Below are 111,575 nucleotides of genomic sequence, written 5' to 3'. Positions count from 1 at the left end.
ATTTGTCGGGGCGGGCCTGCATGTGAATGACGCGCAGACCCGTATTGCCAATTATTCGCAATGGAAGCGCCGAGAAGATTTTCAGGCGATGCTGCGTACAGCCGAAATGCGCGAACGTAATCGGAAGATCGCGCTTATGTGCAAGAGCTTCGAACCGGTCATGTATGACGTGTTTGAGACGTTTAACTGACCCGGTGGGAAGGCAAGGCGTCGACGCGAAGGCCGAGCTACGGAGCAGGTAAGGATCGCCTGCATTGACGTTCAGACGTCCTCCACACAAACTGGTGGCAGCGATTGGAGGCACGCGATGGCGCGCAAATACGATCATCTGCGAAGCATGTTAAGGGGGGTGGCTGTAACCACAGCCCTTTCGCTGTTCGCGTCACCGGCAAGCGCACAAGACCTTATCGGAGCTTATACCGCCTATATCGGCCAGCCCGATTTGGTGAATTCAAAGGGTGCGCGCCTGACCCAGCCGTGGCAGGTTCTTCGGCAGGATCGTGCGAATTTTCACCGGTTTGGGATCAGCCAACCAGGTGATGAATTTGACCCGTTCTTCGGCTCGATTGGGAACCGGAAGATCATGGAACGCATGGTGATGAACGGCACCATTGATCCCGCTGCGGCCAAACGGCTGTTGCAGGGTGGAGCCGTTGTTTTTGTGCGGATTTTTGGCAAAGGCAACAGCGGCACGTCGGTTACCGTGACCGTCGCGAATTGATCCGTTTTATACGCTGGAGCAGATGATGCACCAATGCTGCCGCTTCATGTACATACGCTTGAATGATGCGATAGACGGACTGAGATCCGATTTCAGGCGATACACTGTTGGTAAATAGTCCAAATTCCCGCGCGACCATTCGAGCGCGAAAACTATGATAACGATCGGTCACAAGTGTGACTTGAGCATCTTGGGGAAGCATGTCGATGCAGTTCTTGATGTTTTCAAATGTGGTGCCCGACTTGTTTTCTTCAATGACGGCTGAGGACGGAACACCAGCTTGGACGCATATCTCAGCGATGAGTTCGGCTTCGCTCTTCCCCGCCCGAGGAACGCCGCCTGAGGCGATTATTCGGTCAACATGACTTTCCAAGAATAGTTTCGCTGCGGTTTCGGACCGGCGTCGCAGGGCGGGCGATGCTGTACCGTCCGGACGCACCGCTGCTCCCAGCACAATCGCGATACGTGTCATTCAGGATAGGCTTTGCGGCACGCTTTGATCCCGGCAACGGCCTTACGCTGCAAGGGGCCGAACCGGGCTTTCATGCTGGCCAACTGGGCTTTCTGATTAGGAATATCGACGGTGACAGGTGTTTCGACCTCGCGAAAACGGGTTTGCCAACACAGATAGGCTTTCTTTTCTTTGGTATAGCAGATTTGGGACGTGCGATATGGTTTGGTCTGCTTGAAAAGCGCATACCCCCGCTCGATGGTCGCTTCCTTTTCCCGGATTTCAGCCAACAGCCCACGCGCGTCAGCAGACGCGCTGGCAACGCAGCGCTGTTGTGGGGTGGCACAGGCGCTAAGGCCGACCAGAAGGCCAAGCCCCATCAATCCAAGGAGGTGTCGTGAAAGACTCATGGTACCAATTCCTGAACAAATGCTTCCATTTCCCCAAGATACATCACTCGGCAGGGCGGGGGAAGTGTGGGGCCGGAATAGAGCGACCGCCAGGTGGCGCGGCGACTGCGACCAAAGGGCTCAGGCAGAGGGATCCAATCAGATACGCTTGTGTGCCTGCGCCCACCCCGCTATCTCTGCGAGAAAGAGAGGGGACCCCATGGCACGAGAAGCAGGCGCCACAAGCGTCGAGATGGACGAGCGCGAGAAATCAAAGCAGATAACCGCCCTTTCCGGGCTCTGGCCCTTCGTGCGCCCATATCGCATCTGGTTGTTTGCTGCCTTCGCTGCGCTGACCTTTACCGCAGGGATTTCGTTGGTCTTGCCGCTGGCCGTACGGCGCGTGATTGATGGTTTCGGCGCAGGTACAGCCCAGTTGCTGGACAAGTACTTTCTGGCAGCCCTTGTGGTCGCCAGTCTGCTCGCGCTGGGCACTGGGCTTCGTTACTATTTGGTGACCCGACTTGGCGAACGGATCGTTGCAGACATCCGCAAAGCTGTCTTTGCCCGTGTGGTCGGCATGAGCCCCGCTTTCTTTGAAAACATCATGACCGGTGAAGTCCTAAGCCGGATCACCACGGACACGACGTTGATCTTGTCGGTCATCGGGTCGTCTGTCTCGGTGGCGCTGCGCAATGTGTTCATCTTTTTTGGCGGGCTGATACTGATGCTCTACACCTCGGCCAAGTTGACGGGGCTGGTGTTGTTGATTGTGCCGCTTGTCATCGTTCCAATCATCGTATTAGGGCGCCGTTTGCGGGTGTTGGGGCGTGAGAACCAGGAATGGATCGCCAAAAGCTCGGGGAATGCGTCTGAGGCGTTGCTGTCGGTGCAGACCGTTCAAGCCTTTACCCACGAAGATCGAAGTCGTGGTGTGTTTTCCGATCTGACCGAAGAAAGCTTTCTATCTGCCAAGCAACGAATTCTGACACGGGCGATCATGACCGTGATCGTCATTGCACTGATCTTCTCTGGTGTGGTCGGTGTTCTTTGGATCGGTATGCGCAATGTGACATCCGATACGCTGACGATTGGGGCGCTGGTCCAGTTCGTGATCTATTCAGTGATGGTCGCCGGCGCGGTCGGGGCCTTGTCAGAAATCTGGAGCGAACTGCAACGCGCCGCAGGTGCGACCGAACGATTGGTCGAGCTGTTAAACGCCGAGGACACGGTCAAAGATCCTGCCAAACCGGTAACACTCACTGAACGTCCCAAAGGTGCCATCGCGTTTGAAGATGTGGTCTTCCACTACCCCGCGCGCCCGACCCAAGCGGCGTTGCGGGATGTCACGTTAACGGTCGCGCCCGGCGAAACGGTTGCTCTTGTAGGTCCATCAGGGGCAGGCAAGACGACGATCATCCAGTTGATCCAACGGTTTTATGACCCTGAATCCGGTGCGGTAAAACTGGATGGGATTGATCTGCGCGACATGCGCCGTGACGACTTCCGCGCGCATGTCGCTATGGTGCCGCAAGATGCGGTGATATTTGCTGCGTCGGCACGCGACAACATCCGTTTCGGACGGCCCGAAGCAACAGACGCCGAAGTCGAAGTGGCTGCACGCGCCGCCGCCGCGCATGAGTTTTTGACGAAACTACCGGAAGGGTATGACACATTTGTGGGCGAGCGCGGCGTGATGTTATCAGGTGGGCAGAAGCAGCGGATCGCCATTGCCCGCGCAATTCTACGCGACGCACCGATCTTGCTTTTGGACGAGGCGACGTCGGCCCTTGATGCCGAGAGCGAACGATTGGTACAACATGCTGTCGACGAACTGGCGCAAGGCCGGACCACGTTGATCGTGGCCCACCGATTGGCCACCGTGAAAAAAGCCGACAGGATTGTTGTCTTCGACGAAGGCCACATTGTCGCGCAGGGCACCCATGATGAGCTTGTCGCGCAGGATGGGCTCTACGCGCGCTTGGCGCGGCTGCAGTTTACGGCGGGTCCGGAATAGACTTTCGTCCCTATTCGCGGCCTCCCGGCACGACCTCTCCTAGCGTCACCTAAATTCGCCACGTCACGTCACACTTGCGGGGTGGGACGTTTGGCCTCATTCTTATGATCAAATGACAGCCCGAACATACGGGCGTAGGGAGGAAGCCGAATGTATGATTTTGCCTCGATGAAGGACCGCAATGCGGTCGAGGCCGAGATGAGCTGGGACGAACGTGAAAAACCCGTCACGCTTTATCAAATGCTGGAAGGGACTGCGAAGAAATTTCCCGACCGACCCGCCGCGAGTTACCAACTGACATCTGGACCGACGGATGCCAAGGAAACGGTGACATGGCGCGAGATGCTAGAGCGTTGCTGTCAGGCCGCCAACCTGTTCCGGTCGCTGGGCATAGGTGAAAACGACGTTGTCGCATTCCTTCTGCCCAATTGTAACGAGACGATCTATACACTGATGGGTGGGGCAATCGCAGGGATCGTAAACCCGATCAACCCACTTTTGGATTCGGATCAAGTGTCGGGCATCCTGCGCGAGACGAATGCCAAAGTTCTGGTGACGCTCAAGTCCTTCCCGAAATCCGAGGTCGCACAGTTGGCGGCGAAATCCGTGGCCAAAGCGCCGAATGTGGAAACGGTGTTAGAGATTGATCTGAACCGCTATCTTAGCCCGCCGAAAAGCTGGCTGGTGCCGCTTCTGCGTCCCAAGAATCCAGTGGACCACAACGCGCGGATCTTGGATTTTGTGAAAGAAATGTCACGCCACAATACCTCGCTGGATTTCCAAGACAGCGCCGAGGACCGGATCGCGGCCTATTTCCACACGGGCGGCACAACCGGCACCCCCAAAGTGGCGCAGCACAAATACTCTGGCATGGTTTATAATGGCTGGCTTGGCTCAAGCCTGTTGTTTGACGAAAACGACGTGATCATCTGCCCGTTGCCGTTGTTCCACGTCTTTGCGGTGCATGTGATTTGGATGTCGGTCCTGTCGGCGGGCAGCCACTTTGTTCATCCGACGCCCGCGGGCTATCGCGGTGACGGCGTTTTCGACAATTTCTGGAAACTGATCGAACGCTACAAGGTCAGCTTCATGATCACCGTACCTACGGCGATTTCTGCGATGATGCAGCGCCCGGTTGATGCGGATATTTCAAGTCTGAAAACGGCGTTCTCTGGGTCCGCCCCTCTACCGATTGAACTTTACAACCGGTTTGTTGAGGCGACAGGCGTGAACATCGTCGAAGGCTATGGCTTGACCGAGGCGACATGTCTGGTGTCATGCAACCCGCCCACGGGGGCCAAGAAGGTTGGATCAGTTGGCGTGCCCTTCCCCTACACGGATATCAGGGTCCTGACCTGCGATGAAAGCGGTGCGGTTCAGAAAGAGCACGGCGTCGATGAGGTCGGCGAGATCTGCCTGCACAACCCCGGTGTCTTTGCGGGCAATACGTATACCGAGGCGGCAAAGAATGCAGATCTTTATGCTGATGAGAAATACTTGCGTACTGGGGATTTGGGCCGCCTGGACGAAGACGGCTATCTGTGGATCACGGGACGCGCCAAAGATCTTATCATCCGCGGGGGTCACAACATTGACCCTGCCGAGATCGAGGAGGTTCTGGCCGGGCACGAAGCCGTTGCCTTTGTTGGGGCCATCGGTCAGCCGGACAGCTACGCGGGTGAACTGCCCTGCGCATATGTCGAGCTTGTGGGCGGGGCCGAAGTCACGACCGATGAACTGATGGCATATGCCAAGGAAAATATCCACGAAAAGGCCGCGATGCCAAAGCATGTGGAAATTCTGGACGAGCTGCCCAAAACCGCGGTGGGGAAAGTATTCAAGCCCGATCTGCGCAAATCAGCGATCACTCGAATTTACAACAAGGCGCTGACCGAGGCTGGTCATCCCGCCCAGGTCGTTGAAGTGATCGACGATAAGAAACGCGGCTTGGTCGCGCGCCTACGTTCGACCGGCGACGTGGATCATGAAGAAGTCGCACATTGCCTTGGCAACTTCACCCGTCCGTTCGAGTGGATGGATTGATGAGCTAAGCGTCAACGCTTGAGACAAGAAAACAGCGCGCCTGATCGGCGCGCCGTTTGTTTTTGCAAGCAGTCAGAAAGCCTTAGAACCGGAAGGTGCCGCGCAACTGAACTGTCGTTGCGTCGACGTCGATGCCACTGCCGTTAAAGTCCGAGAACTCGTGGTACAGAACTTCTGCGCCAAGGTTGAAAGAGCTTGTTACGCGGTGTTCGTAGCCCGCGCCAATGAAGTAGCCATCACTGTTGTCCAGCGTATCCGTATAGGCATTGGCATAACCCGCCGTTGCGTAGATAAGGCCGTCACCGGTTTTGTAACCACCCCGCGCTTTGACGCGCAGCACGTTTTGCAGGATGGCCGCGCCACCAACGTCAACATTCGCCCAATCGTAATCCAAGCCAACACCGGCAACCCAACTGCCCATGTCAAAATCATAACCAGCCACGATGCCACCGATCGCGCCGCTGCCGTTTACACCTGCAATCGAAGTGCCAACATCAGCATAGCCGACCTGTGCACCGACATACGCTCCTGTCCAATCAGGTGTTGCCGCTGGCGCGGGTGCGTAGGCAAGAGTGGGAGCTTCAACGGGCTCTTGCATGCCACCCGCAAGGGCCGCCGAGGTTGTCAGCATTGTGGCCGCCGACACTGAGATTAATTTCTTCATCATGTGAACGATCCTCTCTTGGTTTCTGTGTTTCTAATACGCAAACAAATTGTTTTCGGATCAATCCAAGCGCAGTTTCCACACCAGAAGTAGGGCGCTTGCCGGCAGATCCACGGGAAAAAGGTCCCTGTGAACAAGAATAGAGGGCGCATGTGAGCGCCCCCAAATCACGGTTCTGCGATGGGCTGCTACCTGCCCATGATGGGGAAGGAGCGGTCCATGGGTTTCAAATACCTGACAGGGTCAGTGGAGCTTGTTGGTCAGGTTAATCGTGACGGCCTGACTGTCTGCACCTTCCATTGGCAACACACGACCAGACGGCTCGATATCCAGTTTCAATCGCGTGGCAAAGCGCGGCCATACGGCTGGGATTAGGCCCAGAACTTTGGTGGCGCCCAGTTCACGGGCTGATTTTGTCATCTCGTTAACCAATATGCCCATCACGGCATTGCGGATGCGCTGTGGTGTGTTGTGAGAGACAAATATTCGGCTCGATTCCCAGACGTTTTCGGCCACAGGCGCTTCGTCATACATCAAGTCCGAGGGGATTGAATCCAGAAGCCCAAGCTGGGCATCGCGGATCATATAGGAGTATATGCCACAACGCGCGGTGGTTGGGGTCAGGCGCACGCCGGCCATGACCTCTCCAAATTTGTGAACGGCAACCCAACGGCTGGCCGGCGTGTCATACTGATCGTATTCCATGCCCAAGGCTTCGGGCAGGTCCCAGCGGTTTTGAACGATAAAGCTTTGCCGTCTAGCGCGAAGAAGATTGGCAAAAAGCTCGCCATGATTGTGTATATTTGCGAAAGAAAGTGTGGTGGTCTGCATAACATCCTCCGGTTTGGTTGAAAAAGGCGCAGGCCGTAGCGCTGGCCGGGGCTAAATAAGTCGGTAGTCTTTGGCTTTCTGGATGGCTTCAGCCGAGGTGCGGGCGGATAATTTTGTGCGTGCGGCCGTCAGCCGCGCTTTCAGCGCGCTTTGCGATATGCCCAAAACGGCCGCACCGTTCGCGTACCGTTCGCCCGAGGCGAGCACTTGTAGCGCCTGTATCTCAGCGTCTGTCAGCGTATCAGGCGGCTGCGAAACATGATGAAGGCGCAGGATGATGCCGCTGATCATGGCGATTTCTTCGTCGGTAAATTCACGATCTGGTCGGGCGAGACCGGCAACCGTGCGCGAAGCAATCTCGCCGCACGAGACGCAAACGCCATACGTCAACCCATGCTGTGCGGCGTCATGTAAAATGTTGAAAGGGTCAGGCAGATCAATGTCGCTCCACCGGGTCGCACCAGTGCGAGAGATGCCCCACGCGATCATGGGATCGCGCAGCGCGAGCGCGTTGCGCGTGTAGTGTTTGATCCATGAGGCAGGATAGGTCTGAAAGGTCATCAATGGGGCCGCAAAGCGGACATGAAGACCAATGAAATACCCGGCGGTGGCCACAGGGTTTAATTCGCTTAGAAGCGTGTCTATTGCTTGGTTACGGCTCATAGTTAAATTTTGGTTACACTTAGGGCAAAAACAACCCTAAATTGTATATAAAATTTAAATCACAATTTAAAAGAATGTACGTTCTTGCCAGAAACACCAACAATCGTTGACTATTTGGCGTGCTCTGGTGTGAAATCTGCCTCGAAAAAAGCAGATAGCCCAACCGCTGGTGTTTTGTAGATCGTAAACAATTTGCAGGGCCGGGTTGTATTGATGTCAGTTTGGCGAAAATAGCCGAACCGGAAGAGTGGGGCGTTACCAGAATCACCACGAAGGCGAGGTGCCCGAAGATCGCAAATTTAAAGGGCGCGCCAGCATACGGACGCGCCCTTTAGAGCAGAGATTTGGCTTGAGAAAGACGAAAGGCTGCGTTGAAGCTAGTCCAAGAACGCCTTCTCGACCACGTATTGCGCTGGTTTCGAGTTTGCGCCTTCTTCCAACCCTGCCTCTTCCAAAAGCTCCTTGAGCTCGAGGTTGAACGGAAGATTGCCGCAGATCATGGCGCGATCCGTTTCTGGGCTGAGCGGCTCGATGTCCAAGTCGGCGAATACCTCGCCTGAGCGGATCAGGTCAGTGATCCGGCCCATCTTGGGGCTCTCTTCGCGGGTGGTGGTCGGGTAGTACTTAATCTTCTTCCAAAAGCCGTCGCCGATGACCTCGTTCAAAAGTTCATCGTCCTTCAGAGCTTCGATCAGGTTCGCGCCATAGGTCAGCTCGCCCACTTCGCGGCAGGTGTGGGTGATGATGATCTCATCGTAGTCCTCGTAGGTTTGCGGTTCGCGCAGAAGCGACGCAAAAGGTGCAAAGCCGGTACCGGTGGCAAAGAACCACATCCGCTTGCCGGGGATCAGTGCATCATGCACCAAGGTGCCGACCGGTTTGGGGCGCAGGATTATCTGGTCACCTACTTTGATGTGTTGCAGCTTCGAGGTCAGCGGGCCGTCAGGCACTTTGATCGAATAAAACTCCAATTCTTCGTCCCAGCTGGGGGACGCGATGGAGTAGGCGCGCAGAAGGGGTTTCTGCTTGCCGGTCTCGGGATGCGGATCGCCCATCAGGCCGATCATCACAAACTCACCCGAACGGAAACGCAGGGTTTGCGGCCGCGTGCAGCGGAACCTGAACAGGCGGTCGGTGTAGTGTTCAACGTCGGTCACCGTCTGCGCATCGGGCAGGGTGGGGACCGGTTTTACTTTGGCTTCAGCATCCATAATGGGCGTCACTTCATTCATAAGCGTCAGCGGGGCCCAAAGCCCCGCCCTTTCTGTCTGGGTATATAAGAGGGTTCCGAGAGGCGGTCTAGCCGGTCATCCGCGACCTATAGTCATAGGCCTTCCAGTCTGCGCGCGACAACCAATCGGCTTCGGGCTGGCGGATCGACTGCTCTTCACTGATCTCGACTTCATCAAAGCCGGACCGACGCGCCATCGCGTATTGATCCGAGATGACATGACCATGGGCGCGAAGGCGGCCTTCGTAACCCAGAAGGCGCAGTTGGCGTCCAAGGGTGAAGCCACGCCCATCCGCGAAGGACGGGAAGTCAATGCGGATGGCAGGAACGCCGGCCATTAGATCGGCGAGCGCTGCCGGATCGGTATCAGATGCCAAGTGCAGACCGCGCGTATCATTGGCTGCGCGCTCCTCTACTGTGGCGAAGCCGTCGTTCCAATCGTCACGGCCAAAACCGTTATCGGTTACAATCACGCTCATGCCTCAGCTCCTATCCGAACCATTTTCCCATCGACAAAGTGGATGCCGCATTCTGTTTTCTCTGCCCCGCGCCAGCGCCCGGCGCGCGGGTCTTCCCCCGGTTTGACCGACGAGGTGCACGGCGCACAGCCAATCGAGGGGAAGCCACGGCCCACAAGCGGGTGACGGGGCAGGCGGTTGTTGATCATATATTCGCGAACATCCTCGGACGCCCAATGCGCCAACGGATTCACCTTCAGGCGTTCGTTTTCGGCCTCGAAGAATTGCAGGTCCACGCGCTTGCCGCCCTGAAAGCGCTTGCGCCCGGTGATCCAGCCATCAAAGCCCTCAAGCGCGTTTTCCAAAGGCTCAACTTTGCGCAGCTCGCAGCAGGCATCTGTATCCGCCAAATGCAGGATGTTGTCCGGGTCACGTTTGAACAGCTCGTTTGCGTCTGGCTGAATGACCCGCACATCCGTCAGGCCCAGCCTTCCCGAGACCTCCACCTGATAGTCCAGCGTTTCCTGAAACAGCATCTGCGTGTCCAGAAAGATCACCGGAACGGTACGGTCGATGCGCGATACCATGTGAAGCAACACGACGCTTTCTGCGCCAAAGCTCGAGACCAGAGCCAGTGCTCCGATGGTGCTATCAGACAAGGCGCGTTCAATAACCGAGGTGGCCGAATGGTGCTTGTAACGCCCATTCAGTGCCTCGGCCCGACTGGCGGGTGAAGATATGGGGGCTTCAAGCGGCATTGGTCTTGTCCTCCTCGGGATAGAGGGCGGCTTTGAACGGCGCTTCGCCAAGACGGCGGAAGGCGTCGATGAATGTCTCGCTCTCGTCTTCGCGCAGCTCAAGATAGGCCAGAACAACCCGTTCGACGGCTGGTACGATCTGATCATAGGCAAAGCCCGGGCCAGCGCGTTTGCCGATCACCGTGTCGGGACCAGCGTCGCCACCAAGAGTGATCTGGTAGTTCTCGACACCCGCGCGGTCCAAACCAAGGATGCCGATATGGCCCAGATGGTGGTGACCACACGCGTTGATGCAGCCCGAGATTTTGATTTGCAGGTGGCCGACATCATGTTCGATTTTTAGCTCGTCAAAGCGTTCTGCGATTTCCTGTGCAACCGGGATCGACCGCGCCGTCGCCAGCGCGCAGTAATCCATGCCGGGGCAGGCGATGATGTCCGAGATCAGACCAGCGTTTGCCGTGGCCAGTCCATGCGCGCGCAAGGTCGCGAAGACTGCAGGCAGGTCCGCGCGGTGCACATGGGGTAAAATCACGTTTTGCTCGTGGCTGATGCGAATATCGCTGTGTCCGAACTGTTCGGCAAGGTCAGCTATGACACGCATTTGGTTGCCATCCGCATCCCCCGGTGTCGCCCCGTGGGCTTTCATCGAGATTGTGACGATCCCGTAGCCATCGGCGCGGTGATCATCGACATTCGTGTCGCTCCACGACCGGAAGATCGGGTCTGCATCGCGTGCGGCGTGGTAGCCTTCAAGCGAAGCGGATTTAAATGTGGGCGCGGTGAAATCTGCGGTAATCGACGCCAGATGCTGCTGGTCCACACCCGAGAAAAGCGGGCGCAGCTGGGCAAAGCGAGCTTCGACCAGCTCGTCGATCTTATCGATGCCGTTCTCCATTGTGGTGATCTTGATGCGCGCCTTATACTTGTTATCGCGGCGACCCAGCGTGTTGTAGACGCTGACGACAGCCTCGACATAAGGCAGCAAGTCTTCGCGCGGCAGGAAGTCTTTCAAGACCTGACCAACAACCGGCGTGCGGCCAAGGCCACCACCGACAAGGATCTGATAACCAATCTCTCCGGCATCGTTTTTCACGATGCGAATGCCGATGTCATGCGCTTTGGTGACAGCACGGTCTGCTTTCGACCCGGTCACGGCCAGCTTGAACTTGCGCGGCAGGAACTGGAATTCCGGGTGGTCGGTGGACCATTGGCGCAAAAGCTCGGCTGTCGGGCGGGGGTCTTCAACCTCGTCCGCTGCGGCACCGGCGAAATGGTCCGCTGTCACATTGCGGATCGTGTTGCCCGAGGTCTGGATCGCGTGCATGCCAACATCAGCCAGCGCGTCCAGCATGTCAGGAATGTCCGCCAAACGTGGCCAGTTGAATTGGATGTTCTGACGCGTGGTCCAATGGCCATAGCCCTTGTCCCAACGCTCGGCGATCATCGCGAGTTGGCGCATTTGGTGCGGGTTGAGCGAGCCATAGGGGATCGCCACACGTAGCATGTAAGCGTGTAGCTGCAGGTAAACGCCGTTCATAAGGCGCAGGGGTTTGAACTCATCCTCGGTCAGAGCGCCGGACACACGGCGCGCCACCTGGGTACGAAACTCGCCTACGCGATTGCGTACGAAGCTTTCGTCAAAATGATTGTAGTCATACATTGGCGACGGCCTCCGGTGCCGATTGCTCTGTCTGTTTGCCGTGGAAGCGGTTCGATGGGCCTTTTGCCCGGAACGCTTCGCGGAAATGGGTGGGGACGGGACCGGTTGGACCTGCTTGCGCATCGGCCAGATAAGGGCCAACGGCGATGTCCGGCTGGGTTAGGGCCAATGCAAGCTGAGAGCCCGCTTCCGCTTCATCTTCGATCAGCCAGGCCATACACATTTCGCGCGCCCAAGACCCGTCGCGGGCCAGATAAATTACGTCACCTTCGATCAGATCGTTTGCCGTGACGACTTTTGGGGTAAAGGGGCGGGGCATGGCCTGTCCTTTCTTGTTGCGTTCCTGCTCTATATAGGACATTTTCCCACCAATTCGCGATATGAGCGGGTAAATAAGGAACGTTGTTTCGGTTTGGGCGTCAGTTGGAACGCTCGGACCACAAGAAGGGAAATATCGAAATGTCTGTTCGTCTGGACGAGATCGACCGGAAAATCTTGCGCGAGCTTCAACGTGATGCGGGGCAGTCTTTGGACGTTATTGCCAAGAAAGTCGGATCATCGAAGACACCGGTGTGGAACCGGATTCGCAAGATGCGCGAGGGCGGCGTGATCGGGCAAAACACCATGGTGATGGACGCCGACAGCCTTGGGTTCGAGGCCTGTTTTTTCGTTCTGGTGCGCACTGCCGAACATGATGCCACCTGGCAAGGAGACTTCCTAAGCGCTTTGAAATCTCGCCCCGAAGTCATGGAAGCCCACCGATTGGCTGGCGAAATTGACTATATCCTGAAGGTGCGTGTGAAAAACGCCCGTGCCTATGACGAGTTCTATCAGGCCCTCATCTCGGAAGTGAAAATCTTCAACGTGACCGCGCTTTTGTCGATGGAAGAGATCAAGTTCTCGACCGAGCTGCCGATCTAAACCTCAGGTTTGCACCATGAGCTTTTCGAGCCCATGGAAGTGGTAGACATTGCCAAACTTGGGCGGTGCGGTGAGCCTTAGGTTCGGGCAGCGCTCAAACAGGATTGGCAGTGAATGGGCCATTTCCAACCGGGCCAGCGGCGCACCGATGCAAAAATGCGCGCCTGCGCCAAAGGACGTGTTGGGTTTGATCGGTCGCGCTGGATCAAACGTGGCGGGATCATCCCACACATCCGGATCCCGATTGGCCGCGCCCAGCAGCAGGCCAATCTCGTCGCCTCGCTTCAACTCGTTGCCGTAAAATACTGTATCCTCATAGACATGTCGCGTGAACATATGAAGCGGCGGGTCAAAGCGCACGACCTCTTCTGCTGTGCCACCAATAGTGTCTGTCGTCAGGAATTCAGCGGGCGTTTTCTGTTGCAAGATGGTCTTCACGGCGATGGCCAGTGCGTGCACGGTCGCCTCGTGGCCGGCGTTCAAAAGCAGAATGCAGGTGGAGATCAGTTCATCGGTGGATAGACGTTCGCCTTCTTCCTCAGCGGTGATCAACTCGGTGATCAGGTCGTCACGGGGATCGCCACGCCGTTGATCAATATAGTCACGCATGAAAGCCACAAAGGCTTCTGTCGCGGCAACTGCGTCATCCTCGATCTGCCGGGTGCGACGCGCTTGATACATCGATACCATCGCGTTTGACCACTTCAGCAGGTCATCAGCCATGTCTTCGGGCACGCCCAGAAGGCGGCAGATAATAATCACTGGAATACGGGTCGCGAAGGTCGGTAGCAGGTCAAACTCACCTTTTGGGAAGGCGTCGATCAATTGATGCGTTAAGACCTCGATCTCGGGTCCAAGCCCAGCGATCCTGCGCGATGTGAATGCGCGCAGCACGAGCTTTCGCAGGCGAGTGTGTCGTGGGGCCTCAAGCTCCAGCATGGAATGGGCTTCGACCGCGTAGAAAGGTGCCAGGTGATCGGGGAACTCAATCGGGGTGACAGGCTCGCGGCCAAACCGGCGGTCGCGCAACAATGCGTTCACGGCCCCGAAACTGACGGCCATTGGCATGTCATATTCGTCCCAAAAAAACAGATCACCGCCCGCACGTGCGCGGTCGTAAAAATCATAGGGATTCTGAATGAAGTCGGGGTCTGTCGGAGACTGTTGTAAGCGTAGCATTGCGGCATGTTCACCAAACTCGCTGGTCTTTGCAAGCGCAGCTTTCTATTCTCGCCACATGTTTCGCTATTTGCGCACCAAATGGGTATTTCCCTTTTTACTTGGCACACTTGCCGTAAGCGCCGGCGTTTGGGCCGTGGCATGGCGCGCAGCCCTTGCTCCGTTAGCAGAGCAGGCATCGTCCGAGCTTGCACTGGCATCGGACCAGTTGACCCGTCACCTGTTTCGATACCGTGAATTGGCTGTGGTCTTGGCAGAGCATCCCGTGTTGCGTGCCCGTTTGGGTGGCGAAGAGGATGCTGACGGTGCTGCCGATCAATTGCTGCAATCCATGGCGGATATGACCGGGGCGCATCATCTTTCGTTGGTCGGAGTAGACGGGAAGGTTCTTGCGGCGTCAGGTGAGGGGGCGGCTCAGCTTGATCCCTCGGCTCCGTTGATTTCGCGTGCATTGAACGGGGCTTTGGGCGCCGAAGCGCGGTTCCAGACGGCCCAGAATGGCGCGACACGACGCGTGTTTTCGTTTGCGGCGCCCATGCATGCCCCGGACGGAAGCGCGCTGGGCACGGTTGTTGCGCGCACAAATTTGCTGGATTTCGAGGAGAACTGGCCCTCCACTGCTGCGGCCTTGTTTTTTACGCAGAATAGGGCACGGGTGTTTGCGACAAATCGGTTGGACCTGGTCAATGCAGCGCATCCGGAAGACCAGTATTTGACAACAGCACCCAGCCGGTGGACAGGTCACGAGGTTTGGGAGCTGGACGCGGGCCCTTACTTTCCTGATCGCGCGATCCACATGACTCGCAATTTGCCAGTGGTTGGTCTGACAGGAGAAATCCTTCTTGATACTGGGCCTGCCGAACGCAGCGCAGCCTTGCTTGCTGGTATCGCTGCGGCGATTTGTCTGGGGATTGGGGCGTTGCTATTGGCAGTCGGGGAGCGTCGACGGGCCTTGAATGAACGGCTCAGGATCGAGGCTGCGGCGAATGCACGGCTTGAAGCACGCGTGGCCGAGCGCACGCAGGCCCTATCGACCGCCAACACGGATCTACTGCGCGAAAACCGTGAGAGGCGCGAAGCGGAGGCGGCCCTTAAGAAGGCGCAGGATGACTTGGTCCAGGCAGGCAAACTTTCGGCGCTGGGCCAGATGTCGGCTGGGATCAGTCACGAACTGAACCAGCCACTGATGGCAATCCGTAGCTTTGCTGAGAACGGCACCCAATTTTTGGAACGCGGCAGCACCGATAAGGCGCAGCAAAATCTTGGGCGCATCTCGGAGCTGTCGCAACGAATGGGACGTATCATCAAGAACCTGCGGGCTTTTGCGCGCAATGAAAGTGAGCCTATGGGGAAGGTTGACCTGGCGCAGGTTATCGACACCGCGGTCGAGCTATCAGGCGCAAGGTTGCGCGCGGACGGGGTGGCATTGGACTGGCAGCCTCCGAATACACCAATCTATGCGAGGGGTGGCGAAGTCCGTCTGTCTCAGGTCTTTGTCAACCTGATCAACAACGCCGCCGATGCGATGGCAGGGCAGAATGACAAGATTATCCAAATACGCGTAATTGCGGAACATGCGCTGTCCGTCACCGTATGTGATACCGGCCCGGGGATCAAAGACCCGGACCACATCTTTGAACCTTTCTACACAACCAAGCAGGTCGGCGATGACGGCATGGGGCTTGGTCTTTCGATTTCATACGGTTTGGTGCAAAGTTTCGGCGGTGATATTCGCGGACGTAACAGCGAAACCGGTGCCATATTCACCGTTGAACTTCCGTATTGGCAGGAGCCTGCATGACCAACACCGTTCTTTTGGTTGATGACGATATGATGGTGCGCGAGGCGCTGGGGCAAACGTTGGAGTTGGGCGGGCTGAACGTGATCTCTGCCGGTAGCTATGTCGAAGCGAAGGATCGGATTCAGGCAGGTTTCGACGGCGTAATCCTTTCCGATATCCGTATGCCCGGTCGGGATGGTTTTGCGCTTTTGGCGCAGGCTCAAGCGGTGGATTCCGAGCTTCCGGTCATCCTTCTGACTGGCGAGGGTGATATTCCCATGGCTGTGCGGGGGATCAGCGAAGGCGCGTTCGATTTTCTGGAAAAACCGTGTGACCCAGCCGCATTATTGACGGCGGTGGGACGGGCGTTGCGCACACGCGCTTTGGTGTTAGAGAACCGCGCGTTGAAAGCACAGGCAGAGAATGGAGATGCGGCCGCGCGATTGTTGTTCGGTGAAAGCAAGCTGGCCGAGGATTTGCGCACCCGGGTCAGGGCGGCGGCCAAAGCACATGCTGAGGTCTTGATATGCGGTGAGGCAGGATCGGGTACGTCGAAGGTGGCTGAAGTCATTCACCTTTTGTCGGGCGACGCGACACGCCCTTTTGTCAAGTTGCCCGCGGCTGGAATGACAGCTGCCGGACTTGAAGATGCGTTTCGCCGCGCTGAGCATGGTACGTTGTTTCTGGACGAGGTTGCCGCATTGGAAGGCCCCGCCCAATTCACGCTTCTCCACCTTCTAGATCAAGCAGGTAGCACTCGGCTTTTAGCAGGTACCTACAGGGAACTGGACGCCGAAGTTGATGCCGGTCGGTTTAACCCCGACCTCTATTACAAGCTGGATGTTCTTCGCATCCGTATCCCGGCCCTGCGGGAGCGTAAGGAGGACATCCCTGTTTTGTTCCGTCACTATGTTTCAATCGCGAGCGAACAGGCCGCGCTGACTCCACCCCCGCTCGACCAAGACGTGATCGGGCACCTGATGGCACAGGAATGGCCTGGCAACGCGCGTTCCCTGATGAACGCTGCGATGCGGTTTGCGATGGGGCTTGGGTTTGAGGACGCTCAAGATACGCGATCGGAAACACGCCCGGGTCTGAGTGACCAGCTTGCACAGATGGAACGCTCTCTCTTGATCGAGGCGCTGAGGCGCAATCAAGGCGGCGCAAGTGCGGCGGCGCGCGACCTAAAACTGCCCCGCAAAACCTTTTATGACAAGCTGACACGGCACGGGATTCGACCGGAGCAGTATCGGTCATAACTGTGTGGAAATCCGCACGATTGACTGGGTGGCCTGTGCGAAGAACCGCTCAGGCTCCATTCCTTGGATCTCTCTTCTGCGCGAAGATCGTCTCGTTAGTTGTTGAATTAAAAATATATTATACGTCCCTTAGTTTCTAGAGACCGTTTTTCTTGGCGCGATGTCAAATCCGTGACCCAATATCGGCAGGCGTCCAACACGGGTGCCAGAGGATATCTGTCTGGGAGGACAAACAATGAAATTCCTGACCATGGCCGCATCTGCGATCGCGATCGCGGCATCTGTAACGACGGCCACAGCTGCTTGCGACGACGGCGAGATCGTTATCAAGTTCAGCCACGTAACCAACGCTGATAAGCACCCAAAAGGCATCGCGGCGTCGCTGTTGGAAAAGCGCGTGAATGAAGAGATGAACGGCAAGGCTTGTATGGAAGTCTACCCGAACTCGACGCTTTACAATGACAACCAAGTGCTGGAAGCGATGCTGCAAGGCGACGTGCAACTGGCCGCTCCATCCTTGTCAAAATTTGAAGCGTTCACCAAGCAGTTCCGCATTTTCGATCTGCCTTTCATGTTCAAAAACATGGATGCCGTGGACGCGTTCCAGCAATCCGAAACTGGTCAGGCGATGAAAGAATCGATGACCCGTCGCGGTCTTCTTGGACTGGCTTTCTGGCATAACGGCCTGAAGCAGTTCTCGGCCAACAAACCGCTTGAGTTGCCGACTGATGCAGCTGGTTTAAAATTCCGGGTCCAGACGTCTGATGTTCTGGTGGCCCAGATGGAAGCAATCGGCGCAAGCCCGCAGCCGATGGCATTCTCCGAGGTCTATGGAGCGCTGCAAACCGGAGTTGTGGACGGGCAAGAAAATACCTGGTCCAACATCTATGGTAAGAAGTTCTTCGAAGTGCAGGATGGCACGACCGAGACCAACCACGGCATCATCGACTATCTTTTGGTGACCAATGTGGATTGGTGGGAAGGCCTGCCCGCAGATGTTCGTGACCAGCTTTCACAGATCATTGATGAAGTGACTGACGCCCGCAACGGCGAAGCCTTCGCGGTGAACGAAGCGGCAAAGCAGTCCATCGTCGACACCGGCGCAGTCGTTCGCCAATTGACGGATGAGCAACGCGCAGCTTGGGTCGAGGCGATGAAGCCGGTCTGGACTCAGTTCGAAGGTGACGTGGGTGCCGAGAACATCGCAGAAGCCCAGAAAATCAACGGGATGCACTAAGCATCACTGATCAGGGCCCGTTATGTGCGGGCCCTGAACGACGCCTCCAACACCGGCCTTGCGCTCGCGCGGCCCATTCTCATGGGGAGGGGATAGCCATGAGCTCTTCTACACATAAATCTATGGGCTTCGAGGAAACGGCAATTGCCACCATCCTTGGCCTGATGGTGATGGTCACGTTCGCCAACGTGGTCTTGCGTAAACTGTTCAATTCATCCCTGATCTGGGGGCAAGAGGTCACGTTGATCCTGTTTGCCTGGCTGGTTTTGTTCGGGGTGAGCTACGGCGTGAAAGTCACCGCTCATCTGGGCGTCGACGTTCTGACCAATATGATGTCGCCGCGGCTTCGCAGGGCTGTTGCCCTGACGGCGGGGGCTATTTGTATCATCTATGCTTTCTTGTTGCTCAAGGGCGCGTGGGACTACTGGGCGCCATATGCGGCGCTTGACCGGACCTCGGGACGCTGGTTCCCAACAGGGTTCGAGAAAACCCGAGATCAGGCATGGTATATCACCGACCAGGTTCCGATGCCGGACTTCCTGCGCTTCATGGAAGGCTGGATCAATCAGGGCGAGACCTATGACAAGCTGCCCCGCGTGATCCCCTATGCGATCTTGCCGATTGGCACTGCGCTTCTATTGTTTCGTTTCGTGCAGGCAACTTTGCGCATCTGGCGCGGAAAGCAAGACGCGCTGATCGTCAGTCACGAAGTGGAAGACGAGATCGAACAACTGCAAGACCAGAAAGCAGAGGGTTAAGCCATGGATGTCGTCTTTCTATTCGCAATGGTCATCGGGTTTCTGATGATCGGCGTACCGATTGCGGTGGCGCTGGGCATGAGCTCGATCATCTTTCTTTTGGTGTTCTCGGACACATCGCTCGCATCGGTGGCGCAGAGCTTCTATCAGGCCGAGGCCGCGCACTACACGCTCCTTGCCATCCCCTTTTTCATCCTTGCCTCAAGCTTCATGTCGACGGGGGGCGTGGCCCAGCGGATCATCCGCTTCTCAATCGCTTGCGTGGGGCATTTTCGGGGCGGGCTGGCGATTGCAGGCGTTTTCGCATGCATGCTGTTTGCTGCCCTATCCGGGTCATCTCCAGCCACGGTTGTAGCCATCGGGACAATCGTCATCGCGGCCATGCGTCAGGTGGGATACACCAAGGATTTTGCTGCGGGTGTGATCTGTAACGCCGGTACACTTGGCATCTTGATCCCCCCCTCCATCGTTATGGTGGTTTATGCCTCGGCGGTTGAAGTTTCGGTCGGACGGATGTTCCTAGCGGGTGTCATTCCGGGCATTCTAGCCGGCGTATTTCTGATGATTGCGATCTACGTGATGGCAACGATCAAGAACATGCCGAAAGGCGATTTCGCAGGCTGGAGAGAGATCTTATCAAGTTTCGCAGACGCGATCTGGGGCTTGTTGTTGATCGTGATTATCATGCTGGGTATCTATGGTATTCCGGGCGTGACAGGCGGGTTCTTTACCCCAACAGAAGCGGCGGCTGTTGCTTCGGTTTATGCATTCATTGTGGCGTGCTTTGTTTATCGCGATATGGGACCATTGGCGGATCAGGGTGACGGCAAGAAGACGCTTCTGCAAAAACCTCAAGCGCTGATAACGGCGTTCTTTCATAAGGATACCCGTGCAACTCTGTTCGAAGCAGGTCGTTTGACGATTACGCTGATGTTTATCATCGCAAACGCCCTGATCTTGAAACACGTCCTGACCGACGAACAAATTCCACAGCAGATCGCGGGCGCAATGTTGTCGGCCGGGTTTGGCAAAATCATGTTCCTGATTGTCGTCAACGTGATCTTGCTGATCGGCGGACAGTTTATGGAACCCTCGGGCTTGATTGTCATTGTTGCGCCGTTGGTCTTCCCAATTGCGATCGAACTGGGAATCGATCCCATCCATTTGGGCATCATCATGGTGGTGAACATGGAGATTGGTATGATCACACCACCGGTCGGCCTGAACCTTTTCGTGACGTCGGGCGTTGCCGGCATGCCAATGATGCGGGTCGTGAAAGCCGCCGCCCCGTTCCTTGCAGTACTGTTCGTATTCTTGATCCTGATCACCTATGTCCCATGGCTGTCCACTTGGCTGCCAACCAGTATCTTGGGACCAGAGATCATCACAAAATAGAAGGGCGGGCTGCATTGCGCGGCCCACCCTTTCAAAACAGCGCCGGGTCCAAGAGGGCCCGGCGTTTACCGTTTCACTCGCTACAATGACGGGTTTAGCTGTGAAAAGTTGCGAATTGCTGAAAATGCTACGCGGAGCACAGATTTAATGCCTCCGGCGGGGATATTTGCGGAAAGAATATGGCCCCACCTCATTTTCTTTCCAGAAATATCCCGGGGTAGACTTGCCCCGAGGGGCAAGTCGTAGGGGCAGAGCCCCTTCTTATGTCAGCCGCGACCGCGCTTTTCGAACCGCGGCAGCATGGCCGAGAAATCCTTGCCCAGCCCATCTTCGGCCTCGACGAATTTTTCATATAGGGTTGTTGCTTCTTGGCCCAAGGGCGTATCCGCGTCCGCAGCTTCGGCTGCTTGTTGTGACAGGCGGAGGTCTTTCAACATAAGTTCTGCCGCAAAGCCGGGCTGGTAGTCGTTGTCTGCAGGGGATTGGGGTCCCACGCCGGGTGCCGGACAGTAGGCATTCATCGTCCAGCTGTAGCCGGACGAGGTAGACACAACGTCGAACATTTTCTGACGATCAAGGCCAAGCTTGTCGGCCAGCGCGAACGCCTCGCAGGTACCGATCATGGTGACGCCAAGGATCATGTTGTTGCAGATTTTGGCAGCTTGTCCCGCACCACTATCGCCGCAATGAACCGCTTTCTGGCCCATAATGTCGAACAGTGGGTCAGCTTTGGCGAAGGCCTCGGGCGAACCGCCGGCCATGAAGGTCAGCGTGCCGGCTGATGCACCGCCGACACCGCCAGAAACGGGGGCGTCGACCGCCAGAAGGCCAGCATCGGTCGCAAGACTGGCCACATCTCGTGCACTTTCAACGTCGACCGTCGAGCAGTCGACAAAAGCTGCGCCCGTTGCCATGGCGGGCACGATTTCACCAGCGACGGCGCGCAGGATCTGGCCGTTGGGTAACATGGTGATGACCACATCCTGCCCTGACGCGGCCTCGGCGCTTGAGGCGGCCATTTCAACGCCGTCGATCTGGACCTCGGCCATGTCGAACCCCGTGACCTCATGCCCGGCTTTAACGAGGTTCGCAGCCATCGGGCCACCCATATTGCCCAATCCGATAAATCCGATTTTCATGGCATGTCTCCTTCGAATGTGAGTGTCTGATCATTCTTCGGCGCAAGCATCGCGTCGATTTTTTCTTGCGGGATATCATGCAGCCCATAACGCCAGCTTGGCGATCGATCCTTGTCGATGACGGCGGCGCGGATACCTTCGAGAAAATCGCTTTTTTCCATCGCGCGCGACGTGTAGCGGTATTCCATTTCCAGCGCCTCGTGAATTGTCGGCCGCTTGCGGATGTCGCGTATGATGCGAAGGGCGCAAGCCATGGCAAGTGGAGAGTTTTTTGCGAAAGTGCGGGCTGGTGTCTCAAAAAACGGCGCGCAGGCTTTGCCAAGCTCGCCTGCGATTTCCAAAAGCGTTTCGTGGGAAAATATCCTGTCGATCTCGGCCTCAAGGGTCACGAGTTGCTCTGCAATGCGATCCTGCGCGAGCGTATCAAGTGTGTCGATGTCGCCAGTATCGACCAACGCTTTCTTCAGACCATCCCATTTGGTTTCGCTGATAAATGTATCAGCAAATCCAACATAGATCGCATCGGCGGACCCCATCCGGTAACCGGTCAAACCGACGAATTCCCCTAAGTGACCCGGCGCGTTGGCCAGTATCAACGAACTGCCGACGTCGGGCACAAGTCCGATGGCGCATTCGGGCATCGCGATGCGGCTGCTCTCTCCGACGATGCGGTGCGATCCGTGGCATCCAAGCCCCATTCCGCCCCCCATGGTGAACCCTTGCAGAAAACTGACAACGGGTTTGCCGGTGTCCTTAAGATAGGTATGAAGGCGGGCGTTCATCCGATATTCATCGCGCCAGAAATCTTCGCCGTAGATGTAGTTGCCCCTGGTCCCAGCCTCGTACAGCTCAGCGATGTCGCCGCCTGCCGAGAATGCTTTTTCTCCCTCGGCGTCGATCAAGATCAGTTGGACATCGTCGTCGCTGGCCCATTCGATCAGCGCGGCGTCGACGGCGAGGCACATCTTGTATGATAGGGCGTTCAAGGCATGCGGCCGGGTCAAGGTTATGCGCCCAGCTTTCCCTTCTTTTCTTATGAAAATGTCGGACATCAGGCGCGGTCGCGTTCTGCTAGCAATTGGCGGGCAATAATCAGGCGCATGATTTCGTTTGTGCCTTCGAGGATTTGGTGAACGCGCAGGTCGCGCACGATTTTTTCGATACCGTAATCTGACAAATAGCCATACCCGCCATGCAGTTGTAGGCAGCCATTGGCCACATCAAAGGCTGCGTCAGTCACCATGAGTTTGGCCATTGCACAGAATTTCGAAGCGTCATGGGCGCCGTTGTCAAGCTTCCATGCCGCTTGTCGAAGGAAGGTGCGGGCGGCTTGCAGGCGGGTCTCATACTCAGCCAGACGGAATTGCAGGGCCTGAAACTGGTCGATGGTTTTGCCGAAGGCCTTGCGTTCGCCCATGTATTGCAGTGTCAGGTCAAGCGCGCGCTGCGCGCCACCCAATGCGCCGGCCGAAATGTTCAGTCGCCCGCCGTCCAGGCCGGCCATTGCATAGCTGAAGCCTTTGCCTTCTTCGCCCAGCAGGTTTTCGAGCGGCACCTTGCAATCATCAAACTGCACTTGGCTTGTCGGCTGAGATTTCCAACCCATCTTGCGTTCATTGGCGCCAAAACTCAGACCCGGCGTCCCACTTTCGACAACCACGGTCGAAATACCTTTGGGGCCGTCTTCGCCTGTTCGGCACATGGTCACATAGACGTCAGAATAGTTCCCGCCCGAGATAAACGCTTTGTTGCCGTTCAGCACATATCCTTCGTTTGTCTTGGTGGCTCGCGTTTTAAGTGCAGATGCGTCCGAACCTGATCCGGGTTCGGTCAGGCAGTATGAGAAGACCTTGTTCATCGAACACAGGTCTGGCAGCCATTTCTGCTTGCTTTCGGCCGAGCCAAACTTGTCTATCATGCCACCGCACATGTTGTGGATCGACAGGAACGAACCGACCGAGGGGTCGGCCATTGCCAGTGCTTCGAAGACCAATGTGGCGTCTAGCCGCGATAGGCCCGATCCCCCAAATTCCTCGGACACGTAAATGCCGCCAAATCCAAGTTCCGCTAGTTTTGGCCACAGCGACTTCGGGATACTGCCTTCGGCTTCCCAAGTCTCACCGTAGGGTGCGATGTGTTCGTCGCCAAAGCTCTTCGCCATGTCAAAGATGAGCGTTTGCTCTTCGGAAAGCGCGAAATCCATGAAGTTAAGTCTCCCGTGTGCGATGTTGCGGCCACGTTATGGCGCAATCCTTACAGGAGTTTTTCAAGGGCGAGTAGAGTTTCGCCGCAATACCATTTCTGAGGGTGGGATCGGGGCGTGCCCTTAAAGGTCAGCATGGTACTCTTCCACAAGATGGCGGACCACGTCGCGAAGGGCGTCGTCCTTTGATTTTCCGGCCTTTTGGCTTTCTTGGAAGACGCCACGTTGTCGATCGGCTGAGACGCCCATCGTTAGAATGTCTTTGGCAGCGGAGACTTCTTGCAGGCACCCCAGTTGGTCAGCATCTTGTTCGATCAAGCTGAGCATCTCTTCTAGCAAGGCGTGGAAGTCGGTAATTGCACCGATCCCGAAATCGACCAGTCCTTCGTTTATGCCATACCGTTGTGCACGCCATCGGTTTTCCCCAACGAGGAAATTATCGTAGACGCGCCAGCGCTGGTTTTTGGCCTTGAGCCGCCACAACATCCGGGTGAGGCATTGAGTGAGCGCGGCGAGGCTAAGTGTGTGCTCCAACCGCGGCTGAACGTCGCAAATGCGGGATTCGATGGTTGGGAAATGGGAAGATGGACGCAGGTCCCACCAGATCTTCGAACTGTCCTCGATCACGCCTATATCGACCAGCGCTTGTACTGAGCGCTCGAATTCGGACCAGCCAGATAGATGAGGCGGCAGACCCGTCCGGGGCAGGTTATCAAACACAGTCAAGCGGTACGACGCGAGCCCGGTATCATCACCTTGCCAGAACGGAGAGCTTGCAGAGAGAGCCAGTAGGTGCGGCAGGAAATAACTGAGCTGGTTGACCAGATCGATCCGTGTGTCTGGGTCGGGGATGCCCACATGTACGTGCATGCCGCAAATCAGCATACGGCGCACGACACCCGCCAGATCACGTTGCAGATCGTTATAGCGGTCCTTGTCGACGTGATGCTGCTCTTTCCAATCTGCAAATGGGTGGCACGAGGCGGCAATGGGAGCCAGACCATAGTTGGCGGCGTGTTTGGAAACCGTGGACCGCAGTCGCTTTAAGTCCTCCCGGGCTTCACTGATATTTTGGCAAACCCGGGTTCCGACCTCAATCTGACACTGCAAAAATTCAGGGCTCACCTGGCCATCCAGCTCGGCCATGCAGTCCTGCATCAATTGGTCGGGTGCCTGAGCCAATGTCAGGTTCACTGCGTCGACGAGAAGGTATTCTTCCTCGATGCCAATTGAAAACGGCGGTTCTTGCAAAGCCATGGCGCATCCTTTTGCGGGGTCAGACTACATCCAGCTTTGCATCAAAGGTGCAATTCAACAAGTTCCGCAGAGCACTCGCGTTTAGCGAGGCGGCGTTGACATCCAGGATCAATCTAAAATTGCATGTTGACCTTAGGTCACTTGATGGCGTTCAATAGGGGATAAGGCCACGCCGGGGGAAATTGGGTGATTAAGGCCACGTATTATAGCGATCTGAATTTTCTGTTTGTCTGCTGCACCGGACATATCGAGTTTGCTTTGCTGTCCGCCAAGATCGCTGAATGGATCATTGAAATCGGGTCGCGGGAAGGCCGGTTGGTGTTTGTCGATTTGCGTCGACTGCGGACAGTTGACGACCTATCGTCTGGATCGGCCGAATACGTGAATATGCAAAAGAAGCTTTATGAAACCTATCCCGCGGCAAGGCGGATCGCTTTTTTGGCTGATCGGCCTGAAACTTTTGTGATGGTCCGCGCCTTCGAACAACTCGCGCAGGAGAACTTCCCAAGCGACATGGACGTGTTTCGGAATTCGGCAGATGCACTGTCGTTTCTCGGGCTGGAAGGGGATGATATCGATACCTTCGTTGAACGGCTTACGGGCGGCCAAACGCTGGCATAAAAAATGCCCCGGACGAGCCGGGGCATTCAATATCAAACTCTGTCGCGGTCAAGCGACGGTGAATTAGTCCATCGCTTTGAAGTTAAACTCGCCACCTTCCTTGATGCCTGACGGCCAGCGCGAGGTCACGGTCTTGGTGCGCGAATAGAACTTGAAGCTGTCGGGGCCGTGCTGGTTCAAGTCACCGAACATCGATTTTTTCCAACCACCAAAGGTGTGATAGGCGAGCGGCACAGGGATCGGAACGTTGATGCCAACCATCCCAATGTTGATGCGGTGTGCAAAGTCACGGGCTGTATCGCCATCTCGGGTATAGATCGCGGTGCCGTTGCCATACTCGTGATCCATGGCCATGCCGATGGCCTCTTCATAGGTCTTGGCGCGCACAACTGACAGCACCGGGCCGAAGATCTCTTGCGTGTAGATGTCCATGTCGGTGGTCACATTGTCAAAAAGATGCGGGCCAACAAAGAAACCATTCTCGTATCCCTGCAAGCTGAAGTCGCGATTGTCGACGACCAGCTTGGCACCTTGCTCGACGCCAGAGTTGATCAGGCCAAGGATACGTTGTTTTGCTTCGGCGGTTACGACAGGGCCGTAGTCTACATCGTCGCCATCGGTGTAGGGGGCAACGCGCAGTTTTTCCACACGCGGAACCAAGGCATCGATCAGTCGATCCGCAGTTTCTTCGCCCACAGGGACCGCCACCGAAATAGCCATGCAGCGTTCGCCAGCCGCGCCAAAGCCAGCCCCGATCAGCGCATCTGCCGCTTGATCAATGTCGGCGTCCGGCATGATGATCATGTGGTTTTTGGCCCCGCCGAAACACTGCGCACGCTTGCCGTTGGCGGTCGCGCGTGAGTAGATGTACTGGGCAATTGGGGTCGAGCCCACAAAGGACACACCCATGATTGTTTCGTTGTCGAGGATCGCATCCACGGCTTCTTTATCGCCGTTGACGACTTGGAAACACCCGGCGGGCAGGCCTGCCTCGACGAAAAGTTCAGCCAGCATCATGGGGACCGATGGATCGCGTTCTGACGGCTTCAATACAACCGCGTTGCCACAGGCCAGTGCAGGGGCCACGTGCCATAAAGGCATCATAGCGGGGAAGTTGAACGGCATGATCGATCCGACGACGCCCAGCGGCTGGCGCATGGAGTACATGTCAATGCCGGGACCGGCATCATCGGTGTATTCGCCTTTCAGCATTTGCGGGGCGCCGATGCAATATTCCACCACCTCTAGGCCGCGCTGAAGATCGCCTTTGGCGTCTGGGATGGTTTTGCCGTGCTCGCGGGACAGGGCCTCGGCCAGCTTATCCATGTCGCGGTTCATCAACGCGACCATCTGCATCATAACGCGGGCGCGTTTCTGCGGGTTGGTGGCACCCCAGGCAACCTGCGCCGCAGAGGCTTTGGCGATAACCTCATCCACTTCGGCAGCGGAGGCCACGGCCAGATGGGCCTGCACTTCGCCGGTTGCGGGGTTAAAGACGTCAGAGGTGCGGCCGGTGGTGCCTGCAACTTCTGCGCCATTGATGAAATGACCGATATTTTTCATGGTAGATCTCCCAGGGTTTCGCGCAGAGGTTAGGCTTGCAAATATGCTGTGAAAAGGGGAAGTTTTCCAAAAAGGTTTTGCAAATATGCAAAAGGACGTGGGTTGGGGCTCTGCCCCCGGCGCAAATCGGGGATTTGCACCGTCCCCGGGATATTTGTGACAAGAAAAAGGGCATTGAGACGTGGACTGGGATGATCTGAGGGTTTTTTTGGCTGTGGCCCGGGGAGAGAGCTTGTCTCGCGCGGGCAAGGTGTTGAAGCGTGATGCAGCTACAGTTGGTCGCCGGGTCGCAAAGCTTGAGGGCGATTTAGGGGTGCCGCTATTTACCAAATCACCGCAGGGATATGCTTTGACGGAGGGCGGATCGCGTTTGCTGGCCTATGCCGAGCGGGCAGAGCGAGCCGTCCTGTCCGGGGTGGATGACCTTGAGGGTCACACGGGGCGGTTGTCGGGTCAGGTGCGCATTGGGGCCACCGATGGGTGCGCCAGTTTCATTTTGCCACAGGTTTGCGCGGCTATTCAAAAGGAGCACCCAGAGCTTGAGTTGCAGATCGTCGCCTTGCCGCGTGTGATCAACCTGTCGAAGCGCGAGGCAGATATGGCGATCACGGTATCGCCGCCACAGACCGGTCGGATTACGGTTCAAAAAGTCAGTGACTATCATCTACATCTGGCGGCGTCTGAAGATTACCTGGCAGGCGCGCCGCCATTGCGGTCGCTCGACGACCTGCCGGCGCATCCGGTGGTGGGATACATTCAGGACATGATTTTCTATCCAGAGCTTGATTTCTTAACGGATTTGGGTGTGGAGCGTGTCGCGCTTGCCTCGAATTTGGTGTCGGTCCAGCTGGGCATGGTGCGACAGGGCGGCGGGGTCGGAGTGACCCATGACTTTATCTTGCCCTTTGCGCCAAATTTACGACGCGTTTTGATGGATGAGTTATCGATTACACGATCTTTCTATCTGATCCGGCATGAAGGGGATGCGCGCGTTGAACGGTTCGCCCGTGTGGCCGAGGAGCTGGCACGAGGGATACGGGAAGAAGTGGCGCGGCTAGAGGGGTTGGCCTGACAGAGATTTCCTTTTCTGCAAATGCAAACAGCCCTTGACATATTGTTGCGCTTGGGGCGACGCTAAAGACAGAAAAATACTAGCTTTTTACTTAACAGGAGGGCCACATGCTCATTCACCAGATCCTTAAAGATAAATCACTGGCGGGTGTTGCGACGGTGAAGCCCGGCAGCAAAGTTGCGGATGCTGCGAACCTTCTCTCTGAAAAGAAAATCGGTGCTGTGATTGTATCCGAAGACGGTGTTCGCCCGGCCGGTATCTTGTCGGAGCGCGACATCGTGTCAGCGTTGGGAAAAGTAGGTACAGGATGTTTGGATCAGCCCGTGGACGACCTGATGACATCCGAATTGATCACCTGCGCGCCTGGTGACCGTGCAATTCAGGTTTTGCAAACGATGACAGAGGGCCGCTTTCGCCACATGCCTGTGCTTGAGGGCGAAGAAATGGTCGGTTTGGTCTCGATCGGTGATGTGGTTAAGGCGCGTCTGGACGAGTTGTCGCAGCAGGCCGATGCACTGAAAAACATGATTATGGGGTACTGAGGCGCATTCAGTAGGAATACGCTGCGGTGCGGAAAAAACTTGCAATGACGTGCCTATTATTGTTGCGTGCGCCCATCGTAAGGAGGCCTGATAATGCGCGTCGGACTATATCCCGGTACTTTTGACCCCGTCACTTTGGGGCACACCGATATCATTCGGCGCGGCTGCGCTTTGGTGGATCGACTGGTGATCGGGGTCGCGATCAACACTGGGAAAGGGCCCATGTTCTCGTTGGAAGAGCGGGTCGCGATGGTCGAAGCCGAATGCGCGCAACTGAGCCGTGAGACGGGCACCGAGATCGTCGCACATCCGTTTGAGAACCTTCTTATCGACTGTGCCAAAGATGTTGGAGCCCAAATCATAATCCGCGGCCTTCGGGCTGTGACGGATTTTGAATATGAATATCAAATGGTTGGCATGAATCGCGCGATGGACGATAGCGTCGAAACGGTTTTTCTGATGGCAGAGGCTAAGTACCAAGCGATCGCGTCGAAACTGGTGAAGGAGATTGCCAAGCTGGGGGGCGACGTCTCGAAATTCGTGACGCCAGAGGTGAAGCATCGGCTTTTGGCGAAGATTGGGTGAACTGCTGCAAGGGTTATGGTAATGGCGCCATTTCCAAGGCGGATTGTCGACCCACCGGGGGAAGCACAGTGATATGGCGTGCCGCCCAGTCCCATTGAACCTGCCAAGTACCTAAGGCTCCCTTTTTATTCTTGATAAGTTTCCAAGACTGTCGTGGTGAATTGGATGGGGCGAAAATGGGCGCGCAGTGCCAGCGAGTCTCGGTCGCATTGCATCCCATTCCTTCAGGGATAATGCAAAGGCTGGTTGATTTTCCATCCCGTGCCGCCAGTTGAAGGCGGCGGCCTTCGGTCAATCCCACCGGCTTACTGATCTCAGTCACCACGAAGGACACAGCGAAGCTTCCTTGGTGACGGCCTGCGGGGTCGTTAGAAACAAAAAAGCCGGGGTTGATCCCCGGCTTTCTGCAAGACGTAATTTTGGCTTATAGGTGCTTGGCCATTTCAACCGCGGTGTCGAGCATCCGGTTAGAGAAACCCCACTCGTTGTCATACCAGCTCAGCACGCGCACCATATTGCCATCCAGAACTTTGGTCTGATCGACGGCGAAGTTTGATGAATGCGGGTCGTGGTTAAAGTCGCTGGATACCAACGGGCGGTCCACAATATCGAGGACCCCTTTCAGCGGGCCGTTTGCGGCGGCAATTGCGGCCGCGTTCACTTCGTCTATCGTGGTGTCGCGGGCGGCTTCAAATGTCAGGTCCACACAGGATACGTTCGGGGTTGGCACCCGAATGGCAACACCGTCCAACTTACCTGCCAACTCGGGCATGACCAAGCCGACCGCGCGGGCGGCCCCAGTGGTGGTTGGGATCATGCTCATCGCGGCGGCGCGGGCGCGATAAAAGTCCTTGTGTAGCGTATCCAGCGTTGGTTGATCGCCGGTGTAGGAGTGGATTGTGGTCATGAACCCCTTGTTGATCCCGATGGCGTCGTTCAGTGCTTTGGCAACGGGAGCCAAGCAATTGGTGGTGCAGGATGCATTCGAGACATGCACGTCGTCCGCTGTCAGCGTGTTATGGTTCACACCGTAAACGATGGTCTTGTCAGCCCCCGACGACGGTGCCGATACGAGAACACGTTTCGAACCGTTGCCAAGATGTACGAGCGCCTTGTCGCCGGTGAAAATGCCGGTGCACTCCAGAACAATGTCGACATTCTTCCATGGAAGGTCATCGGGATTGCGAATGGCGGTCACGGCCATTTTGCCAGTACCCGCATCAATCCAGTCATCGCCAAAGGTGACTTTATTGGGGAAACGACCATGTACGCTGTCGAACTGCAATAGGTGCGCGTTCATCTCGACCGAACCAAGATCGTTGATCGCAACCACCTCGATATCCTTCCGGCCCGCTTCATGCAGGGCGCGCAGCACCAGTCGCCCGATACGCCCAAACCCGTTGATAGCCACTTTGACAGTCATAATCGTCTTCCTTGCATAAGGGGCGCACGCCAAATCGCTCAGCCGTGCCAGCTTGCCTGTGTGAGCGCTAACATCAACATTTCACCGAAAAGGTCAAGAGCGGATCGGATCACAGGGCGGTGAAACGGTGCAGGCTGGCCTAGCGCCAGAAGGCGATCCATTCGGTAAAGGCGAGGAATTTCTTGGACAGAAACAACAGTGCGGCACCATCAAAAAAAATCAGGTCTGTACCAATCAGGCCGACAATCAGAAGCCCAAGATATAGCGCGATCTGGTTGGTCATCTTTGCTCCTGCATCGGTGCGGGCAATGTTGCAATGGCTGCGGGGGCGGGGCAAGGGCAAAAGAAAACCCCCGCCACGTTAACAGGGCAGGGGTTAATAAATCTGAAAGAGGGATGGCTCAGAACGATCCCATTTTCACGGCAACATCTGCCATGCGGGTCGAAAAGCCCCATTCGTTGTCATACCAACCCATGACCCGAACGGTGCGGCCTCCGACGACTTTGGTTTGGTCTGGCGCAAAGATCGAGCTTTGTTCGGTGTGGTTGAAGTCCACCGAAACCTTGGGCTCCGGATCATATCCCAACACGCGCGACATTGCGCCTTCCGACGCTTCACGTACGATTTGGTTCACTTCCTCTACGCTGGTGTCGCGTCCCACTTCGAATGTCAGGTCAATGGCCGACACATTTGGGGTCGGCACGCGCATCGCGGTTCCGTCCAAGCGGCCAGCCAGTTCTGGCAGCACCTCTCCCAACGCTTTAGCAGCGCCGGTCGAGGTTGGGATGATCGCCATCGCTGCCGCGCGGGCGCGGTAGAGGTCGCTGTGGCGGCGGTCCAGCGTCGGCTGGTCGCCGGTATAGGAGTGGATCGTCGTCATGATGCCGCGTTCGATCCCCAGCGCCTCGTGCAGAACCTTGGCCAGCGGGGCCAGACCGTTGGTGGTGCACGATCCGTTTGAGACCATGTTGTGATGCGCTTCAAGTTCTTTGTCATTCACGCCCAAGACGATGGTTTTTTGCACGTTCTTTGCTGGGGCCGAGATCAGAACTTTGCGTGCGCCTTGTTCAATATGGCGTTTGGCCTTTTCGCCATCGTTGAAGTTGCCGGTGCATTCCAAAACAACGTCGCAGCCGGTCCAGTCCAGTTCGCCCATATCGTAGGTCGACATCATTTGCATCGGGCCACGACCGACATCCAATGTGTTGTCGCCGACAGCGATTTCATTTGGGAAGCGGCCGTGAATGCTGTCGTATTTCAGAAGATGCGCGGCTGTTTCCAAAGGCCCGGTCGCGTTGACCTTGACCACATTGATGTCATTGCGCCCCGATGCAGCGATTTGTGCCAGAGTGCAGCGGCCAATTCGGCCAAACCCGTTGATGCCAACAGTGACAGTCATTGTGTCTTCCCCTCAGATTCTGGCGCGCTGGCCACAAGACTTTGGGCTGATATACCGTTCCAGACGCCTTCGCCCAACCCGGAAAATGCGTTTGACACCAGCTTGTTAGCGAAAACATGGCGCTGGTTAGGGACGTTAGCGCAAACGATCTTGGTGGCTTGCATGTAAAATGTTTCACGGCCAAACGCTTCACCCCGGCTGCGAAAGTGATTAAGCTCTCCGGCGAGGCAAGCAAAAGGCAGGTGTCATGAGTGGTTTGATCGCGCTTCTGGATGATGTGGCGGGTATTGCGAAAATAGCGGCTGCGTCGATTGATGACGTGGCAGCGCAGGCGGCAAAAGCGGGTGCGAAAGCAGCTGGTGCGGTGATTGACGATGCCGCTGTAACGCCGAAATACGTTCAGGGGTTTGAAGCCAAGCGCGAACTGCCGATCATCGGCCGTATCGCCTGGGGATCGATCAAAAATAAGTTGATCATCCTTTTGCCCATCGCTTTGCTCTTATCCTCGTTTGCACCATGGCTAATCCCCCCGCTTTTGATGCTAGGCGGCGCTTATCTGTGCTTTGAAGGGGCCGAGAAGGTTTGGCATGTCCTGTTCCCGCATGAACATAAGTGGGACCACGCCGAACATGAAGAAGGCGACCCGGCACAACTGGAGGAAGAGAAGATCGCCGGTGCGATCAAAACCGACTTCATCCTCTCAGCCGAGATCATGACCATTTCGCTTGCGGCAATCCCCGAAAGCAACATTTGGATGGAAGCCGCGACCTTGGCCGTTGTTGCCATCGGCATCACCGTGGCTGTCTATGGGTCAGTGGCGCTTATCGTGAAGATGGACGATTTTGGGCTGCTATTGGCGGGCAAAGGTAGATTGGCGGCAACGCGAGCCTTGGGCCGTTGGATCGTCAATGCGATGCCCAGCTTTATGAAACTTCTGCTGATTATCGGTACAGCCGCGATGATCTGGGTCGGCGGTTCGATCATCATTCACGGTCTTCATGAAATGGGCGTGCACCAACCCTATGAATTCATTCACCATATTGCGGTCGAGGCGGCGCACGCCGTTCCCAGTATGGCGGGTTTTGTCGAATGGGCGGTAACAGCCACACTGGACGGCATCATCGGCCTTGTGCTTGGCATTCTGATCATTCCGGTCGCGACCCGCGTGATCGGGCCGGTCTGGCAGGCGGTGTTTAAAGGGAAGGCTTAGCGGGCCGGCCTCTTGCCAGCAGGAACAATCCGCTGGCGACAATGATGGCGCTTCCCAACAGTGTCCAGAAATCTGGCCGTTCGCCGAATACGGCGACGCCAAGGATCAGTGCGAACAGTAGGCGCGAGTATCGGAATGGGGCTACGACAGATAGTTCTCCGACCCGCATAGAGATGGTCAACGCGTTGTAGGCGATCACGCCGACCAGCGTTGCCAGCCCAACCAGCAAGAGACTGCGGAGGGTGGGGGCCGCGACCTCGCCCGAAACGAGAAGCAAGACCAGCCCCGAAAACGTGAGCACGATAAAGCCAGCAACACCCAATTGCGCAGAGGACATGGTCACCGGGCTTGCGCGTGTCGCCAAATCGCGCCCGGCAAAGCCGATCATGCCCAGCACAGCCAAAATCGAAAGCGGATCAAAATCATCGAAACCGGGGCGCAAAATCATCAAAACGCCACCCAACCCGACAAGAATGGCCATCCAGCGCCGCCATCCGACCGTCTCGCCAAACACGAAAACAGCACCCAGAGCCACGACAAGGGGCGTGGCCTGCAAGATCGCAGACGCGCTTGAAAGCGGTGTTAGAACAATGGCGAGCGCATAAAACAGGCGGCCCGACACCTCAAAGCCCGACCGGATGATCAGCACCTTTCCAAGCAGGGCGGGGTGGAAGGCCCTGTCACCTTGCAAGCGGGCCATCGCTATAAAAACCAAGGTTCCTGCAATGCCAAGCATGGTGACGGCTTGTCCGATTGGGATGTCTTGTGCGGCTGCCTTTAATGCCATGTCCTCCAGCGCGAAGGTGGCCATCGCCAAGACCATGAAAACAGCACCGCGTAGATTGTCACTCATTCATGTTGTCCCTGTTGATCCTAGGCCCATGTCATCATGCAGCCGGCACAAAAACGCCCCGCCAGTGATCTGACGGGGCGTGCTTGTCGGAGGTGTTACAGGCCTACCCCAAAAGGTTCTTTGCCTGTGTGACAACGTTTTCTGCTGTGATGCCGAACTTCTCAAACAGCGTCGCTGCGGGGGCTGAGGCGCCAAAGCCCTCCATCCCGACGAAAGCCGCTTTGGCTTCGCGACCGCGTTCGCCCAGCAGCCAGCGATCCCAACCACTGTCACGAACGGCGGCCTCGACGCCGACGCGCACCGGGCCCGGAGGCAGCACTTTGCGACGGTAGGCTTCGTCTTGCTGAGCGAATATCTCCATACACGGCATCGAGACCACGCGGGTTCCGATACCTTCAGCCTCAAGCGCCGCACGGGCGTTCATTGCCAGCGACACTTCCGAACCGGTGGCAATCAGGATCACCTGACGCTTGCCTGCCTCGGCGTCGGCCAACACATAAGCGCCCTGTGCGGTCAGGTTCTTTTGTTTGTAATCCGTGCGAAGGGTCGGCAGGTTCTGACGGGTTAATACCATGGTCGACGGCACATCCTTAGAAGTCAGCGCCAGTTCCCATGCTTCAGCCGTTTCCACAGTATCCGCTGGGCGGAAAGTATAGCTGTTGGGCGTCGCACGACAGATCGCCAGATGCTCCACCGGTTGGTGGGTCGGGCCGTCTTCGCCAACCCCGATAGAATCGTGGGTCATCACGAAAACGGTTGGGATTTTCATCAAGGATGCCAAACGCATAGCAGGGCGGGCATAGTCGGTGAAACAGAAGAATGTACCGCCATAGGGGCGCATGCCACCATGCAGGGTCATCCCATTCATCGCAGCCGCCATACCGTGTTCGCGGATGCCCCAGTAGATATAGCGCCCCTTGCGGTTGTCGGTATCAAATACCCCAAGATCGCCGGTCTTTGTGTTGTTCGAACCTGTCAGGTCAGCGGAACCGCCGATGGTTTCTGGCAATACGGGGTTGATCACCTCAAGCGCCATTTCCGATGACTTGCGTGTCGCCACGGTGGGCTGCTCTTCCGCGATCTTGCGTTTGAGTTGACGCACCGCTCCCCCAAGTTTCTTTGGAACGTCCAGTGCGTAGGCGCGTTTGAATTCGGCTTGCTTGCGCTCGCTGATCGAAGCGAAACGTGCCTCCCAATCGGCGCGTGCCTCTGCGCCTTTGGCCCCAATGGCCTTCCAGGCTTTTTTTACGTCTGCTGGAACTTCGAAAGCGCCGGCCGGTGCGCCGTAGACCTTTTTTGCGGCCTTTAGCTGCTCGGCATCCGTCAATGCGCCGTGACCTTTCGACGTATCCTGCGCTGCATGGCCCAAAGCGATATGGGTTTTGCAGGCGATCATCGACGGTTTGCCGGTGGATTTGGCTTTGGTGATTGCGGCATCGATCTGCTCAGGATCATGTCCATCGATCTCTTGCACATGCCAACCAGAGGCTTTGAAACGCATCACCTGATCTGTGCGATCTGACAGCGAGACCTTGCCGTCGATGGTGATATCATTGTTGTCCCACAGCACGACCAACCTGGCCAACTGGTGACGTCCAGCAAGGCCGATGGCCTCTTGGCTGATACCTTCCATAAGACAGCCGTCACCCGCGATCACATAGGTATAGTGATCGACGATCTTTTTGCCGAACCTTGCGCGCTGGATCTCTTCGGCCATGGCGAAACCGACGGCATTCGCGATACCTTGACCCAGTGGGCCGGTTGTCGTCTCGACGCCAGACACATGCCCGAACTCGGGATGGCCTGCGGTGATGGCACCCCATTGGCGAAAATCTTTGATCTGGTCGAGCGTCACATCCGCATAGCCAGTCAAATGCAATAGAGAATAGATCAACATTGATCCGTGGCCAGCCGACAGGATGAACCGGTCGCGGTCTTCCCAGCGCGGCGCTGCCGCATCAAATTTCAGGTGATTTTCATAAAGCACTGTCGCCACATCGGCCATGCCCATTGGCATGCCCGAGTGGCCCGAGTTTGCAGCGGCAACGGCGTCCAGCGTCAGCGATCGGATTGCAGCGGCTTTTTTCCAGTGATCGGGGTGGGTCTTACGAAGCGTGGCGATGTCCAACGGTCAACATCCTTTGGAAAAGTTGCAGTTGGACCCCTGATAACAGCCGTGCGCCACGGGTCAAGCGCGCGTGCATGTCACCTGCCAAGTGCTTGGAAAAGAACGAGGGGCGCATTTCTATCTGGGGTCGGCTAAGATCAACATATGGACACACGGGGCCGATTCGCCCGAATGCCTTGTGTTGTCAGCACGACAGGCATGTGACAAATTTGGGCGAGTAGAATGGTTCAGGGCAGAACATGAGTGATATTTCCGAACTGGAAACCCGCATCACCACCGCGCTTGAGCGGATCAGCACAGGCCTTTCGGCGCTGGCCCCTCAGTCGGACGGAGCGGAAGAAGAACTGGCGCGGTTGAAAACCGAGCTGGAAGACGAGAAAACAGCCAATAGCCAGCTGGATGAGCGTATGGCCGCATTGCAGCAATCTCATTCAGATGGGCTAGGCAAAATGCGTGGTGACATCGAACGTGCGGCCACGCAATTATCGGCAGACGAGGCGATCATCATGAAGCTTCGACAAGCGAACGCGGACCTGCGCGCAAACAACGATGCTTTGCGGCAGGCGGTCAGCGATGGTGTCGCCGATCCTGATCTTGTTAACAGCTCCTTGCAGGCCGAGCTCGAAGGTTTGCGTGTTGCGCAGGCCGCCGATCGTGCCGAGTTGGATGCGGTTCTGGGAGAGCTCGGGCAATTGATTGCCGAAAATGACCCAGGCGCGCCTAAGGCTGCCTCTTCCACGCCCACTGAAAAGGAGGGGACCGATGCCTGAAGTCGCCATTACAATCGGCAAACGGACGTTTGAAGTAGCCTGCCAAGAAGGCGAAGAACACTTTCTGACCACGGCGGCGAAGATGCTGGACAACGAAGCATCCGTCCTTGTGAGCCAGATGAGCAATCTTACGGAAAGCCGGATGCTCCTTATGGCCGGGTTGATGTTGGCGGACAAAACCGCGGGGATGGAGGATAAGGTCAAACTGTCCGATCAGCGCGTCGCCGATCTCGAGGCGCAGATTTATGCGCTGCAAAACGCCGCCCCGCAAAAGGTCGAAGTGCCAGTGATCCCCGACGCGGTGACGGACACCCTGGCCGAGATCGCCGCCCGCGCGGAAGCCATGGCTGCTGAAGTCGAAGACAAAGCAAAAGCCGGCTAACTGCCTCAAAACAAAAAGCGCCCGACACTTGATCGTGACGGGCGCTTTTTCTTGTCAAAAATATCCCGGGGGTGATGCAAATCCTTGATTTGCATCGGGGGCAGCGCCCCCAAGCCGGGCGATCAACCGTTCGCTTCGCGAATTTTGTCAGCGGCTTCCTTGTTGTAGTCGACACTATTGTCATCAAAGAGCGTGTCCAACTCGCCCGACAGCGTCATCTCGGTGATGATGTCGCAGCCGCCCACAAACTCACCTTTGACGTAAAGCTGAGGGATGGTTGGCCAGTCGGAATAGTCTTTGATGCCGGAACGAATTTCTTCGTCTGCAAGCACATTTACATCTGCGAAATCAACGCCCATGAAGTTCAGCACACCAGCCACGCGGGATGAAAACCCACACTGCGGCATCTCTTTCGTGCCCTTCATATAAAGCACCACGTCATTGGCTTTGACGGTTTCGTCGATACGGGTTTTAGCGTCGGTCATTTCTTCATTCCTTTGCGATTTCGGCACTCAATCCGAAGAGCCACCTGAACAGTCTGTCGTTCCGATACCAATCAAGGTATTGTTGCCTTGAATGCTACTTTCATTCATTACAGGCGCGTTTCTTTTCTGGTTGTAGCCTTTGTTTTGCTTTGCGGCTGGGTACTTCACTTTTATCCACATTTTGAAGATGGAGGCCGCCACGACAATCACCGAAAATAAAAGCCACCACATCCAGAAGGACATTACTCCGGCACCTTCGTTGTCAGCGCTAGCGCGTGCAATTCTCCCGAGTCGATCTGCGCACGCACGGTCGCGTTTACAGCGCGTTGCTGTTGCACTCGGTTCATGTCGCGAAAGCTTTCGTCCACGACCTCGGCCGCCCAATGGTTTCCGTCGCCTGCCAGATCGGTGATGGTGATCTGGGCGTCGGGAAAACCTGCGCGGATCAGGTCTTCGATTGCGGATGCTTCCATGGCCATGTTTAGAACCTCGTTGGTGTTTCACCCCAATCTAAGATCGGGGGCAGGGGGCTGCAAGGGTTAGCGGCGTGTTGCGGCATCTCGAAAATTGGTCAGCACCGCGCGGGCGTCGTTTAACAGGCCGGCCTCTTCGGCGTCCGCGAGTGCATCGGCGCTCCACGCGGTTGCGGGAAGAAGGCGGTCCAGCATGGCTGTGCGTGCCTCCTCTTGCGGGACGGAAAGGGGCAGTTTCTCGGCCACGCGAAAAAGCTCGATCATGTCACAGATGGCACGCATCCGGCGGTAGGCCTCAGCAATGGCCTCAAGCGTTTCGCGATCCTTACGCCAGCGTTTGCGTGGGAAGATGTGGGTCATCACATAGGGGCCAGCGCCTTTACAATCGAACCGCGCGCAGCCCGGAAAGCCTTGATCTTCAAGGGTTTCGTGGATGCGGCACAGATTGTCATTGCCAAGGTGTCGGCAGGGGGCAAGCGCACGTTTGTCGAAGGCGAAATCGTCGCCTGCATCAAACCCTGGGGCCACGCAACACAGACCTGCGCAAGATGCGCAGTCAGACACCAGCGCGGACACGTCCTGTGGGTCGGATGCGGGCGTCATGGCTTAGCGATGTGCCTGATCAAAGCCGGTGCGGAAAATCTCGGCAAGCTCGACCAACGGAGCCTCGGATCGGCTCATCTTGACCGTATCACCCGTGAAACGTCCAACTGACGCGATGGGAACGCCCGCGCGTCCCGCTTCGATCATCAACGCTTCAGCCTGGTCGAAGTTACACGCCACCAGATATCGCGCCTGATCTTCTCCAAAGAGCGTTGGGGTGTCCGACGCGTCCAGAACGACACCAACGCCACCTGCTTCGGCCATTTCAAAGGCTGCAAGGGCCAGCCCGCCATCAGACAAGTCCGAACACGCCTTTATCAATTCGCGATTGGCGCGGATGAAGTCGCCGTGGGCCTTCTCTGCCGCAAGATCCACATGCGGCGCGTCTCCGTCTTCGCGGTTGAAGACCTCGGCAAGCAGGGCGGACTGTCCAAGGTGCCCATGAGTTTCACCGATAACCATGGCCACGTGGCCGTCGCGTGCAATGCCACCAATCATGTCGTCGAGGCTTTCCAGAAGGCCGACGGCGCCAATGGTCGGAGTGGGCAAAATACCTTGCCCGTCTGTTTCGTTGTAAAGCGATACGTTGCCAGACACGATTGGGACGTCCAAAGCGGCCACGGCCTCTCCGATGCCTTTGATCGCGCCCACGAACTGCCCCATGATCTCGGGTTTTTCGGGGTTACCGAAGTTCAGGTTGTCGGTCGTGGCAAGGGGTTTTGCGCCAACGGCGGTCAAGTTGCGATAGGCCTCGGCAACGGCTTGTTTACCGCCTTCGAACGGATTGGCTTTGACATAACGAGGGGACACATCGGACGTGAACGCAATCGCTTTGTCGGTGCCATGAACGCGTACAATACCTGCGCCCAAACCCGGTGCGCGGACTGTGTCGGCCATAACCATGTGGTCATATTGTTCATAGACCCATTGTTTGGCGGCGTGGTTTGGGGTGCTGATCAGCGCTTTTAGCCCGTCAATTGGGTCAATGTCGGGCACATCGGAAAGCGGCTCTACGGCGGGGGTCTCGACCCATGGTCGGTCATATTCTGGCGCGCGACCCGAGAGCGGCGACAGTGGCAAGTCAGCCTTCACCTCGCCGTTGTGTATGATTAAAAAGCGATCTTCGGCGAGCGTTTCGCCCACAATTGCAAAGTCCAAGTCCCACTTTTCGAACACTGCCCGGGCTTCGGCCTCTTTCTCGGGCTTCAATACCATAAGCATACGCTCCTGGCTTTCTGACAGCATCATTTCATATGCTGTCATGTCGTCTTCGCGCTGAGGAACGTCTTCGAGGTTCAGTTTTACCCCAAGACCACCCTTGTCGCCCATTTCCACGGCTGAGCAGGTCAGCCCCGCTGCCCCCATGTCCTGGATCGAGATCACGGCACCGGTCTGCATCAGCTCCAACGTGGCTTCCATCAGGCGTTTTTCGGTGAACGGGTCGCCAACTTGAACGGTTGGGCGCTTGTCTTCGATCGTGTCGTCAAACTCTGCTGAGGCCATCGTCGCGCCACCAACCCCATCACGACCGGTTTTTGCGCCGAGATAGACGACAGGCATGCCAACACCGGAGGCTGCAGAATAGAAAATCTTGTCTGTGTCTGCCAAGCCCGCCGCGAAGGCATTCACCAGGCAGTTGCCGTTATATGCGGGGTGGAAGCGAACTTCGCCGCCCACATTGGGCACGCCGAAACAGTTGCCGTAACCGCCGATGCCTTCAACGACCCCGTTCACCAACTGTTTGGTTTTTGGGTGATCAATCTCGCCAAATGACAGCGAATTCATCGCCGCGATGGGGCGCGCGCCCATGGTGAAGACATCGCGAAGGATGCCGCCCACACCGGTCGCCGCACCCTGATAGGGTTCGATATACGATGGGTGGTTGTGGCTTTCCATCTTGAAGACCACGGCCTGTCCGTCACCAATATCGACGATGCCAGCGTTTTCGCCAGGGCCGCAGATCACTTGGGGACCGTCTGTCGGAAGGGTGCGCAGCCATTTCTTAGAGGATTTATAGGAACAGTGTTCGTTCCACATCGCTGAAAAAATGCCCAGCTCGGTGAATGAAGGCTCGCGTCCAATGATTTCGAGGAGCAATTCGTACTCGTCCGGCTTTAGGCCGTGTGCGGCAATCAGGTCCTCGGTGATCTTTGGCTCTTGCATACCCATTTCCCCCTTAGGCTGGCTATGCCCGGCCTTGTAGGCGAAGGGGGGGCATTGGGAAAGGGCAAAGACGCCTTGTTTTCCACGAAGAATGGCGTGAAAGCAAAAAAAAGGCCGGGCAGAGCCCGGCCAAGTCCAACAGGGAGGTAAAAACCGACTAGAGCGAATGCTCGACCATCGGCTTTGAATTGAAATTAGGGGTGCATTGCTGTTGGATCAAGGGAAATTGCTGCATTGCGGCTATGCGGAAAACGCATGGCTCGGCGCGAAAAATGGGACGTAATCGCTATTAGGTAGAGCCAATCTCCAAGATTGCGTGGGTTTTGAACGGGTTAAGGAGTTCGTTCGGTCGACCATTGTATACCGTACCGGGTTTTGTCGATCGGGCTGTGTTGCAAAGAAACATCAAATTTATTGGATAAAACCAACTGCGCAATGTAGGCGGAGCTATGACTTTCGATTTTTTCTGTGTTCGATCAGCTCTTCAATGACGAAATCTCGGAACGCCTCGATACGTTTTGATGCTCGCAGTTCCTCGGGATACGCGAGAAATACCGGGATCTCGTTGCTTTCAACTTCGGGCAACACACGCTGAAGTTCTGGCATGTCCTGCGTGACATAGTCGGGCAGAACGCCAATTCCCAAATTGTGCAAGACCGCTTGGAGCACGCCGAAATAGTTGTTCACGGTAAGCAATGATTTCACATCGTTGGTTAAGAGCTCTTGGACCAGCGTTGCACCAGCCCGGACCTGCGCAGACGAAGTGTTTTGGCAAATCAGACGATGATCAGACAGATCGGCAAGCGTTTCGGGCGCACCGTGTTCTTCAAGGTATGTCGGTGTCGCGTATAGGCGCATATGGACATCCATCAGCCGTTTGCGGATCAGGTCCGCCTGGCTGGGTTCTTTCATACGGATCGCAATGTCGGCTTCGCGCATCGGCAGGTCTAGTACATGCTCTTCCAGCATCAGATCGATTTTTAGGTCGGGATATTTCTCGTATAGTTTCGGTAGGCGCGGGGCCAACCAAAGCGAGCCGAAAGCGGTTGTGGTGGTGACGCGCAGTTCTCCGAACACTTCTTCTTTGCTGTCGCGAATACGGGCAACGGCGGCCTCGATGCGCTGATTGATCGCGCGCGAGGCGTCAAACAGAAGCTCACCTTGTTCGGTTAGAATCAGTCCACGCGCGTGGCGGTGGAACAGAGTGGCGTTCAAACTTTCCTCAAGCGCGCGAATTTGACGAGACACCGCAGATTGCGACAGATGCAACGCATCGCCCGCATGGGTCAGCGACCCCGCATCTGCCACCGCGTGAAATATTCTGAGCTTGTCCCAATCCATCACGAAAGAACCGTTATTTGTTAGCGCTTTAAGTTTGCACAGTGTTACCATCAGAAACGTGATGATTTCCAGCACGGATTGTGATGTCAAAAGAATTGATAGGTCATAATATTTGACCTATAATTCCAATCAATCCAGTTAAGACTGTAACGTATTGGGAGGTGCGTCATGGGCAAGCCAGATATCACTCTGCATGACCGATTTGATCTGACGAAGGACCATGTGCTTCTGAACGGCACGCAAGCCTTGGTGCGGTTGATGCTGATCCAGAAAGAGCGTGATCGACGTGCAGGGCTAGATACTGCGGGCTATGTCACCGGTTATCGGGGCTCTCCCTTAGGGGCGGTAGATTTGTGGATGGGACGGTCCAAAGGCGTACTGGCACCCAATGACATCAAATTCCATCCCGGTTTGAACGAAGATCTTGCGGCAACCGCGCTTTGGGGCAGTCAGCAAGCAGAGCTGCGCGGCGAAGGCACCCATGATGGGGTGTTCGGTTTGTGGTACGGAAAAGGTCCGGGCGTAGATCGTACCGGAGACGTTATGCGTCATGCCAACATGGCAGGCACCAGCCCATTAGGCGGTGTGCTGATGGCGATGGGGGATGATCACACCGGAGAAAGCTCGACCGTGTTGCACCAGTCTGACTGGGCAATGGTCGACGCATATATCCCGGTTCTTAGTCCGGCTGGCGTGCAAGAAATTCTGGACTACGGTGTCTACGGCTATGGGTTGAGCCGTTTTGCCGGTGTTTGGGCAGGCCTGAAGGTGATGAAGGACACAGTCGAGGCGACGTCCGTTGTGGATGGCCGCCCTGATCGCATGTCACTGGTCTCACCCAAATTTGATTTGCCCGAGGGCGGGCTGAATATCCGCCTGATTGATGATCGCATCGTGCAGGAAGCACGGATGATTGATCACAAACGCTTTGCCGCCGAGGCATATGCGCGCGCGAACCGGATCGACAAGCGGATGTGGGGCAAGCCCGGGGCGAAGATCGGGTTTGTTGCTGCCGGGAAGAACTGGCTTGATTTGGTTCATGCGCTCAGCCTGCTGGGCATTGACTCCGACGAAGCAGAGCGGTTGGGCATTTCGACCTATAAGGTTGGTCAAACCTTCCCGCTTGATATGACTTCGTTTCATGAATGGGCCGAGGGTTTGGACCTGATCATTGTGGTCGAAGAAAAGCGCAAATTGATCGAGGTGCAGATTAAGGAAGCGATCTTTGATGATCGGCGTGGGCGGCGGGTTTACGGCTGGCACAAGGGGGATACCTGGGAGAATGGGCGCCGGTTGGAACTGTTCCCCACACGCTATGCGCTCGACCCGATCATGATTGCTGAAAAAATCGGTGGGATTTTGATCGAGGAAGGGCGTGGCACCGAATCCGTGAAGGCGGGTCTGACGATGTTGGCCGACGCCAAGAGCGCGGACAATGCGCCTGATATTGCGGCGCGGTTGCCCTACTTTTGTTCAGGATGCCCGCACAACACGTCGACCAAATTGCCGGAAGGTAGCAGGGCGTTTGCGGGGATCGGGTGTCACTATATGGTGCAGTGGATGGACCGCTCAACCATTGGCTCGACCCACATGGGCGGCGAGGGGGCGAACTGGATTGGTGAGGCGCTGTTTTCGACGACCGAGCACGTCTTCCAGAACCTCGGCGACGGGACGTATAATCACTCGGGCATTTTGGCGATCCGGGCGGCGTTGGCCGCTGGCACCAATATCACCTACAAGATCCTTTACAATGATGCCGTTGCTATGACGGGCGGGCAGACCAACGAAGGCGGTTTGGATGCTGTTCGCATCGCGCAGGAAGTGAAGGCGATGGGTGTTGAACATGCCTTCATGGTCTATGATGACAAAGAAGGCGTTGACCTGTCGGCATTTCCAAGCGGCATGTCGCATCATACGCGTGATGAGCTCTTATCGATCGAAGAGAAGTGTAAAAGTATCAAAGGTGTATCGGTCATTCTTTACATTCAGACTTGCGCTGCGGAAAAACGTCGCCGCCGCAAGCGCGGATTATTTCCGGATCCTGATAAGCGCGTGTTTATCAACACAGATATTTGCGAAGGCTGCGGGGATTGTGGCGTACAATCCAACTGCGTCTCGATCGTACCGGTCGAAACCGAGCTGGGTCGCAAACGTGCCATTGATCAATCGAGCTGCAATAAGGATTTTAGCTGCGTCAACGGCTTCTGCCCAAGCTTTGTGACGGTCGAGGGGGCGAAACTAAAGAAAGCTGCCACCGCCGAGATTGACCTTCCAGACCTTCCGGATCCCACTTTGCCCATCATCGACGGTACGTTTAATGCTGTCGTTACCGGGGTTGGAGGCACCGGGGTCGTCACCATCGGCGCCATCATGGCACAGGCAGCGCATATCGACGGCAAGGGTGTGGGTATGATGGAGATGGCTGGGCTGGCCCAAAAGGGTGGCGCGGTCACCGTGCATGTTCGGTTGGCGAACAGGCCCGAAGACATCTCGGCCATACGTGTCGCGACCGGTGAATGTGACGCCCTGATCGGGTGCGAACTTGTCGTTTCGGCGGCGTCCACGACGCTGGGGCTGACCAAGACGGGCCGCACGGGCGCGGTGGTTGATAGCCACGAGACCGTGACGGGTGAGTTTACGCAGAACACCGATTTCACCATTCCAGGCGATCGGCTTGAACTTTCATTGCAAGCCCGTTTGCGTGAGAAGCTTTCAATGTTCGACGCAACTGAACTTGCCCGCGTTTTGATGGGTGATAGCATCTTCTCGAACATGATGGTGTTGGGGGCAAGCTGGCAGGCGGGCATCGTGCCCCTGACATATGGTGCTTTGATGCATGCCATCGACCTGAACGGGCAGGCAACCGAGCGCAACAAACGCGCGTTTGAACTGGGGCGCTGGGCGGTATTGTATCCTGAAGAGGCCGACAAACTCGTCGTTGGAGAGGTTGTTGAAAAGCCCAAGACACTGGCTGAGATGATAGATTTTCGCACGGATCATCTGGTTGAATATCAGGGCAATTCTCTGGCCAAACGCTATCGTGCGCTGGTCGAGCGAATGCCCGAGGCGTTGAAGGAGCCGGTGGCGAAAAGCTATCATAAGCTGTTGGCCTATAAGGACGAATACGAGGTTGCCCGTCTGTTGTGTGATACACGCGCAAAGGCCGAGGCCGAGTTCGATGGAGAGCTGAAGCTCACCTATCACCTCGCCCCGCCGATGCTTGGCGGGATAGATGCGAATGGTCGGCCGAAGAAGCGTGGCTTTGGAAAATGGTTTGAGATCGCAACCCCTTGGCTAGCTCGCGCAAAATTCCTGCGCGGCACGGCATTCGATCCGTTTGCTCGTACCGAAGAACGCAAATCGGAACGCGCACTGATTGCAGAGTTTGAGGCGGATATGGAACGGTTACGTGTTGGGTTGTCCGATCACAATCAGGCCGTCGCGCTGCAGCTTGCCGAACTGCCTCAGAGCATTCGCGGCTTTGGACCCGTGAAGGCCGCCAATATCGAAGCGGCGATGCTAAAGCGCGCAGACCTTTGGTTACAGTTCGATGGGGACGCATCTGCGAATGTAGCCGCCGAGTAACACCTGTGGGCAGATTGTTTGGCGATGCGGTATGGGGCTGATACAAGCGGGTCTAAGTAGGTTGCTCAAGCAAGGACCCGTTCAGATGAGCCGACAAATTGCTCGCGACATCTCATATGCGCACAGTGCCGAAACGCGGCCGGGGCGGGCGCTCATTCGTGTGATGGAGAATGCCACCGGGCGGTTGCGGCTGATCAAACGTGCGGAAGGCTATAATCGAGAGGTCGCCCGGGGTCGGGATTTCTGGCAGGTGATGATCGAACGCTATGGCGTGTCATTGGATGTGGTCGGCGGAAGCTTGGACCTGATCCCCAAAACTGGTCCGCTAATCGTTGTGGCCAATCATCCTTACGGGATTCTGGACGGCCTGGTCATGGGGCATATTCTGATGCAGATCAGGGGCGACTTTCGAATTCTTGCCAACGAGGTATTTTGTAACGCCGAAGACCTTAATCGGGTGGTTTTACCTGTGGATTTTGCACAATCTCGCCAAGCCTTGAAAACCAACCTGGCAACTCGAAATGCGGCTTTGCACTATTTGGATCAGGGCGGGGCAATCGGCGTGTTTCCGGGCGGAACGGTGTCTACTGCGGTAAAACCTTTCGGCCTCCCATTGGATCCCGGCTGGAGGCGGTTTACGGCGCGTATGATCTCCAAGTCAAAAGCCACCGTGGTGCCTGTCTATTTTCACGGCCACAATTCGCGCAGCTTCCAGATCGCCAGCCATCTGCATTATACGCTGCGCATGGCGCTTCTGATACGCGAGTTCGGGCGGCGAACGGACAAGCCCGTTCAGTTGACAATCGGCGACCCGATCAAGCCAAGCCAGTGGCAGGAATACGCCAAAGATGCCAAATCGATGATGGATTTCCTGCGCGATCGGACCTATGCCTTGTCCGAGACCCCGGCGGCGAAGGCCGCCTATGGGTTTGAGTTTGAGGAAAGGCACAAGGCGTAAGGCGATGGCAGTAGGCGTTTTTGATTCAGGACTTGGCGGTTTGACCGTACTGGACGCCGTGGCGAAGCGGTTGCCGGAGGTTGATTTCGTCTACTACGCCGACAGTGCGCATGCGCCGTATGGTGTGCGTGATGCTGAAGATATTTACCAACTGACGACCCGCGCGGTCGAGGCGCTTTGGGATCAAGGTTGTGATCTGGTGATCTTGGCTTGCAACACCGCCTCGGCTGCTGCGTTGCGGCGGATGCAGGAAAGCTGGATCCCCAGCGATAAGCGGGTTCTGGGCGTCTTTGTCCCTTTGATCGAGGCGCTCACGGAACGTGATTGGGGGGACAACTCTCCCCCGCGCGAGGTTGAAGTGAAGCATGTTGCGTTGTTTGCGACACCGGCGACGGTTTCAAGCCGGGCGTTCCAGCGCGAACTGGCTTTCCGCGCCATTGGCGTGGATGTCGAAGCGCAGGCCTGTGGCGGTGTTGTTGACGCCATCGAAGATGGTGACTTGATCTTGGCTGATGCACTTGTGCGCAGTCATGTAGACGCGTTGAAACGCAAGATGCCAAAACCCGAGGCCGCCATTCTGGGTTGCACCCATTACCCACTGATGGAAACAGAGTTTCAGGAAGCGTTGGGGGCTGGCGTGAAAGTGTACAGTCAGGCAAATTTGGTTGCTGAAAGCCTGGCCGATTATCTTGTCCGTCATCCTGAGATGCACGGCGAGGGGAAGACCTCGAAGTTCCTGACCACAGGCGATCCGGGCCAAGTGTCCAATCGTGCCACCCAGTTCCTGCGACGAAAGATCACTTTCGACGCGGCCTGATTGCGGGCCGCCCACAAAAGCACTACATCTTTCGACGAACTCGCAGGAGGTCATGATGACCCACAAAATCGCTATTCTAGGCGCGTCTGGTTACACCGGCGCTGAACTTGTCCGGCTGATCGCCACACATCCGACGATGGAGATCGTCGCCCTGTCCGCTGATCGTAAAGCGGGGATGGAGATGTCGGACGTCTATCCGCATCTGCGTCACCTTGATCTGCCTAAACTGGTGAAGATGGACGAGATCGACTTCTCGACTGTGGATCTGGCCTTTGCCGCGCTGCCTCACGGGTTGTCGCAGGCTCTGGTGCGTGACCTGCCTGAGACAGTGAAAGTCGTGGACCTTGGCGCAGATTTCCGTCTGAGCGATCCGGCTGAATATGAAAAGTGGTACGGCGCGCCTCATGTCGCGGTCGAGTTGCAGAAAACGGCAGTCTATGGCCTGACCGAGTTTTATCGCGATCAAATCAAGGGCGCTCGGCTTGTGGCGGGCACTGGGTGTAACGCGGCGACGGTGCAATATGCGCTGCGGCCGTTGATCTCGGCCGGATTGATCGACTTGGACCGGATCATCTGTGATCTCAAGAACGGAGTGTCTGGGGCAGGGCGGTCGCTGAAGGAAAACATGCTGTTTGCCGAGCGCTCGACCGATGTGCAGGGCTATGCGCATGGCGGCAAGCACCGGCATTTGGGAGAGTTCGATCAAGAGTTCTCGGCCCTTGCAGGACGGGACGTGCGGATCATGTTCACCCCCCATCTTGTCCCCGTGAATCGGGGCATACTTGCCGATTGTTATGTGGATGGGGATGCCGGAGCGATACACGCTAAGCTTGTTGAGCAATATCAAGACGAGCCGTTTGTGACCGTGCTACCCTTGGGACAACTGCCCGGTATGGGGCACGTCACGGGGTCAAACCAATGCCATCTGGGTGTTGTGGGTGATCGTGTGCCGAGGCGTGCGTTGATCGTGTCCGCGTTGGACAATCTGTGCAAGGGATCGTCGGGCCAAGCGATGCAAAACGCGAACTTGATGCTGGGCGAAGATGAAACGACGGGGCTGATGTCACCACCAGTATTCCCGTAAGCCACTAAGAAGGAGCCTGTCATGGCCGGTCTTAAAAGCCTGAAAAAGACGCGACGGATCCAGATCATTGTTCTGGCCTTCGTGGCGCTTGCCCTGTCGACGGGGTTGATTGGCTACGCGTTGAAGGATGGGATCAACTACTACCGCTCGCCGACCGAAGTGCTGGCAGAGCCACCCAGCGTAGATGAGGTGTTTCGCATGGGCGGGCTGGTTGCCGATGGTACGCTGGTACGCGGTCAAAGTGAAACGGTCAGCTTTTCGGTCACCGATGGGGCAGCGGTCGTACCTGTGACCTATACTGGCGTATTGCCCGACCTGTTTGGTGAAAATCAGGGGATGATCGGAACCGGAAAATATGTGGACGGCGTGTTTCAAGCTTCTGATATTCTTGCAAAACACGACGAAGAATACATGCCGAAAGAAGTGCTCGATAGCCTTAAGGAAAGCGGTGTTTACGTCGAGCCGTCCTCTTGATTTGAGTTTTCTTAACGCTTCTTAACCAGCCTTACCCCGTGTTTGACATGCGGGGTAACGGCACCAATGAAAAGCGTTAAAGACATCGCCACCGAGATCATCGCCCGCGAGGGCGGTTACGTGAACGACCCGGACGATCCGGGATGCGCCACCAAATATGGTGTGACAATTCACACCATGCGCCGCCTTGGACTGGACCTGAACCGCGACGGGCGGGTGACGCCGGCGGATGTCAAAACACTGACCCGTGATCAGGCCCGCGACATTTTTCTGAAACACTATTATTACCGTCCACGATTGGACGAACTGCCCCAGCCGTTGCAAGCCAGCGTGTTTGATATGTACGTCAACGCGGGTGCGAATGCGGTGCGCTTGTTGCAAAAACTGTTTCGCAAGATGGGGTTCGAACTGTCGGTGGACGGTGCATTGGGGCCACAGACCCTTGGGATCGCGCAGTCCGCGATGGCCGACGCGCCGGATCATCTGGTTGATGCTTATGGAATCGAGCGACGGAACTACTACTACCGTCTTGCCGATGGCCGTCCCCGCTCGCGCAAATATGCGCGCAGGCGGGACGGGGGCAAAGGTGGTTGGATCACACGCGCCGAAGAATTCCTGTCCAAACGCTATCACCTTACCACTCAGGCACATCGCGAAAGGGTTTCAAAATGGGGTTGATTGGAAGCATTTTCAATGTGTTATTCGGGCCAGGCGGCAATGCGGTTCGCCAAACGGTCGAGGTGTTTCGCGAAAATGCCGAGGCTGCATCTGCGCGGGATACTGATGTTCAGATGGCCGCAATAGATGCGTTTCGCGCAGAGTTTGCAACGGCTCATACCGGGATGTTTAATCGCTTCATGGATGGTCTGAACCGCGTGCCGCGCCCGGCGCTCGCGCTGTCTACACTCGGCCTATTTTTTGCTGCGATGATTAGCCCAAGCTGGTTTTCGGCGCGTATGCAAAGCGTGGCCTTGGTGCCCGAACCCATGTGGTGGCTGATGGGCGTCATCGTGAGTTTCTATTTCGGGGCCCGTCACCAGATCAAAGGGCAAGAGTTCCAACGCGCGCTGGCTGCGTCTGTTGCTCGGGTCAACGCAGAAGAACGGCTTCAAGCGGTGTCGGTCTTTAGGCCTCCGGTGTCGGCGCCGGCTTCGTTACCAAAGTCGTCGAAAAGCGTTGACGTCTCTGACAACGCGGCGCTCGCCGATTGGCAAGAGGTGCGGCGTGGCCAGTGATCTGATTTTAAAACTGGTGGCCGAGCATGGCCCGTGGGTGCTGCTGGTCTTCTATTTGCTGTATCGCGATTTGCAGAAGGATCAGGCGACACGGGCGGTGCTGGACAAAAACTCTTCTGTCTTGGTTGAGATCACAACAATCATTCGCGAGCGTCTGCCTGCGGGCGGGGCAAGGGGACGATGATGGTGTGCCTTCGGCAGCTCAGGGCGCGGTTTTGGTCGATGCTGATTGGCCGCCGCTTTCGCAAATCACTTGAACGAAACGAACATGCCGCAGCTGAATTAGACGCTGCGGTCCGAGAGGTCTTGCAGAAATGAAACAAGCATTTGTGTTGATGATGTGCCTCGCGGTGATATTACAATTGGGCTATCTGCTGGCCGGTTACGATGCGATGTATCAGATCGGATATGGTGCGATCACCCTGATGGGGTTGATGATATCGCTGACATTTCTGTGGCTTTATGTGCAACGGGCAACGCCATTGGCTTTGGGAATGGCCTATAGCTGGTCCGGCGCAAGTCTGGTCCTTGGCTGGTGGTGGATCTTCGCATTGGCGGGCGAACCTGCAATGATGTCGCAAAGCGGAGCGCATTTCGTACCCTTGGCGCTTTATCTGTCAGGCGCGCTTCTACATTTCGGTGTGATTCACCGGTCCTTCGGGTGGCACGGCACCAGTTTTTTATGGCCGGTGTTAGGAGCGGTCGTGCTATCGACGCTCATATATCTGGCAGTGTGGCGGTATTTGGGCGTGACCTGACGCCGCAGAGGGCTAGGCCCCGCCTGCGACTCCCTTTAAGGTCGCGCTTATGATTACAGAGCTTGGACATTTTGCGCTGATACTGGCGCTGGGCGTGGCGGTCGTGCAGATGATCGTACCACTGATCGGGGCACATAAGGGCTGGCGCAGTTGGATGGATCTGGCGGTCCCAGCCGCGACCCTTCAGTTCTTGCTTATTTTCGCTTCTTTTATGGCGTTGACCTATGCGTTTGTGACGTCAGATTTCTCGGTTCGACTTGTCACGCTGAACTCGCATTCTGCCAAACCAATGCTCTATAAGGTGTCGGGTGTTTGGGGGAACCACGAGGGCTCCATGCTATTGTGGGTCCTGATCGTGTCGCTGTTTGGGGCGATGGCGGCGTGGTTTGGGGGGAATCTGCCCCAGCGTCTGAAGGCACGCGTGTTGGCTGTGCAAAGTTCCATCGCGGTTGCTTTTCTGGCCTTCGTTCTGTTCACGTCTAACCCGTTTTTGCGGATTGCGGCGCCGCCCTTTGATGGGCGCGATCTGAACCCACTTTTGCAAGACCCCGGTTTGGCCTTTCACCCGCCGTTCCTGTACCTTGGCTATGTCGGCCTTTCGATGGCGTTTTCCTTCGCCGTGGCAGCCTTGATCGAGGGTCGTATCGACGCCGCGTGGGGCCGTTGGGTGCGCCCATGGACCCTTGCTGCGTGGATTTTCCTGACCATTGGGATCGGGCTTGGCAGCTGGTGGGCGTACTACGAGCTTGGTTGGGGCGGGTTCTGGTTCTGGGACCCGGTCGAGAACGCGTCGTTCATGCCTTGGCTCTTTGCAGCAGCGCTTTTGCATTCTGCCATCGTGGTTGAAAAACGCGAAAGCCTCAAAAGCTGGACAGTCCTTCTGGCGATTTTGGCGTTCGGTTTCTCGCTCATCGGTACATTCATTGTGCGCTCGGGCGTGATAACGTCCGTCCACGCCTTCGCATCTGACCCCGAACGTGGCGTGTTCATCTTGATGATCCTTGCGATCTTCACCGGTGGCGCGCTTACACTTTTTGCCGCCCGCGCGGGCTCGATGGAGGCGCGTGGGGTCTTCGGCTTTGTCAGCCGAGAAAGTGCGCTTGTCGCCAATAACATCTTGCTGGCAGTGTCATCCTTCGTTGTTTTCGTGGGCACCATCTGGCCGCTGATTGGCGAGATTTTCGGCCGCAAAATCTCGGTCGGTGCGCCGTTTTTCGAAGCCGCTTTCACACCGTTTATGATCGTGCTGGCGTTGATACTGCCTGTGGGGGCTATGCTGCCGTGGAAACGGGCAAAACTGGGTAAAACGGCCAAAAAGCTGGTGCCTGCGTTTGTTTTGGCCGTCGCCATTGGGGCGCTGGTCTACGCGATGCAGTCGGGACGCTCGGCGCTTGGACCGATTGGGATGTTCCTTGGGACGTGGCTGATCGCCGGGTCTATAATAGACCTGATGACGCGGACAGGCAGAGGTGCCGTCGCAGCGCGCCTGTCGCGTTTGACACGCCTTCCACGTGCAGACTGGGGAAAGTTCACGGCCCATACCGGATTTGGGATCACGATTATGGGGGTCGCCGGGTTGATGGCTTGGGATATCGAAGACATTCGTGTGGCGCAGATCGGCGAGACTTTCGACGTTTCGGGATACGCGATCACGCTTGAGGATGTTGGGCGCGTCCGCGGGCCCAACTATATTTCCACCACGGCCACGATGAGCGTTCGGCAGGATGGCAAGCTTGTCGCCGAACTCCATCCTGAAAAACGTGTCTATCCGGTGCAAGCCATGCCCACGACCGAGGCTGCAATCTCCAATGGGTTCTGGACCGACATCTACGTTGTGATCGGTGATCCGCAGGACGCGGGCGGTTGGGCGGTTCGCACCTTCATCAAACCCTTTGCCAACTGGATATGGGCGGGCTCTATCATCATGGCGCTGGGTGGGTTGTTCAGCCTCAGTGACCGCCGGTTCCGCATCGCAGCGGGCGCTGCAAAAACGCCAGCCCGGGGGGTGCCTGCGGAATGAAGCAATACATTCTTGGGTGTGTCGCGAGTGCGGTGTTGGCCACCACCACTCCCGCCCTTGCCGTGAACCCCGACGAGGTGTTGGATGATCCCGCACTTGAGGCGCGCGCGCGCGGTATCTCGGCCGAACTGCGTTGTGTGGTTTGCCGGGGCGAGAATATCGACGAAAGCAATGCAGCCATCGCGCGCGACCTTCGCCTGTTGGTCCGCGAGCGGCTGGTCGAGGGCGACAGCGACGACCAAATCATTGATTTCGTCGTGGAGCGCTATGGTGAATATGTCCTGATGAAGCCCAACACATCGGGTGCGAATGTGATCCTTTGGGGGGCGGGACCCGCGCTGTTTACCTTTGCCCTGATCGCGGGCGGCCTTTACCTGCGAAAGCGTTCGCGAGCCAAAGACACTGTCGCGGATCTGTCTTCGGACGAAAAGGCACGGCTGCAGGAGTTGCTGGACGACTAAAGTCCAAAGAATTTGCCAAGTGACGGGGCGTTCACCTTTACCTGACTCACCGGTCGGTTAAATTGACCGAAACACGCGGGAGGGCGACATGGACTACGAAACAATCACTCTGGATATCACCGAGGGTTTGGCGGTGCTGACGCTGAACCGCGCGGATGTGATGAATGCGCTGAACACCCAAATGCGGGCCGAGATGACCCATGCGGTCAAAGAAGCCAGCGTGTCGGCGCGGGCTTTGGTGATCACCGGTGCCGGTCGTGCTTTTTGTTCAGGTCAGGATCTAGGAGATCGCGCAAACGCGGCCCATGTGGACTTAGAGCGCACCCTGCGGGACGAGTACGAACCACTTCTGGACGCGATCTATCACAGCCCCATCCCCACGATTGCCGCAGTCAACGGAGCTGCTGCGGGGGCAGGGGCGAACTTAGCCCTTGCTGCTGATGTGGTGATCGCTGCCGAAAGCGCGTTTTTTATGCAAGCCTTTTCGCGTATTGGCCTGATCCCAGATGCCGGTGGCACCTATTGGATGCCGCGCCAGATGGGGTTTGCGAAAGCCATGGGGGCGTCCTTGTTTGCCGAAAAGACCACTGCCCGCGAAGCCGCGGATACCGGATTGATTTGGGAATGCGTTGCTGACGACGTGTTTGAAAGCACTTGGCGCAAGCGGGGCGAGCATCTCGCAAAAGGACCGACCTTGTCCTACCGGAACATCAAAAAAGCCTTGCGCGCGTCCATGAGCAACACCCTGGACGAGCAACTCGCACTTGAGGCCAAGCTACAAGGCGAATGCGGAAATTCGCGAGATTTCAAAGAAGGCGTGCTGGCGTTTCTTGAAAAGCGCAGCCCGGACTTTGAAGGGCGGTGATGTGTCGGTGAGGCCATCGTCGATCAAGCAGTAGTCGGCCGTTCTAAGATACTTGCCCGCCTGAAACGATAGGGATGCAAGCTCATCAGTCGATCACATGGAAAGATCGTCACTATCCAATGAGGATTGAAATCTCTCCTTGGACAGCAAGTTGAACCGCGCTTCGGTGATTGACGCGGCAATCATGCGATCACACCTAAAGGTTCTTGGTTTCTTTCTCAGGTGATCAAACGCGACGACGTACCAAATGGGATATTTCAGCAAGAGATAATGTGGCTCGATCCGCCGCATTGAAACAATTCCGTCTTCTCTCTGATACCGTATCTCGAGCACTTTCTGATCGATGAACGCTTGATGCACCGATTGCACAACTCGTTTTATTGGAGCACTGGCGCTTGCCTGAACATAAGTAGAGGCCGTGACACCTATCAGTATTCGGGACTTTAACCGGCTCACTTTGTTGCGTTTTTTTGATGAGAACGAGGCCACTAACTGCCGCCTCACCGATCCCAAGTTAGCCAGAAACATGGGTGAGTTCATTTGCTCAGCAACTGCAATGCTGATGAGCAGATCAACCGCTTCAGAATACGATAGATTAAGTCTGCCCACACCCCAATTTCGATCCAGACGCACGCCACCACCGCGCCCGCGATCAGCGTCTATTTGCATGCCTTGATCGCGCATCAGCGATAAATCCCGGGCAATCGTGCGGGTGCTGACACCATGCTGTAACGCCAGATCCTTGACAGTGCAGTGAGCATCTTGCTTGAGCTGAACAACCAGCAGCTCCATTCGTTTCAGCCTGTCATGTATGTTTGTCCGGCTCATAAAACATATAGGACATAAAATGTCTTATTACACAATAGAACGAGACTTGCATGAAGACCAAACATTGCCGACCACGGTGCGGCGCACAGGAGACGAAATAATGAAAATGAACTATTTTGTAGTAGGGACAAACGATATGAAGGCTTCAAAGGCGTTTTATGACTCGCTCTTCGCGCAGTCAGGCCTAGAAAGCATGTCGCCTACCGACAGAATGACCTATTGGGTTGGCGAAGATTTCGCTTTTGCAACAGCCATACCGTTTGATACCAGACCGGCCTCTCGTGGCAACGGAACGATGGTTGGATTTTGTGTAGGAACAGATGAAGACGTCAAAAGAATGCATACTTTGGCTGTTGAGCTTGGGGGTACCTGCGAGGGCACGCCAAATCAGCGTGGGCCCAAGTTTTCAGCCTATGTCCGTGACTTGGATGGGAACAAGCTGTGCTTCTCTGATTAGAAATAACTGCGGGTCGACTTGATCGCCAGCCAGTTGGAAGCGCTTTTCAAGCGGACATTGGAAGTTTGTAACTATGTGACTTAGCCAATGTTTCAAGAAGGAAAAGGCCGAGTTACGTGTCGACGCTGATCCGACTTCAAAAAATAGAAAAGGCCGCCCAATCACGGGCGGCCCTCTCTCTGCATATGACATACTTAACGCTTTGATACGTCCACATAGTCGCGCATGGTTTCGCCGAGATACAGCTGGCGAGGACGGCCAATTTTTTGACCCGGATCGCCCAGCATTTCTTTCCACTGCGAAATCCAGCCCACTGTGCGCGATAGCGCAAAGATCGGGGTGAACATCGAGGTTGGGAAGCCCATCGCCTCTAGGATAATACCGGAGTAGAAATCCACGTTCGGGTAGAGTTTCTTTTCAACGAAATAGGGGTCCTCAAGCGCGATGCGTTCAAGTTCCTTGGCGACCTTCAGCGTCTCGTTGTTCTCGATGCCCAGAAGTCCAAGAACTTCGTCGGCGCTTTCTTTCATGACCTTCGCACGCGGGTCGAAGTTTTTGTAAACGCGGTGACCAAAGCCCATCAAGCGGAACGGATCTTCTTTGTCTTTCGCGCGCTCCACGTATTCAGGGATACGGTCGACGGTGCCGATCTCGCGCAGCATCTCAAGACATGCTTGGTTGGCCCCACCGTGAGCAGGCCCCCAAAGGCAGGCGATGCCAGCCGCGATACAGGCGAACGGGTTGGCACCAGAGGAACCTGCAAGGCGCACTGTCGATGTCGAGGCGTTTTGTTCATGATCGGCGTGCAACGTGAAGATACGGTCCATGGCTTTCGACAGGATCGGGTTCACTTCGTAGTCTTCGGCAGGTACGGCAAAGCACATGCGTAAGAAATTCGACGCGTAGCCCAAATCATTCTTCGGATACACGAACGGCTGACCAATAGAATACTTGTAAGCCATTGCAGCAATGGTGGGCAGCTTGGCGATCATGCGGATTGCGGCCACTTCGCGTTGCCAAGGATCATTTACGTCGGTCGAGTCGTGATAGAACGCAGACATCGCGCCAACCACGCCGGTGATAATCGCCATAGGATGCGCATCACGACGGAAACCCGAGAAGAATTTGATCATCTGCTCGTGCACCATAGTGTGATTGGTCACGCGGCTTTTGAAATCTGTCAGTTCTGTTGCGGTCGGCAATTCACCGTAGAGAAGCAGATAGCATACTTCGAGGTAATGCGATTGCTCGGCCAGTTGGTCGATCGGATAGCCACGATACAGAAGCTCGCCCTTGTCACCATCGATGAATGTGATGGTCGAATCAGTGCTTGCTGTCGACGTGAAGCCGGGGTCGTAGGTGAACACGTCACCTTGCGCGTAAAGCTTGCGGATATCGATCACGTCGGGGCCCGCTGTGGGCGAATACATTGGCAGCTCCAACTCTTTGTCGCCAAAGGTGAGCTTTGCAGTTCCAGTCGGTCCGGTCATATTTGTTTTCCCTTCGTGTTCGTATCTTGGCGCACCCACCCCGTATGGATCAGGTGCGCGTTTCGCGTGGTCTATGCGCTTGCGTCCGCCAGACGAGCAACAGTTTCGTCACGTCCAAGGACAAGCATCATATCGAATACGCTTGGGGTTGCTGCGCGCCCGGCAAGGGCTGCGCGAATTGGTGCGGCAAGTTTGCCGAACTTGGTCCCGTGAGCTTCTGCAAGCCCGTTCAGGACCTCCTCAAGCGTGTCGCGGTTCCAGCTAACATTTTGCAGCTGCGGCGTCAATTCCTTCAGTATACCACGGGATACATCGTCCAGTGCCTTTGCCGATTTCTCATCGGGAATGATTGGGCGCGAAGTCGTTGCAAACGTTGCCTTTTCAAGAAGCTGGGGCAATGTCTTTGCACCTGTTTTCAGCACATACATTGCCTTCAACATCAGATCACTTTGCTGCGACTGCAAAGGGATTTGACCCGTTGCAGCAAGAAAGCCCTCAAGCGCGGCCAGAACCGCCTCGTCGTCCATCGCTGCCAGATGTTGTCCGGACAGGTTATCAAGCTTCTTAAAGTCGAACCGGGCTGGACTTTTGCCGATCCCTTTCAGGTCAAACCACTCCAACGCCTGCGCGTCGGTGAAGAACTCGTCATCTCCATGGCTCCACCCCAGACGGGCCAGATAATTGCGCATGGCTTGGGCTGGGTAACCCATGGCCTCATATTCCTCGACGCCCAACGCGCCGTGACGTTTAGACAGCTTCTTGCCATCAGGGCCGTGGATCAGGGGGATATGGGCCCAGACGGGGACATCCCAACCCATCGCTTGATAAACAAGCATTTGCCGCGCGGCATTGTTCAGGTGGTCATCCCCCCGGATCGCATGGGTCACGCCCATATCGTGATCATCAACAACGACGGCCAGCATGTAAGTTGGTGTGCCATCCGAACGTAAACAAATCATGTCATCCAACTGATCGTTGCGGATCGTGACATCGCCCTGAACCGCATCGTTGATCACCGTCACACCTTCACGTGGGGCTTTCAGGCGGACCACATAGGGGGCGTCAGGCTGGGTCGAGGGATCGGCATCCCGCCAGGGGCTTTGATAAAGCGTTGATCGCCCTTCGGCCCGTGCTTCGTCGCGGAAGGCCTGAATTTCGTCCTGAGTGGCAAAACACTTGTAGGCATGACCACTGGCCAACATGCCGTGGGCAACCTCAGCGTGGCGATCTGCGCGTTCGAACTGGCTGATCACCTCGCCGTCATAGTCCAGCCCAAGCCATTCCATCCCTTTCAGGATGGCCGCCGTCGCTTCGGGGGTGGAGCGTGCGCGATCAGTATCTTCGATCCGAAGCAGGAACTTTCCACCGCGACCACGGGCAAACAGCCAGTTGAACAACGCAGTGCGCGCGCCACCGATATGCAAATAGCCGGTGGGCGAGGGGGCGAAACGGGTGACGATCTGATCGGTGGTCATGAAGCGTTAACCTTTTGGAAACCATGCGGACGTTACTCAGGTATTAAAGCGCGCGGGGCGTGCATCAATCCCTGGACTGGGCCTGCGTTTCTGGACGAGACGCGCGGCAAAGATTTGTCCCGACAGGCTTTACGCAAAAGGAAGGCGGTGAACAAGGGTGCTGGTCCAGAAGTTCCTGATGCGGGTCGAAGAGGAACGGGGGCGTCTGCTCAATTGGGCGCCGCTGTTTCTGGGCACGGGGATCGGCATATACTTTTCATTACGCTTTGAACCGTCGATTGCGTTCTATGCCGGGCTGGCCCTTGTTATCGTCTTATGTGCTTTAACCGTTTGGCGATTGCCGTGGGGGATCGGCCCCATCGCACTGGCCATCGGTTTGGTAGCCTTCGGGCTTGGTCTTGCGGGCGCGCGCGCCCACTGGGTGGCAGCCCCAGTGCTCGAATTTCGGTACTATGGTCCGGTGGAGGGACGGGTCACCAAAATTGACCGTTCGCAATCGGATGCAGTGCGATTGACGCTGGACCGCGTGCGGCTGGACGATGTTCGGGCGCGCGGGCATCCGACGATGGTGCGCGTGTCACTGCACGGAGATCAAAACTATCTAACCCCGGAAATCGGTCAGCACGTTGCGATGACAGCACATCTTTCCGGTCCAAACGGGCCGGTCGAGCCCGGTGGCTTCGATTTCCAGCGCATGGCGTGGTTTCGGGGCATTGGTGCCGTGGGATATACCCGCACGCCGGCGCTTTTGCTGTCCCCACCGCACGGGTCTTGGGGATTGGTCATTTCCCGGATGCGGCAGAACATTTCTGCGTGGGTTCAGGGCGTATTGCCCGGTGAAACCGGTGCCTTCGCCGCAGCGATAACCACCGGCGACCGCTCGGCGATCAGTAAGTCAACTTTGAAGGCGCTCAGGGCTTCGAACCTCGCGCACCTGTTGGCCATATCAGGGCTGCATATGGGGTTGCTAACGGGTTTTGTTTTTCAAGCCATGCGCTTGGTGCTCAGCTTGTGGCCAGCGCTTGTCCTGCGGTTTCCGATCAAGAAAATTGCTGCCGTCACCGCGATTTTCGCCGGTGCATTTTATCTGGCATTGTCGGGCGGCAATATTGCCACCGAACGCGCGTTCATCATGGTGGCCACGATGTTTGTTGCCATCCTGTTTGATCGGCGCGCGCTGACGTTACGCGCTGTAGCCATGGCCGCCATCATTGTCTTGCTGTTGCATCCCGAGGCGCTTGTTGAGCCGGGGTTCCAAATGTCCTTTGCCGCGACCACTGCGCTGGTCGCAGTGTTTGGCTGGCTTCGGGATCGGGCGCGAAACGAAGGCGCCCGCCGCGCGCCTGGTTGGGCGCGTCCGGTGATCGCGGTTGTGTTGTCATCGCTTATTGCGGGTCTCGCAACGGCACCTTTCGGGGCGGCCCATTTCAATCAGGTCAGCCATTACGGGCTGTTGGCAAATGTCGTGTCGGTGCCGGTTATGGGCGCGCTAATCATGCCGCTGGCCGTGCTGGCGGCGTTGCTGTCCCCCATTGGGCTTGGATGGGTGCCGATCACGCTGATGGGGCCGCCCATCGATTGGATCATCGGAGTGGCGCATTACGTATCGTCGCTTGAGGGCGCGACCAGCCAAGTGTCATCCCCGATGCCGTTGGTTCTTCCCCTTGTGGCCATAGGTGGGATTTTGATTACGCTTCTCAGGCCTCGCGAACGGCTGATCGGGGTGGTTCCCTTGGCGATTGCGGCGCTCTTGTGGACGCAAACTGCGCGCCCGCCGATACTTGTAAGCGCGACCGGTGGGCTGGTTGGCGTGATGACCGATCAAGGGCGAGATGTGTCAAAGCCGAAAGGGGAAGGGTTTGCCGCCCTTTCGTGGCTCGAGAATGATGGGGATGGTGTTGACCAGAAAACGGCCTTTGCGCGAGAGGGGCTGAAGGGAGGCTCTGGCATGACACATGTCTCGTTGCGGGGGGCGACGCTGGTGCATCTGACCGGCCGAGGGGCAAAAGACAAAGTGACCGCCGCCTGCGAGGACGGGGATCTGGTGGTCCTGTCGTCAAAACTCGGGGTCTCGCCGCCAGAAAGCTGCCAAGTTCTTGATCGCACGCAACTTTCGAAAACGGGCGCTGTGGCGCTTTGGCCTGCGCCCACAGGCTTTTGGGTCGAGACCGCGCGCGCCCGATCAGGTGATCGGCTTTGGACACGTTGATCGCCAACCCTGTTGCCCGCACCGCGCAAAGCCCCTAGCTTTCCGACAAAGGAGCACAACATGGTCGAAACCGCTGGGCGCATCACTCTTTGGGGGGTCGAGGTTTTCGTGGCCGCCGCCGACGAACGGTCGATTTCCATCGCCGCGCGTAGGCTTGGGGCGAGCCCGTCATCCGTCAGCCAACAATTGACCAATCTTGAAACGGCACTGGGCACCGCGCTGCTTGACCGCTCAGCACGCCCAATGTCCCTGACGCCTGCGGGCGCCCTGTTCCTGAAACGCGCGCAAGCCATCTTGAACGAGGCCGAACAAGCCCGCGCCGAGCTGGCTTTGGGGGCCATGACTCAACTGTCGCGCCTGCGCCTTGGAATGATCGAGGATTTTGACGCTGACGTAACCCCGCGGCTTTTGTCCGAGCTGTCGCGCGAGATGGAAAACACCCGGTTCTTGCTGGAAACCGGTGCGTCGCATCGTTTGCACGACCAATTGGACGCGCGTGCGCTTGATGTGATCGTGGCCGCCGACACTGGCGCACCGGCCCCATGGATGGAGGTCTATCCACTGCTCGAAGAGCCCTTTGTTGCGGCTGTGCCAAAGGGCATGATTGGATCAGGAGATCCTGCCCAACTTTTGCGTGAATTGCCCCTGGTCCAGTACACGGCCCGCCACCATATGGGCCGGGTAATCTCGGACCATTTGGCGCGGCACGAGGTTCGGCTGAACAACCGGTTCGAGCTTGATAGCTATCACGCAATCATGGCGATGGTTGCGGCGGGTGAAGGGTGGACAATTATCACGCCGCTTGGGTTTTTCTACGCGCAAAGGTTCAGGGCCGAGGCTGATCTGATCGCGTTGCCCTTCGCCCCCTTGTCACGCCGGATCAATCTGACCGCACGCGACGGTATTTTGGGGGATTTGCCACGCGACATGGCCGGGCAGACCCGTCGCATTCTGGGTGAGCTCGTCGTCGCGCCAGCCGCCCAATCCTATCCGTGGCTAAAGGACAAACTGACGCTGCTTTAGGAATATAGGTCGGCAGTTTAGGCCGCACTGTCGGCGCTTGGCGCCTTGACGTCCTGTGCCGCGCCGATCAGCGCATCCGCGATGAAATCGAGTTCCGGTTGCTTCAGGCGCACCGGCAGGCGCGTATCGCAGGCCCGCATCAGCATCTCGCGTGTTTGGGGAAGGGGGCCTTGATCACCTATGAAATGCCAGTTCCAAAAGGCGCGTGCGTTATCGGTGCTCATCCCAAAAACCTGAACAGAGACGCCGCGCCGTTTTGCGGCGTCCTGAAATGCCAAAGTGTCGTCGTTACTCATGCTCACCAGATTAAACTGGATCGAATCCGGTGCTCGCGTCTCGGCGGATAGTGGGGGAGGCACGTCGATCCATGGGCTTTCGTTCAGTTTGGCGGCCACATAATCGTGGTTTTTCAACCCATCCGTCACGCGCCGTTCAAGTTCCAGCAATTGCGGCCGAATGACAGCAGCCGATAAGTTCGACAGCCGTGTATTGTAAAGCGGTAGCTGGTTTTGCCAGCGGGCGAATGCTTCGTCCAAAGCGCTGGTGTTGTCACCGTGGGGAACTTTGTGTTTCTTCCAATTATGTTCATACGCGCCGGACATAATCACGGCTCGGGCCGCCAAATCGGCATCGTCGGTGACCAGAATGCCCCCTTCACCTGCGTTCAGCATCTTGTAGGACTGGAATGAAAAACAACCGATCTTGCCAATTGTACCGATCTTTTGCCCATGCCAGAGCGTTCCAAGGGAATGGGCCGCGTCTTCGATCACCGGCACGTCCGCCTGATCGCAAAGTGCCATGATCGCATCCATATCAGACGTGTGACCCCGCATATGGCTGATGATCACCGCTTTGATATCGCTCGTCAGCTTGGCTTCGAAGTCTTCCATGTCGATGCGATAGTTATCTTTGACCTCGACCAGCACTGGCTGGCAATCGGCATGAACGACCGAACTTGGCACTGCAGCGAAGGTAAAGGCGGGGATCAGCACTTTGGCATCGCGCGGCAGGGCGAACGCTTTGAGCGACAGAAACAGCGCTGCGGAGCAGCTGGCAACCGCAAGCGCGTATTTCGCACCCATCATCTGCGCGAACTCAGCCTCCAGCAAGCTGACAGGGGCGTCTTCGGGGGCGGTGTAGCGAAACAGGTCGCCCGATTGCAGCATCCGTTCGATTTCAGCACGCGCGCCTTCAGGGATGGGTTCGGCATCATAGACATTCGGGGCCAAGGACATATTTGCTCTCGCTTTTTTTGCAGGGTCCGCGATGGGACCGATCACCACTAGTTTCGGATTTTACGAAACCATCTTTCGAGAAATGTAAAGTTGACGCCCTCACATGAAAAGAAAAAACCGCTCGGAAGGTGATCCGAGCGGTCATTTTCAGGTTGGCTGTGTGGTCTGGTCAGACGTTCAGCAGAAGGTGTTCTCGCTCCCACGGGCTGATGACTTGTAGAAACTCGTCATACTCCGCGCGTTTCACGATAGAATAGACGCGGGCGAACTCTGGGCCGAGCACCTCATGCATATCCTTCGCCTCGTCAAACAGATCGAGCGCAAAGTTCAGATCGCGGGCGATGTCTGCCTCGCCCTCATAGGCGTCACCCTTGTATAGAGTGCGTGGGCGCTTTTCTTCGATCAAACCAAGATAGCCTGCGGCAAGCGAGGCCGCGATGCCTAGATAGGGGTTGCAGTCCATCCCGCCGATCCGGTTTTCTACCCGTCGCGCTTTGGGCGAAGAGAGGGGGACGCGAATACCCGTGGTCCGGTTATCACGCCCCCATTCCAGATTGATCGGCGCGGCGTTGTCTTTCACGTACCGCCGGTAGCTGTTCACATAAGGAGCCATGACCGCAATCACGCTGGGCAGGTGGTTTTGCATCCCCGCGATAAAGTGGAAAAACGCATCCGTATCGCCCCCTTGTGGCCCAGAGAAAATGTTTTCCCCGGTTTCGATATCCAGTACCGAATGGTGGATGTGCATGGCTGATCCGGGTTCCTCTGCGATGGGCTTGGCCATGAATGTGGCAAAGCAATCATGACGAAGCGCGGCCTCGCGGATCAGACGTTTGAAATAGAATACCTCATCCGCCAGCTTGATCGGGTCACCGTGGATCAAGTTGATCTCTAACTGGCCCGCGCCGCCCTCTTGCGTGATGCCATCGATTTCAAACCCTTGGGCTTCAGCGAAGTCATAGATGTCGTCGATCACAGGACCGAATTCATCCACGGCAGTCATGGAGTAAGCCTGACGCGCCGCTGCAGGGCGACCAGAGCGACCCATCATCGGTTTGATCTTCTCGGCCGGATCGATGTTTCGGGCGACCAGATAGAACTCCATCTCGGGGGCAACCACAGGTTCCCAGCCTTTGGCACGGTACAGGTCAACCACACGTTTCAACACATTGCGCGGGCTGAACGGGACGGGTTCGTTGTTGCGATCAAACGCATCGTGGATCACTTGCAAGGTCCAGTCACCGGTCCAAGGCGCAGCGGTCGCTGTCGTCATGTCGGGCACCAGCGTCATGTCACGTTCGATGAAGCCTTCGTCGCCTGCGGCTTCGCCCCAGTCACCGGTGATGGTCTGATAAAAGACACTGTCGGGCAGGTGGAAGTAATCCTGTCGGGCAAATTTGCCCGCTGGAACAGCTTTGCCACGGGCAATGCCGGGTAGGTCCGAGATGATGCATTCCACCTCATCCAAACGTTTGCCGTCCAGATACTCTTTCGCGGCTTCGGGAAGATTGCTCATCCACGCATTACGGTCATTTTTCGCGCTGTCCATCACGTGTTTCCTTTGTTCAGGATGTCGGCCATTTGGTCCGCAAATCTCTGGGTATCGATAGGTTGGGCGAGCGCGTCTTGGGCGTCGGCCAGAACCTCATCGGCTATTTTTCCTCGGCCGCGATATTTGATCAAAGCATCGATCATCTTGGCCGTAAACTCGGGGTGCGGCTGGATGGTCATGATCTTATCACCGATCATCAGCCCTGCGTTCTCGCAAAAATCGTTGGAGGCAAACACTGTTGCTCCGGGTGGAAGCTCGACCACTTGATCCTGATGCCAAGCGTTCAGAGCGATCTCTTCGCCGGCGATGTCATAGACCTGACGGCCAATGGCCCAACCACCGTCAAATTTCTCGACCCGTCCGCCAAGCGCTTGGGCGATGATCTGATGGCCAAAGCATACGCCCACAAGGGGTATATCCGCATCCCGGATCTGGCGAACGAGATCTTCCAAGGGCGGGATCCAGTCGTGATCCTCGTACGCTCCATGTTTCGAACCCGTGATCAGCCACGCATCTGCACTGTCAGGCCCGTCTGGAAACTGGCCATCGACCACGCTGTAAGTTGTGAAATCATAGCCGTTTCCGTCCAACAGTTGCGTGAACATCTGGCCGTAGTCGCCCAGATCATCACGCACTTCGTCCGGGGAATGGCCGGTTTGAAGGATACCGATCCTCATAAGTCACCAAATTTGATCAAATTACGAGGCGACCCTAGCTGAGCCATCTGGCTTGGGCAAGAGGGAAACCCGCGAAAAGGTTTCACATGCTGACGGGTGGGGCGTTTAGCGCATCAACATCGTCATGAACCGCGGGCGTCGGATAACGGCTTGCGGAAGATGGCGGTTCAGGCGCCGCCCGATAGCACCCCAGATTGTGATGACAACAAGCGTCAGAAGGATGAAGTAGAACGCCAGAATGGGGAAAGGGATGAACGGGTTGAAGGTCTTGTCCGCAAAGTAGCTTGCGTAATACAGCGCATCACCTTTCTGACCACGCACCGGAAAGCTTGAGAAAGAAACAAGTGCAGTCCCATGGAACAAGAAGATCGCCTCGTTCGTATAGGATGGCCAGGCCAGACGCAGCATCGTGGGCCAAGTGATCCGCTTGAAGCGATTCCACCCGGTGATGCCATATGCATCGGCTGCTTCTAAGTCACCTTTGGGGATCGAACGCAGGGCGCCATAGAAAATCTCGGCGGAATAAGCAGCGGTGTTCAGAAACAGAACCAGCGTCGCGCCAAGCCACGCCGAGGTGAATGGCTGGAAGAACGCAAAATGCTGTTTCAGCGATAAAAACACCGCATAGGCAAAGAAAAACTGAATGAACAGGGGCGAGCCGCGAAACACATAGATGAAGAACTCGGCCGGTTTGCGCAGCCATTTGACGTGGCTGTTGCGCGCCATAGCAAGACCCGTGGCCGCAAAGAACCCCAACAAAAGCGCAACGAATCCGTAGTAGATATTCCAAATCATCCCCGAGCCGATCAGCGTGAACTGTTCGCACAACGTGTAATCTCCGCGCGGCAACAGCCGTTCGCCAAAGCCGATCGAGCGCAGCGCATAATCTTGGATGGTCTGCACGCAACTCATTTTGCAGCCTTTCTTTGCGCTTCACCTGCAGCTGTTGCTTGTCCATGTGACAGCCGCGCGGTTATGCGTTTGAACACGCGCTCGCTGACGGAAGTCAGCATCAGATAGAACACCAAAAGCCCGAAGAAATAGAACGCATGCCAATTGGGGTGCGGATAGTCCGAGAACTTGGGGTTTTTCATCGCGCCGAGCTCACGCGCCCAATAAACGATATCTTCGACGCCCAGCAGGAACAAAAGCGGGGTGGCTTTAATCAAGATCATCCAAAGATTCGATAGGCCGGGCAGGGCATAAACCCACATTTGCGGCACGAGGATGCGCCAGAACGTCTGGCGCGTCGACATGCCATAGGCTTCAGCTGTTTCAAGCTGTGCGCGGGGTACGGCCTTCATCGCGCCGAACAGAACATTGGCTGCAAAAGCGCCAAAGACGATGGAAAAAGTCAAAACCGCCAAAGCAAAGCCATAGGTTTCGTGCACCCATTGCGGACTTGTGGACAGGGGCAGTTTGGCCTGCGCACAGACGACAAAATCATTGCCCTGCCGTATCGGCTCGGACCAGTCGGGGCATTTTGCCTTGTGGCGCAGATACTCAAACGCCTGATCCAATGCGATGACGAAGAACATGAAGAACACAATGTCCGGCACGCCCCGCACGATCGCGGTATAGCCTTTGCCAATCCACTGGATCGGCAGAATGCGCGACCGAGAGGCCGTTGCGCCAGCAAAACCAAACGCCAGCGCGATCGGTGCGGTGATTGCCAACAGCACCAAAACGGTCGCGAAGGACGCAAAGAACGCAAGGTGCTTGCCTGTGGTCAGGTAGCAACTCAGCCAAGTCAGGCCTTCAAGCGTCGAAGGATCGGTGCAGTAGGAAAACATCGCAGATTTTCAGGATGGGTTCGCAAAAGCGAAAATGGAAAAGGCCCGCGGTGTTCCGCGGGCCCCAGGATTAGCTTACCACTGTGAAGAAACTTCCCACTTGGCAATCAGCTTGTTCAACGAGCCATCGTCCTTCATCGACTGGATGGCTTTGTCGAACTTCTCGCGCAGTTCACTGTCGCTTTCACGAATGCCCATACCGACGCCACCGCCGATTGGTTCCATCCGCTCAAGCATCACCAGGCCGTCCTGACCAGCCATGGTGTCAAGGAAGCTTTTGTCGGCCAGAACCGCGTCAGCTTCACCATTTTTCACCGCAGCTACGGTTTCTTCTGGTGTTGCAAACTCGATCAACGTCCAACCGTTCTCAGCAACAAAAGCCGCTTGAATGGTCGTAGCCTGCGCAGCCACAACGGCCGATGCGGGGTCGACATCCGCAGACAGGGCCAGATAAGCCGAGGGATCGGGCGGCGTGTAAGGTTGAGTGAAGTCAATCACCTCATCGCGCTCGTCGGTGATCGACATGCCCGCGATGATGGCGTCATAGTTGCTGGATACGAGGTTGGGGATGATGGTGTCCCATTCGTTCTTCACCCATTCGCATTTCAGCTCTGCACGGGTGCACAGCTCGTCGCCCAGTTCACGCTCGAAGCCATCAATTTCGCCGGCATCGTTGACAAAGTTCCAAGGCGCGTATGCGCCCTCGGTTCCAAGACGCACGGTGTGACCGTCCGCCATGGCAAATCCTGCTGTCAGCGCGAGTGCCGCAGTTGTGAGGATCAGCTTTTTCATCAGTTAACTCCCTTTAAGTTTGATCTTCTTGGTTATTTTGTCAGTCGGGTTGAGTGGCTGACAGAAACTGTTTGAGCCGTTCGCTTTTCGGCGATCCGAAAAGAGCATCTGGGGCGCCTTCTTCCTCAATCAGTCCCTGATGAAGAAAAATAACGTGGTCGGATACATCTGCGGCCAATCGCATATCATGGGTCACGATCACCATGGTCCGTCCCTCGCGGGCAAGATCTTTAATCACCTTGACCACTTCCTGTTCCAGTTCTGGGTCCAGTGCAGATGTTGGTTCGTCAAACAACAGTGCCTTGGGCTCCATGCAAAGTGCCCGCGCGATCGCTGCGCGTTGCTGTTGACCGCCCGACAGTTGCGCTGGCCAGACATCGCATTTGTCCCCGATCCCTACCTTGGCCAGATAGGCGCGCGCTTTTTCTTCCACTTCGGCCTTGTCGCGGCCCATGACGGTCACCGGGGCTTCCATCACGTTTTGCAGAATGGTCATATGGGACCAGAGGTTGAACTGCTGAAAGACCATGGACAGGTTGGTGCGGATGCGCGTGACCTGTGCGCGGTCTGCCGGGTGGCGATCCATTGCGTGGCCCCGCCATTTGATCGGCTCGCCTTCAAACAGGACGTCGCCTTGCTGACTGTCTTCAAGCAGATTGGCGCAGCGCAGTAGTGTGGATTTGCCAGATCCCGAGGACCCGATCAAAGACACGACATGCCCCCGCGGTGCGATCAGATCGACGCCCTTAAGAACCTCCAGCGCGCCGTAGCTTTTGTGCAAGTCACGGATCTCGATCACAGGTGTTGTGTCGGCGGAGTGTTGAGCGGCGTTGTCGAGTGGCACGTATAAACCTGGCAGTGAACAAGGGATGTGACAACGGAGTAGGGCGCAATTTAACCTGAATTGCAACGGCGAAAAGGCGGGGAAGTTACGTTAATCGCGGCAGAAAGGCGGTTTGGCGGGCGGATTGCATGCGCGCGGGCATCACCAATTGCGCAATCTCAACACTGTCGTCCGCGGCATGTCTGCTCTATCGCGGCCATTGGGATATCACTTGGGTGGATTGAGGTGCGCGACGCGCAACCTCAGGCCTTGTGGCCGATCTGCTTTGCCGCCCTTAATCGCGCCTCGTTGCTTTCACGATCGGTAAAGCCAAGGAAATGGGGGATCATCCGCATCAAGGCGTCCTCTTCCGCGGTACGCACGCCATCGGCCAGAACGATGGTCCACGCGGCCTCTACAATCGCCATGCGGTCGTCCAGTGGCACGGCATCTTTGACAGCATTGGTAAAGCGCACGGTATCGGGGGCCGAAGCCTCGATCTGTTCGGCTTGCGCCAGTAAATCGGCAGTTTCGGTGGCGGACAGCGCATATCGGCTTGAGATGACGCGCGTGATTTCATCAATCTCGACCGTGCCATAAGCGTTGTCAGATCGGGCCAGACGAACAAGTAACGCGGTGATCGCCAGGCGAGCGTCACCATCATTCAATGGGCTGGGGTCGGGTTGGGTGAGTTTATTCAGAAAAGAACGGATCATTTCGATAACCTATGTGATCGTTTGGAAATTACCACCCCTCGGGCGATGCCAGTTGTTCAAATGCGCGCGTCTGCGCGGTGCGTTAAGAGTTGAGATCACCCAATGGATAGCGCAGATCGTCGACGGTGATGCCACCGGGATCATCATGGGTGATCGTCATCGCGCGGAAGGGGCGTAACACATGCAGACCAAGGGGAAAAATGCCGTGTGTGGGCGTGAAGGTATAGCTGGCAATCTCGTTTGCAGCATTGTCAAAGAAAGTTAGCGTCACCGGTCCGGGAACAGGACGTGTCCCCAACGGATCAAGATAGTCAGCGTGTAGTTTCAACCCGATGTCCGCAATGTCATGTTTGAACACGAGAGCCAGTGCGCCTTCGCCCCGCCCTGATCGTTGTGCGAACCCTACAGGGCCAAGCGGAAAAGCGGCGTTCGACCCGAAACCAGCGTGGTACGCGACGGCAAAAGCCGCGGGCTTGTCGCCAAGCGCTGCTCGCAACGGCGCACTTGGCACTCCGGTCAGACTGTCCGCGCCAGTTAGGGCCGTTTGTCTTTGGCCAGCAAGCTGCGAACCTATAGACAGGCCGGGAAACATCTGTACGCCAACGGCCATTGTCCCGGGCTCCGGCAATGTCTCGTAGGTTTCGAAATCGACATGCCCAGCCAGAGACGTGGCGAGCAGGTCGTAGCTGACAGGTTCAACCTCGGCCCCAAGCAGAGGGGAGGCGACACAGATCAACCCTGCCGCGCCCAGTCGGACAAGGCAGGCGCGGATCATACCAGGCGCTCAACCTCTTTCGCGGCGCGCACGAAGTCGGCAAATAGAGGAGCGGGATCGAATGGTTTTGACTTCAGTTCAGGATGGAACTGTACGCCGATGAACCAAGGGTGGTCCTTCCACTCAACAATTTCGGGCAGCCGTCCATCGGGTGACACGCCCGAGAACTCCAGCCCACAACCTTCCAGCTGATCGCGGAATTTCATGTCGACTTCATACCGGTGGCGGTGGCGCTCCTCGATCGAGGTGCTGCCGTAAACCTCGGCCACCTTTGATCCTTCAGTCAGGGCCGCGGTGTATGCACCCAGACGCATCGTGCCGCCTTTATCGTCCGAAACTTTGCGCTTTACCTTATAGTTGCCCTGCACCCACTCCTTCAGGTGGTAAACCACTGGCGTGAAACGTGTTTCACCAGACTCGTGATCAAACTCTTCCGATCCTGCATCTGTGATACCGGCCACGTTGCGGGCGGCTTCAACCACGGCCATCTGCATGCCCAGACAAATGCCAAGGTAAGGTATCTTACGTTCGCGCGCGAACTGCGCTGCTTTGATTTTACCTTCGGTTCCGCGTTCGCCAAAACCACCCGGTACAAGGATCGCGTGATAGCCGCTTAGATGTGGGGCAGGATCGTCTTGGTCAAACAGTTCAGCATCGACCCATTCGACCTTCACACCCACCCGATTGGCCATACCACCATGGGTCAAAGCCTCTTTGATGGACTTATAGGCATCTTCAAGTTGCGTGTATTTGCCAACAACGGCCACGCGAACTTCGCCTTCGGCGTTGTGAATGCGGTCTTCGACATCTTCCCAGCGGGCCAAATCGGGTTTCGGAGCGGGCGCAATCTGGAATGCGTCCAGAACGGCCTGATCCAGACCCACATTGTGATAGGCCATTGGTGCCTCGTAGATTGACTTCAGATCATAGGCCGGGATGACCGCATCCTGGCGGACGTTACAAAAGAGCCCGATCTTCGCGCGCTCTTTGTCAGGGATTGGATGTTCAGACCGACAAACCAGCACGTCAGGCGCAATGCCGATTGAGCGCAGTTCTTTTACCGAGTGTTGGGTCGGCTTGGTTTTCAATTCACCCGAGGCTGCAAGGAAGGGAAGCAGCGTCAGGTGCATGAAGATACACTGACCGCGCGGGCGCTCTTGGCTGAATTGGCGGATTGCTTCGAAAAAGGGCAGGGCCTCGATGTCGCCGACCGTGCCGCCGATCTCGCACAGCATAAAGTCGACCTCGTCATCGCCGATTTCAATGAAGTCTTTGATTTCATTGGTGACATGGGGGATCACTTGGATGGTCTTGCCAAGATAGTCACCGCGACGCTCTTTTTCCAACACCGTGGTGTAGATCCGTCCAGAACTAACCGAGTCGGAGTTGCGCGCCGCAACCCCTGTGAAGCGTTCATAGTGGCCAAGGTCTAGGTCGGTTTCGGCCCCGTCGTCAGTTACGAAAACCTCGCCGTGTTCAAATGGGCTCATCGTGCCGGGGTCAACGTTCAAATACGGGTCCAGTTTTCGCAACCGGACCGTATAGCCGCGTGCCTGTAACAACGCGCCAAGCGCCGCTGATGTAAGCCCCTTGCCCAAAGAAGATACAACACCACCGGTGATGAAAATGTAACGTGCCATGCGTCAGGCTGCCCCCGTGAAGTTGGCGCAATAGCGCCATGATTTTTGGCTTCCGAACGCGCTTTCGGCCACAAAAAAGGCCCCAGCGAATCCGCTTTCCACGGGATTAAAGATATAATGTAATCCGGTTCCCCGCGCAACCTGATCGCAACATTGTGGGGCGGAATTTCCGCCCTCACTCAAGATATTGTGGATATTAGTCCGCGCGTGGCGGGGTCAGGCTGTCGCCTTCGTTGGTGGGCGGAAGCAGGTCCGTCACATCCGGGACAGTTGGTGTAGCAGCGCCGTCTGCCGCCGGTGTCTCAAGCCCCAAAGCGTCAACGACCGAGGCGTCTGAAGAATTCTTCGCCGCAATAATCGTTAGCGTGATCGACGTGGTCAGGAAGGCAATCGCAAAGATCCAGGTCAACTTGCCCAAGGCTGTGGCTGCGCCGCGTGACGACATAACGCCACCGCCGCCACCGCCGCCACCACCGATGCCAAGGCCGCCGCCCTCGGAGCGCTGCAAAAGCACGATCCCGATCAGGCTCAGGGCCAGAATCAGGTGTATGACGAGGATGACGTTTTCCATATGTCGGGTCCATCTGTGGGGTTGCGACGATCCGGGGTTATGTAGGCGAAAGGATCATGGGGCGCAAGGGGGGCTGCGACCAACAGTACGTCGTAAAAACGGCCGCAGAAAAACTGCGGCCGAATATACCAGTGGTATTTCTGGATCTGGGCTAGTCGTCAGCCGCATCCGCACTTTCTGCGTTCAATGCACCATAGTTTTCTGCGCCGATCTTGTCATGCAACCCGATTTGCGTCTCCAGAAAGTCGATATGGCCCTGTTCGTCAAGAATAAGCTCCTCAAACAAATGCATTGAGGCGTAGTCGCCGACATCCGAGCAATACTTGCGCGCCTCGTTATAAAGCTTCACGGCTTCTTCCTCGGCCTCCAGATCGCATGTTAGTGTTTCGCGCACGTTCTCCCCGATACGTAGTGGGTCGAGCGTTTGAAGATTCGGGTGACCTTCGAGAAACAGGATACGGTCGATAAGTTTATCGGCATGTTCCATTTCCTCGATGCTTTCTTCGCGCATCTTGGCGGCAAGCTTACCAAAGCCCCAGTCTTTCTGGAGGCGATAGTGAAGCCAAAACTGGCTGACCGCCGTCAACTCGACCCGTAAGGCTTTGTTGAGATATTCAATGACTTTCTTGTCGCCTTTCATGACGCGTTCTCCTTGATGCATGATGTCTGGGTCGCAGGCCGCGCAGTTCGACCGGCACTTCAAGATTATCATTCTGACGCATCTTCTGCACGAAAAGCTTTATGCAGCCTCCACATTCTGGCGACTTCCCCAGGGCGTGATAGATTTTTCCGGGCGTGATAATGGCTTGCGCATCAGACGCACGCATCCAGTCGATGGCGGCGTGGATGTCTTTATCCGAAATGGACTGGCAAGAGCATACGATCATGATTTGGCGTTCAGCTTGATTCTAATCTTACCTACAAAGTCGACAAAAATAGTCAGGAAGTCAATCCTGATAGAAATACTTTGTTATTGACGGCGCGCGATTTGGCGGCCGCAGTTGGATAAGCTTCGATTTCCGGTTCCCCCTTGGCGAAAGCCCGGCTATACCGGGCCGGGTTTTCTTTGAGACAGGAAAAAAGATCATGGCCAATGTAGTCGTCGTAGGCGCCCAATGGGGTGATGAGGGGAAAGGCAAGATCGTTGACTGGCTCAGCGAACGTGCCGATGTGATCGCGCGCTTCCAAGGGGGGCATAATGCGGGGCATACTCTTGTGATCGACGGCGCGGTCTACAAGTTACACGCATTGCCGTCAGGTGTCGTGCGCGGCGGGAAGCTTAGCGTCATTGGCAATGGCGTCGTGCTGGACCCGTGGAACCTATTGAAAGAGATCGAGACGATCACTGCGCAAGGGGTCGACATCAATCCCGAGACGCTGATGATTGCTGAAAATACTCCGCTGATCCTGCCGTTCCACGGTGAATTGGATCGCGCGCGGGAAGAGGCGGCCTCGAAAGGGACGAAGATCGGTACGACTGGGCGCGGTATCGGCCCTTGCTATGAAGACAAAGTGGGTCGCAGGGCGATCCGCGTGGCTGATTTGGCCGATGAAGCGACATTGGAAGCCCGCGTTGATCGCGCGCTTCAGCACCACGATCCGTTACGCAAGGGTCTGGGAATTGAACCGATTGATCGCGACGCGTTGGTTGCGCTTTTGAAAGAGGTTGCTCCGGAAATCCTGAAATTTGCGGCCCCGGTTTGGAAAGTGCTGAACGAAAAGCGCAAAGCCGGCAAGCGGATTTTGTTTGAAGGCGCGCAGGGCGCACTTTTGGACATCGACTTCGGCACATATCCGTTTGTGACATCGTCCAACGTCATCGCCGGTCAAGCTGCAACTGGTGTGGGCATTGGCCCGGGCTCGATCGACTATGTGTTGGGTATCGTGAAAGCCTATACCACACGCGTAGGCGAGGGGCCGTTTCCAACCGAGCTTGATGATGATGACGGCCAGCGGCTGGGTGAGCGCGGCCATGAATTTGGCACCACCACCGGGCGCAAGCGTCGTTGTGGCTGGTTTGACGCAGCCCTTGTCCGCCAAACTTGCGCGACATCAGGCGTGACCGGTATCTCGCTCACCAAACTGGACGTTTTGGATGGGTTTGAGACGCTGAAAATCTGTGTCGGCTACGAATTGGATGGTGCGCGGATGGATTACCTGCCCACAGCTGCTGATCAGCAAGCGCGCTGCAAACCGATCTATGAAGAGATGCCGGGTTGGTCAGAATCAACCGAGGGCGCACGCAGCTGGAATGACCTGCCTGCCAACGCGATCAAATATGTGAAACGCGTGGAAGAGTTGATCGACTGCCCAGTTGCCCTTTTGTCTACCAGCCCAGAGCGGGACGATACCATTTTGGTAACTGACCCGTTCGCCGATTAAGGCCGGTCCGATGGCTCTTGGATACAAAGCACGTAAGCGGTTGGCATTGCTGGTTCTTTTGGTGGGCCTACCGCTTTACATCGTCACAGCGGTCTTCGTTGTCAGCTTGTTTGAGCGGCCGCCCATCCTGGTGGAATTACTGATCTACGTGGCGCTAGGATTTCTGTGGATGATACCGTTGAGAAAGGTGTTTCTCGGCGTTGGTAAACCGGACCCCGATGCAGATCCAGCGAGCTATCCGCATGATCCGGCTGGAAAATACGCATTGAAAGACGACGAAAAATAAACGCCAAACGACTGGCGACAAAAAAGGGGCCAGCGGCCCCTTTTTCGTTTCTTAGTGTCGTAGAGATCAGGCCGTTTGGCGATCACCCTCTTTTTCGTCCGTGTCTGCAAGTTCGAAGCGGCCCGGCGCAGTTTTGCGAATCCGACCCTCACGCAGCAGGCGACCAAAGGCGCGCAACGCCTCTTCGCGAGTGATGCCGCCATTCACATTCAGCCCAACAACCAGTCGCATCACATGCGGGCGGCTGAATTGCGGCATGCCTTGAACCTTCGCGGTGTAGTTTGCGGCCGATTCCATCAGTCCGGTCATGTCAGACGCATCCGCGCCGTTGACATAGGCTGCAAACCCATCAAGTGCCGGGTCGGCAGATACAGACAGGGCGGCCGAAGCGCTGGCCGTGCCATCGCTCGATGAGCTAGCGACAGTCTCGGCCTTGCTGCCCGGCTTGCGAGAGACGCGACGAGGTCGCACGATGCGCTCGGCTTTGGTTGGTTTTGGTCCGTCAGAGGCTTCGTCAGTCGCGTCTTCGTCCGCGGCATCCACACGTTGCTCTGACACCAGCACCAGTGGGGCCATCCGAAGGGATTCGCCTTCGTTCTTGACCGGCTCCGGGCGCTTTGGGCGAACAGCGCGGGCTAGATCGTCGCGATAGGCGTCCTGATCGTGGTCTTCGCCGTCAACCTCGCCGGCATTTTCATCTGCACGTTTCGCCAGAACGGCGGCTTTCAAGTGCTCGATCGAGGTGCGGCGACGCGATACTTCCTGGCTGTCCATCTTGTCGTTGGTCTCGGCAAGAATGCGTTCCAGAGTTTCTTCGCTTTGGTCTGCTGCACCATGATCAAAAACCTGCTCGCGACGTTCGCGACGCGCTTCGGTTTTGACCTCGTGATCGATCATCGACAGCAGTTTCTCTGTGCCCTGATCGTTCTCGTCAGAGTCGGTTGCTTCGGTTGCCTCACCGTCGAGGATATCAGCATCCGAGCCCGCGACGGCTAGCTCTTCTTTGCCGTCCTTGCGGCGCAAACGCTTGACGCGAACCACGCGGCCAACGGGGCGAAGCGGCTCTGGGTCTGCGTCGTCCTCGAATGCATCTTCCAAAACGTTGGTGACACTGTCTTCCAGCTCTGCTTCTGAAGCGCTTTCGTCGTCATAGCTATCGTCTTGATCAGCTTCATCGCTGTTCTGCGCGTTCAACTGCGACAAGATCGCGTCAACACCTTCGTCGGTTTCTGTGGCGATGCTATCTTCAGGGGCCAGAAGCAGGGGTTCGTCAGAGGTCGACGCGTCGTCTGCATCTTCGTCGTCCAGTTCGGCGATCTCTTCTTGATCATCTGCGTCATCCGAGATGTCGGCTTCTGCGACAAGGTCATCGTGTGAAGCGCCTTCGTCGTCGGCGACGTCTGCATCTGGAAGCATCTCGTCGTCAGCTTCGCTGTTGCTGATCTCGCCGTCGTCTTCATGATCGGCCACGTCGTCACGGGGTTCTTCATCATCGTCGCTTTGTGCCGCGACCAAGGCTGCAATGCTATTGTCGGCCTCGAAAAAAGACTCGGCGTTTGCGTCCCCCGTGCTCAATGTCTCCGTTTCGTCGGCGTCGACGACCGCACGAATACGATCTAGTTTGTTTTCTGCGCTTTCTTCGATGTCGCCTTCGTCATCTGACTGATGTTCAGTGTCTGCGTGTTCATCAGCGCGCGCAACTTCTTCTACGACCGGGGTGATTTCAGCAGAGGCGTCTGTGGAAGGGGTCTCTGGCTCGGCAGCAACCTCGTCAACTTCCTTTTCGGCCACGTCTTCTTCGGCCACGTCTTCGGGCGCCGCATCTTCTGCATCATCGTCGGCGTCACCTTGCAACAATGCAGCACCTGCCACGACGGTTGCCCCAGTATTGGTGATCGCGGGTTGAACAGTGTTTTCTTGGCGCAGAACGATATTGTCGTCCTCAATACGTGCCTCAACGCGTTTCTGAACTTCCCGCTCAGCGATACGGTGTAAGACTTCTGCATCCGGGGTGGGGGGTTCGGCGCCGAAATAGCGGTCATCCGCCGCCAGATCGCGGAAATACTCCGCAATCGACTTCATCGTCCCAAATGGTTCATCGAATCCCTCAAGCGTGCACGAAAAAGTGCCATAGGATACAGTGAGAATTTTGCTGTTGCTCACCATAGATAACTCGCTTTCTCCTCCGAAACTGCACAGGTATACAGACTGTACATCGTCTCGGGATTTTAAACAAAACCGCGAAAAATCACGGTATTTTTTCCAGATACGTAATTTGTTAGGATCAGATTGGGAGACAATTGTGTCCATAATGAGATTTTTTCGCCAATTTTCCCACAATGTGACGTTGTTGGGTGGCGGTTATGTGAATCCGGACACACTCGAGTTGTGCTTGAAACATGCCCCAGAGCTTGTGGCAGCCGACAGTGGGGCCGATCAGGCGCTCGCGTTTGGGCATGTGCCGGTCGCTGTGGCGGGGGACATGGATTCGGTGTCGGATGCAGCTCGTGAAGCCATAGGGGGCGAGCGATTTGTCGAAACGCCTGATCAGAATCGGACTGATTTCCACAAAACGCTCGACCTGATCGACGCGCCATTGGTGCTGGGCGTTGGGTTCATGGGCAAACGGCTGGATCACGAGCTTGCGTGTTACAACACGCTGGTCCGGTTGCCGGAAAAACGTGTCATCTTGGTGGGTGAGGTCGATATTTGTTTCCTCTTGCCGGGAAAGCTATCGATGGAATTACCAATCGGAACGCGGTTTTCCCTGTTTCCGATGGCGCAGGTGGTGGTGCGCGCGACCGGGCTGGTCTGGCCAGCCAACAATCTGGAGATGGCGCCTTGGGGGCGTAGCGGAACATCGAATGAGACGTCCGCGCCGCAAGTGACGGTCGAGGCCGACGGCACGGGACTTTTGGTCATCTTACCACGCGAGCATCTGGCGGATGCTATTGCGGCTTTGTCACCGAAAGGGGCTTAGCAATTCGGGACATTCACAGCGAGCCCGCCCAGAGATGTTTCTTTGTATTTCTCCATCATATCCTGACCAGTTTCGAACATGGTCTTGATGCACGCGTCCAGCGGCACAAGGTGGGTGCCGTCGCCGCGCAGCGCGAGCGACGCGGCTGAAACAGCCTTGATCGCCCCCAATCCATTGCGTTCGATGCACGGCACCTGAACCAACCCGCGCACTGGATCGCAGGTTAGGCCGAGGTGATGCTCAAGGGCGATTTCGGCCGCGTTCTCGACTTGCATGGGGGATCCTCCCATAACCGCACAAAGACCAGCTGCGGCCATGGCGCTTGCCGATCCGACCTCGGCTTGGCAGCCAGCTTCCGCCCCCGAGATCGAGGCGTTGTGCTTCACAATCCCGCCAACGGCGGCTGCGGTCAGCAAAAATTCATGGATACGGGACGGTGTCGCGCCCGGAACATGATTGAGCCAATAGCGGACCACGGCCGGCAAGACACCTGCCGCTCCGTTGGTTGGGCTGGTGACGACTTGTCCTCCGGCGGCGTTTTCTTCGTTCACCGCCATGGCGTAGACGCTCATCCAGTCATTGATCGTATGTGGGGCCTGTAGGTTCAGCCCTTGTTCGGCCACCAAACTGTCGTGGATCGCTTTTGCTCTCCGGCGGACCAGCAAACCACCGGGAAGAATACCATCGCGTTCTAATCCACGATCAATGCAGTCGTTCATGACCTCCCAGATACGATCAAGGCGTTCCGCAAGTGTGTTTGGCCCCATGTGGACCAACTCATTGGCACGCTTCATCTCTGCGATTGTTTTGCCCGAGGATTTGGCCATGTCGAGCATCTGCACGGCCGTCTCGAACGGATAGGGGTGGGTCTTGGCGTCATGGGCATCCATCGCGGCTTCGCTGGATTGCTCGGCCTCGGTCACGACAAAACCGCCTCCGATGGAATAGTACGTCTCGCGGACAACGACGTCGCCTTGTGCGTCTGTGGCCATCAGCTGCATCCCGTTGGCGTGGCCAGGCAGGGGTGTTTCGTAGTCAAAAATCAGGTCGGTCTTTGGTGTGAACGCCAGCGTGCCCAACCCATCGGGGCTTACGGTTCCGCTGCGTTCGATCTCGGCCAACACAGCCTCGGCCTTTGCATGGTCATAGCTATCGGGAAGAAATCCAGCCAATCCCAGTATGGTCGCGCGGTCCGTGGCGTGACCCACGCCCGTAAAGGCTAATGACCCGTGCAGCGAAGCCTTCAACCCCGCCACCTTGAACGGTTGCGCACGCAAGTGGTCCAAGAAACGGCCACCGGCCACCATCGGGCCCATTGTATGAGACGAACTGGGGCCAACCCCAACTTTGAACATATCGAAGACGGACAGGAACATAATGACCTCACTTCACTACGGTTCAAACCTGATGACGCATTCGTGGCACCGATGTCGGCGCGAAAACGACACTTTTTTGCTCAGTCTGGCCGGGTCAACACAAAAGCAGCGCCTGCGCCCATTAATGTGGCCTGCATCAATAGCACCCAACCGGGAGCCGCCATGATCAAAGAGACGATGAACACCAGTGACATCATCGACACGGCGAGCGTTTTGGCCCGCCGCGAAATGGCGCCACGCGCCTCCCAATCCTGAATTGCGGGGCCGAAATGGGCATGATCAATAAGCCAAGCCCGCGCCTTCGGGCTGCCCTTGCCAAACGCAAAGGCGGCGACCAGCAGGAACGGGGTGGTGGGTAGCACGGGCAGGACCACCCCGATCAATCCGAGCGCTACGGCAAACCAACCCAGTGCGATATAGAAGTATCTGCTCATATTTCTTTCGCCTTATCGCCAGTCTGATCGCTTACTCGCCAGAAGTGACTTATGCCGCGCGGTATGTCCACCTTGCCGATTGCTTTGGCTGATATGGGTCTTGTTTAGGTTCTTGTTAAGTATGTTGAGGCAGAATGACAGATGAAATCTGGAGGGAAACTTGCGCCTTTTATTTGTCATTCTGCTGATAGCATTGTCTGCGACGGCAGCTCGCGCTCAGGACGGAGCAGCGATGCTGCGCGGTCCTCTTCAGGATATGCTTGAAGGCCTGCCCGACCCATCGTTGCAGAAGTTGCTTGATAAACCCGATCGTTTTCTGGAAGAGATTACGCTTTTGATCGTCGGGTATGGTGATGGCGCCTCAATTGATGAGGTGGGGATCGAAAACTTCATCGCCCTGCGCCGGGCCAAAGTGCGCGCGCGCGAGCTGCGACGTTTTGATCTGGCGGATCTGGATGGCGACGGGACGATAACACGGGCAGAACTGGGTATATTGATCACCACCGAACGCGCGAGCGCCCGAGGTCGATTGTTGATCGGATTTAGAAAAGCCGATTTGAACAGGGATGACGTGGTTTCGCCTGAGGAGCGGCGCCGCTATGGGCAAATCCATGCAATGAAAGAGGTGCCAGATAGCGAGCTGGAACGTTTGAAATCCCTGTTGTCATTGGACGAAAACAACGATGGCCGGTTCTCGCTGGACGAATTGATGCTGGTACTCGAGACGATGCGTACCCGCGTCTAACTTCACGTAATATCTGGTCGTCTGACGCGCCTACAGTGCAGACCCCTCAGGCGGCTGCGGATATCGTGGGGCGCTCAATGGGGTTTTGCCCAGACCTTCGGCTGTTACGGCTACGGCTGTGCTTGCGCGCGCTTCCAAACGAGAGGCGAGGCCATGCAGCAGAGGCCAGCGTTGTATATCAAACCAGTCAGTTTGCCCTTTGGGATAAAGCGCCAACCATCGCATCATCACGGTGACATAGATGTCGAGCACGCTTGGCTGCTTGCCTGCAAACCAGTTATGGTTCTGCCCAGCAAGACCCTCGAACCGGTCCAGAGCTGTCCCAATTCGCTCTGCCGCACGCAGACGGTGATCCGCCGGGGCGTCGGAATATCGCTCAGCGTAGAAAACTTGTCTAAGATCCGCATGCAATCCGTTGGAGGCAGCAAAAAGCCAAGACAAAAACACGCCCCTTTCGGGAGCGGCAGGGGCGGGTGCCATTTTGCCGGTATGCTCACTGAGCCAAAGCAGAATTGCAGCGGTCTCAAAAATCGGCCCGTCTGGTGTTTCCAACGCTGGGATCAATCCCATCGGGTTGACCTTAAGATAGGCTTCGCTTCGCTGTGCATTGTCGCGTCGGTCCACCAAAGCCGTGGTGTAAGGTAATCCCATTTCTTCCAACACAAGTCGGACAATCAGGGAAGCGTTGTCGGGGGCGTAGTGGAGCGTGAACATGCTTAATCAAAAGCAAACTCAAGGCCCATTTGCCAGAAAATTCGCCAAAATCCTCACGCCAAACGCATCCCCCCTCGCCACGCATGATCGCGCGTCTTATAACGCGCGTGACATTAAACATGCGCCACAAGGGGAATCGCAGCCATGTCCGGAGAACTCTCACCCATCGACACCGCCAAATTCGTCGCCGCCAAACGCGCCGTTCAGTATGTAGAAGACGGGATGCGCGTGGGGCTAGGCACCGGATCGACCGCCGCTTGGATGGTGCGTTGCTTAGGCGAACGTGTTCGCACTGAAGGGCTGAAAATCACCGGTGTCCCCACCAGCAGCCGGACCGCCGAGCTTGCAAGGCAAGTCGGGATCGAGGTGACAACGCTGGATGAAGCCAAATGGCTGGACCTTACCATCGACGGGACCGATGAATACGACCCTGATCTTTGTCTGATCAAAGGCGGCGGCGGTGCGCATCTTCAGGAAAAAGTTGTCGCCACAGCGTCGGACCGGATGGTGGTCATTGCGGACCCAACCAAAGCGGTGGACATGTTGGGTGCTTTCCCGCTGCCGATCGAAGTGATCCCATTCGGGCGCCACACAACCAAAGAACTGGTGGTAGAGTTGCTTGGCGCGATGGATGTTTTAAGCACCGAAGCTATTTTCCGTGAGAACGGCGGCGAGTTGTTTGTGACCGACGAGGGCAACCATATCATCGACCTTCATCTGAAGCGCATCAGCGATCCACGCAAATTGTCGATGGTTCTGAACCAGGTGCCCGGTGTGGTCGAAAACGGGCTGTTCATCGATATTTGCGACGCGGTCGTGGTGGGTCATGGCGATGGCCGGGTCGAGGTGATCGACATCAACGAAGGCACCCATGACGAAGAGCGGATCGAATTCGGCGACAGCGACAATATTTTCGCCGACATTTGATCGCCGTCCCAAACTGAACTCGTGGCGCGCGAAATCGTGAACCATGTGACAGGCCGGGCACTGGAAATCACCTTTGGAAGCCCATAGCTTTCGCCGGGTGAAGATATACAGCGGCAAACACGCCCGGCGAATAGAAGGCAGACGGATATGAGCGGATTTGACTATGACCTCTTTGTAATCGGTGGCGGATCAGGCGGCGTGCGCGCCGGTCGGGTTGCTGCTGAAGGTGGTGCCAAGGTCGGGCTGGCCGAGGAATTTCGCATGGGTGGCACCTGTGTGATCCGGGGCTGTGTTCCCAAGAAACTTATGGTTTTCGCCTCTCAGCACGGACCAGCTGCGGCGGACGCTCGTGCATACGGGTGGCAGGGCAACGAAGAGGGCACGTTCGATTGGGCTGGTACATTCCGTCCCGCGCTGCACACCGAGCTTGAACGACTTGAGGCGATCTATACCCGCAATCTGGGCAACTCTGGCGCAGACATTTTCAACGCTCGTGCCGTGATTAAGGATGCGCATACGGTAGAGCTGTCAACCGGCGAAAGCTTCACCGCCAAGCATATTCTTGTTGCCACAGGTGGTCGGCCGTTTTTGCCCGATACCCCCGGCGCGCAGGAGTTGGGTATTACGTCGAATGAAGTCTTCAATCTGGAGGAGTTTCCGAAGCGTATCCTGATTGTAGGCGGGGGTTACATCGCCTGTGAATTTGCCTGCATATTCAATGGACTGGGATCACATGTTGCGCAGTGGTACCGCGGTGCTCAAATCCTGCGCGGGTTCGACGATGAAGTGCGTGGGTTTTTGGCTGAACATATCAGTGCGCGCGGCGTGGACCTGCATGTCGGGCTGGAAGTTGAACGAATGGAACGCCGTGATGGCGCGATCTGGGTCAAAGGTACCGATGGCCGCGAGGAGGTCTTTGACCAGGTGCTCTTTGCCACAGGTAGGGTGCCAAACACTGACGGGCTTGGGCTGGAGGATGTTGGCGTCACGCTTGGACGCTCTGGCGCTGTCGTGGTCGATGACTACAGCCAGACGACCGTTCCCTCGATCTATGCAGTTGGCGATGTCACCAGCCGGATCAACCTGACACCGGTCGCCATTCGCGAAGGCATGGCCTTTGTTGAGACGGTGTTCAACGCAAACCCCACCAAGCCCGACCACGAAAATGTTGCCTCGGCCGTGTTCACTCAGCCCGAATACGGCACAGTTGGGCTGTCCGAAGAGGCCGCCCGAGAACGTGAAAAGATCGACGTGTACAGCGCCGCGTTTCGCCCAATGCAAAAAAGCTTCATCAATGTTGATGAGCGCGTTTTGTTTAAACTGGTTGTCAGCCAAGCGACGGACACCGTGCTCGGCGTCCATATTGTGGGCGATGGCGCAGGCGAGATGATCCAACTTGCCGCAATCGCTGTCAAAATGGGGGCGACGAAGGCCGATTTCGACCGCACGGTCGCGGTCCATCCAACCATGTCCGAAGAGATCGTGTTGATGAAGACACCGGTGCGCAGCGACTGATCGATCGGCGCACTGCACGGCCGAACTTAGAGTGTTCGGCCGAAAATGCGGTGCCATGGCTGGTCTTTGCCTTGAAATCCGGCCCGTGAAAGGCCAGTTATGACAGCGAAACTTGTTTTGATCAGATAAGGAAAACGACCACATGGCCAGCGACAATGGCGGACCTTGGGGCGGCGGTGGAAACCGCGGCGGCTCTGACGGGCGCCCTCCCTCGGATGACGGCGGCAAACGAGGCGGCAACGATGCCCCACAATTGCCTGAAATTGACGACCTGATGAAGAAGGGGCAAGAGCAGCTGCGCGTTCTGATGGGGGGCCGTGGTGACGGTCGCCGTGGCGGCGGGCAGGGCGGTGGCGGTCCTTCTTTCGGGCGCGGTTCCATCCTGCTGGTTGTTCTTGCTGCGGCAGCGGTCTGGGTTTTCGCTAGCTTCTATCGCGTTGATACGTCTGAGCAGTCTGTGGAACAGCTGTTTGGTGCGCGTTACGGCGTCGGTGAAGAGGGTTTGAACTTTGCACCATGGCCCGTCGTGACAAAAGAAATCTATGCGGTGACCCGTGAAAACGTCATCAACATCGGCGAAGGCGATAGCGGTCTTATGCTGACCGGTGATGAAAACATCGTGGATATCGACTTCCAGGTGGTTTGGAACATCTCGAATATCGAAGAATTCGTGTACAATCTGGCGGCGCCTGAAGACACCATCCGTGCGGTGTCTGAATCGGCTATGCGCGAGATTATCGCGCGATCACGTTTGGGCCCGATCCTGACCTCAGACCGGGGTATCATCCAACAAGACCTGCAAGAGCTAATTCAGTCTACTCTGAACGGATATCAAGCTGGTGTTAACATTGTGCGTGTCAACTTTGACCGAGCCGACCCTCCGCGTGAAGTGATTGACAGCTTCCGCGAAGTTCAGGCCGCAGAGCAGACCCGTGATACGCTTCAGAAGCAAGCTGACGCGTATGCCAACAAAGTTGTGGCAGCCGCGCGTGGTGAAGCGGCTCAGTTGCAGGAAGAAGCCGAAGGTTATCGTGCAAAGGTCGTGAACGAAGCCGAAGGTGAAGCGGCGCGGTTCATCGCTGTTTATGACGAGTATTCAAAGGCGCAGGATATCACACGCAAACGTCTTTATCTTGAAACGCTGGAAAAAGTCATGGGCTCGACCAACAAAGTCATTCTGGACGGCACAGTTGGCGGCGAACGAGGTGTGGTTCCATACCTTCCGCTGAATGAACTGAAACCACCAGCAACACCTGCAGGAGGGTCGAACTAATGCGCAAGACACAATGGCTTATCGCCGCGCTTGTCGTGGCCCTGGTGATTGCAATGCAATCTTTCTTCATCGTGGATGAACGCCAAACGGCACTGCGTCTTCGCTTCGGTGAGGTTGAGGCGGAAATCAGAGATCCGGGTCTCTATTTCAAGATGCCGCTTATTGATGAGATTGTTAAGTATGACGATCGTATCCTGCCGCTCGACACCAGCAAGCTGGAAGTGACCCCGGCAGACGGGCGTCGACTTGAAGTTGACGCGTTTGCACGCTGGAAGATCGTGGATGCAAAGCAGTTCCGCCGTTCGGTTGGTGCCGGTGGTATCGACGCCGCGGAAGCACGGTTGGAGCGTATCTTGAATTCCCAGCTGCGTGAGGTTCTTGGTAAGGTTAATTCAGGAGTGGTCCTGTCAGCCGACCGGATCGTTTTGATGAACCAAATCCGCGACCAAGCCCGTACTCAGTCCGCTGGCCTGGGAATTGAGGTTGTCGACGTGCGGATTAAAAGCGCGGACTTGCCAAAGCAAAACCTTGAAGCGACGTTCGAACGGATGCGCGCTGAACGGCAACGTTTGGCCGCTGACGAGATTGCGCGCGGTAACGAGGCAGCGCAGCGTCTGCGTGCGTCAGCTGATCGGACAGTCGTTGAGACCACATCAGAGGCACGCAAAAACGCTCAGATCGTTCGTGGTGAGGCCGATGCCCGCCGTAACGCAATCCTTGCCGAAGCGCTGGGCCGTGACCCAGAGTTCTTTGCTTTCCTTCGGTCCTTGGAGGCCTATGAGAAGTCGCTGACCGGGAGCAATTCGTCCCTGGTGATTTCGCCTGACAGTCAGTTCTTTGACTATCTGAAGTCGGACGCTGGACGCCCGGAGGAGCCTGGTCAGTGAGTCTTGTTTTTCTAGGGCTCGGGCTTGTGCTCGTGATTGAGGGGCTGGTGTTCGCACTGGCCCCTTCGCGTTTGGATGATCTGGTCGCCATGATGGCAGCCATGTCGCGTGACCAGCGACGGATAATTGGTCTGGTAGGCGTGGCGTTGGGCGTCGTGCTATTGTGGCTGTCAGGCATGTAGCTTCCAAGCCGTTTGGGGGCATGCTGCGAAGTGCGACAAAGATGATCGAATTCAACGCAACGATATTGCGAAAACAAGACGACCTACCGCGCTATGTCATCGTTAAGGCAAAGCATCTGGGTGGACGTGTTGATGCCTTCTCGGCTCAGGTTCAACTGAATGGCTGTAAAGCTTTTGAGCGAAGTATTCGTCCGTGGGGGAAGGGCAGTGATGTGTTCTTTTTCAATCTGACGGCCGTTCAGTGCAAAAAAGCAGGTGTGGACACAGGTTCGGTGTGCTGCGTCACCGTGTCGCCACATACTTGAACGGGTAAATCACCATCTGACGTATATTTTCCTTGCTATGTTGAGCGGGTCGTTTATCCGTGCCTGAACCATCAAAAAGCAGGCACATGAAGCATACTCCAGAATTTCCGCTATCGAACGACAACAAAAAATCCGCGAAAGACTGGGTTAAGACGCTGGCCGTTTACCGCGAACCAAACCAGTGGCGCAGCTTTTTCGAACTTGGTGTCAGTGCCGGGCCGTTCATCTTGCTTTGGGTTCTGGCGTGGTTGTCTATGTCAGTCAGTCTGTGGCTGACCCTTGCGATCTCGGTGGTGAATGCGCTGTTCCTTTTGCGCCTTTTCACCATTCAGCATGATTGCGGGCACGGCGCGTTTTTCAAACATCGCAGTCTGAGCGATTGGGTCGGTCGGGTAATTGGCGTGCTAACGTTGACACCTTATGCGGTTTGGCGCCGCACTCATTCGATTCACCACAGCTCAGCGGGCAATCTCGGAAAGCGGGGCATTGGTGACATTCTGACCCTGACAGTTGCGGAATATAACGCGCTGTCCCGGTATGAACGCCTGAAATATCGGCTTTACCGTAATCCGGTTGTCTTGTTCGGGTTCGGACCGGGTTATCTGTTTTTGCTGCAAAATCGGTTGCCATTCGGCCTGATGAACAGCCTGCGCTACTGGATCAGCGCGATGGGGACCAATATCGCGATTATCGCGGCTCTTATGACAATCTGGTACTTTGGCGGCTTCTCGGCGCTTTTGCTGATCTTTTTGCCGACCACCTTGTTGGCCGCGACGGCCGGCATGTGGCTGTTCTATGTCCAGCATCAGTTTGAAGACACGCACTGGAGCTCCGAAGAGAACTGGGCGCTTCATGATGCCGCACTGGAAGGCAGCTCGCATTACGTGATGCCTGCCGTACTTCAGTGGTTCAGTGCCAATATCGGCATTCATCATGTCCATCATTTGTACAGCCGTATCCCCTTCTATCGTTTGACCGAAGTGCTGCGTGACCATGCAGAGCTTGCACAGGCTAACAGACTGACAATAGGGGAAAGTTTGGCCTGCGCGCGGCTTCATCTGTGGGATGAAAACAGCAGGCAGCTTCTGTCCTTTTCGCAAGCTCGGGCGCTGCATGAACCGGCGCGCTGAACCGTTCGGTTTGGGCAGTTTTCGCACATGCCAAGTGTTCACATGCCGGTGATCACTGTTTAAGAACTTTGCGTTGCGCTTTTGCGTTCCTATCTAGAAACTAACCTTAATCGGGCACAGGTCCCGAAACGTTTCTTGAAAGGAGAGAGGTGTGAGAGTGCAGGCAATTACTCCTGAACACATTCAATTGCGGGGCATGCGTGCTTTCGCCGGGCTTATCATGGCGGTGGCCGTGGTGCTGGCGACCGGCATGCGGGCCGAGGCGCGCGGTGCGCCTGAAAGTTTCGCTGATTTGGCCGAAGAGGTCAGCCCGGCCGTGGTGAATATCACCACCTCGACGATCGTGGCACAGCGCTCCGGCAACCAACCCATGGTGCCCGAAGGCAGCCCGTTCGAAGAATTCTTCCGGGACTTCCTGGATCGCGATCAGGCTGAGCCTGATGGAGATGAAGAAGCGCCCCAACCCCGTCAGCGTCGCAGTCAGGCTTTGGGGTCAGGGTTTGTGATCTCGGAAGACGGGTTCATTGTGACCAACAACCACGTCATCGAAGGCGCGGACGAGATCTTGATCGAGTTTTTCAACGGCGGTGGAGAGCTGCCGGCCAAAGTGATCGGCACCGACCCCAACACCGATCTTGCGCTTTTGAAAGTGGAAAGCGACAAACCGTTGCACTTTGTTCAGTTCGGCGACAGTGACATCATGCGTGTCGGCGACTGGGTCATGGCTGTCGGCAATCCGCTTGGGCAGGGGTTCTCGGTTTCGGCCGGGATCGTTTCGCAGCGCAATCGCGAATTGTCGGGTGCTTATGATGATTACATCCAGACCGATGCAGCCATTAACCGGGGCAACTCGGGTGGACCGCTGTTCAACATGGATGGCGAAGTGATCGGCGTGAATACCGCGATCCTAAGCCCGAATGGAGGCTCGATCGGGATCGGGTTTGCCATGTCTTCGGCAGTGACCAAACGTGTGGTCGACCAGCTCAAAGAATTCGGCGAGACCCGTCGCGGCTGGTTGGGTGTGCGCATTCAAGACATCACCGATGATATTGCCGAAGCGCTGGGGCTTGAGAACACAAATGGCGCGCTGGTCACTGATGTTCCTGATGGCCCCGCGAAAGATGCTGGTATTGAGCCAAATGACATCATTCTGTCTTTCGACGGAACTGATGTGACTGACACGCGCGAATTGGTGCGTATCGTGGGCAATGCTCCGGTAGGAAAAGCCGTACGTGTTGTCATCCTTCGGGACGGCAAGACCGAGACCTTGAAGATCACGCTTGGTCGTCGCGAAGATGCCAATGCAACGCCGGCAACATCCGAAGATGATGAGACGGCTCCTGACATGCCGCCTGAAGGCGAAGTGTTGGGCATGACGCTTAGCGAGCTGGATGACGCCCGCCGGGAAGAGCTGGGCCTGAAACCCGGCACCGAAGGGCTTGCGGTTATGGCCGTGGACGAAGCATCAGAGGCGTTTGAAAAAGGCGTCCGTGCTGGCGATGTGATTTCCGAGGCTGGGCAGGAGCCCGTCGACACGATCACTGCGCTTGAGGAACGTCTGGCCGCAGCGAAAGATGGCGGTCGCAAGTCCGTCCTGCTTTTGGTGCGTCGCGATGACAATCCCCGTTTCGTGGCTTTGTCGCTGGAATAGGGCCCAAGGCATTCTGGGGCTGGGTGTATCTTGACCAAGTTGGCTTACAATTCGGTCTTGATGCGCCAGGCCCTCGACGTCCCAAAGAAAAACGCCACCCTGACGGATCAAGGTGGCGTTAGAAGCCCACGCTGAAAGGCGTGGGCTTTTTTTGGTGGTGGTGGTGGTGTTTTACAGCGTCTCGATGTCGGCGCGGCTTAACCCAATATCGTTCAGCTCACGGTCTGTCAGTCTCGACAGAGCAAGGCGGGTCGAGCGCGCGTCATTCCATGCATTGTACGAGGCGATTGCGCCGCGAATTACGCTGGACAGACGGCCCCCGAAGGACGCACCGTCAGCAGGGATATATGTCGTTTCGAAAGCAGCCATTTTTCATGTCCTTTTAAGTAAGAAAACCTTGGCAAGCAGTATTGCTACTCTGCGCATCTAGAAGCGAACATCGGCATCAACAAGTCCGAAAAATGCATGACCCATATGCAATTTTTGCAACGGGTCGTATTCAGAATAGTTGGTGTCGAAAACGGGACGAAAGTGGTGAGTTCGGATGTTCTAACGGGCTGAGCGGCCAGGCGGTGTGTCAAAAAAACATCAGGAATGTTTGAGGCTAAGGGATCGCAAGGCTGGACGCCAGGCAGAAACGCTCTGGCGTATGTTCTTGTTTCGTGCTAATTCGGATGAAATAAGTTCCGCCGCGTGTGATCACGCGCAGGTGGGCAGAGCGGGACGGACAGGCACAACATGCGCGTCATTGGAATTGATCCGGGGCTTCGTAACCTTGGTTGGGGTGTGATCGACACAGATGGCACGCGTATGTCGCATGTGGCCAACGGGATTTGTCACTCTCGCACCGGCGAGCTGGCCGCGCGGCTTTTATCGCTCCATGAACAACTGTCCGATGTGTTGTCCCAGTACATGCCCGAGACTGCTGCCGTTGAGCAAACCTTCGTCAACAAAGATGCTGTAGCGACCCTGAAACTCGGCCAAGCGCGGGGGATCGCGCTTTTGGTGCCTGCGCAGGCAGGGCTGGCCATTGGTGAGTATGCGCCGAACGCTGTGAAGAAAGCCGTGGTTGGTGTGGGCCATGCCGACAAGAAACAAGTCGAGCATATGGTGAAGATGCAATTGCCCGGGGTGGTGATTGCTGGCGCGGACGCGGCAGACGCGCTTGCGATTGCGATCTGTCACGCGTTTCATGCGCAAAACGCCGGCCGGCTAGAGGCCGCATTAAAGAAAGCCGCGGGATGATTGGAAAAATCTCTGGACGTATCGATTATCGCGCTGACGATCATGTTCTGATCGACGTGAAGGGCGTGGGCTATCTTGTCTATGTCTCGGACAGAACTATGGCGAGCTTGCCGGGCGCAGGCGAAGCGGTCGCGCTTTATACCGACCTCTTGGTGCGCGAGGATAATCTACAACTTTTCGGCTTCACCACGCTGGTTGAAAAAGAATGGCATCGCCTTTTGATGAGTGTTCAGGGGATCGGCGCGAAAGCCTCAATGGCGATCCTTGGCGCATTGGGTGCGGATGGGGTCAGCCGCGCGATTGCACTGGGCGATTGGAATTCGGTCAAGGCGGCCAAAGGTGTTGGTCCCAAAACCGCGCAGCGTGTGGTGAATGAATTGAAAGACAAGGCTGCTTCGGTGATGGCCCTCTCAGGTCAAACCACGGCACCCAGCCAAAGCGTTGATGTGTCGGAAGATGTGGTGATTGAACCGGTCACGTCTGCACCAGCGCCGACTGCTCCTCCGGGCAACGCCGCTGCCCAAAGCGAGGCGCTGTCAGCGCTTTCGAACCTTGGTTATGCCCCCGGCGAGGCCGCATCTGCGGTGGCGCAGGCCATGGGGGACGACCCATCGCTGGACACGTCTGGCCTGATCCGCGCCGCGCTCAAACTTCTTGCACCCAAAGGGTAGGGGGCTAGTAATAGCTTATGACCGTCTCTGATCCCATGAACAGCCCGGATCCAACTTTGCGACCTGCGCCGCGCCCGGAAGACGAGGCCGACGCCAACCGTGCGCTTCGTCCGCAAACGCTGGGCGACTTCATTGGACAGGCCGAGGCGCGCGCGAATCTGCGCATCTTTATCGAAAGTGCGCGCAAGCGGAACGAGGCGATGGACCACGTGCTGTTCCACGGACCGCCCGGGCTTGGCAAAACCACTCTGGCCCAAATCATGGCGCGCGAGCTTGGGGTGAATTTTCGGATGACTTCGGGGCCGGTGTTGGCCAAAGCGGGTGATCTGGCTGCGATCCTGACCAACCTTGAAGCCAACGACGTTCTGTTTATCGACGAAATCCACCGCCTGAACCCGGTGGTGGAAGAGGTGCTGTATCCCGCCCTTGAAGATTTCGAACTTGATCTGGTGATTGGCGAAGGCCCAGCAGCGCGCACGGTTCGGATCGAGTTGCAACCCTTTACGCTGGTCGGGGCGACAACCCGGCTTGGCCTTTTGACAACGCCTTTGCGCGACCGCTTTGGTATTCCCGTGCGGCTCCAGTTTTATTCGGTCGATGAGCTGCACGAGATTGTCACGAAGAACGCCATTAAGCTCGGCGCACCTGCCGACACAGATGGCGCACGCGAGATTGCGAAACGCGCCCGTGGCACCCCTCGGATCGCCGGACGTTTGTTGCGCCGTGTGGTGGATTTTGCGGTGGTCGAAGGGGATGGCCGCATCACGCGAGAGCTTGCGGATAACGCGCTGACCCGTCTTGGGGTTGACCATTTGGGGCTGGATGGCGCGGACCGGCGATACCTCGGGCTGATGGCTGAACACTATCGCGGTGGCCCTGTTGGGATTGAAACGCTGGCCGCAGCGCTTTCCGAAAGTCGCGATGCGCTGGAAGAAGTGATTGAACCGTTTCTGCTGCAACAAGGCCTGATCCAACGCACGCCGCGTGGGCGGATGCTGGGTCAGATTGCGTGGCGACATCTAGGTTTGAATGCTCCGGATCCCAAGCCGCGCGGCGCCGGTCAGGGCCAGCTTTTCGAGGAATGACCCTTGAAACACACCTGCATTTGCGAGACACCCACCCCGCAGATCAGGAGACGCGACATGACCGCCCCGCTTATGACACCAGATGAGGTTGAAGCCCATTTCACCCGCGCCGACGGCTCGTTCACTTTCGCCCGTTGGGGGCGCCCCATCGTGCCGATTGTGTTCGGGGTCGAGGATGCGACGCTGGAGATCGTGAAAGGCGCAATTGAAGCGGTCGTCGTTCTTGCCGGTCATAAGATGGCCGAGACCGATCCTGAGCTGGGCGCCAATCTGATGGTCTTCTTCTTTCGCGATTGGGACGACCTGTTAGAAGTGCCGAAACTGGGCGAGATGAACCCAGACCTGACCCCTTTGGTTGCCCGCCTGAAAGCCAGCAACGCCACCCAATATCGCGCCTTCCGGTTCGATGATGACAATGCGATCCAAGCCTGCTTCACCTTCGTCTGCATGCAGGGTGCGATGGTCGATCAACCCGCCGAGACATTGGCGCTGACACAGGCTGTTCAGGCTGTGCTCCTGTGGGGCGAGGCTGCGTTTTCAGAGAAAAGCCCGCTGGCCTTGCTTCCCGATGGCCAAACCATCTTGCGGCCAGAAATCGCGAGCCTGATCACCGCCGCCTACGACCCGATTTTGCCAGCGGCGGCGAATGACGCTTCCCACGCGCTCAGGATTTTTGCGCGGATGTCGGTTGCGCCAGTGATCGACGAGACCAAGCACTGAATGCGCAGTTTCATCGCCCTTCCGCTTCCCGAGGAATTCGCCAGCGATCTCGCACGGTTCGCCGCGCGCCTGAAGCTGAGCCGCCCGCAACCTGAGGAAAACCTGCACATCACGCTGGCGTTTCTGGACGAGCAACCAAACAGCGCGTTGGAAGATGTGCACGAGGAGCTTGAGGCGACGCGGTTCGCCTCGGTCTCCGCTCAGTTTGCAAGTTTGGAACCTCTCGGCGGGAAAACCCCATCCGTGTTGGGATTGCGTGTCGACGGTGTCGATGCGCTACAAAAACAGGTTCTGAGCGCTGTGCGCAAGGCGGGTATCACGCTGCCTCACCGCCGGTTTCGTGGCCACATCACGCTGGCCCGGTTGCCAAGCGCACCCACGCAGGACGATATGAAATCGCTCGGCCATGTGCTTGCAACGCATGGCTCAGTGCGTTTCGATCCGTTGATGCTGGGGACCATGTCGCTTTATCGCTCCGAGCTTCACCCCGACGGGGCACGCTACGAACGCTTGGCAGATTATCCTCTCTCCGGTTAGGGTCGGGGCGAGCAGCTAAACGAGGCATACATGCACCGCTTTCCCATTCGCGTTTACTATGAAGACACCGACATGGCGGGGATCGTCTATTACGCCAACTATCTGCGGTATATTGAGCGAGCCCGGTCCGATTGGGTGCGCGAAATTGGTGTTGATCAGAATGCGATGCGCGAAGACGGGCTGGTTTTCGCAGTCAGGCGTGTGGAAGCGGACTATCTGTCATCGGCCCAATTTGACGATGAGTTACAGGTTGAAACATCCGTTCAACAAATCACCGGCGCACGCCTGGTGATGGAGCAAGTCGTGAAGCGGGGCGAAGACCGTTTGTTTGAAGCGACCGTTACCATTGTTTGCCTGTCAGATATGGGCCAACCCGCCCGTCTTCCGGCAAGTATTCGCCGGTTGGTGCACTGATCAAACAGGCGCAATCCGCCGATGGTGCGGTTTTATTGGCATTCCCCGTGGCTTTCCGGTAATCTTCGTGCAGAAAAGCGGCCCAAAGAGGCGGCGGTACAGAGGCAGAGCTATGGAAACGGAAACGCTTCAGGCGGCGGCGGAGATCGATTTCTCCTTCCTCGCCCTATTTCTTCGCGCAACATTTACGGTCAAGCTGGTGATGCTGTTGCTCATCGTGGCGTCCGTTTGGTCGTGGGCGATTATCATTACCAAACACATGGCGTTTCGCCGTGCACGTTCGGATGCAGCTGAGTTTGATCGCAAATTCTGGTCAGGCGAGCCGCTGGATGAACTTTTCGACCAAATCGGAGGTTCGCCCGAAGGGTCCGCCGAGAAGGTCTTCTCATCCGGTATGCTGGAATGGCGCAGGTCGCACCGATCCGACGGTGGGTTGATCGCCAATGCGCAGTCCCGCATCGACCGGTCGATGGATGTGGCCATCGCCAAAGAGGGCGAAGGCCTGAACAAGGGCCTCAGCTTCTTGGCAACCGTAGCGTCCACTGCCCCCTTTGTGGGGCTGTTCGGCACGGTCTGGGGCATCATGAATGCCTTTATCGAGATTGCGCAGCAACAAAATACCAACCTTGCAGTTGTTGCCCCCGGCATCGCCGAGGCGCTTTTGGCAACCGGTCTTGGCCTGTTGGCCGCGATCCCGGCGGCAGTGTTTTACAACAAGCTAAGCGTGGACAGCGACAATATCCTCGCGGGCTATGAAGCCTTCGCGGACGAGTTCGCCACGATCCTTAGCCGCCAGTTGGACAGCTGATATGGGCGCTGCAGTACAATCATCGGGCGGTGGCGGTGCAGACCGGCGCGCCCGTCGCGGACGCCGTCGTGGCAAACATCGTCGTGTTATGGCCGAGATCAACGTCACGCCTTTCGTAGACGTTATGCTGGTGCTTCTGATCATCTTCATGGTCGCAGCGCCGCTCAGCGTCGTTGGCGTTCCTGTTGAGCTTTCCAAGACCGCTGCCAAGTCTTTGGCCGCGTCCGAGGAAGAACCGCTGGCGATCACCATCACCGAAGCCGGGCAGGTCTTTCTGCAAACCACCGAAATTTCGCGTGACGAGCTGATCACCAAGCTTCGTGCCATTGCGGCTGAGCGCACAGACGACAAGGTATTCTTGCGCGCTGATGGTCAGGTGGAATGGGATGTGATTGCCCAGATTATGGGCGCGCTGAATGCAGCTGGCTTTACGTCGATTGGTTTCGTCACCGAGGGCGGTGGTCCAAGCCTGACCGGCGCGGACAACTAGGGCAGGGCGCATGCGCAGAGGTCTTTACATCTCGGCATCTGCCCACGGGATCCTGATCCTGTGGTTGATCTTCGGCGGGCTCCTTAGTTGGAACCGCGACGAAGAGCTTGTGCAGGTGTCGGACGTCTCGATCATCTCGGAAGATGAATTTGCCGCCCTAAGCGGTCCGCAAAGCGAGACGGCGACCGCGGAAGAAGACCCGCCCGCGCCCGAACCGACACCTGAGCCGGAACCAGCCCCTGCGCCAGAACCAGAGCCTGAACCCACGCCAGAGCCCGAGCCAGCCCCGGAACCAGAACCCGCGCCGGAACCAACGCCCGAACCTGAACTTGTGCCCGAGCCCGAAACGGCCCCGCCAGCGCCCGCGCCCCGCGTAGCCCCAGAGCCCGCGCCCGCGCCAGAAACACCGGTTGAAGAAGCGCCAGAGGTTGTTGAGGCCCCTGAGCCAACCCCCGAACCCACGCCCGAGCCTGTGCCCGAGGAAGAAACACCCGCTGCGCCACCAGAGGCATCGACCGAGATCGTGACCGAGGCCGAAGAACCGGTTGAAGAGCCGTCAGCTGCCCCGGCCACGTCGGCCCGTCCCAAATCGCGCCCCAGCCGTCCAGCACCTGTAGAAACTGCAGAGCCTGAGACGCCGCCGGAAGCCCCCAAGCCACAAGATAATGCGGCTGCGATTGCAGAGGCCTTAGTGAATGACACAGCAGGCGGAGAAACTGATACGCCCGCCCAGGATATCCCCGAAGGCCCACCTTTGACACGCGGTGAAAAAGACGGTTTGCGGGTGGCGGTCAGCCGCTGCTGGAACCTTGGGTCCAGCTCGACCGATGCGTTGTCGACCACCGTTGTGGTATTGGTGTCGATGAGCCGTGAAGGCAAACCTGAAGGGATCAGAATGGTGTCGTGGGATGGACCAACAGAAACTGGTGCCAACATTGCTTTCCGGGCAGCGAGAAGCGCTATTCACAGATGCGGTACGAACGGTTTCGACTTGCCAGCCGAGAAATACGGCCAGTGGCGCGAGATCGAAATGACCTTCAACCCTGAAAAAATGAGGATCAAATGACCTCGGTTCAGCTTGAAGTCTGTGTGGATACGATTGACGGCGCCATTGCCGCGCAAAACGGTGGTGCTGACCGGATCGAGCTATGCTCGGCGCTGTCCGAAGGCGGATTGACCCCGTCCGCTGGACTGATTGTCGCTGCGGCAAAACTGGCCATTCCGTCCTATGTCATGATCCGCCCGCGATGTGGCGGCTTCAATTTTTCCGATGCTGAGATGCGGGTGATGCTTGATGATATCGCCACTGTGAAAGCAGCGGGCCTTGCGGGCGTTGTGCTTGGGGTGCAATCCCCAGACGGGACACTGGATAAATCCGCGCTGGCGACCTTGTGTGACGCTGCGGGTGATCTGGGCAAGACTCTGCACAGGGTGATCGACATCACGCCCAACCCGTTTGATGCGTTGGACGATGCGATTTCGCTTGGGTTTGAACGGGTGCTGACATCGGGCGGCGCTGCAAAGGCTGTTGATGGCGCCGAAACGGTCAAGAAAATGGTCGATCACGCAGCGGGTAGGATTTCAATCATGCCCGGCAGCGGGCTGTCTGAGGACAATATCTCGAAATTCGTCGCGCAAACCGGGGTGACAGAAGTTCACGCCTCATGCGCGATACCGGCGAAAGGAGAGGAGAGTTTTTCGAATTTCTCCCCTCCCGCAGGCCGCAAAGAAACTTGTAGTAACAAAGTGAAACAAATGAAGAGGGAATTGAGCGCATGAGCAGACACCTCAAACAAGTGCCTCGGACAGGACGCATTGTCCCTGTTCTGGCCATCCTGATCGCCCTTGTGGCCAGCCTGTTTGGCCTGACGACGCCGGCCAATGCGCAAGGCCCGCTTCGGATCGAGATCACCGATGGTGTGATTGAACCGCTACCCTTTGCAGCCCCCGATTTCCAACCCGAGAACGCCGCAGCGGCCGACTACGCCCGTTCAATAGCGCGGGTTGTTGCGGCTGACCTGACTGGCACAGGACTGTTTCGCGAAATCCCGTCGGACGCGTTTGTTTCCAATATCACAAGTTTCGCAAGCCCGATTGCTTATGCGGATTGGAAAGCGATCAATGCACAGGCGCTGATCACCGGTGCCGTTTCGGTGAACGGGGATAATATCAACGTCAAGTTCCGCGTCTTCGACGTCTTCTCGGGCCAGCAACTGGGCGAGGGGCTGCAATTCGCAGGATCCACCAATTCTTGGCGTCGCGTGGCGCACAAGGTGGCAGACATCGTTTATAGCCGGATCACCGGCGAAAGCGGATATTTCGACAGCCGTGTTGTGTTCGTCTCGGAAAGCGGGCCGAAGAACGCAAAGCGTAAGCGGTTGGCAATCATGGATTACGATGGCGCGAATGTTCAGTACCTGACAGACAGTTCTGCGCTGGTGCTTGCACCGCGCTTCTCACCCACTGGCGACAAGGTGCTTTATACCAGCTACGAGACCGGTTTCCCGCAGGTCTATGTGCTGGACGTGGCCACCGTCGGACGCCGCGCGCTATCTGAACAGCAAGGCACGATGACATTCGCGCCGCGGTTCTCGCCCGATGGCCGCACGGTCGTCTATTCGCTGTCCGCAGGCGGCAATACTGACATCTACACAATGGACATTAACGGAGGCAGCCCGCGCCGACTGACGTCGGCCCCATCCATTGAAACAGCGCCCAGCTTTTCGCCCGATGGCAGCCAGATCGTGTTTGAAAGTGATCGCTCGGGCAACCAACAGCTTTATGTCATGCCCGCGACAGGTGGCGAAGCCAAGCGCATCAGTTTCGGCAAGGGCCGTTACGGCACACCGGTCTGGTCCCCTCGCGGTGATTTGATCGCATTCACCAAGCAAAATGCAGGCCGGTTCCATATTGGCGTTATGCGCACAGATGGCTCGGAAGAACGTCTTCTGACGGCATCGTTTCTGGACGAGGGTCCGACATGGGCGCCTAACGGTCGGGTGATTATGTTCACGCGCGAAAGCCAAGGGGCGGATGGGGCTCCGGCGCTCTATTCAGTCGACATATCTGGCCGCAATTTGCGCCGGGTTGTGACCGAAGGGGCGGCGTCTGACCCTGCATGGTCACCCTTGTTGAAATAAGCGCGTTTTTGCGCAGCGAATGACACCCCGAGACGGGCCTTGAGCGATCCGTTTCCAAACGCGGGTTTTGCTGTTAAACTCGCCGCAACGAGCAACAATATGCCTGTCCGATCAACGGGCGGGCCCCAAAGGACACAGGATCGATCATGAAACGGATTGCAATGGCTACGCTGGTTGTTGGCGCTTTGGCGCTTTCGGCTTGTTCAAAAGACCGCTTTGGCACGGACAATGGCGCAAATGGACAGGGGCTTGGATATGTCGCTGGCAGCGCGTCTGACCCCAGCTCTCCGGCCTATTTCCAACAGACGATTGGCGACCGTGTTTTGTTCGCCGTCGACCAATCATCGCTTAGCCCGGAAGGGATTGATATCCTGACCAAACAAGCGGCTTGGATGATTGAGAACACCGCCTTTACCGCCGTGATCGAAGGTCACGCAGATGAACAGGGCACACGGGAATATAACCTTGCACTGGGCGCGCGCCGTGCATCGGCTGTGCAGAACTTCCTGATCGAACGCGGTGTCGCACCAAACCGCCTTCAGACCGTAAGCTACGGCAAGGAACGCCCGCTTGAGATTTGCTCGGACGAGCTTTGTTATTCCAAGAACCGTCGTGCTGTGACGGTGCTGGCGGCTGGCGCAGCGACAAGCTGAGCCTCAGGTACCTAAGGAGGGTCGGATGATGCGTTTCCCCCGATTGACTGCGATAGCTGTTGGTGTGTCCGTTATGATGACGGCCCCTGTCTTTGCGCAGGACCGAGCACAGACACTGGCGGATATCCGGCAGGAACTGACTGTCTTATATGTAGAGGTTCAGAAGTTGCGCACTGAGTTGTCGACCACCGGCGGGGCGAATGTCTCGACCGGGACTGGCAGCCTGACCGAACGTGTAGCCGCAATCGAAGGCGAGCTGTCGCGCCTTACCGGTAAGACCGAGCAACTGGAATTCCGGATCAATTCGATCGTGAAGGACGGCACCAATCGCATTGGTGATCTTGAGTTCCGTCTGGTCGAACTTGAGGGCGGTGATATCTCGCAACTGGGTGAAACCACTACGCTGGGCGGTGGCGAGGTTCCAGCAGCGCCTGCTGTGGCCCCCGCACCTGCAGCGCCGGTCGCGACCGAACTTGCGGTGGGTGAGCAACAGGATTTCGAAGCCGCTGGCGCAGCGCTTGAAGCAGGAGAGTTTGCGCAAGCCGCGACGCTTTATCAGACATTCATCGATTCCTATCCCGGTGGGCCGCTGACCGCAGAGGCGCATTTTCAGCGTGGTGAAGCGTTGACCGGGCAGGGTGATATCAAATCCGCCGCACGTTCCTATTTGAATGCGTTTTCAGGCGCGCCCAACGGGGATCGTGCACCGGATGCGCTGTTCCGACTTGGCAACGCCCTTGGGCAGCTAGGTCAGGTGTCCGAGGCCTGCGCCACATTGGGCGAGGTCGGCAAACGCTTTCCCGGCAGCCCTGCCGTGGCAGATGCGCAGGGCGCGCGTGCAAGCCTTGGGTGCCAATGACGCCTCAGGTTATTCTTCATGACGTGTTGAACCGGGTTCGTGCAAACGGGCCCGGTTTGCGTTTGGGCGTGGCGGTGTCCGGCGGCGGCGACAGCATGGCGCTGTTAAGGCTGGCCCACGATTGGTGTCGCGACAATAACGCGACCCTGTGGGCCGCGACCGTCGATCACGGTCTACGCAGCGAAGCGGCTGATGAGGCACGCTTTGTCGCTGATGTGTGTGGTGGGCTGGATGTGGCTCACACAACGCTTGCGTTGGGGGAATTGCCTTCTGGCAATCTTCAAGGTGCAGCGCGGGCCGCTCGCTATACCGCATTAGCTGGGTGGGCGCAGGACCACCTGCTTGATGCCGTCCTATTGGGACATACTGCGGATGATCAGGCCGAGACTTTCGTGATGCGTTTGGCCCGTGGGTCTGGCGTCGATGGATTGGCCGCCATGCGCCATGACTGGACGGCGCAGGGTGTCAGATGGCTGCGACCGCTCTTGTCGATCGACCGGGCGACGTTGCGGGAGTATTTGGCGGATCAAAACCAACGGTGGGTCGAGGATCCGTCCAATGATGACCCAAAATTTGAACGTGTTAGGGTGCGCCAGGCGATGCAGGATCTTGCCGCCCTTGGCCTCGACCCTGATCGGTTGATCGAAACGGCGCAGCGTATGCAGGACGCCCGCGTGGCCCTGTCGCATGCCGCTTGCCGAGCTGCGCAGGACTGTGCACGGGTGCACGGCGGGGATCTGCATTTGAACAAGGATCATTATTGTTCCTTGCCCCGCGAAACCCGTCATCGTTTGCTGGCGGAGGCCGTCATCTATGTGTCCTCCTCTACATACCGTCCACGTTACGCAGCACTTTGTGCGCTGGAGCAATACGTGCTGGCCGGAACGACCCGCACGTTGCAGGGCTGTCTGGTCACCGGCACGGCCAACGACATCGTGATCGGGCGCGAATTGAACGCCGTTTCCGGTATGACAACGACCCCCGGCGCATGCTGGGACGGGCGTTGGGTTATTGCGGTTCCGGCGGGTGATGAGACTGGGTCGCTTGTCGTCAAGGCATTGGGTGAAGGCGTGCGAGAGTTAAAAAACTGGCGCGAGACCGGGTTTGGTCGCAACACACTTATGACATCCCCGGCACTGTGGGAGGGCAGTCAACTGATCGCCGCTCCGTTGGCCGGATTAGATGATCCAAACCTGATCTTGCGCAAGCCGTGTGTCGAAGATTTTCTGCACAGGCTTTTATCGCATTGAACTAACTGCGATCATCCCTATTTTAGAGTGACAGCGCGTGGCCCATCGGGTCAACGCCGCTCTGCCATGGCATTTTAAGGAGATACTCTTGGGCAACGCGAGAAATTTCGCCTTCTGGATTGTGCTGTTTTTGCTGATCCTGGCTTTGTTCAATCTGTTTTCGAGCGGACAAGGCGGGCTATCAGCATCGCAAGTCAGCTATTCTGACTTTGTGAATGCAGTTGAATCCGATGATGTGAAAAGCGCCACCATCGATGGAGAAAAGGTTATATATCAAGGCTCTGACGGCAAGATGTATCAAACCATTGTGCCTCGGGATGCCGAAGTGTCCAACTTGATGATTGAAAAAGGCGTCAATGTGAAAGCCGAGTCGCAACAGCAGTCGGGTTTCATGAGCATTGTGACGCTGCTCTTGCCGGTGATCCTGCTGATCGGCTTTTGGTTCTTCATGATGAATCGGATGCAAGGTCGCGGGGGCGGCGGTGCCATGGGATTCGGTAAATCCAAGGCCAAGATGCTGACCGAGCGAGAGGGTCGCGTGACCTTTGACGACGTCGCTGGCATTGATGAAGCCAAGGAAGAGCTGGAAGAGATTGTCGAATTCCTGCGCAACCCGCAGAAATTCAGCCGCCTCGGCGGGCAAATTCCCAAAGGTGCGTTGCTGGTTGGCCCTCCGGGCACCGGTAAGACGCTGCTGGCGCGTGCGATTGCAGGCGAAGCCGGCGTGCCCTTCTTCACCATCTCTGGTTCAGATTTTGTCGAGATGTTCGTCGGTGTCGGTGCCTCCCGTGTGCGCGACATGTTCGAGCAGGCAAAGAAGAATGCGCCTTGTATTGTTTTCATCGACGAGATCGACGCCGTGGGTCGTCATCGTGGTGCCGGTTATGGCGGCGGCAATGATGAACGCGAACAAACGCTCAACCAGCTTTTGGTCGAGATGGACGGATTCGAAGCCAATGAAGGCGTGATCATTCTGGCGGCAACCAACCGTCGTGATGTTCTTGACCCCGCGCTTCTGCGTCCCGGTCGCTTTGACCGTCAGGTCACCGTGCCAAACCCCGACATCAAGGGTCGCGAGAAGATCCTGGGCGTCCATGCGCGCAAAGTGCCATTGGGCCCCGATGCCGATATGCGCATCATCGCTCGTGGTACGCCGGGCTTCTCAGGCGCTGATCTGGCAAACCTTGTGAACGAGGCCGCGCTGATGGCCGCCCGTGTGGGACGCCGTTTCGTGACCATGGAAGATTTCGAGAATGCCAAAGACAAGGTCATGATGGGGGCCGAGCGCCGATCGATGGTGCTGACCGACGACCAGAAAGAGAAAACAGCATATCACGAGGCTGGTCACGCCGTGGTGGGCCTGAAGCTTCCGCAATGTGATCCGGTCTATAAGGCGACGATCATTCCGCGCGGCGGTGCGTTGGGTATGGTCGTGTCCTTGCCGGAGATCGATCGCTTGAACTGGCACCGTTCGGAATGCGAGGAAAAGCTCGCGATGACGATGGCGGGCAAAGCGGCCGAGATTATCAAATATGGCGAGGACAATGTGTCCAACGGTCCAGCTGGTGATATCCAGCAGGCATCCGGTCTGGCGCGTGCCATGGTGATGCGCTGGGGCATGTCCGACAAAGTGGGCAACATCGACTATGCCGAAGCGGCCGAGGGATATTCGGGCAACACGGCAGGTTTCTCGGTTTCGGCCAACACCAAAGAGCTGATCGAAGAAGAGGTGAAACGCTTCATTCAGGAGGCCTATGACACGGCTCACAAAATCCTGACCGACAGTGAGCAAGAGTGGGAGAACCTGGCGCAGGGACTTCTGGAATACGAAACCCTGACCGGTGCCGAAATCCAGCGCGTTATGGATGGTGATCCCCCACAAGCGGGCGACGACGAAGCTGACAAGCCCGATGACGGCGCGCCTTCTCTTACCGCGATACCGAAAACCAAACCCCGCTCGAAGCCTTCGGGTGACGGTGGGATGGAACCGGAACCGACGGCTTAACAAACCTGTACCCAAATAATGCCCCGGAGGTTTCAGCTTCCGGGGCATTTTTCTTGCGGATTGCACTTGCGCAGAAAGTGGATTGCCCCGTTTGATTTGGCTGGGCAAAGTGTTGCGAGGTTAAGCTGGACCTCAGTTCGATCAAGAAACATGCCAGACGCGACATCCTAATCATAGACGGACCCCAATCATGCCCGCACTTATCCCCACTGATCACTACGCCACAATAACTTGGCTTGGTAAAACTCTTGACCGGGACGCGACCTTGACCAGTGTTGCTTGCGAAGAGCTTGAGCTGTCCTACGACGGTATCGAAGGCTAGGCGCGATCTGGGCGGACGCGGGCTTCTTGTGGGCGGGTTCAAAGCCAGCATCCTTTGGGGACCGAGATTGGGAATGTGCGGCAGGTGTCAATCCTGTCAGAAGAAGAACTGGCGGAAGTCGCCGCAGAACTGGAATTGGATCACATCAACCCCGAATGGCTTGGGGCGTCGATGATTGTCCGGGGATTGCCGGACTTCACTCACCTTCCACCTTCGGCCCGGCTGCAGGCAGACGACGGGGCGACGTTGGTCGTTGATATGGAAAACCAGCCCTGCACCCTTGTCAGTCGCGAAGTGGAAAAGGCCCGTCCCGGTCACGGCATCGGCTTCAAACCAGCGGCTGTTGGCAAGCGCGGCGTGACAGCGTGGGTCGAGCGTCCCGGCGCATTGAAACTAGGTGGGACATTACGCCTGCATATCCCGGGGCAGCGCGCATGGCAGCCCGGGCGCTGACCGGAAACACCCATCGGCTCGCGGCAAGGGCAGTGATCATATCGGAAACACGCAGCGGTCATTCCGACGAATTTCGCGGCAAACATGTCGGATTTCACCCTGTCGTGACGGCAAGCTACCCATAAGGTCTGAGCATTCCTGACCACAGGCAACAGGGTTGTGGCCAGTCAAAATGCGCTCACTTCTGAAGGATCCGCTATGAGCTATAAATCCGACATCGAAATTGCCCGCGAAGCAAAAAAACGCCCGATTCAAGAGATCGGTGACAAGCTGGGCATTCCGACCGAACATCTACTGCCTTATGGCCACGACAAAGCGAAGGTCGGCCAAGAGTTTATCAACTCGGTCCAGTCCAAGAAAGACGGCAAGCTGATCCTTGTGACCGCGATTAACCCAACGCCTGCTGGCGAAGGTAAGACAACCACGACTGTTGGTCTGGGCGATGGTCTGAACCGTATCGGTAAGAACGCTATGGTGTGTATCCGCGAAGCGTCGCTTGGTCCGAACTTCGGCATGAAGGGTGGGGCTGCTGGTGGCGGCTACGCTCAGGTCGTTCCGATGGAAGAAATGAACCTGCACTTCACAGGTGACTTCCACGCGATCACATCTGCGCACTCGCTTTTGTCAGCGATGATCGACAATCACATCTATTGGGGCAACGAGCTGGAAATCGACGAACGTCGTGTGGCTTGGCGTCGTGTGGTCGACATGAACGACCGCGCGCTGCGTGACATCGTGTGCTCGCTGGGTGGTGTATCGAACGGTTTCCCACGTCAGACCGGTTATGACATCACTGTGGCCTCGGAAGTTATGGCGATCCTGTGTCTGGCCAACAATCTGGAAGATTTGCAGAAACGTCTGGGCGACATCATCGTGGCCTATACCCGTGCACGCAAACCGATTTATTGCCGCGACATCGGCGCTGATGGAGCGATGACCGTATTGCTGAAAGACGCGATGCAGCCAAACCTTGTACAGACGTTGGAAAACAACCCGGCCTTTGTTCACGGCGGCCCGTTTGCCAACATCGCACATGGCTGTAACTCAGTAATCGCGACCACAACCGCGCTGAAACTGACCGACTATGTGGTCACGGAGGCTGGTTTCGGTGCCGATCTGGGTGCCGAGAAGTTCATGAACATCAAGTGCCGCAAAGCTGGTCTTGCCCCGTCAGTTGTCGTTCTGGTCGCCACTGTGCGTGCGATGAAGATGAACGGTGGCGTTGCCAAGGCTGATCTGGGTGCCGAGAATGTGGAAGCGGTCGAAAATGGTTGCGCCAACCTTGGTCGCCACATCGAGAACTTGAAATCCTTCGGTGTGCCAGTTGTTGTCGCCATTAACCACTTCGTCACTGACACAGATGCTGAAGTGAACGCTGTGAAAACCTATGTGGACAGCCACGGGTCGGAAGCGATCCTGTCGCGCCACTGGGAACTGGGCTCGGAAGGGTCAGCAGACTTGGCGACCCGCGTGGCCGAGATCGCAGATGCAGATCAAGCCAACTTCGCACCGATCTATCCTGACGACATGCCACTGATGGAAAAGATTGAAACCATCGCCAAGCGCATCTATCGCGCGGACGAGGTTCTGGCGGACAACAAAATCCGCAATCAGTTGCGCGATTGGGAAGAAGCTGGATACGGCAACCTGCCGGTCTGTATGGCGAAGACGCAGTACTCGTTCTCGACCGACCCGGACCTGCGCGGTGCACCCACAGGGCATTCGGTGCCCGTGCGCGAAGTGCGCCTGTCGGCTGGCGCTGGCTTCATCGTTGTGGTCTGCGGCGCAATCATGACCATGCCGGGTCTTCCACGCAAACCTGCTGCTTTGTCGATCGGGCTGAATGCGGACGGCGAAGTCGAAGGTCTGTTCTGATCTAACCAAAAAAGGGGCGGGTTTTTCCCGCCCCTTTGTTTTGAAGTCCTCACCCAACTTCCCGTAAAGAAGGAGAGGGGCCATGAGTGCCACCCTGATCGACGGCAAATCCATTGCCGCAGATATGAGGAACGACGTCGCCAAACGCGCGGCAGAACTGACCGAGCAAGGCTGGTCGCCAAAGCTGGTGTCGCTGTCCGTTGGCGATACATCCGCTGCCGCACTTTATGTGCGCAACCAACAGAAAAGCGCTGAAAGCGCGGGCGTTGAGTTTGAGGCGCGCGATTACCCAGAAGAAACATCGCTTGAGCAGTTGTCGGGAATTATCCAAGGCCTGAATGCTGACCCGCGTGTGAACGGGATCATCATTCAACGACCGCTCCCTGACCATATCCCGGTGAAGACGCTACAGAAGCTTGTGCATCCGTTGAAGGATGTCGAGGGGATGCACCCGGCGTCGATCGGTAACATCGTCTACAACGATCTGGCGCTAGGGCCGTGTACGGCAGTTGCTGCGGTTGAGATCCTGAAAACACTGCCCTTGGATATCGAAGGCCTGAATGTCACCGTGATTGGCCATTCTGAGATCGTAGGGAAACCCATCGCGTTCCTTTTGATGGGGCTTGGGGCGACGGTCACGGTGTGTCACCACATGACGCGTTCCGTCGCGATGCACTCACGCGCGGCAGACGCAGTTTTTGTTGCGGTCGGGAAGCCGGGTTTGGTGACCGGCGAAATGCTGAAACCCGGATGTGTTGTCATTGACATCGGCATCAACCGGGTCGATGGAAAGACCGTTGGTGATGCAGATTTCGAAAGCTGCGCTGAAGTGGCAGGCTGGATTACACCGGTCCCCGGCGGGGTCGGCCCTGTGACGGTCGCAACACTGATGTCAAACGCGGTGGAAGCCACTGCGATGCAGATGAACCATTACCGGGACGCTTATGCGCGGACCGACATTTGATCGATAGGTAAGGAGACAGGGTAATGACGGCTCAGATCATCGACGGCAAAGCGTTTGCCGCAACCGTGCGCGAGAAGGTCGCCGCGCATGTCACGCGTTTGAAAGAAGAAAATGGCATAACGCCTGGACTTGCTGTGGTGCTGGTGGGTGAAGACCCTGCGAGCCAGGTTTACGTAAGATCGAAAGGCAAGCAAACGGTCGAAGTGGGCATGAACAGCTATGAACACAAGCTGGACGTGGATACCTCGGAAGCAGATTTGCTGGCGCTGGTCGACAAGCTGAACAAAGACCCTGCGGTGCATGGTATCCTTGTGCAGTTGCCGCTGCCGGGCCATTTGAACGAAGACCTTGTGATCAATTCGATTGATCCGGCCAAGGATGTGGACGGGTTCCATATCTCAAACGTTGGTCTGCTTAGCACGGGTCAGAAATCCATGGTGCCATGCACCCCGCTGGGTTGTCTGATGATGCTGCGCGATCATCACGGGTCGCTATCGGGGCTGAATGCCGTGGTCGTTGGCCGCTCGAACATCGTGGGCAAACCAATGGCGCAGCTGTTGTTGGGCGACAGCTGCACCGTGACCATCGCGCACAGCCGCACGAAGGACTTGCCTGACGTCGTACGCGGTGCTGACATCGTTGTAGCCGCTGTAGGTCGCCCCGAAATGGTGCCGGGTGACTGGATCAAAGAAGGGGCCACTGTGATCGACGTGGGCATCAACCGGATTGATGCGCCTGAGAAAGGCGAAGGGAAAACGCGCCTTGTGGGCGATGTGCACTTTGAAAGCGCGTCAGCGGTCGCGGGGGCAATTACGCCCGTCCCAGGAGGTGTTGGTCCCATGACCATCGCGTGCCTGCTGGCAAACACATTGACGGCGTGTTGTCGCGCTAACGGGCTTGCAGAACCTGAAGGGTTGACTGCCTAAGCTTTTATTCAATCTATGGTTAATTGGGCGGGCTTTTGTCCGCCCTTTTTGCGTTTCGAGCCACAAACTGTTGCATTCAAAACACTCTGCAAACGGGTGATATATTTTAGTGAATCACCTTTCGAGATAATTTGTTAACCATTTACCTGCAAACGCGGCACCCAAAAAAGCTGCGGGCAAATTGAGCAGACAACGCGAACTTGAAGTCGCGGGAGAAGGGCGTCCGAAAAAGGGCGCTGCAGGTAATATATGGCTATCAATATATACGGTGCGTTTCGCACCGATACGACGATGTCGAACAACACGGCGACCTATGCCACGATTGGGTCGACGTTCCAGATTGGTTCCTACAGCAGGATCACCATCTCGGACGGCGGGGACGCATCGGTCGTATCTGGCGATAATATCATCAATGAAACGCCCAATGACCCATCTCAAACCTACAACGGCGAGGTGGTCATATGGGACTACACCATTCAGGTTACAGACGGGACTGACACCTACGAAGTCGGCGTCATGGACTGGGATATCAATGGCAATGGCACCTATCAGTGGCCAACCGCTGAACAAGGGTACTTCATCGCATTCTTGAACGGTGAGATTCCGCCAACAGGGACGACGCTGACTGTCGTCGCAGTCACGAATAATGGCCCGTCCATTCCCGTCAGTTCAATCGTTCCTTGCTTTGTGGCAGGTACTTTGATTGATACACCTCGTGGCCCTGAGAAGATTGAGACACTTGGTGTGGGCGACGAGGTGCTAACGCTGGACAATGGTGCTCAGAAAATCCGGTGGATCGGGTCGCGCACGCTCAGCGTTCGTGAGATGATTATGAAACCGAAACTCAAACCCATTCGCATTACCGCAGGGGCGCTTGGAGCTAACCTCCCGAAAGCCGATCTTTGTGTCTCTCCACAACATCGTATTCTGGTGCGCTCGCCTATTGCAAACCGGATGTTTGGAGGGGACGAGACACTGATTCCGGCCCACAAGCTTGTTGAAATCCCGGGTATCTATTTTGACACGATCGACGCGCCGGTAACCTACATGCACTTGCTGTTTGACAAGCACGAGATTGTGTTTTCCGAAGGCGCGCCGACGGAAAGCCTGTTCACTGGAAAAGAAGCGTTGAAAAGCGTTGGTGACGACGCGTATGCCGAGATTATATCGCTGTTTCCGGAATTGGCGTCACCAGAATACATACCTGAGATGGCGCGGTTCTGCCCCCCAAAGGGGAAACTTATGAAGAGCCTTGTGCGCCGTCATGTGAACAACAAAAAGCCCCTTCTGGCGGTGGCTTAAAGCTTGTCGCGCGGTACTTAGTCAGTAAATTTTGGTGCCCGTTTCTGCATACCGGCGACCACTGCCTCCATCTGATTGGGCTTGCCCATCAGTTTCTCTTGCGCATGGCTTTCCGCGATCAGCGTGTCCTCCCACCCCAAATGCTCGGTGTCCCGGATTAGCGCTTTAGCGGCGCGAATGGCGTCAGGAGATTTTGCCGCGATGTCAGCGGCCAAAGCCTGTGCACGCGCCAACGGATCGTCCGCAAGTTCGGTGATGAAGCCATAGTCAAGCGCCTCTGGTCCCTCGAATTGTTCGGCGGAGTAGGTGAGCTTGCGGATCACGTCGCCTCGCGCCAGACGTCGCATCAAAACCATGCCACCCATGTCGGGAATGATGCCCCAACGACCCTCCATAATGGAAAACCGAGTGTCGGGCGCCGCGATACGCATATCGGCACCCAGCATGATCTGGAAGGCCCCACCGAAGGCATAGCCGTGCACGGCCGCGATCACCGGTTGGGGCATCTCGGCCCAAACCATCGAGGCTGCTTGAAACAGGTTCGAAATCCCATGCGTGCGTTCCAGAAAAACGCCACCCTGCATTGCGAATTGCGCAATCTCAGGCATGGCAGCCAGATCCAGCCCGGCAGAAAACGCAGGCCCGTCGCCAGTCAGTATTACAGCGCGGATGTCTTTGCGCGCAGCCAAGGCTTCACCAGCCGCGACAATTGTGCGGATCATATCCAGGTCCAGCGCGTTGCGTTTCTCGGCGCGGGTCAGCGTAACGGTGGCCACTTGGTTGTCTTCGGTGATGCGAACGCGGTCTGACATTTGGGTCTCCTGTCTAGGCCTTGGAAGTGTGACCTGTTGGGTCAGTTTCGCCAACCGTCACGTTGCGGCAGTTTTGACTGGCACCATAGTGCCCAGCAACTTGGCGATCAGAATGCGATTGGTGCCGTCTTCGGCCCATACCTCTGCCTCGACAGGGATCAAACGCCGCCCAATGCGCAAGACACGCCCTTGGGCGATCAGTTTATCCCCCTTGGCGGGTGCCATCAGATTGATCTTAATCTCGGATGTCAGAACCTCGTGGGCTTTGGGCATTGCCGATAGCGCGGCATATCCCGCGGCGGTATCGCCAATTGCGAAGGTTAACGCAGCGTGACCAAACCCATGTTGCTGGCGCATCGTGTCTGGTATCGGCGCGGTGATCTCGCAAGAACCGTGGGTCAGGTTCGTGATCTCAGCCCCGATCAGGGTCATCATGTTTTGAGCGGCGAAGCTTTGTTGAACCGTGCGGATTGTATCGGCGGACAAGTCTGACATTGGCGATCCTTTCACCAAAGTCACTAGCATATCCCGCGGGTTCTTGACGTAGAACGCCGCGTCACTGTTTTACCGTGGCATCGGAATAGGTTGCGGAGGCGACCCCAGCAAGACAGCAATCGCCTCGGGCCGCATTAGGCGGGACAGGACGGAATGGTCAGAGCGAAGCCCGCCCGTATAGGTGCCATAAGAAGGCATGATCACGCGATCTCCGTCAAACAGCATACAGGGGCGGCTAACGGTCCGCCCCTTGATGTGCAGCTGGGCCTTGGGATGAAAGTGACCAGTAATTTCGCCAGCGGCCCCGACGCGGGCGATGTGGCGGAAGTGAAGTGGCGGCTGCAACAGCTCGGCCAGATGCGTGCCCGCAAATTCAATGGGGCCGGGATCATGATTGCCTTCGATCCAGACCCAGCGACGACCTGCCATCAGGCGGGTAAGCCACAGGGCCTCATCCTCGGGCAAATTCCCGGACGCTTCGAGGTCGTCAAAACTGTCACCAAGACAGACAATCGTGTCCGTTCCGGTCGCCTCAATGTCACGTTCCAGTCGCAGCAACGTATCGCGGGTTTCGTAAGGCGGAAGGATCGCGCCACCCTTTCGGGCTATACGCTCTGATTTACCAAGATGAAGGTCGGACACGCACAGAAGGTGTTCGTCCGGCCACCAAAGTGCACCAGACGGCAGCAAGGTCAGCTTCACCCCCGTGAAAATAAACTCGTACCCCTTCATGCCCTTCTCCAAATTCGATTTCGGGGCATATTGCAAGCATTTCCTGTGCCCAAGGCCGGTATGGTTTTTAGGCCAGACCAGCCTCGGCC

At 56.7% G+C, this 111,575-nt stretch carries 117 protein-coding genes (2 of these 117 only partly in view); 65 read left to right on the top strand and 52 right to left on the bottom strand.

The genetic code is table 11. The features are described from left to right. On the top strand, window positions 1–190 hold the 3' portion of the coding sequence (locus V6N04_RS09805) for an antibiotic biosynthesis monooxygenase family protein (RefSeq protein WP_371169961.1). It extends 131 nt beyond the left edge of the window; 190 of the gene's 321 nt are visible here — the last part of the coding sequence; its start codon lies off the left edge, out of view; it ends in the stop codon at window positions 188–190. Window positions 191–307: 117 nt separating this feature from the next. After that, the gene (locus V6N04_RS09800) at window positions 308–721 is read left to right on the top strand and encodes a hypothetical protein (protein WP_371169960.1); all 414 of its coding nucleotides are present in this window, start codon (window positions 308–310) and stop codon (window positions 719–721) included. Here the strand turns inward: V6N04_RS09800 and V6N04_RS09795 are convergent. After that, on the bottom strand, window positions 699–1,193 hold the full coding sequence (locus V6N04_RS09795) for a YdcF family protein (protein WP_371169959.1): 495 nt from the start codon (window positions 1,191–1,193) through the stop codon (window positions 699–701). The two genes, V6N04_RS09800 and V6N04_RS09795, sit on opposite strands and share 23 nt — an antisense overlap. After that, window positions 1,190–1,582 carry a hypothetical protein gene (locus V6N04_RS09790; RefSeq protein ID WP_371169958.1) on the bottom strand — a complete coding sequence of 131 codons (393 nt, stop codon included), beginning with the start codon at window positions 1,580–1,582 and terminating at the stop codon, window positions 1,190–1,192. The genes V6N04_RS09795 and V6N04_RS09790 overlap by 4 nt, the downstream gene beginning before the upstream one ends. 199 nt (window positions 1,583–1,781) lie before the next feature. Between V6N04_RS09790 and V6N04_RS09785 the strand changes: the two genes are divergently transcribed. Then, window positions 1,782–3,578 carry an ABC transporter transmembrane domain-containing protein gene (locus V6N04_RS09785; protein WP_371169957.1) on the top strand — a complete coding sequence of 599 codons (1,797 nt, stop codon included), beginning with the start codon at window positions 1,782–1,784 and terminating at the stop codon, window positions 3,576–3,578. Window positions 3,579–3,728: 150 nt separating this feature from the next. After that, the gene (locus V6N04_RS09780) at window positions 3,729–5,621 is read left to right on the top strand and encodes an acyl-CoA synthetase (RefSeq protein ID WP_371169956.1); all 1,893 of its coding nucleotides are present in this window, start codon (window positions 3,729–3,731) and stop codon (window positions 5,619–5,621) included. An 82-nt stretch (window positions 5,622–5,703) separates the two neighbouring features. Here the strand turns inward: V6N04_RS09780 and V6N04_RS09775 are convergent, their stop codons facing one another. From V6N04_RS09775 to V6N04_RS09740, 8 genes are all read right to left on the bottom strand, one after another. Beyond that, entirely contained in the window at window positions 5,704–6,288 is a 585-nt protein-coding gene (locus V6N04_RS09775) for an outer membrane protein (RefSeq protein WP_371169955.1), read from the bottom strand. A 240-nt stretch (window positions 6,289–6,528) separates the two neighbouring features. Further along, window positions 6,529–7,116: an acyl-homoserine-lactone synthase gene (locus V6N04_RS09770; RefSeq protein WP_371169954.1), complete on the bottom strand. Its 588-nt coding sequence runs from the start codon at window positions 7,114–7,116 to the stop codon at window positions 6,529–6,531. A 51-nt stretch (window positions 7,117–7,167) separates the two neighbouring features. Continuing rightward, complete coding sequence (locus V6N04_RS09765) at window positions 7,168–7,779, bottom strand: autoinducer binding domain-containing protein (protein ID WP_371169953.1); 612 nt, start codon at window positions 7,777–7,779, stop codon at window positions 7,168–7,170. Between the two features lie 377 nt (window positions 7,780–8,156). Further along, window positions 8,157–9,011: a ferredoxin--NADP reductase gene (locus tag V6N04_RS09760; RefSeq protein WP_371169952.1), complete on the bottom strand. Its 855-nt coding sequence runs from the start codon at window positions 9,009–9,011 to the stop codon at window positions 8,157–8,159. Window positions 9,012–9,078: 67 nt separating this feature from the next. Next, the gene (locus tag V6N04_RS09755; RefSeq protein ID WP_371169951.1) at window positions 9,079–9,489 is read right to left on the bottom strand and encodes a DUF934 domain-containing protein; all 411 of its coding nucleotides are present in this window, start codon (window positions 9,487–9,489) and stop codon (window positions 9,079–9,081) included. Beyond that, window positions 9,486–10,226: a phosphoadenylyl-sulfate reductase gene (locus tag V6N04_RS09750; RefSeq protein WP_371169950.1), complete on the bottom strand. Its 741-nt coding sequence runs from the start codon at window positions 10,224–10,226 to the stop codon at window positions 9,486–9,488. The genes V6N04_RS09755 and V6N04_RS09750 overlap by 4 nt, the downstream gene beginning before the upstream one ends. Beyond that, window positions 10,216–11,886: a nitrite/sulfite reductase gene (locus V6N04_RS09745; RefSeq protein ID WP_371169949.1), complete on the bottom strand. Its 1,671-nt coding sequence runs from the start codon at window positions 11,884–11,886 to the stop codon at window positions 10,216–10,218. Before V6N04_RS09745 ends, V6N04_RS09750 begins: the two co-directional genes overlap by 11 nt. Further along, on the bottom strand, window positions 11,879–12,205 hold the full coding sequence (locus tag V6N04_RS09740) for a DUF2849 domain-containing protein (RefSeq protein WP_371170005.1): 327 nt from the start codon (window positions 12,203–12,205) through the stop codon (window positions 11,879–11,881). Before V6N04_RS09740 ends, V6N04_RS09745 begins: the two co-directional genes overlap by 8 nt. Window positions 12,206–12,345: 140 nt before the next feature. Here V6N04_RS09740 and V6N04_RS09735 point away from each other — a divergent pair, with 140 nt between their 5' ends. After that, complete coding sequence (locus V6N04_RS09735) at window positions 12,346–12,807, top strand: Lrp/AsnC family transcriptional regulator (RefSeq protein WP_371169948.1); 462 nt, start codon at window positions 12,346–12,348, stop codon at window positions 12,805–12,807. A gap of 3 nt (window positions 12,808–12,810) precedes the next feature. Here V6N04_RS09735 and V6N04_RS09730 read toward each other — a convergent pair whose 3' ends face one another. After that, a complete protein-coding gene (locus V6N04_RS09730; RefSeq protein WP_371169947.1) occupies window positions 12,811–13,986 on the bottom strand; it encodes a cytochrome P450 in 1,176 nt (391 codons plus the stop codon). A gap of 58 nt (window positions 13,987–14,044) precedes the next feature. Between V6N04_RS09730 and V6N04_RS09725 the strand changes: the two genes are divergently transcribed. The 5 genes from V6N04_RS09725 to V6N04_RS09705 all read left to right on the top strand — a co-directional run bounded on the left by V6N04_RS09725 (window position 14,045) and on the right by V6N04_RS09705 (window position 20,415). Then, a complete protein-coding gene (locus V6N04_RS09725; RefSeq protein ID WP_371169946.1) occupies window positions 14,045–15,787 on the top strand; it encodes a sensor histidine kinase in 1,743 nt (580 codons plus the stop codon). Next, window positions 15,784–17,025: a sigma-54-dependent transcriptional regulator gene (locus V6N04_RS09720; RefSeq protein ID WP_371169945.1), complete on the top strand. Its 1,242-nt coding sequence runs from the start codon at window positions 15,784–15,786 to the stop codon at window positions 17,023–17,025. The genes V6N04_RS09725 and V6N04_RS09720 overlap by 4 nt, the downstream gene beginning before the upstream one ends. 235 nt (window positions 17,026–17,260) lie before the next feature. Beyond that, on the top strand, window positions 17,261–18,262 hold the full coding sequence (locus V6N04_RS09715; RefSeq protein WP_371169944.1) for a DctP family TRAP transporter solute-binding subunit: 1,002 nt from the start codon (window positions 17,261–17,263) through the stop codon (window positions 18,260–18,262). A 98-nt stretch (window positions 18,263–18,360) separates the two neighbouring features. Next, complete coding sequence (locus tag V6N04_RS09710; RefSeq protein ID WP_371169943.1) at window positions 18,361–19,020, top strand: TRAP transporter small permease; 660 nt, start codon at window positions 18,361–18,363, stop codon at window positions 19,018–19,020. 3 nt (window positions 19,021–19,023) lie between these two features. Then, window positions 19,024–20,415 (top strand): TRAP transporter large permease, encoded by a 1,392-nt coding sequence (locus V6N04_RS09705; RefSeq protein WP_371169942.1) that lies wholly within the window; start codon window positions 19,024–19,026, stop codon window positions 20,413–20,415. Window positions 20,416–20,681: 266 nt separating this feature from the next. Here V6N04_RS09705 and mmsB read toward each other — a convergent pair whose 3' ends face one another. The 4 genes from mmsB to V6N04_RS09685 all read right to left on the bottom strand — a co-directional run bounded on the left by mmsB (window position 20,682) and on the right by V6N04_RS09685 (window position 25,014). Next, complete coding sequence (mmsB, locus tag V6N04_RS09700; RefSeq protein ID WP_371169941.1) at window positions 20,682–21,554, bottom strand: 3-hydroxyisobutyrate dehydrogenase; 873 nt, start codon at window positions 21,552–21,554, stop codon at window positions 20,682–20,684. After that, on the bottom strand, window positions 21,551–22,606 hold the full coding sequence (locus tag V6N04_RS09695) for an enoyl-CoA hydratase/isomerase family protein (RefSeq protein ID WP_371169940.1): 1,056 nt from the start codon (window positions 22,604–22,606) through the stop codon (window positions 21,551–21,553). The genes mmsB and V6N04_RS09695 overlap by 4 nt, the downstream gene beginning before the upstream one ends. Then, window positions 22,606–23,757, bottom strand: a complete 1,152-nt coding sequence (locus V6N04_RS09690; RefSeq protein WP_371169939.1) for an acyl-CoA dehydrogenase family protein — start codon at window positions 23,755–23,757, stop codon at window positions 22,606–22,608. The genes V6N04_RS09695 and V6N04_RS09690 overlap by 1 nt, the downstream gene beginning before the upstream one ends. A 123-nt stretch (window positions 23,758–23,880) precedes the next feature. Beyond that, the gene (locus tag V6N04_RS09685) at window positions 23,881–25,014 is read right to left on the bottom strand and encodes a carboxylate-amine ligase (RefSeq protein WP_371169938.1); all 1,134 of its coding nucleotides are present in this window, start codon (window positions 25,012–25,014) and stop codon (window positions 23,881–23,883) included. Between the two features lie 186 nt (window positions 25,015–25,200). On the opposite strand from V6N04_RS09685, the gene V6N04_RS09680 reads away from it, so the two are divergent. Next, window positions 25,201–25,635, top strand: a complete 435-nt coding sequence (locus V6N04_RS09680; RefSeq protein WP_371169937.1) for a hypothetical protein — start codon at window positions 25,201–25,203, stop codon at window positions 25,633–25,635. A gap of 63 nt (window positions 25,636–25,698) precedes the next feature. Here the strand turns inward: V6N04_RS09680 and V6N04_RS09675 are convergent, their stop codons facing one another. Further along, window positions 25,699–27,198 carry a CoA-acylating methylmalonate-semialdehyde dehydrogenase gene (locus V6N04_RS09675; RefSeq protein ID WP_371169936.1) on the bottom strand — a complete coding sequence of 500 codons (1,500 nt, stop codon included), beginning with the start codon at window positions 27,196–27,198 and terminating at the stop codon, window positions 25,699–25,701. A gap of 181 nt (window positions 27,199–27,379) precedes the next feature. On the opposite strand from V6N04_RS09675, the gene V6N04_RS09670 reads away from it, so the two are divergent. From V6N04_RS09670 to coaD, 3 genes are all read left to right on the top strand, one after another. Next, entirely contained in the window at window positions 27,380–28,270 is an 891-nt protein-coding gene (locus tag V6N04_RS09670) for a LysR family transcriptional regulator (RefSeq protein WP_371169935.1), read from the top strand. Window positions 28,271–28,377: 107 nt separating this feature from the next. After that, window positions 28,378–28,812: a CBS domain-containing protein gene (locus V6N04_RS09665; protein WP_371169934.1), complete on the top strand. Its 435-nt coding sequence runs from the start codon at window positions 28,378–28,380 to the stop codon at window positions 28,810–28,812. A 93-nt stretch (window positions 28,813–28,905) separates the two neighbouring features. Beyond that, complete coding sequence (gene coaD, locus V6N04_RS09660; RefSeq protein ID WP_371169933.1) at window positions 28,906–29,397, top strand: pantetheine-phosphate adenylyltransferase; 492 nt, start codon at window positions 28,906–28,908, stop codon at window positions 29,395–29,397. Between the two features lie 424 nt (window positions 29,398–29,821). Here the strand turns inward: coaD and gap (V6N04_RS09655) are convergent, their stop codons facing one another. From gap (V6N04_RS09655) to gap (V6N04_RS09645), 3 genes are all read right to left on the bottom strand, one after another. Continuing rightward, window positions 29,822–30,820: a type I glyceraldehyde-3-phosphate dehydrogenase gene (gene gap, locus V6N04_RS09655; protein ID WP_371169932.1), complete on the bottom strand. Its 999-nt coding sequence runs from the start codon at window positions 30,818–30,820 to the stop codon at window positions 29,822–29,824. A 139-nt stretch (window positions 30,821–30,959) separates the two neighbouring features. Further along, window positions 30,960–31,103 carry a hypothetical protein gene (locus V6N04_RS09650; RefSeq protein WP_371169931.1) on the bottom strand — a complete coding sequence of 48 codons (144 nt, stop codon included), beginning with the start codon at window positions 31,101–31,103 and terminating at the stop codon, window positions 30,960–30,962. A gap of 118 nt (window positions 31,104–31,221) precedes the next feature. After that, window positions 31,222–32,220 (bottom strand): type I glyceraldehyde-3-phosphate dehydrogenase, encoded by a 999-nt coding sequence (gene gap, locus V6N04_RS09645; RefSeq protein ID WP_371169930.1) that lies wholly within the window; start codon window positions 32,218–32,220, stop codon window positions 31,222–31,224. Between the two features lie 247 nt (window positions 32,221–32,467). On the opposite strand from gap (V6N04_RS09645), the gene V6N04_RS09640 reads away from it, so the two are divergent. After that, entirely contained in the window at window positions 32,468–33,430 is a 963-nt protein-coding gene (locus V6N04_RS09640; protein ID WP_371169929.1) for a DUF808 domain-containing protein, read from the top strand. On the opposite strand, the gene V6N04_RS09635 is transcribed toward V6N04_RS09640, so the two are convergent. Together V6N04_RS09635 and tkt are read right to left on the bottom strand one after the other, a co-directional pair. Further along, window positions 33,414–34,283, bottom strand: a complete 870-nt coding sequence (locus tag V6N04_RS09635) for a DMT family transporter (RefSeq protein ID WP_371169928.1) — start codon at window positions 34,281–34,283, stop codon at window positions 33,414–33,416. The genes V6N04_RS09640 and V6N04_RS09635 overlap by 17 nt on opposite strands. Window positions 34,284–34,386: 103 nt before the next feature. Continuing rightward, complete coding sequence (tkt, locus tag V6N04_RS09630; protein ID WP_371169927.1) at window positions 34,387–36,411, bottom strand: transketolase; 2,025 nt, start codon at window positions 36,409–36,411, stop codon at window positions 34,387–34,389. Between the two features lie 239 nt (window positions 36,412–36,650). Here tkt and V6N04_RS09625 point away from each other — a divergent pair, with 239 nt between their 5' ends. Together V6N04_RS09625 and V6N04_RS09620 are read left to right on the top strand one after the other, a co-directional pair. Further along, the gene (locus tag V6N04_RS09625) at window positions 36,651–37,181 is read left to right on the top strand and encodes a hypothetical protein (protein ID WP_371169926.1); all 531 of its coding nucleotides are present in this window, start codon (window positions 36,651–36,653) and stop codon (window positions 37,179–37,181) included. Next, a complete protein-coding gene (locus V6N04_RS09620) occupies window positions 37,174–37,563 on the top strand; it encodes a cell division protein ZapA (RefSeq protein WP_371169925.1) in 390 nt (129 codons plus the stop codon). The genes V6N04_RS09625 and V6N04_RS09620 overlap by 8 nt, the downstream gene beginning before the upstream one ends. 122 nt (window positions 37,564–37,685) lie before the next feature. On the opposite strand, the gene grxD is transcribed toward V6N04_RS09620, so the two are convergent. The 6 genes from grxD to V6N04_RS09590 all read right to left on the bottom strand — a co-directional run bounded on the left by grxD (window position 37,686) and on the right by V6N04_RS09590 (window position 42,628). Next, window positions 37,686–38,048, bottom strand: coding sequence for a Grx4 family monothiol glutaredoxin (gene grxD, locus V6N04_RS09615; RefSeq protein ID WP_371169924.1), 363 nt, complete (start codon window positions 38,046–38,048; stop codon window positions 37,686–37,688). 27 nt (window positions 38,049–38,075) lie between these two features. Next, the gene (locus tag V6N04_RS09610) at window positions 38,076–38,291 is read right to left on the bottom strand and encodes a hypothetical protein (protein ID WP_371169923.1); all 216 of its coding nucleotides are present in this window, start codon (window positions 38,289–38,291) and stop codon (window positions 38,076–38,078) included. Continuing rightward, window positions 38,291–38,527, bottom strand: a complete 237-nt coding sequence (locus tag V6N04_RS09605) for a BolA family protein (RefSeq protein ID WP_246935389.1) — start codon at window positions 38,525–38,527, stop codon at window positions 38,291–38,293. The genes V6N04_RS09610 and V6N04_RS09605 overlap by 1 nt, the downstream gene beginning before the upstream one ends. A gap of 60 nt (window positions 38,528–38,587) precedes the next feature. After that, a complete protein-coding gene (locus V6N04_RS09600) occupies window positions 38,588–39,124 on the bottom strand; it encodes a hypothetical protein (RefSeq protein ID WP_371169922.1) in 537 nt (178 codons plus the stop codon). Window positions 39,125–39,127: 3 nt separating this feature from the next. Continuing rightward, complete coding sequence (purL, locus tag V6N04_RS09595; RefSeq protein WP_371169921.1) at window positions 39,128–41,287, bottom strand: phosphoribosylformylglycinamidine synthase subunit PurL; 2,160 nt, start codon at window positions 41,285–41,287, stop codon at window positions 39,128–39,130. A 447-nt stretch (window positions 41,288–41,734) separates the two neighbouring features. After that, window positions 41,735–42,628 carry a LysR family transcriptional regulator gene (locus V6N04_RS09590; protein ID WP_371170004.1) on the bottom strand — a complete coding sequence of 298 codons (894 nt, stop codon included), beginning with the start codon at window positions 42,626–42,628 and terminating at the stop codon, window positions 41,735–41,737. A 168-nt stretch (window positions 42,629–42,796) separates the two neighbouring features. Here V6N04_RS09590 and V6N04_RS09585 point away from each other — a divergent pair, with 168 nt between their 5' ends. The 12 genes from V6N04_RS09585 (at window position 42,797) to V6N04_RS09530 (ending at window position 54,885) form a co-directional block, all read left to right on the top strand. Then, the gene (locus V6N04_RS09585) at window positions 42,797–46,213 is read left to right on the top strand and encodes an indolepyruvate ferredoxin oxidoreductase family protein (RefSeq protein WP_371169920.1); all 3,417 of its coding nucleotides are present in this window, start codon (window positions 42,797–42,799) and stop codon (window positions 46,211–46,213) included. 85 nt (window positions 46,214–46,298) lie between these two features. Further along, on the top strand, window positions 46,299–47,171 hold the full coding sequence (locus tag V6N04_RS09580; protein WP_371169919.1) for a lysophospholipid acyltransferase family protein: 873 nt from the start codon (window positions 46,299–46,301) through the stop codon (window positions 47,169–47,171). A gap of 4 nt (window positions 47,172–47,175) precedes the next feature. Further along, on the top strand, window positions 47,176–47,988 hold the full coding sequence (murI, locus tag V6N04_RS09575; RefSeq protein WP_371169918.1) for a glutamate racemase: 813 nt from the start codon (window positions 47,176–47,178) through the stop codon (window positions 47,986–47,988). Window positions 47,989–48,043: 55 nt separating this feature from the next. After that, the gene (gene argC / locus V6N04_RS09570; RefSeq protein WP_371169917.1) at window positions 48,044–49,072 is read left to right on the top strand and encodes an N-acetyl-gamma-glutamyl-phosphate reductase; all 1,029 of its coding nucleotides are present in this window, start codon (window positions 48,044–48,046) and stop codon (window positions 49,070–49,072) included. 21 nt (window positions 49,073–49,093) lie between these two features. Beyond that, window positions 49,094–49,546, top strand: a complete 453-nt coding sequence (ccmE, locus tag V6N04_RS09565; RefSeq protein WP_371169916.1) for a cytochrome c maturation protein CcmE — start codon at window positions 49,094–49,096, stop codon at window positions 49,544–49,546. A 66-nt stretch (window positions 49,547–49,612) separates the two neighbouring features. Continuing rightward, on the top strand, window positions 49,613–50,224 hold the full coding sequence (locus V6N04_RS09560; RefSeq protein ID WP_371169915.1) for a holin-associated N-acetylmuramidase: 612 nt from the start codon (window positions 49,613–49,615) through the stop codon (window positions 50,222–50,224). Beyond that, window positions 50,215–50,781, top strand: coding sequence for a holin family protein (locus V6N04_RS09555; protein WP_371169914.1), 567 nt, complete (start codon window positions 50,215–50,217; stop codon window positions 50,779–50,781). Before V6N04_RS09560 ends, V6N04_RS09555 begins: the two co-directional genes overlap by 10 nt. Further along, a complete protein-coding gene (locus tag V6N04_RS09550; RefSeq protein WP_371169913.1) occupies window positions 50,771–50,965 on the top strand; it encodes a hypothetical protein in 195 nt (64 codons plus the stop codon). The genes V6N04_RS09555 and V6N04_RS09550 overlap by 11 nt, the downstream gene beginning before the upstream one ends. 130 nt (window positions 50,966–51,095) lie before the next feature. Further along, window positions 51,096–51,539, top strand: a complete 444-nt coding sequence (locus tag V6N04_RS09545) for a hypothetical protein (protein WP_371169912.1) — start codon at window positions 51,096–51,098, stop codon at window positions 51,537–51,539. 49 nt (window positions 51,540–51,588) lie between these two features. Continuing rightward, complete coding sequence (locus tag V6N04_RS09540) at window positions 51,589–53,559, top strand: heme lyase CcmF/NrfE family subunit (RefSeq protein ID WP_371169911.1); 1,971 nt, start codon at window positions 51,589–51,591, stop codon at window positions 53,557–53,559. Next, window positions 53,556–54,020 (top strand): cytochrome c-type biogenesis protein, encoded by a 465-nt coding sequence (locus V6N04_RS09535; protein WP_371169910.1) that lies wholly within the window; start codon window positions 53,556–53,558, stop codon window positions 54,018–54,020. The genes V6N04_RS09540 and V6N04_RS09535 overlap by 4 nt, the downstream gene beginning before the upstream one ends. 88 nt (window positions 54,021–54,108) lie before the next feature. Next, window positions 54,109–54,885, top strand: coding sequence for an enoyl-CoA hydratase-related protein (locus V6N04_RS09530; RefSeq protein ID WP_371169909.1), 777 nt, complete (start codon window positions 54,109–54,111; stop codon window positions 54,883–54,885). A gap of 93 nt (window positions 54,886–54,978) precedes the next feature. Here V6N04_RS09530 and V6N04_RS09525 read toward each other — a convergent pair whose 3' ends face one another. Further along, entirely contained in the window at window positions 54,979–55,677 is a 699-nt protein-coding gene (locus V6N04_RS09525; protein WP_371169908.1) for a helix-turn-helix transcriptional regulator, read from the bottom strand. 55 nt (window positions 55,678–55,732) lie between these two features. Between V6N04_RS09525 and V6N04_RS09520 the strand changes: the two genes are divergently transcribed. Beyond that, the gene (locus tag V6N04_RS09520) at window positions 55,733–56,170 is read left to right on the top strand and encodes a VOC family protein (protein WP_371169907.1); all 438 of its coding nucleotides are present in this window, start codon (window positions 55,733–55,735) and stop codon (window positions 56,168–56,170) included. A 194-nt stretch (window positions 56,171–56,364) separates the two neighbouring features. On the opposite strand, the gene gltA is transcribed toward V6N04_RS09520, so the two are convergent. Both gltA and gltX read right to left on the bottom strand, forming a co-directional pair. Then, window positions 56,365–57,660, bottom strand: a complete 1,296-nt coding sequence (gltA, locus tag V6N04_RS09515; RefSeq protein ID WP_371169906.1) for a citrate synthase — start codon at window positions 57,658–57,660, stop codon at window positions 56,365–56,367. A gap of 71 nt (window positions 57,661–57,731) precedes the next feature. After that, the gene (gltX, locus tag V6N04_RS09510; RefSeq protein ID WP_371169905.1) at window positions 57,732–59,135 is read right to left on the bottom strand and encodes a glutamate--tRNA ligase; all 1,404 of its coding nucleotides are present in this window, start codon (window positions 59,133–59,135) and stop codon (window positions 57,732–57,734) included. Between the two features lie 157 nt (window positions 59,136–59,292). Here gltX and V6N04_RS09505 point away from each other — a divergent pair, with 157 nt between their 5' ends. Together V6N04_RS09505 and V6N04_RS09500 are read left to right on the top strand one after the other, a co-directional pair. Continuing rightward, window positions 59,293–61,344 carry a ComEC/Rec2 family competence protein gene (locus V6N04_RS09505; RefSeq protein WP_371169904.1) on the top strand — a complete coding sequence of 684 codons (2,052 nt, stop codon included), beginning with the start codon at window positions 59,293–59,295 and terminating at the stop codon, window positions 61,342–61,344. Between the two features lie 60 nt (window positions 61,345–61,404). Continuing rightward, window positions 61,405–62,367, top strand: a complete 963-nt coding sequence (locus V6N04_RS09500; RefSeq protein ID WP_371169903.1) for a LysR family transcriptional regulator — start codon at window positions 61,405–61,407, stop codon at window positions 62,365–62,367. A gap of 17 nt (window positions 62,368–62,384) precedes the next feature. On the opposite strand, the gene V6N04_RS09495 is transcribed toward V6N04_RS09500, so the two are convergent. The 13 genes from V6N04_RS09495 to V6N04_RS09435 all read right to left on the bottom strand — a co-directional run bounded on the left by V6N04_RS09495 (window position 62,385) and on the right by V6N04_RS09435 (window position 73,828). After that, on the bottom strand, window positions 62,385–63,602 hold the full coding sequence (locus V6N04_RS09495; protein WP_371169902.1) for a DegT/DnrJ/EryC1/StrS family aminotransferase: 1,218 nt from the start codon (window positions 63,600–63,602) through the stop codon (window positions 62,385–62,387). A 169-nt stretch (window positions 63,603–63,771) separates the two neighbouring features. Next, entirely contained in the window at window positions 63,772–65,151 is a 1,380-nt protein-coding gene (locus V6N04_RS09490) for a glutamine synthetase family protein (protein ID WP_371169901.1), read from the bottom strand. Then, a complete protein-coding gene (locus V6N04_RS09485; RefSeq protein WP_371169900.1) occupies window positions 65,151–65,831 on the bottom strand; it encodes a type 1 glutamine amidotransferase in 681 nt (226 codons plus the stop codon). Before V6N04_RS09485 ends, V6N04_RS09490 begins: the two co-directional genes overlap by 1 nt. 105 nt (window positions 65,832–65,936) lie before the next feature. After that, window positions 65,937–66,743 (bottom strand): ABC transporter permease, encoded by an 807-nt coding sequence (locus V6N04_RS09480; RefSeq protein ID WP_371169899.1) that lies wholly within the window; start codon window positions 66,741–66,743, stop codon window positions 65,937–65,939. After that, window positions 66,740–67,624, bottom strand: a complete 885-nt coding sequence (locus tag V6N04_RS09475) for an ABC transporter permease (RefSeq protein WP_371169898.1) — start codon at window positions 67,622–67,624, stop codon at window positions 66,740–66,742. The genes V6N04_RS09480 and V6N04_RS09475 overlap by 4 nt, the downstream gene beginning before the upstream one ends. A 75-nt stretch (window positions 67,625–67,699) precedes the next feature. Further along, window positions 67,700–68,416 carry a transporter substrate-binding domain-containing protein gene (locus V6N04_RS09470; protein ID WP_371169897.1) on the bottom strand — a complete coding sequence of 239 codons (717 nt, stop codon included), beginning with the start codon at window positions 68,414–68,416 and terminating at the stop codon, window positions 67,700–67,702. 40 nt (window positions 68,417–68,456) lie between these two features. Beyond that, window positions 68,457–69,260 (bottom strand): ABC transporter ATP-binding protein, encoded by an 804-nt coding sequence (locus V6N04_RS09465; RefSeq protein ID WP_371169896.1) that lies wholly within the window; start codon window positions 69,258–69,260, stop codon window positions 68,457–68,459. Between the two features lie 242 nt (window positions 69,261–69,502). After that, window positions 69,503–69,955, bottom strand: coding sequence for a tellurite resistance TerB family protein (locus V6N04_RS09460; RefSeq protein ID WP_371169895.1), 453 nt, complete (start codon window positions 69,953–69,955; stop codon window positions 69,503–69,505). Between the two features lie 82 nt (window positions 69,956–70,037). Beyond that, a complete protein-coding gene (locus V6N04_RS09455; RefSeq protein ID WP_371169894.1) occupies window positions 70,038–70,730 on the bottom strand; it encodes a hypothetical protein in 693 nt (230 codons plus the stop codon). Continuing rightward, window positions 70,727–72,370 (bottom strand): CTP synthase, encoded by a 1,644-nt coding sequence (locus tag V6N04_RS09450; protein ID WP_371169893.1) that lies wholly within the window; start codon window positions 72,368–72,370, stop codon window positions 70,727–70,729. Before V6N04_RS09450 ends, V6N04_RS09455 begins: the two co-directional genes overlap by 4 nt. A 196-nt stretch (window positions 72,371–72,566) precedes the next feature. Further along, window positions 72,567–72,941, bottom strand: coding sequence for a preprotein translocase subunit SecG (secG, locus tag V6N04_RS09445; protein WP_371169892.1), 375 nt, complete (start codon window positions 72,939–72,941; stop codon window positions 72,567–72,569). Window positions 72,942–73,092: 151 nt separating this feature from the next. Then, window positions 73,093–73,581 carry a bacterioferritin gene (bfr, locus tag V6N04_RS09440; RefSeq protein ID WP_371169891.1) on the bottom strand — a complete coding sequence of 163 codons (489 nt, stop codon included), beginning with the start codon at window positions 73,579–73,581 and terminating at the stop codon, window positions 73,093–73,095. Beyond that, entirely contained in the window at window positions 73,556–73,828 is a 273-nt protein-coding gene (locus V6N04_RS09435) for a (2Fe-2S)-binding protein (protein ID WP_371169890.1), read from the bottom strand. The genes bfr and V6N04_RS09435 overlap by 26 nt, the downstream gene beginning before the upstream one ends. Before the next feature lie 199 nt (window positions 73,829–74,027). Between V6N04_RS09435 and V6N04_RS09430 the strand changes: the two genes are divergently transcribed. Both V6N04_RS09430 and V6N04_RS09425 read left to right on the top strand, forming a co-directional pair. Next, the gene (locus tag V6N04_RS09430; protein WP_371169889.1) at window positions 74,028–75,323 is read left to right on the top strand and encodes an adenylosuccinate synthase; all 1,296 of its coding nucleotides are present in this window, start codon (window positions 74,028–74,030) and stop codon (window positions 75,321–75,323) included. Window positions 75,324–75,333: 10 nt separating this feature from the next. Next, the gene (locus V6N04_RS09425) at window positions 75,334–75,609 is read left to right on the top strand and encodes a DUF2842 domain-containing protein (protein WP_371169888.1); all 276 of its coding nucleotides are present in this window, start codon (window positions 75,334–75,336) and stop codon (window positions 75,607–75,609) included. Between the two features lie 66 nt (window positions 75,610–75,675). Here the strand turns inward: V6N04_RS09425 and V6N04_RS09420 are convergent, their stop codons facing one another. Beyond that, the gene (locus V6N04_RS09420) at window positions 75,676–77,775 is read right to left on the bottom strand and encodes a putative sodium/potassium/calcium exchanger (protein WP_371169887.1); all 2,100 of its coding nucleotides are present in this window, start codon (window positions 77,773–77,775) and stop codon (window positions 75,676–75,678) included. Between the two features lie 145 nt (window positions 77,776–77,920). On the opposite strand from V6N04_RS09420, the gene V6N04_RS09415 reads away from it, so the two are divergent. Beyond that, window positions 77,921–78,589: a thiamine diphosphokinase gene (locus V6N04_RS09415; RefSeq protein WP_371169886.1), complete on the top strand. Its 669-nt coding sequence runs from the start codon at window positions 77,921–77,923 to the stop codon at window positions 78,587–78,589. Here the strand turns inward: V6N04_RS09415 and V6N04_RS09410 are convergent. Next, a complete protein-coding gene (locus V6N04_RS09410; protein WP_371169885.1) occupies window positions 78,586–79,965 on the bottom strand; it encodes an L-serine ammonia-lyase in 1,380 nt (459 codons plus the stop codon). The genes V6N04_RS09415 and V6N04_RS09410 overlap by 4 nt on opposite strands. Window positions 79,966–80,045: 80 nt before the next feature. Next, window positions 80,046–80,399 (bottom strand): YbaN family protein, encoded by a 354-nt coding sequence (locus V6N04_RS09405; RefSeq protein WP_371169884.1) that lies wholly within the window; start codon window positions 80,397–80,399, stop codon window positions 80,046–80,048. Window positions 80,400–80,559: 160 nt separating this feature from the next. On the opposite strand from V6N04_RS09405, the gene V6N04_RS09400 reads away from it, so the two are divergent. After that, window positions 80,560–81,144 (top strand): EF-hand domain-containing protein, encoded by a 585-nt coding sequence (locus tag V6N04_RS09400; RefSeq protein WP_371169883.1) that lies wholly within the window; start codon window positions 80,560–80,562, stop codon window positions 81,142–81,144. Window positions 81,145–81,174: 30 nt separating this feature from the next. Here V6N04_RS09400 and V6N04_RS09395 read toward each other — a convergent pair whose 3' ends face one another. Beyond that, the gene (locus tag V6N04_RS09395) at window positions 81,175–81,858 is read right to left on the bottom strand and encodes a glutathione S-transferase family protein (RefSeq protein ID WP_371169882.1); all 684 of its coding nucleotides are present in this window, start codon (window positions 81,856–81,858) and stop codon (window positions 81,175–81,177) included. A gap of 144 nt (window positions 81,859–82,002) precedes the next feature. Between V6N04_RS09395 and rpiA the strand changes: the two genes are divergently transcribed. The 8 genes from rpiA to V6N04_RS09355 all read left to right on the top strand — a co-directional run bounded on the left by rpiA (window position 82,003) and on the right by V6N04_RS09355 (window position 89,728). Then, window positions 82,003–82,785 carry a ribose-5-phosphate isomerase RpiA gene (gene rpiA, locus V6N04_RS09390; RefSeq protein ID WP_371169881.1) on the top strand — a complete coding sequence of 261 codons (783 nt, stop codon included), beginning with the start codon at window positions 82,003–82,005 and terminating at the stop codon, window positions 82,783–82,785. Between the two features lie 147 nt (window positions 82,786–82,932). Next, complete coding sequence (gene gor, locus V6N04_RS09385; RefSeq protein ID WP_371169880.1) at window positions 82,933–84,300, top strand: glutathione-disulfide reductase; 1,368 nt, start codon at window positions 82,933–82,935, stop codon at window positions 84,298–84,300. Window positions 84,301–84,442: 142 nt separating this feature from the next. Beyond that, the gene (hflK, locus tag V6N04_RS09380) at window positions 84,443–85,573 is read left to right on the top strand and encodes an FtsH protease activity modulator HflK (protein ID WP_371169879.1); all 1,131 of its coding nucleotides are present in this window, start codon (window positions 84,443–84,445) and stop codon (window positions 85,571–85,573) included. Continuing rightward, on the top strand, window positions 85,573–86,460 hold the full coding sequence (gene hflC, locus V6N04_RS09375) for a protease modulator HflC (RefSeq protein WP_371169878.1): 888 nt from the start codon (window positions 85,573–85,575) through the stop codon (window positions 86,458–86,460). Before hflK ends, hflC begins: the two co-directional genes overlap by 1 nt. Beyond that, window positions 86,457–86,642 carry a DUF2065 family protein gene (locus tag V6N04_RS09370; RefSeq protein ID WP_371169877.1) on the top strand — a complete coding sequence of 62 codons (186 nt, stop codon included), beginning with the start codon at window positions 86,457–86,459 and terminating at the stop codon, window positions 86,640–86,642. The genes hflC and V6N04_RS09370 overlap by 4 nt, the downstream gene beginning before the upstream one ends. Window positions 86,643–86,683: 41 nt before the next feature. Then, a complete protein-coding gene (locus tag V6N04_RS09365; RefSeq protein ID WP_371169876.1) occupies window positions 86,684–86,947 on the top strand; it encodes a hypothetical protein in 264 nt (87 codons plus the stop codon). 86 nt (window positions 86,948–87,033) lie between these two features. Beyond that, a complete protein-coding gene (locus V6N04_RS09360; RefSeq protein ID WP_371169875.1) occupies window positions 87,034–88,077 on the top strand; it encodes a fatty acid desaturase in 1,044 nt (347 codons plus the stop codon). Between the two features lie 196 nt (window positions 88,078–88,273). After that, entirely contained in the window at window positions 88,274–89,728 is a 1,455-nt protein-coding gene (locus V6N04_RS09355; protein ID WP_371170003.1) for a Do family serine endopeptidase, read from the top strand. A 171-nt stretch (window positions 89,729–89,899) separates the two neighbouring features. Here V6N04_RS09355 and V6N04_RS09350 read toward each other — a convergent pair whose 3' ends face one another. Continuing rightward, complete coding sequence (locus tag V6N04_RS09350; RefSeq protein WP_371169874.1) at window positions 89,900–90,097, bottom strand: DUF1127 domain-containing protein; 198 nt, start codon at window positions 90,095–90,097, stop codon at window positions 89,900–89,902. A gap of 369 nt (window positions 90,098–90,466) precedes the next feature. Between V6N04_RS09350 and ruvC the strand changes: the two genes are divergently transcribed. From ruvC to V6N04_RS09245, 21 genes are all read left to right on the top strand, one after another. Beyond that, window positions 90,467–90,973 carry a crossover junction endodeoxyribonuclease RuvC gene (gene ruvC, locus V6N04_RS09345; RefSeq protein ID WP_371169873.1) on the top strand — a complete coding sequence of 169 codons (507 nt, stop codon included), beginning with the start codon at window positions 90,467–90,469 and terminating at the stop codon, window positions 90,971–90,973. Then, entirely contained in the window at window positions 90,970–91,644 is a 675-nt protein-coding gene (gene ruvA, locus V6N04_RS09340) for a Holliday junction branch migration protein RuvA (protein WP_371169872.1), read from the top strand. The genes ruvC and ruvA overlap by 4 nt, the downstream gene beginning before the upstream one ends. Window positions 91,645–91,679: 35 nt before the next feature. Next, window positions 91,680–92,729 (top strand): Holliday junction branch migration DNA helicase RuvB, encoded by a 1,050-nt coding sequence (ruvB, locus tag V6N04_RS09335; protein WP_371170002.1) that lies wholly within the window; start codon window positions 91,680–91,682, stop codon window positions 92,727–92,729. A 57-nt stretch (window positions 92,730–92,786) separates the two neighbouring features. Continuing rightward, window positions 92,787–93,449, top strand: a complete 663-nt coding sequence (locus V6N04_RS09330) for a hypothetical protein (protein ID WP_371169871.1) — start codon at window positions 92,787–92,789, stop codon at window positions 93,447–93,449. Beyond that, complete coding sequence (thpR, locus tag V6N04_RS09325; protein WP_371169870.1) at window positions 93,450–93,986, top strand: RNA 2',3'-cyclic phosphodiesterase; 537 nt, start codon at window positions 93,450–93,452, stop codon at window positions 93,984–93,986. Window positions 93,987–94,016: 30 nt separating this feature from the next. Next, window positions 94,017–94,400, top strand: a complete 384-nt coding sequence (ybgC, locus tag V6N04_RS09320; RefSeq protein WP_371169869.1) for a tol-pal system-associated acyl-CoA thioesterase — start codon at window positions 94,017–94,019, stop codon at window positions 94,398–94,400. A 112-nt stretch (window positions 94,401–94,512) separates the two neighbouring features. Further along, the gene (gene tolQ / locus V6N04_RS09315; protein ID WP_371169868.1) at window positions 94,513–95,208 is read left to right on the top strand and encodes a protein TolQ; all 696 of its coding nucleotides are present in this window, start codon (window positions 94,513–94,515) and stop codon (window positions 95,206–95,208) included. A 1-nt stretch (window position 95,209) separates the two neighbouring features. Continuing rightward, window positions 95,210–95,698, top strand: a complete 489-nt coding sequence (locus V6N04_RS09310; RefSeq protein WP_371169867.1) for an ExbD/TolR family protein — start codon at window positions 95,210–95,212, stop codon at window positions 95,696–95,698. Between the two features lie 10 nt (window positions 95,699–95,708). Continuing rightward, on the top strand, window positions 95,709–96,764 hold the full coding sequence (locus V6N04_RS09305) for a hypothetical protein (RefSeq protein WP_371169866.1): 1,056 nt from the start codon (window positions 95,709–95,711) through the stop codon (window positions 96,762–96,764). Further along, window positions 96,761–97,477: a copper homeostasis protein CutC gene (locus tag V6N04_RS09300; protein WP_371169865.1), complete on the top strand. Its 717-nt coding sequence runs from the start codon at window positions 96,761–96,763 to the stop codon at window positions 97,475–97,477. Before V6N04_RS09305 ends, V6N04_RS09300 begins: the two co-directional genes overlap by 4 nt. Beyond that, window positions 97,474–98,838 (top strand): Tol-Pal system beta propeller repeat protein TolB, encoded by a 1,365-nt coding sequence (gene tolB / locus V6N04_RS09295; RefSeq protein WP_371169864.1) that lies wholly within the window; start codon window positions 97,474–97,476, stop codon window positions 98,836–98,838. The genes V6N04_RS09300 and tolB overlap by 4 nt, the downstream gene beginning before the upstream one ends. Before the next feature lie 146 nt (window positions 98,839–98,984). Next, a complete protein-coding gene (pal, locus tag V6N04_RS09290) occupies window positions 98,985–99,491 on the top strand; it encodes a peptidoglycan-associated lipoprotein Pal (RefSeq protein ID WP_371169863.1) in 507 nt (168 codons plus the stop codon). Between the two features lie 28 nt (window positions 99,492–99,519). Next, window positions 99,520–100,350 carry a tol-pal system protein YbgF gene (ybgF, locus tag V6N04_RS09285; RefSeq protein WP_371170001.1) on the top strand — a complete coding sequence of 277 codons (831 nt, stop codon included), beginning with the start codon at window positions 99,520–99,522 and terminating at the stop codon, window positions 100,348–100,350. Continuing rightward, a complete protein-coding gene (tilS, locus tag V6N04_RS09280) occupies window positions 100,347–101,600 on the top strand; it encodes a tRNA lysidine(34) synthetase TilS (protein WP_371169862.1) in 1,254 nt (417 codons plus the stop codon). The genes ybgF and tilS overlap by 4 nt, the downstream gene beginning before the upstream one ends. A gap of 88 nt (window positions 101,601–101,688) precedes the next feature. Beyond that, window positions 101,689–103,605 (top strand): ATP-dependent zinc metalloprotease FtsH, encoded by a 1,917-nt coding sequence (gene ftsH / locus V6N04_RS09275; protein WP_371169861.1) that lies wholly within the window; start codon window positions 101,689–101,691, stop codon window positions 103,603–103,605. Between the two features lie 190 nt (window positions 103,606–103,795). Next, window positions 103,796–103,927: a hypothetical protein gene (locus tag V6N04_RS09270; RefSeq protein WP_371169860.1), complete on the top strand. Its 132-nt coding sequence runs from the start codon at window positions 103,796–103,798 to the stop codon at window positions 103,925–103,927. Window positions 103,928–104,002: 75 nt separating this feature from the next. Further along, window positions 104,003–104,380 carry an MOSC domain-containing protein gene (locus V6N04_RS09265; RefSeq protein WP_371169859.1) on the top strand — a complete coding sequence of 126 codons (378 nt, stop codon included), beginning with the start codon at window positions 104,003–104,005 and terminating at the stop codon, window positions 104,378–104,380. 198 nt (window positions 104,381–104,578) lie between these two features. Further along, window positions 104,579–106,255 (top strand): formate--tetrahydrofolate ligase, encoded by a 1,677-nt coding sequence (locus V6N04_RS09260; RefSeq protein WP_371169858.1) that lies wholly within the window; start codon window positions 104,579–104,581, stop codon window positions 106,253–106,255. 82 nt (window positions 106,256–106,337) lie between these two features. Further along, a complete protein-coding gene (locus V6N04_RS09255) occupies window positions 106,338–107,219 on the top strand; it encodes a bifunctional 5,10-methylenetetrahydrofolate dehydrogenase/5,10-methenyltetrahydrofolate cyclohydrolase (RefSeq protein ID WP_371169857.1) in 882 nt (293 codons plus the stop codon). Window positions 107,220–107,242: 23 nt separating this feature from the next. Beyond that, the gene (gene folD, locus V6N04_RS09250) at window positions 107,243–108,145 is read left to right on the top strand and encodes a bifunctional methylenetetrahydrofolate dehydrogenase/methenyltetrahydrofolate cyclohydrolase FolD (protein WP_371169856.1); all 903 of its coding nucleotides are present in this window, start codon (window positions 107,243–107,245) and stop codon (window positions 108,143–108,145) included. Between the two features lie 249 nt (window positions 108,146–108,394). Then, on the top strand, window positions 108,395–109,447 hold the full coding sequence (locus V6N04_RS09245; protein ID WP_371169855.1) for a Hint domain-containing protein: 1,053 nt from the start codon (window positions 108,395–108,397) through the stop codon (window positions 109,445–109,447). A gap of 17 nt (window positions 109,448–109,464) precedes the next feature. On the opposite strand, the gene V6N04_RS09240 is transcribed toward V6N04_RS09245, so the two are convergent. From V6N04_RS09240 to V6N04_RS09225, 4 genes are all read right to left on the bottom strand, one after another. Then, a complete protein-coding gene (locus V6N04_RS09240) occupies window positions 109,465–110,259 on the bottom strand; it encodes a crotonase/enoyl-CoA hydratase family protein (protein WP_371169854.1) in 795 nt (264 codons plus the stop codon). 57 nt (window positions 110,260–110,316) lie between these two features. Further along, a complete protein-coding gene (locus tag V6N04_RS09235; protein ID WP_371169853.1) occupies window positions 110,317–110,754 on the bottom strand; it encodes a PaaI family thioesterase in 438 nt (145 codons plus the stop codon). Between the two features lie 69 nt (window positions 110,755–110,823). Next, window positions 110,824–111,486, bottom strand: coding sequence for a ligase-associated DNA damage response endonuclease PdeM (gene pdeM / locus V6N04_RS09230; protein WP_371169852.1), 663 nt, complete (start codon window positions 111,484–111,486; stop codon window positions 110,824–110,826). A 67-nt stretch (window positions 111,487–111,553) separates the two neighbouring features. Continuing rightward, window positions 111,554–111,575, bottom strand: partial view of a ligase-associated DNA damage response DEXH box helicase gene (locus tag V6N04_RS09225; RefSeq protein WP_371170000.1) — the final stretch only. The gene runs 2,393 nt beyond the window's last position; the window shows 22 of its 2,415 coding nt (coding positions 2,394–2,415); its start codon lies beyond the right edge, outside the window; its stop codon occupies window positions 111,554–111,556.

Source organism: Aliiroseovarius conchicola (genome assembly GCF_041403445.1).
Taxonomy (GTDB): domain Bacteria; phylum Pseudomonadota; class Alphaproteobacteria; order Rhodobacterales; family Rhodobacteraceae; genus Aliiroseovarius; species Aliiroseovarius conchicola.
Note: the sequence above shows the minus strand (reverse complement) of the source record. Positions and strands in the feature narration are given on the sequence as shown.

What these genes read in the sequence shown, in the direction of transcription:
- V6N04_RS09800 (WP_371169960.1), top strand. Translation starts at nt 308, where the DNA reads ATGGCGCGCAAATACGATCATCTGCGAAGCATGTTAAGGGGGGTGGCT.
- V6N04_RS09795 (WP_371169959.1), bottom strand. Translation starts at nt 1,193, where the DNA reads ATGACACGTATCGCGATTGTGCTGGGAGCAGCGGTGCGTCCGGACGGT.
- V6N04_RS09790 (WP_371169958.1), bottom strand. Translation starts at nt 1,582, where the DNA reads ATGAGTCTTTCACGACACCTCCTTGGATTGATGGGGCTTGGCCTTCTG.
- V6N04_RS09785 (WP_371169957.1), top strand. Translation starts at nt 1,782, where the DNA reads ATGGCACGAGAAGCAGGCGCCACAAGCGTCGAGATGGACGAGCGCGAG.
- V6N04_RS09780 (WP_371169956.1), top strand. Translation starts at nt 3,729, where the DNA reads ATGTATGATTTTGCCTCGATGAAGGACCGCAATGCGGTCGAGGCCGAG.
- V6N04_RS09775 (WP_371169955.1), bottom strand. Translation starts at nt 6,288, where the DNA reads ATGATGAAGAAATTAATCTCAGTGTCGGCGGCCACAATGCTGACAACC.
- V6N04_RS09770 (WP_371169954.1), bottom strand. Translation starts at nt 7,116, where the DNA reads ATGCAGACCACCACACTTTCTTTCGCAAATATACACAATCATGGCGAG.
- V6N04_RS09765 (WP_371169953.1), bottom strand. Translation starts at nt 7,779, where the DNA reads ATGAGCCGTAACCAAGCAATAGACACGCTTCTAAGCGAATTAAACCCT.
- V6N04_RS09760 (WP_371169952.1), bottom strand. Translation starts at nt 9,011, where the DNA reads ATGAATGAAGTGACGCCCATTATGGATGCTGAAGCCAAAGTAAAACCG.
- V6N04_RS09755 (WP_371169951.1), bottom strand. Translation starts at nt 9,489, where the DNA reads ATGAGCGTGATTGTAACCGATAACGGTTTTGGCCGTGACGATTGGAAC.
- V6N04_RS09750 (WP_371169950.1), bottom strand. Translation starts at nt 10,226, where the DNA reads ATGCCGCTTGAAGCCCCCATATCTTCACCCGCCAGTCGGGCCGAGGCA.
- V6N04_RS09745 (WP_371169949.1), bottom strand. Translation starts at nt 11,886, where the DNA reads ATGTATGACTACAATCATTTTGACGAAAGCTTCGTACGCAATCGCGTA.
- V6N04_RS09740 (WP_371170005.1), bottom strand. Translation starts at nt 12,205, where the DNA reads ATGCCCCGCCCCTTTACCCCAAAAGTCGTCACGGCAAACGATCTGATC.
- V6N04_RS09735 (WP_371169948.1), top strand. Translation starts at nt 12,346, where the DNA reads ATGTCTGTTCGTCTGGACGAGATCGACCGGAAAATCTTGCGCGAGCTT.
- V6N04_RS09730 (WP_371169947.1), bottom strand. Translation starts at nt 13,986, where the DNA reads ATGCTACGCTTACAACAGTCTCCGACAGACCCCGACTTCATTCAGAAT.
- V6N04_RS09725 (WP_371169946.1), top strand. Translation starts at nt 14,045, where the DNA reads ATGTTTCGCTATTTGCGCACCAAATGGGTATTTCCCTTTTTACTTGGC.
- V6N04_RS09720 (WP_371169945.1), top strand. Translation starts at nt 15,784, where the DNA reads ATGACCAACACCGTTCTTTTGGTTGATGACGATATGATGGTGCGCGAG.
- V6N04_RS09715 (WP_371169944.1), top strand. Translation starts at nt 17,261, where the DNA reads ATGAAATTCCTGACCATGGCCGCATCTGCGATCGCGATCGCGGCATCT.
- V6N04_RS09710 (WP_371169943.1), top strand. Translation starts at nt 18,361, where the DNA reads ATGAGCTCTTCTACACATAAATCTATGGGCTTCGAGGAAACGGCAATT.
- V6N04_RS09705 (WP_371169942.1), top strand. Translation starts at nt 19,024, where the DNA reads ATGGATGTCGTCTTTCTATTCGCAATGGTCATCGGGTTTCTGATGATC.
- mmsB (WP_371169941.1), bottom strand. Translation starts at nt 21,554, where the DNA reads ATGAAAATCGGATTTATCGGATTGGGCAATATGGGTGGCCCGATGGCT.
- V6N04_RS09695 (WP_371169940.1), bottom strand. Translation starts at nt 22,606, where the DNA reads ATGTCCGACATTTTCATAAGAAAAGAAGGGAAAGCTGGGCGCATAACC.
- V6N04_RS09690 (WP_371169939.1), bottom strand. Translation starts at nt 23,757, where the DNA reads ATGGATTTCGCGCTTTCCGAAGAGCAAACGCTCATCTTTGACATGGCG.
- V6N04_RS09685 (WP_371169938.1), bottom strand. Translation starts at nt 25,014, where the DNA reads ATGGCTTTGCAAGAACCGCCGTTTTCAATTGGCATCGAGGAAGAATAC.
- V6N04_RS09675 (WP_371169936.1), bottom strand. Translation starts at nt 27,198, where the DNA reads ATGAAAAATATCGGTCATTTCATCAATGGCGCAGAAGTTGCAGGCACC.
- V6N04_RS09665 (WP_371169934.1), top strand. Translation starts at nt 28,378, where the DNA reads ATGCTCATTCACCAGATCCTTAAAGATAAATCACTGGCGGGTGTTGCG.
- coaD (WP_371169933.1), top strand. Translation starts at nt 28,906, where the DNA reads ATGCGCGTCGGACTATATCCCGGTACTTTTGACCCCGTCACTTTGGGG.
- gap (WP_371169932.1), bottom strand. Translation starts at nt 30,820, where the DNA reads ATGACTGTCAAAGTGGCTATCAACGGGTTTGGGCGTATCGGGCGACTG.
- V6N04_RS09650 (WP_371169931.1), bottom strand. Translation starts at nt 31,103, where the DNA reads ATGACCAACCAGATCGCGCTATATCTTGGGCTTCTGATTGTCGGCCTG.
- gap (WP_371169930.1), bottom strand. Translation starts at nt 32,220, where the DNA reads ATGACTGTCACTGTTGGCATCAACGGGTTTGGCCGAATTGGCCGCTGC.
- V6N04_RS09640 (WP_371169929.1), top strand. Translation starts at nt 32,468, where the DNA reads ATGAGTGGTTTGATCGCGCTTCTGGATGATGTGGCGGGTATTGCGAAA.
- V6N04_RS09635 (WP_371169928.1), bottom strand. Translation starts at nt 34,283, where the DNA reads ATGAGTGACAATCTACGCGGTGCTGTTTTCATGGTCTTGGCGATGGCC.
- V6N04_RS09625 (WP_371169926.1), top strand. Translation starts at nt 36,651, where the DNA reads ATGAGTGATATTTCCGAACTGGAAACCCGCATCACCACCGCGCTTGAG.
- V6N04_RS09620 (WP_371169925.1), top strand. Translation starts at nt 37,174, where the DNA reads ATGCCTGAAGTCGCCATTACAATCGGCAAACGGACGTTTGAAGTAGCC.
- grxD (WP_371169924.1), bottom strand. Translation starts at nt 38,048, where the DNA reads ATGACCGACGCTAAAACCCGTATCGACGAAACCGTCAAAGCCAATGAC.
- V6N04_RS09610 (WP_371169923.1), bottom strand. Translation starts at nt 38,291, where the DNA reads ATGTCCTTCTGGATGTGGTGGCTTTTATTTTCGGTGATTGTCGTGGCG.
- V6N04_RS09605 (WP_246935389.1), bottom strand. Translation starts at nt 38,527, where the DNA reads ATGGCCATGGAAGCATCCGCAATCGAAGACCTGATCCGCGCAGGTTTT.
- V6N04_RS09600 (WP_371169922.1), bottom strand. Translation starts at nt 39,124, where the DNA reads ATGACGCCCGCATCCGACCCACAGGACGTGTCCGCGCTGGTGTCTGAC.
- purL (WP_371169921.1), bottom strand. Translation starts at nt 41,287, where the DNA reads ATGCAAGAGCCAAAGATCACCGAGGACCTGATTGCCGCACACGGCCTA.
- V6N04_RS09590 (WP_371170004.1), bottom strand. Translation starts at nt 42,628, where the DNA reads ATGGATTGGGACAAGCTCAGAATATTTCACGCGGTGGCAGATGCGGGG.
- V6N04_RS09585 (WP_371169920.1), top strand. Translation starts at nt 42,797, where the DNA reads ATGGGCAAGCCAGATATCACTCTGCATGACCGATTTGATCTGACGAAG.
- V6N04_RS09580 (WP_371169919.1), top strand. Translation starts at nt 46,299, where the DNA reads ATGAGCCGACAAATTGCTCGCGACATCTCATATGCGCACAGTGCCGAA.
- murI (WP_371169918.1), top strand. Translation starts at nt 47,176, where the DNA reads ATGGCAGTAGGCGTTTTTGATTCAGGACTTGGCGGTTTGACCGTACTG.
- argC (WP_371169917.1), top strand. Translation starts at nt 48,044, where the DNA reads ATGACCCACAAAATCGCTATTCTAGGCGCGTCTGGTTACACCGGCGCT.
- ccmE (WP_371169916.1), top strand. Translation starts at nt 49,094, where the DNA reads ATGGCCGGTCTTAAAAGCCTGAAAAAGACGCGACGGATCCAGATCATT.
- V6N04_RS09560 (WP_371169915.1), top strand. Translation starts at nt 49,613, where the DNA reads ATGAAAAGCGTTAAAGACATCGCCACCGAGATCATCGCCCGCGAGGGC.
- V6N04_RS09555 (WP_371169914.1), top strand. Translation starts at nt 50,215, where the DNA reads ATGGGGTTGATTGGAAGCATTTTCAATGTGTTATTCGGGCCAGGCGGC.
- V6N04_RS09545 (WP_371169912.1), top strand. Translation starts at nt 51,096, where the DNA reads ATGAAACAAGCATTTGTGTTGATGATGTGCCTCGCGGTGATATTACAA.
- V6N04_RS09540 (WP_371169911.1), top strand. Translation starts at nt 51,589, where the DNA reads ATGATTACAGAGCTTGGACATTTTGCGCTGATACTGGCGCTGGGCGTG.
- V6N04_RS09535 (WP_371169910.1), top strand. Translation starts at nt 53,556, where the DNA reads ATGAAGCAATACATTCTTGGGTGTGTCGCGAGTGCGGTGTTGGCCACC.
- V6N04_RS09530 (WP_371169909.1), top strand. Translation starts at nt 54,109, where the DNA reads ATGGACTACGAAACAATCACTCTGGATATCACCGAGGGTTTGGCGGTG.
- V6N04_RS09525 (WP_371169908.1), bottom strand. Translation starts at nt 55,677, where the DNA reads ATGGAGCTGCTGGTTGTTCAGCTCAAGCAAGATGCTCACTGCACTGTC.
- V6N04_RS09520 (WP_371169907.1), top strand. Translation starts at nt 55,733, where the DNA reads ATGTCTTATTACACAATAGAACGAGACTTGCATGAAGACCAAACATTG.
- gltA (WP_371169906.1), bottom strand. Translation starts at nt 57,660, where the DNA reads ATGACCGGACCGACTGGAACTGCAAAGCTCACCTTTGGCGACAAAGAG.
- gltX (WP_371169905.1), bottom strand. Translation starts at nt 59,135, where the DNA reads ATGACCACCGATCAGATCGTCACCCGTTTCGCCCCCTCGCCCACCGGC.
- V6N04_RS09500 (WP_371169903.1), top strand. Translation starts at nt 61,405, where the DNA reads ATGGTCGAAACCGCTGGGCGCATCACTCTTTGGGGGGTCGAGGTTTTC.
- V6N04_RS09495 (WP_371169902.1), bottom strand. Translation starts at nt 63,602, where the DNA reads ATGTCCTTGGCCCCGAATGTCTATGATGCCGAACCCATCCCTGAAGGC.
- V6N04_RS09490 (WP_371169901.1), bottom strand. Translation starts at nt 65,151, where the DNA reads ATGGACAGCGCGAAAAATGACCGTAATGCGTGGATGAGCAATCTTCCC.
- V6N04_RS09485 (WP_371169900.1), bottom strand. Translation starts at nt 65,831, where the DNA reads ATGAGGATCGGTATCCTTCAAACCGGCCATTCCCCGGACGAAGTGCGT.
- V6N04_RS09480 (WP_371169899.1), bottom strand. Translation starts at nt 66,743, where the DNA reads ATGAGTTGCGTGCAGACCATCCAAGATTATGCGCTGCGCTCGATCGGC.
- V6N04_RS09475 (WP_371169898.1), bottom strand. Translation starts at nt 67,624, where the DNA reads ATGTTTTCCTACTGCACCGATCCTTCGACGCTTGAAGGCCTGACTTGG.
- V6N04_RS09470 (WP_371169897.1), bottom strand. Translation starts at nt 68,416, where the DNA reads ATGAAAAAGCTGATCCTCACAACTGCGGCACTCGCGCTGACAGCAGGA.
- V6N04_RS09460 (WP_371169895.1), bottom strand. Translation starts at nt 69,955, where the DNA reads ATGATCCGTTCTTTTCTGAATAAACTCACCCAACCCGACCCCAGCCCA.
- V6N04_RS09455 (WP_371169894.1), bottom strand. Translation starts at nt 70,730, where the DNA reads ATGATCCGCGCCTGCCTTGTCCGACTGGGCGCGGCAGGGTTGATCTGT.
- V6N04_RS09450 (WP_371169893.1), bottom strand. Translation starts at nt 72,370, where the DNA reads ATGGCACGTTACATTTTCATCACCGGTGGTGTTGTATCTTCTTTGGGC.
- secG (WP_371169892.1), bottom strand. Translation starts at nt 72,941, where the DNA reads ATGGAAAACGTCATCCTCGTCATACACCTGATTCTGGCCCTGAGCCTG.
- bfr (WP_371169891.1), bottom strand. Translation starts at nt 73,581, where the DNA reads ATGAAAGGCGACAAGAAAGTCATTGAATATCTCAACAAAGCCTTACGG.
- V6N04_RS09435 (WP_371169890.1), bottom strand. Translation starts at nt 73,828, where the DNA reads ATGATCGTATGCTCTTGCCAGTCCATTTCGGATAAAGACATCCACGCC.
- V6N04_RS09430 (WP_371169889.1), top strand. Translation starts at nt 74,028, where the DNA reads ATGGCCAATGTAGTCGTCGTAGGCGCCCAATGGGGTGATGAGGGGAAA.
- V6N04_RS09425 (WP_371169888.1), top strand. Translation starts at nt 75,334, where the DNA reads ATGGCTCTTGGATACAAAGCACGTAAGCGGTTGGCATTGCTGGTTCTT.
- V6N04_RS09420 (WP_371169887.1), bottom strand. Translation starts at nt 77,775, where the DNA reads ATGGTGAGCAACAGCAAAATTCTCACTGTATCCTATGGCACTTTTTCG.
- V6N04_RS09415 (WP_371169886.1), top strand. Translation starts at nt 77,921, where the DNA reads ATGAGATTTTTTCGCCAATTTTCCCACAATGTGACGTTGTTGGGTGGC.
- V6N04_RS09410 (WP_371169885.1), bottom strand. Translation starts at nt 79,965, where the DNA reads ATGTTCCTGTCCGTCTTCGATATGTTCAAAGTTGGGGTTGGCCCCAGT.
- V6N04_RS09405 (WP_371169884.1), bottom strand. Translation starts at nt 80,399, where the DNA reads ATGAGCAGATACTTCTATATCGCACTGGGTTGGTTTGCCGTAGCGCTC.
- V6N04_RS09395 (WP_371169882.1), bottom strand. Translation starts at nt 81,858, where the DNA reads ATGTTCACGCTCCACTACGCCCCCGACAACGCTTCCCTGATTGTCCGA.
- rpiA (WP_371169881.1), top strand. Translation starts at nt 82,003, where the DNA reads ATGTCCGGAGAACTCTCACCCATCGACACCGCCAAATTCGTCGCCGCC.
- gor (WP_371169880.1), top strand. Translation starts at nt 82,933, where the DNA reads ATGAGCGGATTTGACTATGACCTCTTTGTAATCGGTGGCGGATCAGGC.
- hflK (WP_371169879.1), top strand. Translation starts at nt 84,443, where the DNA reads ATGGCCAGCGACAATGGCGGACCTTGGGGCGGCGGTGGAAACCGCGGC.
- hflC (WP_371169878.1), top strand. Translation starts at nt 85,573, where the DNA reads ATGCGCAAGACACAATGGCTTATCGCCGCGCTTGTCGTGGCCCTGGTG.
- V6N04_RS09365 (WP_371169876.1), top strand. Translation starts at nt 86,684, where the DNA reads ATGATCGAATTCAACGCAACGATATTGCGAAAACAAGACGACCTACCG.
- V6N04_RS09360 (WP_371169875.1), top strand. Translation starts at nt 87,034, where the DNA reads ATGAAGCATACTCCAGAATTTCCGCTATCGAACGACAACAAAAAATCC.
- V6N04_RS09355 (WP_371170003.1), top strand. Translation starts at nt 88,274, where the DNA reads ATGCGTGCTTTCGCCGGGCTTATCATGGCGGTGGCCGTGGTGCTGGCG.
- V6N04_RS09350 (WP_371169874.1), bottom strand. Translation starts at nt 90,097, where the DNA reads ATGGCTGCTTTCGAAACGACATATATCCCTGCTGACGGTGCGTCCTTC.
- ruvC (WP_371169873.1), top strand. Translation starts at nt 90,467, where the DNA reads ATGCGCGTCATTGGAATTGATCCGGGGCTTCGTAACCTTGGTTGGGGT.
- ruvA (WP_371169872.1), top strand. Translation starts at nt 90,970, where the DNA reads ATGATTGGAAAAATCTCTGGACGTATCGATTATCGCGCTGACGATCAT.
- ruvB (WP_371170002.1), top strand. Translation starts at nt 91,680, where the DNA reads ATGAACAGCCCGGATCCAACTTTGCGACCTGCGCCGCGCCCGGAAGAC.
- V6N04_RS09330 (WP_371169871.1), top strand. Translation starts at nt 92,787, where the DNA reads ATGACCGCCCCGCTTATGACACCAGATGAGGTTGAAGCCCATTTCACC.
- thpR (WP_371169870.1), top strand. Translation starts at nt 93,450, where the DNA reads ATGCGCAGTTTCATCGCCCTTCCGCTTCCCGAGGAATTCGCCAGCGAT.
- ybgC (WP_371169869.1), top strand. Translation starts at nt 94,017, where the DNA reads ATGCACCGCTTTCCCATTCGCGTTTACTATGAAGACACCGACATGGCG.
- tolQ (WP_371169868.1), top strand. Translation starts at nt 94,513, where the DNA reads ATGGAAACGGAAACGCTTCAGGCGGCGGCGGAGATCGATTTCTCCTTC.
- V6N04_RS09310 (WP_371169867.1), top strand. Translation starts at nt 95,210, where the DNA reads ATGGGCGCTGCAGTACAATCATCGGGCGGTGGCGGTGCAGACCGGCGC.
- V6N04_RS09305 (WP_371169866.1), top strand. Translation starts at nt 95,709, where the DNA reads ATGCGCAGAGGTCTTTACATCTCGGCATCTGCCCACGGGATCCTGATC.
- V6N04_RS09300 (WP_371169865.1), top strand. Translation starts at nt 96,761, where the DNA reads ATGACCTCGGTTCAGCTTGAAGTCTGTGTGGATACGATTGACGGCGCC.
- tolB (WP_371169864.1), top strand. Translation starts at nt 97,474, where the DNA reads ATGAGCAGACACCTCAAACAAGTGCCTCGGACAGGACGCATTGTCCCT.
- pal (WP_371169863.1), top strand. Translation starts at nt 98,985, where the DNA reads ATGAAACGGATTGCAATGGCTACGCTGGTTGTTGGCGCTTTGGCGCTT.
- ybgF (WP_371170001.1), top strand. Translation starts at nt 99,520, where the DNA reads ATGCGTTTCCCCCGATTGACTGCGATAGCTGTTGGTGTGTCCGTTATG.
- tilS (WP_371169862.1), top strand. Translation starts at nt 100,347, where the DNA reads ATGACGCCTCAGGTTATTCTTCATGACGTGTTGAACCGGGTTCGTGCA.
- V6N04_RS09270 (WP_371169860.1), top strand. Translation starts at nt 103,796, where the DNA reads ATGCCCGCACTTATCCCCACTGATCACTACGCCACAATAACTTGGCTT.
- V6N04_RS09260 (WP_371169858.1), top strand. Translation starts at nt 104,579, where the DNA reads ATGAGCTATAAATCCGACATCGAAATTGCCCGCGAAGCAAAAAAACGC.
- V6N04_RS09255 (WP_371169857.1), top strand. Translation starts at nt 106,338, where the DNA reads ATGAGTGCCACCCTGATCGACGGCAAATCCATTGCCGCAGATATGAGG.
- folD (WP_371169856.1), top strand. Translation starts at nt 107,243, where the DNA reads ATGACGGCTCAGATCATCGACGGCAAAGCGTTTGCCGCAACCGTGCGC.
- V6N04_RS09245 (WP_371169855.1), top strand. Translation starts at nt 108,395, where the DNA reads ATGGCTATCAATATATACGGTGCGTTTCGCACCGATACGACGATGTCG.
- V6N04_RS09240 (WP_371169854.1), bottom strand. Translation starts at nt 110,259, where the DNA reads ATGTCAGACCGCGTTCGCATCACCGAAGACAACCAAGTGGCCACCGTT.
- V6N04_RS09235 (WP_371169853.1), bottom strand. Translation starts at nt 110,754, where the DNA reads ATGTCAGACTTGTCCGCCGATACAATCCGCACGGTTCAACAAAGCTTC.
- pdeM (WP_371169852.1), bottom strand. Translation starts at nt 111,486, where the DNA reads ATGAAGGGGTACGAGTTTATTTTCACGGGGGTGAAGCTGACCTTGCTG.